The sequence below is a fragment of the Streptomyces sp. NPDC004838 genome, assembly GCF_053600955.1.
This window is the reverse complement of sequence record NZ_JBSGAW010000008.1, coordinates 115344-229366: the sequence shown is the minus strand read 5'-3', so window position 1 is coordinate 229366 and position 114023 is coordinate 115344. Positions and strand designations below refer to the sequence as shown.

Genomic DNA, 114023 nt, shown 5'->3' with positions numbered 1-114023 from the left:
GATTCGGCGGCTTCCGCACGGTGGATGCCGTGGATCGGCCTTCCGCGGCGGCCTTGCCGTCGTGGGCGGTCGCCGAGGCGGGAACGGCGACGAGGAGCGGCAGCAGGGCGGCGGCGGTGACCGTCAGCGCGATCTTCTTCATGGCAGGCACGGACGTGAAAGTACCGGGTGACATTGAAAATATGGTTATCGGTCTGGTGACTCGCCGTGAAGGCCGCTGAGACGGCCCACCCCGGCCGTCCCCGGCACCCCGGTAGTCCCCCGCGCCCCGGTAGTTCCCGGCACCCCGGTCCGCCTCCGCGCCACAGGCGGACCCCACGCCACGGGCGGCTCTCGATCCCCGGTCCGGCCTCCAGCCCCCGTCCGCCCCGGCGGCGGGCAGGTCCGGGCCCGCGCCGCCACCCCGGAGCGCCCCGGCGGAGGACGGTCGGGATACTGGAAGCATGAAGCTCAGCCGCCCTGTGTCCTGGTTCCTGCTCGCCTTCGGCGTGTGGAGCTGGGTCATCTGGGTCACCTTCGTCAAAAACCTGTGGAAAGACGGCAGCGGACTCGCCTTCGACGACGCGGGCGACCCGACCGGGTACTTCTGGGTCCATCTGCTGCTCGCCATCGCGTCCTTTCTTCTGGGGACGGCCGTCGGAGTCATCGGGTTCCGTGGTGTCCGCGCATGGCGAAATGAAGCACGTCAAACGGGCTGACCGACTTCTTCGGCCTCCTCGGGCACAAGAACCACGCGATGTGCGTTAGGAATCGCGTGGGCGTGTGAAGTCCGCGGAGCGCGCGTTCCGCGGAGCACGCGAAGAATAGGGGAGCAGTCTGTGATCGTGGTCGTCCTGCTCGTGGTGGTCGCGGTGATCGCTCTGCTCACCGGGGCGCACTGGTACGTCTGGCGGAGACTGGTCCGCGACACGACGACGAACCGGACCGCCCGCCGGGTCGGCGCGGTGGTCGTGGTTGCGCTGCCGCTGCTCTCGGTCGGCACGATGCTCTCGTCCCGCTCGGGCGCGCCCTTCTGGGTCGAACAGATCCTGGCCTGGCCTGGATATATGTGGCTGGCGCTGCTCATGTACCTGGTCCTGTTCCTGCTGGCGGGCGAGGTCGTCCGCGCGGTCTGGCTCCGGCTCCTCGGGCGGTCGGCGGCGGGAGCCCTGGGCGGGAGCGCGACGGCCGGCGGGACCACCACCGCTCACCCGATCACAGCACCCTCGGGGAACGCCGCGGACACGCGGGAAGGCGAGAGCCCGGACGCGTCACCCGCAGGAGCGACCCCGGTCCACGAGGCCAGGGTCTCCCAGGGCGGAACCGATGTGAGCACCCTGCGGGACACCGACACGAAAACGGACCCCGAGCCGGATACGGAAGCCGGGACCGGCCCCGGCACAGGCCCCCGCAACGGCACTGGCACCGCACCCCGCACCGGTCCCGGCGCTGATGCCGATGCCGATGCCGATGCCGACGCCGGGGGCACGGCCGACGCCGGTACGGAGCCGGGCGCCGCGGCGGCCCCCGGGGTCTCCCGGCGGCTCTTCGTCTCCCGCGTCGTCGGCGGCGGAGCCACGGCCGCCGCGCTCGCCACCGTCGGATACGGCACGTACAGCGTCTTCCGGGGCCCCAGCGTCAAGCGCGTGACCGTGCCGCTCGCCAAGCTGCCCCGGACGGCACACGGATTCCGGATCGCCGTGGTCAGCGACATCCACCTCGGTCCGATCCTCGGACGGGCCCACACCCAGCGGATCGTCGACACCATCAATTCCACGAGCCCGGACGTGGTCGCCGTCGTCGGCGACATGGTCGACGGCGACGTGGCCGATCTCGGGGCCGCCGCCGAACCGCTCGCCCAGCTCCGCGCGCGCCACGGATCCTTCTTCGTCACGGGAAACCACGAGTACTTCTCGGGGGCCGACCAGTGGATCGACCGCGTCCGTGAGCTGGGGCTCACCCCGCTGGAGAACGAGCGCGTCGAGATCGCGGCGGGCTTCGACCTCGCCGGGGTCGACGACGTCGAAGGCGAGAGCGAGGGCAGGGGCCCCGACTTCGGCAAGGCGCTCGGCGACCGGGACCGTACCCGCGCGTCCGTGCTCCTGGCCCACCAGCCCGTCGTCATCCACGACGCCGTCGAGCACGGCGTCGACCTCCAGCTCTCCGGCCACACCCACGGCGGCCAGCTCTGGCCCGGGAACTATGTCGCCGAACTGGCCAATCCGACCGTCGCCGGACTGGAGCGGTACGGGGACACCCAGCTCTATGTGACCAGGGGCGCGGGAGCCTGGGGCCCGCCCGTGCGGGTGGGCGCGGCCTCGGACGTCACCGTGGTCCAGCTCGCCGCACGCCAGGCATAGCCGAGCCCCGAGGGCTCACCCTGCTCCGGCCGTCTTGTCCCCGGCCGTCCCGTCCCCGGCCGTCTTGTCCCTGGCCGTCTCGTCCGGGGCCGTCTCGTCCGAGGCAGGGAAGGGCGGGAACGTCACCGTCACCGCCAGGCCCTGCCCCGGCGCGGTCCGCACGTCCACCCCGCCCCCGTGCGCCGCCACCACCGCCTGCACGATCGCCATGCCGAGCCCGCTGCCGCACGAGGACCCTGTGCCCGCCCGGAAGAAGCGGTCGAAGATCCGCTCCGCGTCCTCGGCCGCCATGCCCGGCCCCTCGTCCTCCACCACCAGCCGCACCACCCCGCCCGGCTCACCCCCGACCCTCACCACGACCGGCACATCGTCGGAGGTGTGGACCCGCGCGTTCGAGAGCAGATTGCCGACGAGCTGCCGCAGCCCCGACTCGTCCCCCCGTACCGTCATCGCCTCCGCCGCCCCTCGTACGGAGACGGGCCGCCCCGGCTGCTGCGCCCGCAGATCGTCCACCGCGTCCCGCACCAGACGGCTCAGATCCACGGCGCACATCCGCGTCCTCGGCTGCCGGTCCAGCCGCGCCAAGGTCAGCAGCTCCTCGACGAGCCGTCCCATCCGGTCGGCCTCGGCGTTCATCCGGGCGAGCGCCCGTGTCCGCTCGGCGGGCTGGAGCAGCATGCCCCGTTCGTACAGCTGGAGGTAGCCGCGGATCGCCGACAGGGGAGTGCGCAGCTCATGTGAGGCGTCCGCGACGAACCGGCGCAGCTGGGCGGTACTGCGTTCACGGGTCTCGAAGGCGGACTCGACCTGGTGGAGCATGGAGTTGAGGGCGACCCGCAGCTGTTCGATCTCGGTGATCGCGTGCCGTCCCGCCGGCACGCGCCGGGCCAGATCGCCCTCCGCGATGGCGGACGCCGTCTCCACCATGCCTTCCAGCGGCTGCACCAGGTGTTTGGTCCCGACCATGGTGAACAGCGCGAGGAGGGCGAGCAGCAGGGTCCCGAAGCCGAGGTCGAGCTTGAGGGCCTTGCCGATCGCGGAGCGTACGGCTCCGGTGTCCGTGGCCAGGACGATGACCGTACCGTCGCCGAGGCGGCCCGCGGCCACCCGGTAGGGATCGCCGTCGACGGTCAGATCGCGTACCGCGCCGGAGGCGGCGAGCGCCGTGGGATCGTCGACGGTGTCGGCGAGTTCGCGCTGCCGGCCGGTGGGCTTGAATCCGGCGAAGGAAACGGGCCGGTGCTCCGCGTCCACGGCGACGAGCATCGTGTTCGAACGCGGCAGGGCGTTCGTCTCCGGATCGTGGGGCGACGCGACATGGTCGAGCAGGGCCGCGATGCCCTTCAGCCGCTCGATCTCGGCCTGGGTGAATCCGGTGTCCTCCACCGCCTTTCGGCTGGAGAGCAGTTCGGAGTCCACCCGTTGCAGCAGAAAGTGCTGCATGGCCATCAGGCTGACGACGGTCGCGGCGACGACGCCGAGCAGCAGCACCACCAGATTGACCAGGGTGAGCCTGGTCCGCAGGGAGTGCATCCGCCGTCGGCGGTCCTTCACCCAGTTCCGGAATCCCTGCTGGGAGCCCGTCCAGCCCTGTATCCGGGTGTTCATGCCAGCCCGTACCCGATCCCCCGGCGCGTGGTGATCAGCGGCGGCCCCAGCGGATCGAGCTTGCGCCGCAGATAGCTGATGTAGGTCTCCACGACGGTCGACTCCGCCTGGTGCTCGTACTGCCACACGTGCCGCAGCAGCTGCTCCTTGGGGACGACGCGTCCCTCGTTCCGTACGAGAAACCGCAGCAGGGCGTACTCCGTCGGCGTCAGCAGCACCGAGCGGCCCGCGCGGCGCACCGCGTACGTCGTCTCGTCCAGCTCCACGTCCTTGTACCGCAGCGGCGGCCGCACCGGCAGCACATCGGCGGACCGGGTCCGGCGCAGTACGGCGATGATCCTGGCGACGACCTCGTCCACGTTGAACGGCTTGGTGATGTAGTCGTCACCGAAGCCCAGCGCGCCCACGATCTCGGCCGGGGCGTCGCGCGCGGTGACGAAGACGACGGCCGTCTCCGGGTGGCGGTCGCGCAGTTCGCGCCCCAGCACCCGGCCGTCGCCGTCCGGGAGCATCACGTCGAGCAGCGCCACATCGGGCCGGGTCCGCTCGGAGAGCCGCTGCGCCTGCCGTACGGTCCCCGCCGTCATCACCTCGAAGCGGTGGTAGCGCAGGGCGATGGCGAGGACGTCCGCGATGCTCGGCTCGTCCTCCACGACCAGCACGGTCGCCCCCTCGTGGTTCATCGCAGGAGCCCCCTCGACTCGGACGGTTCGCCAGGACCGCGGCACTTCACTGCGGCACTTCACCGCAGTACAGGACCTCAGCACAGAACAGCAGTGCAGGACTGCGGTACAGGACCTCAGTATCCGCGCGCGGGCCGCTCGACGCGCCCGCGCAGCCTTGGAGTTCCTTGAGAGTCGCCGTGCGGGCGACGGCGAACGCCGGGGCGCGGGTCTCAGCCTTGGAGTTCCCTGAGAGTCGGCTCCGCGCCCCGCCGTCCGCCGCCCTCGCGCCCGATGCTGAAGCCCGGCCCGGGGGACACGGACCGAAGGACGAAAGGGCGGGGAGATCGTGGCGGCATTGGCACGGTGGTGCTACCGGCACCGGCTGGCGGTACTGATGCTCTGGGTGGCGGCGCTGTTCGGCCTGGGGGCGGCCGGCAGCGCGGCGGGGACCGACTACTCGAACGTCTTCAGCCTCCCGGACACCGACTCCCGGCGGGCGTACGACCTGATGGCGAAGGCGTTCCCGGAGAGCGCCGGTGACCAGAACACCGTGGTGTGGCGGGTCGACGACGGCTCGGTGCGCGATACGTCCGTACGGGAGCGGCTGGAGCCCGTGCTCAAGGAGATCGCGGGCATGAAGGGGGTCGGCGAGGTCAGGAGCCCCTACTCCCCGCGGGGCGAGGCGCAGATCAGCGAGGACGGGCGGATCGCCTACGCCCATGTCGTCTTCGCCGAGCAGGCGCACTCGGTCCCGAAGGAGACCGTGCGGGATGTGATCGAGGCCGTCGAGGACGCCCGGAGCGACGGCCTCCAGGTCGAGGGCGGCGGACAGGCGATCGCCCTCACCCAGGAACCGGCAGGGGGCACGGCCGAGATGGTCGGCATCGCCGCCGCCGCGATCGTGCTCTTCCTCGCCTTCGGTTCGCTGTACGCGATGCTGCTGCCGCTGGTCGTGGCGGTCTTCGGCGTCGGCATCGGGATGCTGTCCACGATGCTGCTCAGCCATGTCACCGATGTGCCCGATCTCGCGCCGCTGCTCGGCTCGCTGATCGGCCTCGGCGTCGGTATCGACTACGCGCTGTTCATCGTCACCCGGCACCGCAAGGGCATCCTGCGGGGCGACGACCCCGAGGAAGCGGCCGTCACCGCGCTCAACACCTCCGGCCGGGCCGTTCTGTTCGCGGGCGCCACGGTCTGCATCGCGCTCGCCGGGATGCTGGTGACGAATCTCCGCTTTCTCGACGGCGTCGTCATCGCCACCTCCCTCACCGTCGTACTGAGCGTGCTGGCCGCCGTGACCCTGCTGCCCGCGCTGCTCGGCTTCCTCGGCACTCGGGTGCTCAGCAGGCGGCAGCGGCGGCGGCTGGCCGAGAAGGGGCCCGAGCCCACCGAGTCGAAGGGCGCCGCCGTCCGCTGGGCCGCCTTCGTGCAGAAGCGGCCCAAGGCCGTCGGCCTGATCGCGATCGTGGTGATGGCGGTCCTGGCGATTCCGGTGCTGTCGCTGCGGCTCGGCGCCACCGACCAGGGCAACCACGCGGAGGACTCGACCACCCGGCAGGCGTACGACCTGCTCGCCGACGGCTTCGGACCCGGCTTCAACGGACCGCTGCAACTCGTCGGGGAGGGGATCGAACCCGCCGCCGCGACCGCGCTGGTGGAGCGGGTGCGACAGACCGAGGGCGTCGTCCAGGCGGCCATGATGCCGCTGCCGCCCGAATCCGGTCTCACGGTGATCAACGTCGTCCCGGCGACCTCGCCGCAGTCCGAGGAGACGGACCGGCTCATCGACATCCTCCGCGACGACGTCATCGCGGAGTCCGGCGAGAGCGTCCACGTCGGCGGAGTGACGGCGGTCTTCAAGGACTTCGCGGAGGTGACCGGCGACCGGATGCCGTACTTCGTCGGCACGATCATCGCGCTGGGCTTCGTCCTGCTGCTGGTCGCGTTCCGGTCACTGGTGGTGCCGCTGACGGCCGCCCTGATGAATCTGATCGCGGCGGCGGCCTCCTTCGGCCTCATGGTGGCGATCTTCCAGTGGGGCTGGGGAACGGAGCTGATCGGCATCGGCAAGGAGGGCCCGATCACCGCGTTCCTGCCGGTCATCATGTTGTCGCTGCTCTTCGGGCTCTCGATGGACTATCAGGTCTTCCTGGTGAGCCGTATGCACGAGGAGTGGGTGCACACGCGGGACAACGCGCGAGCGGTACGGGTCGGCCTCACCGAGACCAGCCGGGTCATCAACAGCGCGGCCCTCATCATGATCTGCGTCTTCGGCGCGTTCGTCCTCAGCGGCGAGTTGGAGGCCGCGATGGCGGGGGTCGGCCTCGCCGCCGCGGTGGCGCTGGACGCGTTCATTCTGCGTACGGCGCTGGTCCCGGCCGCGATGTTCCTGCTGGGGCGGTCCAACTGGTGGCTGCCCGCCGGGCTGGAGAAGCGGCTGCCGCATTTCGCGGTCGAACCCAAGGAGCCAACGGAGGCCGCGGAACACAAGGCGTCCAAGCAGTCCAACGAGTCCGGGGAGTCCGGCGCATCGGGGGAGGGGCCGCTCACCGGGGCTTCCCCGACGGCTTCGAGCCCCCGCGGGTCGACCGTGTACGGCTTCGTCCGTACGGGCGAGGGGGAGCCGGTCGCGGACGCGGTCCTCGCTCTCGTCTCACCGGAGGGCCATGAGGTGGACCGGGTGGAGTCGGCGGCCGACGGCTCGTACGTCCTCTCCGCCCCGGAGGGCGGCGCGTATCTGCTGACCGCGGCGGTCCCCGGGCGGGAACCCCGGTCCCGCCACGTCCTGATCGGCGACGATCCGCTGGTCCACGACGTGGTCCTGGCGGACGCGGGAGTCGGCCGGTAGGGCGTGTTGCGGGGAGCGCCCCGGAGCGCCGGCCTTGGGCGTCGGGGCGCTCCCCCGTGGGAACACTCCGGCGCACAGGGCACAGCGCGCAGAGCCCGGGGCGCTCCTACGCCTTCGGTTCGGACGCGGTCGTCTTCGATACGGACGCGGTCCGCCGCCCGCGCGCGGTGGCGGCCGGCCCTCGCCGGCCCGCCGCGGACTTGCGGGCGGCCACCGTCTGGGCCGTGCCCGGCAGCAGGTCCGTCAGCAGCTCGTGCACATCGTGGACGAGCGGCCGCAGCACCCGGAACCGGGAGAGGACGATGCCGCGGGTGGTCAGCCGGGCGCCCTGCTCGGCCAGTCGGCGGCTGCGCTGACGGCCTTCGGAGCGGTCGAAGACCCAGTAGAGGACGAGCCCCATCTGGGAGAGCCACAGCAGCTCCGGGAGGGAGTCGGCCAGTTCGGCCGGCACCTTGGTCTTCGCACCCGCCAGGGCCTCCCGGTGGACCTGGATGGCCTCCTCGCGGGCGGGCTCCGACTCGGTCGAGAAGGGGCTGAGGGGGCTCTCCGGGTCGGCCGCGTTCTTGAAGAACTGGGCCGCGAATTCGTGGTACGGCTCGGCGATGTCCAGCCAGGCGTTCAGCACCCCCGCCAGCCGCGCCCCGAGATCGGTCTCCGTCTCCAGGAGGGGCCGGACCGCCGCCCGGTGCTCGGCGGCGATCCGGTCGTAGAACCCCTGGACGAGATGTTCCTTGGAGGCGAAGTAGTAGTACGCGTTCCCCACCGAGACCCCCGCCTCCGTGGCGATGGCCCGCATGGTCGTCTTGTCGTAACCGCGCTCCTGGAAGAGCCGGAGCGCGGTTTCGAGGATGAGCGTGCGGGTCTGCTCGCTCTTCGAGGTGCTCTCGGGAGTGCTTCTCGGGGTGCTCATCGGGGCGTTCACACCGGCCGGGGCCTTCGCGTCAGTCACGGTGACCGAGCCTAGTGGGGGAGTTCGCAGCGGTCGTCACAGGGAGTGCCGGCCGCCGCCCCTGCCCCCGCCGCAGCCCCCGCCGAGGTCGCCTCGCGGTACTTGGCCGCCGCGAGCATCGTGGCGCGGACGAAGGGGGCGCCTGCCGGGGTGGAGAGCCAGTGGGCCTTCGGCCGGTGATCCGCCAGCGCCCACAGACAGACGATCCAGGCCGCCGCCCCGGCGAAGATCTGGCCCCGGTCCCCGATGACGGTGATCTCCTTGAGCGTACGGGTGTGGTCGAGGTCCGGGTATCGGCGCCGTGCCTCGTGCGACGCGGCGGGGACCAGATCCAGGGGTACGAGCTGGCGCTGACGGCCCAGCCACTGCCGCAGATGGTCGCAGAGGGAGCACTGCGCGTCGTAGAGGACGGTGAGCCGGGCGACCGGGATGCCCGCGTGGCGGACCGGGGCGGCCATCGGGGCTCACACCCCGGCCGGCGGTGCGGCCGGCGGCACGGTCGGCGGGGTCCAGCCCTGCGGCGCGGTGGGCGGCGAGGTCCAGCCCTGCGGGGCCACCGGCGGCACCTGCTCGCGCTCCATCACGCCACGCCTGCGGATCTTGTTGAGGACGTAGACGTTGGTGAGGTGCATCAGCCCGAGGACGAGCAGCACCACTCCGAGCTTCAGCGAGAGCGAGTCGAAGAGTCCGCGCGTGTCCTCCACGGTCTTCGCGACCCGCAGATAGAGAGCGACGAAGCCCAGGTTCACCAGATAGAAGCCGACCACCAGGAGGTGGTTCACGGCATCGGCCAGCTTCTCGTTCCCGTGCATCACATCGGAGAGGAAGATCCGGCCGTTGCGGCTCAGCGTACGGGCCACCCAGACGGTCAACGCCACGCTGATCAGCAGGTAGATGACGTAGCCGAGAACATTGAGGTCCATTCCCCCGACCTTTCTGAACGTGTTCAAAAGATCCGATGGGAGGAATGTAGCGCGTTTTTTGAACACGTTCAACGCGGAACGAGAGGTTCCGGAAGAGGTGTTGGGGCGGCGGCGTGACAGCCTTGGGGACAGCACACGGGGAGAGCGGAGCCGGTGCGACGGGAGGAGCCGCGGAGGCGGCGAATCCGGAAGCCGAACCGCCGGTCGCCGCAGTAGGCTCCACCGGATGACCCTCGCTCATGACATGACCGGCGACGCGGGCTCGACGGCCCCGGACGTCGTCCTCCTGCACTCCACGGTCTGCGACCGCCGTATGTGGGAACCCCAGTGGCACGCCCTCGCCGACGCCGGACACCGGGTGGTGCGCGCGGACTTCAGGGCCTTCGGCGGCACACCGCCGTCAAACGTGCCCTACCGCGACGCCGACGACGTGATCGCCCTGATGGACGCCCTCGGCATCGAACGCGCGGCCCTGGTCGGCTCGTCGTACGGGGGACGGATCGCCCTGGAGATCGCGGCACGCGACCCCACGCGCGTGAGCGCGCTGGCGCTGCTCTGCGCCGGACTGCCCGGCCAGGAGGAGAGCGAGGAGGTCGCCGCCTTCGAGCGGCGGGAGGTGGAACTCGTCGAGGACGGCGACGTGGCGGACGCCGCGGCGTTCAGCGCCCGTACCTGGCTCGGCCCCGAGGCCGACCCGGCCACCCTGGCCGCCGTCACCCGGATGCAGCTCGAAGCCTACGAACTGCAGCTCTCGGCCGACGACCACGGATACGAGGGCACCGGAGACTTCGACCCGACGGCGCTGCGCGCAGTGACAGCCCCCGCCCTCGTCGTCTCCGGCGCCCACGACATGCCCGACTTCCGGCGGTCAGCGGCCCGGCTCGCGGACCTGCTGCCCACGGCCCGTCACCGGGAACTGCCGTGGGCCGGCCACCTCCCGAGCCTGGAACGCCCGGACGAGATCACCGGCCTGCTGCTGCGTCACATCGCGCTGATCGACCGCGCGTAGTTCACCTGGCCCATGACCTGCTGGAACGTCATCGGGTTCTGCGCCGGGATCATCGTCGAGTGATGCCTGCCGCCACTGGTGACGGTGACCTGGATGAAGCCCGTGGTCTGGTGCTCCTTCATCAGCAGGAAGAGCAGCCCCAGCAGACAGAAGACGAAGAAGACGACCGCCAGCACGATCGCGTGCGTCGGGATCTTCTCCTCGTGCCGGGACATGTCCGTCGCGTTCCACACGGCGCCCTTGAGCGGCATCGTTCCGGCGGGAGTGACGATCGTGTCCTGCATCACCACGATGTCGCCGATCGCCACCAGCGGCGTCGCCCCCATCGGCGGCGTGGGCATCGGCACCGGCACACCGCTGGGCTGCGTCTGGGCGTACCCCGGAGGCTGGTTCGGATAGCCGTACCCCGCCGCGGGGTATCCGTAGGCCGGCGTGCCCGGAGGAGTGTCGGGACCCCACTGGTACTCGGGCTGTCCGTCCGCCGCGTAAGGATTCGGCTCGGTCATCTTCAGGCTCCCCGCTTTCACCAAGTCAACTCACAGGCACCTAAATCCTGCCAGGAATCGCCGCGCGAGGAGAAGCCCGTCGCGAGATACGCCGGAGGGCTCCGCGCCCACGAGCGGGACGCGGAGCCCTCCGGGAGAGTCTCCGTACGGCGGACAGGCCGTCAGAAACGGCGCGTGATCAGGGCGCGCTTGACTTCCTGGATCGCCTTGGTGACCTCGATGCCTCGCGGGCAGGCGTCCGTGCAGTTGAACGTCGTACGGCAACGCCACACGCCGTCCTTGTCGTTCAGGATCTCCAGCCGCTGCTCCCCGGCCTCGTCGCGCGAGTCGAAGATGAAGCGGTGGGCGTTGACGATCGCCGCCGGACCGAAGTACTGGCCGTCGTTCCAGAACACCGGGCACGACGAGGTGCACGCGGCGCACAGGATGCACTTGGTGGTGTCGTCGAAACGCTCACGGTCCTCGGCGGACTGCAGCCGCTCACGCGTCGGCTCGTTCCCCTTGGTGACCAGGAACGGCATGACGTCCCGGTACGCCTGGAAGAACGGCTCCATGTCCACGACCAGGTCCTTGAGGACCGTCAGGCCCTTGATGGGCTCGATCGTGATCGGCTTCTCGGGATTGAGGTCCTTGATCAGCGTCTTGCAGGCGAGCCTGTTCTTGCCGTTGATCCGCATCGCGTCCGAGCCGCAGATGCCGTGCGCGCACGACCTGCGGAACGTCAGAGTGCCGTCGACATCCCACTTGATCTTGTGAAGGCCGTCGAGCACCCGCTCCTTCGGGTCGATCTGGATCGGGAAGTCCTCCCAGACCGCGTGCTCGGAGACCTCCGGGTTGAAGCGGCGGATCCGGAAGGTGACCGTGATGTACGGCGAGGCGGCTGATTCAGCCTCGACCTTGTCCATGACAGGGGTAGCCATCAGTACTTACGCTCCATCGGCTGGTAGCGGGTCTGGACGACCGGCTTGTAGTCGAGACGGATGGTCTCGGAGCCGTCGTCGCCGACCTCGCGATACGCCATGGTGTGGCGCATGAAGTTGACGTCGTCGCGGTTCGGGTAGTCCTCGCGGTAGTGACCGCCGCGGGACTCCTTGCGGGCCAGCGCGGAGACGGCCATGACCTCGGCGAGATCGAGCAGGTTGCCCAGCTCGATCGCCTCCAGCAGATCCGTGTTGAACCGCTTGCCCTTGTCCTGGACGGACACGTTCTTGTAGCGGGCACGCAGCTCGGCGATCTTCTCGACCGCCGTCTTGATGGTCTGCTCGGTGCGGAACACCATGACATTCGCGTCCATGGTCTCCTGCAGCTCACGGCGGATCTCCGCGACCCGCTCGTTGCCGGTGGAGTTCCGCAGCCGCTCCACCTGCTCGACGACCAGGGACTCCGGGTTCTCCGGGAGGTCGACGAAGTCGTTCGCGGCGGAGTACTCGGCCGCGGCGATGCCGGAGCGGCGGCCGAAGACATTGATGTCGAGCAGCGAGTTGGTGCCCAGCCGGTTGGCTCCGTGCACCGATACGCACGCGACCTCGCCGGCCGCGTAGAGACCCGGAACGACGGTGGTGTTGTCGAGGAGGACCTCACCCTGGACGTTCGTCGGGATGCCGCCCATCGCGTAGTGCGCGGTCGGCTGGATCGGGATCGGGTCCGTGTAGGGCTCGATGCCGAGGTACGTACGCGCGAACTCGGTGATGTCCGGGAGCTTCGCGTCGAGCTGCTCCGGGGGCAGGTGGGTCAGGTCGAGGTAGACGTGGTCGCCCTCGGGACCGCAGCCGCGGCCTTCGCGGATCTCGGTGTAGATGGAGCGGGACACCACGTCACGCGAGGCCAGGTCCTTCATGACGGGCGCGTACTTCTCCATGAAGCGCTCGCCGTCCTTGTTGCGCAGGATGCCGCCCTCACCGCGGGCGCCCTCCGTGAGCAGGATGCCCATCCGCCAGATGCCCGTCGGGTGGAACTGGAAGAACTCCATGTCCTCCAGCGGCAGCCCACGCCGGTAGCAGGCCGCCTGGCCGTCGCCGGTGAGGGTGTGCGCGTTGGAGGTCACCTTGAAGAACTTGCCGGTGCCGCCGGAGGCGTAGACGACCGCCTTCGCCTGGAAGACGTGGATCTCGCCGGTGGCCAGCTCGTACGCGACCACTCCGGCGGACTTGCGGACGCCGTCGACCTCGGTGATCAGCTGGTCGAGGACGTAGAACTCGTTGAAGAACTCGACGCCCTCCTTCACGCAGTTCTGGTACAGCGTCTGGAGGATCATGTGACCGGTGCGGTCCGCGGCGTAGCAGGACCGGCGCACCGGGGCCTCGCCGTGGTTGCGGGAGTGCCCGCCGAACCGGCGCTGGTCGATCGTGCCGTCCGGGGTCCGGTTGAATGGCAGGCCCATCTTCTCCAGGTCGAGGACGGCGTCGATGGCCTCCTTCGCCAGGATCTCGGCGGCGTCCTGGTCGACCAGGTAGTCACCGCCCTTGATCGTGTCGAAGGTGTGCCACTCCCAGTTGTCCTCCTCGACATTGGCGAGCGCGGCGGCCATGCCGCCCTGCGCCGCGCCCGTGTGGGAGCGGGTGGGGTAGAGCTTCGTCAGCACGGCGGTACGGCTGCGCTTGGTGGCCTCGATGGCCGCGCGCATGCCCGCGCCGCCCGCGCCGACGATGACGGTGTCGTACTTGTGGATCTTCATGAGGTGTCGTCAGCCCCGGCTCTAGCGGATGTTCGGGTCGAAGGTGAAGATCACCAGCGTGCCCAGCAGGATGGTGAACACCGTGGCGGTGTACAGCAGGCCCTTGAGCCACAGGCGCGTGTTCGGGCGCTCGGCGTAGTCGTTGATGACGGTACGCAGGCCGTTGGCGCCGTGCAGCATGGCGAGCCAGAGCATCAGCAGATCCCAGGTCTGCCAGAACGGGGACGCCCAGCGGCCCGCGACGAACGCGAAGCCGATCTTGGAGACGCCGCCGTCCAGCACGAGCTGGATCAGGAGATGGCCGATGACCAGGACGACCAGCACCACGCCGGACAGGCGCATGAAGAGCCATGCGGCCATCTCGAAGTTGCCGCGGGTGGAGCGCGGGGTCTTCCCGGTGCGCTTGCGGGGGGCCTCGATCAGCGGGGCCGGATTGTCCACGTCGTAGAGCGCCGCGCCCTCGACGGGACCGATCGCGGAAGAGGTGTCAGAAGACATGTCCGGCGTCAGCTCCCGAAGACTTCACGAAAGGCGTGTCCGAGGACGGGGTACAGGGCACCCGCCATCAGCACGATCCAGATACCCATCACGGACCAGAGCATCTGCTTCTGGTAGCGCGGGCCCTTGGACCAGAAGTCCACGGCGATGACGCGCAGCCCGTTCAGGGCGTGGAAGAGAACCGCGGCCACCAGGCCGTATTCGAGAAGCGCGACGATCGGCGTCTTGTAGACGGCCACGACTTTGTCGTAGTCCTCTGGTGAGACGCGGACGAGAGCGGTGTCCAGGACATGGACGAACAGGAAGAAGAAGATGAGGACGCCGGTGACTCGGTGAGCCACCCAGGACCACATTCCTTCCCGGCCGCGGTACAGCGTTCCAGCCGGCACGGAAGAACCCTCCGGGAGCAGGGACTGGGGCCTGCCGCCATCCTCTTACTAGGAAGTACAGCGGGTTGTCGGTCTGGCCCGGCCGGGTACGGTCCACCGGCCCCGGCCATCGTAGCGACGACTTGTCGGTTCGTTCGCGCGGGGTCCGCAGGTGTGATCAAACAGGCAATCAAACAGCCTCGGACGGGCTATCCGGAAGCCCTGGGACATGCGGAATCGGCCCCGTGTGAGATTGACCGGTTTCCGCCCGCCCCGGCGCGTCCGCACCGTCCGGTTCCGGATGCCCGGAGACCGCGTGCCTGAGCCGGGCGCGGGCGAGTCCCCGCAGCTCATCGGCGGATACGGCCCGTTCGTGGTCGGGATCGTGGGCGAGTCGCTTACGGATGCCGGCGAGCACCTCGTCGAGGTACTCCTCGGGTCGGTAGCCGTCGAGGCAGATCACGAACGAGTGTCCGAACTTACTTTCGTATGCGGCGTGGGCGGCGGCGAGCGCGGTGTGGGCGGCCTGCGGCGCGTCGGGCAGCGGTCCGGCCGGGTACTCGTCGGCCAGGGCCTCGCTCACATCGTCGGGGGCGAGGTCGTAGCCGGCCTCGTCGGCGGCGGCGAGCAGCGCGTCGAGATCGGGGTACGGGCGGTGGGCGGCCACCCGCTCGGCCCAGCGGGGGCTGCCGCAGCACGCGAGGAGGGTGGCGACCGCGGTTTCGGCGGGAGCGGTGTTGAAACGCTCCAGTCCGGCGGTCCCGCTCGCGCGCTGCACGGGTAGCTGGGGCCGCTCCGGTGTCCGAGTCTGGTTCCGGGCGATTAACGCCGAACCGGCCGGACCGGCCTCGCCGAGACGTGTCGTCGGCGGTCGCTTCGGGAGGCCGTCAGGGGAATCGCTGGACAGCGTGGGCTCCTCGAAACAGGACAGCGGTACCGCTGGGAAGGGAGAGGTGAGTGAGACGTAACGCTATCGATGTGTGCGATGGGCTGTCCGACGGATGCGCGATTTTCACCCGGACGGGAGAGTTTCAGCTCATGTGATAGACGGCGTAGGGGGCACTTCGCGGGGGTTGACCCACAAACGGGAGGTATCCGAGTGATGTGCCACTCAGCGCGCGGTCCCGGAAGGGGCCTTGGGAAGGGCCGTGGAAGAGGGCCCAAGGGCGTCGGCGATGCCGGAGATGCCATAGATGTCAGAGAAGCGAGAGAAGTCAGAGAAGTCGTAGATGTCGGAGGCGATCCGGGAAGCGGGGCCGAGCGGCGGTCCGAGCGGCGATCCGGGCAGGGACCCGGGCAGGGACCGGGGCAGGGACCCGGGCAGGGACCGGGGCAGGGACCCGGCTCTGGGCGATGTGCCGGATTCAGGCGATGTGCCGGATTCGGGCGGCGGCGCGGTTACGGGCGGGGTCGGTGGCCCGGCGCGATCGGAGCCGTCGGCGCGGCCCTGTCGATAGCCCTGCCGCTGACCCTCACCGCCTGTTCGTCGGGCTCCGGCACCGGATCCGGCGGTTCGCGCTCCGCCACGTCCGTCACCTCCGCCCGGACCGCGAGCCCTTCGCCGTCCATGACGTATCCCCTCTCCACCGCGCCGGCGACGATCCCCGCCGTCCGCACCCATGAGCCCGCCCGCGGCCCCGGCTGGCGGCCGGGCCCCGGTACCGGAGTCACCGTCGCCAAGGGCAGCGAGGCGCTCGCGGACGAGGGGAAGCTGCTCGCCGGGGAGCTGAAGATCGCCTACCGGGGCGTCGTCCCGGTCCGCGAGGGCGATGTGGAACTGGTGCTCGACCGTACCCAGGCCGGCGGCCCCGAGTCGTACACCGTCCGCACCGCCGGGAACCGGGTCCGGATCGCGGGTCCGGCCGAGGCGGGCGTCTTCTACGGCACCCGTACGCTCAAACAGGCCGTGCGCTCCGGCGGCGCGATGCCGGAAGGACTCGTCAAGGACGCTCCCGACCGGCCGCAGCGCGGACTGATGGTCGACATCGCCCGCAAGTACTACACCGCCGCCTGGCTGGAGGACCGGCTCCGCGAGATGGCCGATCTCAAGCTCAACCAGTTGGGCCTCCACTTCTCGGACGACCAGGGCTTCCGCATCGAGTCGTCGACCCACCCGGAGATCGTCTCGAGCGAGCATCTGACCAAGGCCGAGGTCCGGCGCGTCCTCGCGCTCGCCGACTCCCTCCACATCACCGTCATCCCGGAGATCGACTCACCCGGTCATCTGGGCGCGGTGCTCGCCCCCCACCCGGAACTCCAGCTGAAGGACGCGTCGGGCCGGCCGGTGCGCGGGGCCATCGACATCGGCAATCCCGCGTCCGCGCGGCTCGTGGACGAACTGCTGCGCGAGTACGCGGATCTGTTCCACGGGGTGTACTGGCATCTCGGAGGCGACGAGTACCAGGCCCTGACCAGGAAGAACCCGGAGGCGTCCTTCCCGGGGCTCGCCGCACTCGCCCGGCAGAAGTACGGGCCCCAGGGCCGCATCCAGGACCTGGCGACGGCCTGGGTGAACGACCGCGCGGCCGTGCTCCGCCCCCTGGGCAGAACGCTGAAGGCGTGGAACGACGGCTTCTTCCGGGGCGGCGTGGTCACCGTCGACAAGGACATCCAGGTCGAGTACTGGACGGGCAGGGAGATCGGGGCCCGCCCACCACAGGAGTACCTCGCCGAGGGCCGCAAGGTCGTGAACGTCAACGACGAGTACCTCTACTACGTCCTGGGCCAGCCCAACAACTTCATCTATCCGACCGGCCGCCGTATCTACGAGGAGTGGACCCCGTTGGTGCTCCGCGGCACGGCTCCCGTCGCGCGGAAGTACTCGAGCCAGATCCTGGGCGGCCGGCTGGCCGTCTGGGGCGATCTGCCGCAGGCCCAGACACCGGACCAGGTCGCGCGCGGCATCGCCATGCCCCTGCGGGCGACGGCCCAGAAGGTATGGGACCCGCGCGTGCCCGCCCGTAGCTGGCAGGACTTCCAGAACCTGGCGGGGCGGCTCGGCTGAGTGGTGAGCCGGTGATTCCGCGGACCGGGGATCCCGTGAACGGGTGATCCCGTGAAAGGGTGGGCGGAGCGATCCGGACGGGCCGGGCGGACCGAGTGGTGCGCCCGGCCCGCCCGGCGGACCGAGTGGTGCGCGCACCCTGGACGGGGTCGGCCCGCGGGCGTATCTTCCGCGGGCGGACGCGCGGTTCGCAGGCCGATCCGCGGGCGCTGTGGCGGTGCCCGCACCAGGGGGGCTCGCCATGGTCTGCTCCATGTGCGGTACGACGACCACAGCGAAGGCGACGACGGAGGCAGGGCTCTGCGCCAGGTGCGCGGCCGGGGTCTCCGACGAAGGGCCAGGCTCCGGTCGGGACCCCGGTCCGGACTCCGGCACGGATTCTGGTCCGGACTCCGTTCAGGACCCCGGCACGGGTTCTGGTACGGACTCCGGTACGGGCTCTGGTATGGGTTCCGTTTCGCGTTCCGGTTCCGGTCCGGGCCCGGCCGCGACCGGGCCGACGGCGACCGGTGCTCCCACCCCGGAGATCGGCTGGCCCTTCGTCTGGAGGAAGCCCGGCGCCCGATTGATGTCACCGGTCCCCTGCTCGCGCGCCCTGGTGGGGCATTTGGTGGCGCTGATCGCCGTGGAGACGGCCTCGCTCGTCACCGGCGCCGTCATTCTGACGGTCGACGGCCGGCAGGACCCGGGGCCCGAAAGGGAACTCGGAACCATCCTGGCGCTGACGCGGACGATGGCGAGCCTGCTGGTCGTGGTGCTCTTCCTCGTCTGGTTCCACATGGTCCGGCGCAACGCCCAGGTGTTCGCACCGGAGCTCCAGCGGTGGTCGGTGGGCTGGGCGCTCGGTGGCTGGTTCCTTCCGGTCGGCAATCTCTTCATTCCGCGCATGGTCGCCGGTGACCTCTGGACGGCGAGCGCCGGCGATCCGGTTCCGGGGCAGGGGAGGCGGCGTCGTACGGTGCTCGACCTCTGGGGCGTGGCATGGGTCCCCTGGCTGGTTCTGGTGCCGGCCCTCAGCTGGGCGAATCCCAGGATCACGGTCCTGACCACCGTCGTCTACGCGGTCGACATCGTGGCCGCTGTCCTCGCGATCGGCGTCGTACGCGCCATCACACGCATGCAGGACGCCAAGCGGGCCGGAGAGATCTGGTAGGCCGCAGGTGTGAGCCCGCCCGGGGGTGTGCGGGCTCACACCGCGTTGCCCGGGGCTCGAGCGGAAACCACAAGGGCTCCGCAAGCCACGTTCCGGGTGGCCCGAATGTAACAGAGGGATGGCACAAGTGTGTGCGATGTGCGCTCAATTGATGAACGAAAAGCGATATCGCCCAGCTTCGCGGAATCGTGGCGGCGCATGCCCTGGAAGGGGTACTTTGCGCCAAGCGACCTTCCGGCTGATGCAAATGCGCCAGGAGGCCCGCTGGTTCGCACGTGCAGTGAAGTGTGGAGTGACGTGCTGCGTCCGCGATGGGAGGCGTCCGATGGCGTCGAAATGCCTGAGGGAACTGATCGCGCAATCGGATGAGCGTGGCCTGGCGGCGAGCGGGCTCGCATGCCTGGAACGCTGTCTGCCGCTGCTCACCTCCGACACGGAGGTGCTGCGTCCGTTGTGGGCGGATCTGGCGGACGGGGCGGAGGAGTGGTCCACGGGGCTGGTGAAGGTCAGGGACGCGCTGGAGAGCCCGCCCACCGATGACGCCGCCGATGACGCCGCCGCCGTCGTACGGCAGATGCTCGTGGCCGCGCCCGCCGAGTGGACGACGGACCCGCTCCGCGCCTGGGCGGACGACTGCTCCATGGCCGCTCTCGAACTCCACCACCGCTTCGACATCCGCCCCCTCCCGCCGCCCGGAGGCGCCGCGTCGGAGCCCGTCGACGACGCCGGTCTCCTCAAGAGCTGCCGCGAGGGCGAGCCCGAGGGCGCGGGGCCGCTCGTCACCGGGGAGCTTCGGCGACAGATCCGGGTTCTGGAGATCGTCGCGGAGGGGGAGGGCGGAGCGGGGCTGAGGCAGGCGCTGGCCGTCTCGATCGAGGGGCGGCGGGTGCTGCGCGCGGTCGTCTCCCGGCGGGCCCGCGTCAAGCGCTGAAGTGGTCCCCGCGCGCCGCCGTCTCTGCCCGATCTCGGCACTCGATCCCCGTACCCGTCCCGAACGCCCGCCCCGAACACATGCTCTGAACGACTGTCCCGAAGAACCGGCCCGAGAGCAGCTGCCCCGATGTCAGGTGAAATGACCGGAAAGTCCACCCCTGGAGCGGGAGGACCCGGTGTGAGGGACACGCACGAGATCCTGATGCGCCCTCATCTGTGCGCCACTGCCGTACTCACCGCGAGAGCGGGATCGGAAGTGGGAACGGGGACGGGAGGTAAAGGGGGAAAGGGGCCGGGGGCAGCGGTCGGCTCGGTGGCCGGAGCGGTGGATGGAAGGACGACCGGGGCCGCCACCCCCCACAGGAGAGGCCCCGGTCGTCGTTCGCCGGGGCCGCTGGGCGCCCCCGTACTTCACTCAGCGCCGGGCGGGCGATTTCTGTCACAGCCCCGCCGGGGCGACTGTTCCGGCATATTGTTGCAAGTTGTACAAGCCATGGACGTAGCCCCTGGGGACGACGTAGCGTGCTGACTCGCGTACTCAGGGCGCAGGTTGATCCAGTGGTGACCAGCTGCGATTTCGAACAGGTAGAGGTAGTGCTGGGGGACGACGCGGAGCTGACCACCGCGGTGCTTGCGGCGCAGGACGGGGACGAAGGCGCCTTCCGTACTGTGTACCGCGCGGTGCACCCGCGACTGCTCGGCTATGTACGGACTCTCGTCGGCGAACCGGATGCCGAGGACGTCGCCTCCGAGGCGTGGCTCCAGATAGCCAGGGACCTCGACCGGTTCACCGGCGACGCGGACCGCTTCCGCGGCTGGGCCGCGCGCATCGCCCGCAACCGCGCGTTCGATCACATCCGGATGCGGGGCCGACGCCCCGCCGTCGGCGGGGACGAGACCGAACTGACCGGAAGGCCCGCCGATTCGGACACCGCGGGCGAGGCGATGGAATCGCTCGCCACCGGCGACACCATGGCCCTCATCGCCCAGTTGCCGCAGGACCAGGCCGAAGCGGTCGTGCTCCGGGTCGTGGTCGGCCTCGACGCCAAGAGCGCGGCCCAGACGCTCGGCAAGCGCCCCGGAGCCGTACGCACCGCCGCCCACCGCGGTCTGAAGCGGCTCGCCGAGCTGCTGAGCGCCGACGGCGTGGCGGCGTCAGTTCCCGCCGCGCGGGCCGGAGTCTCGCCGGAACGCCGGCCGCGGCCGCCCTACGGCCCTCCGGTCGACGGGCGCCGTGGCCCCGAGTATGCGCAGGCGCGTCCGGGGGCGTACGGTTCGGACGGCGCCGACCCGGTGGACGCGCGGACCCCTGACAGCGCCGCGCACGCCGGCGACCCGGCCGCCGGACCCGCCGATCACGGCACGGATCTGAACGGAGTACCACCGCAGCGCGGTCCGGGGCCGGGTTCTACCGCGTCGGCCGGTGTGACGCAATCACGGCTGCGTACGCAGAAGGACATGTGATGGCCAACGAGCGGTACGAGTGGCTTGACAAGGAGACAGCGGAACGACTGTTGCGCGGTGAACCCGTCGAAGCCCTCGATGAACGCGCGCGTATCCAGGTCGCACGACTGAATCAGGCGCTGTACGCCGCCGCCCGCCCGCAGTTGCGCACTCACCCCGATGACGGCGCCGGCGAGATGCCCGGTGAGGCCGCTGCCCTGGCCGCCTTCCGCAAGGTCAGGGCGGAGGCCGCGACCGGGGGCCAGAGCCTCGGAATGGTACGGATCGCTCCCCGGCCCCGCTCTCCGTTCCGCACCCGGCTGGGCCTGCCGGTCCGCTTCGGCGTCGCCGCCGCCGTGGCCGGATTCGCCTTCGGCGGTGTCGCGGTCGCGTCCGGCACCGGTTTTCTTCCCTCGCCCTTCGACGGCACTCCGGGACCCGTCAGTTCGGTCTCGGCGCCGACCCCGGATCCCCTGGTCACCGAGTCGCCCAGGAACCGGAAGGCGGTTCCGCCGCAGCCGTCCGGTCCGGCCGGCACGGTCGGCACCCCCTCGGCGACCGGCGACCCCGGCAGCGAGAGCAGCGACACCGATCCACCGGCCATCGCCACCGGCGAGGCCGAGGGGCCCGGCAAGGGGAAGAAGAAGGGTCAGCAGGGCAAGCAGGGCAAGCGGAAGACCGACCGTCATCTCAAGACGGTCAAAGCCTGCGAGGACTACCGCGACGGAACCATCGACGCCGAGAGCAGGAAGTTCCTGGAGCAGGCCGCGAAGGGCCCGGCCCGGATCCGTGAATTCTGCGACCGGATGCTGCGCGGCACCGGCTCCGGCACCGGCTCCGGCACGGGGACCGAGGCCGAGGCCGAGGCGAGTGAATCCGGTGGCGGCGACGATGCCGGCAACGGCGATTTCGCCGGCAGCGGCGGTGACACCACGGGCGGCGGAAGCCACAAGCACCGCGAGGGCTCGCGCGGCGCGGACCGCCAGCCGCAGATGTCGGGGCAGTAGCCCCCGCACTCTCGCCCGACGATTGGTCTACCCGCGCCCACAGGCTCGTCTGACCGGCCTCACCAGCGAAAACAAACTTCGCGGCCATGGGGTGTGACGTTTCTGGGCCGTCCGGCGCAGTAGAAAGTGAGCCGACTGGTCATCGGCAGCGCCAGAAGCCGGGGTTCCCCCCGTACCTGCGGCTGGGCGCACATGGCGCGGGCGGGACACGTTCCCCCGGTCCCGCCCGCGCCCCTTCCGCTCCGCCGGACGCACAGACCTCCGCCCCTCCGGGGAGCAGCCCGCGGTTTCGCCGCGGCGGCGTGGCACATCCTCGTCCCCCCGCGTATCCCCGGTACCCGAACAGATGAGTTCCCGTTCTGCCCGATGGCGAGTTCCCCCGCATGATGGGGAAGAAGTCGCGACAGCGGCACAGGGGAACAGCCCGGAGGACAGGCCCAGAGGACTGCTCTGTGAACAGTTCTGAGAACGGTTCTGAGAACGGTTCTGTGAACAGCTCGGATCGGGAGGCGGAGAGATGCCGGCGCGCGAGTCCGAATCGGGAGTGCCCATCGAACCGGTGTACGGACCCCGGTCGCTGACGGGCTGGGACCCGGATCAGAAGCTGGGCGAGCCCGGCGCGTACCCCTTCACCCGCGGTGTCCACCCCTCCATGTACACCGGCCGCCCCTGGACGATGCGCCAGTACGCGGGCTTCGGCACCGCCGCCGAGTCCAACGCCCGCTATCGCCGGCTCATCGCCCACGGCACCACGGGCCTCTCGGTCGCCTTCGACCTGCCCACCCAGATGGGCCACGACTCCGACGCGCCCATCGCCCACGGCGAGGTGGGCAAGGTCGGCGTCGCCATCGACTCCCTCGACGACATGCGGGTCCTGTTCGACGGAATTCCGCTGGGCGAGGTCTCCACGTCGATGACCATCAACGCTCCGGCCGCGCTGCTGCTCCTGCTCTACCAGCTCGTCGGCGAGGAGCAGGGCGTACTCGCGACGCATCTGACGGGCACCGTCCAGAACGACATCCTCAAGGAGTACATCGCCCGCGGCACCTATATCTTCCCGCCGGAGCCGTCGTTGCGGCTGGTCGCGGACACCTTCCGGTACTGCCGGGCCGAGATGCCCAGGTGGAACAGCATCTCCATCTCCGGCTACCACATGGCGGAGGCCGGGGCCACGCCCGTGCAGGAGATCGCCTTCACCCTCGCCGACGGCGTCGAGTACGTCCGTACGGCCGTGGCGGCCGGCATGGACGTGGACGACTTCGCGCCCCGGCTCTCCTTCTTCTTCGTCGCGCGGACGACGATCCTGGAGGAGGTCGCCAAGTTCCGGGCCGCCCGGCGGATCTGGGCGCGGCTGATGCGCGAGGAGTTCGGGGCCCGTGACCCCAAGTCGCTGATGCTCCGCTTCCACACCCAGACCGCGGGCGTCCAGCTGACCGCCCAGCAGCCGGAGGTCAATCTCGTACGGGTCGCGGTCCAGGGCCTCGCGGCGGTCCTCGGCGGGACGCAGTCCCTGCACACGAACTCCTTCGACGAGGCCATCGCCCTGCCCACGGAGAAGTCGGCCCGGCTGGCGCTGCGGACGCAGCAGGTACTGGCGTACGAGACGGATGTCACCGCCACCGTCGACCCCTTCGCCGGTTCCTACGCCGTCGAGAGGATGACGGACGACGTGGAGGCGGCGGCGCTGGACCTGATGCGGCGGGTCGAGGACCTGGGCGGTGCGGTGAGCGCCATCGAGCAGGGCTTCCAGAAGAACGAGATCGAGCGGAGCGCGTACCGCGTCGCGCGGGAGACCGACAGCGGCGAGCGGGTCGTCGTCGGAGTCAACCGCTACACGCTCGACGAGGAGGAGCCGTACGAACCCCTCCGCGTCGACCCGGCGATCGAGGCGCGGCAGGCGGATCGGCTGGCCCGGCTGCGGCGGGAACGGGACCAGCCGGCCGTGGACGCCGCCCTGGGGGCGCTCGGCGCGGCGGCGAGGGGCACGGAGAACGTCCTCTATCCGATGAAGGACGCGCTGCGGGCGCGGGCGACGGTGGGGGAGGTGTGCGACGCGCTGCGGGCGGTGTGGGGCACATACGTCCCCACCGACGTCTTCTGAGCCGCGTCGGCGGGGTTGGAGTTGGGGTCGGGGTCGGGCCCGTTATGTCCCGCCGCGGCTCCGGCTCGCTTCCGGGTCCGGTTCAGCCGCCCGTTCTCACCGTTCAGCCCTCGTTCTCACAGCCGGGATGCGAACGCAAAAGCGAAGTGTCGTACCCATGTGCCACACTCTGACTCATGCTGGGTGTAACCGATCTGCCGACGTATCTGGTGGGCCTTGTCCTGGTCATTCTGCTGCCGGGGCCGAACTCGCTGTACGTGCTCTCCGTCGCGGCCCGCCGAGGTGTGCGTACGGGATACTGGGCCGCCGCCGGGGTGTGGTGCGGCGACGCGGTGCTGATGGTGCTGTCGGCTGCGGGGGTCGCTTCGCTGCTCAAGACCAACGACCTGCTCTTCGGCCTGGTGAAGTTCGCCGGTGCGGGCTATCTGACCTGGCTGGCGATAGGGATGCTGCGGGCCGCCTGGTCGATGTGGCGCACCCGGCGCGAGCTGGCCGGAGCCGCGGGCGAGGCCGCCCCGGAGGCCGCCGAGCGGCCGTTCCGCAAGGCGCTGGTGATCAGTCTGTTCAACCCGAAGGCGATCTTGTTTTTTATCGCCTTCTTCGTCCAGTTCGTGGACCCGGCGTACGCCTATCCCGCGCTCTCCTTCGTGGTGCTCGGGGTGCTGGCGCAGCTGGCGAGCGTCCTCTATCTGACCCTCCTGATATTCACCGGCACCCATCTCGCGGCGGCCTTCCGCCGCCGTAAGCGGCTGTCGGCGGGGGCGACCTCGGCGGCGGGCGCGCTGTTCCTGGGCTTCGCGGTCAAGCTCTCGCTCACCAGCGCCTGAGCCCACGGCCCCGGCTCGCGTGCGCGTGGCAAACGCCTGCGGGCGCGGCCGATCGCCTGGGGCGCGGCCCGGCACTCGGCTCTCGGCACTCGGCAGCGTATGGTGCGCCTCGCCGGCGTCAGTGGTGCCAGGCCCGGCCGCCCACGTTGTGGATCATCCGCTGGAGGACCTTCAGGGTACGGACGTACTCCGCGTCGTCGATGCCGTCGTGGATGTCCGCCCGTACGATCCGCTGGCGGGCCGCCGCCTCCGCCTGGAGTTCCGTTCCCGCCGGGGTGTTGCGCAGCAGCCCGTCCTCGCCGGGTGCGACGAGCCGCCGGTCGGCCAGGGTCCCGATCTCCTTCTCCATGGTCGTGGTGCCGACCCCGAGATACCCCTCGAGGAACGCGGCCAGCTCGTCGCGGTCGCGGCCTCCGGGCGATTCGGCGAGCTGGCTGAGCACCCACCACTGGGGCTGGGTGAGCCCCACCTCGGCCAGTTGGGCGCGGATATGGGAGACGACCGCGTCATGGGCGGCCCAGGCCCAGTAGCCGATCGGCTGGCGTACGAGTCCGGCGTCGTCGTGTGAGTAGTCCATGCGGCGAACATAGAAACTCAAGTCCGCTTGAGGTCAAGGGCCTTCAGCGGCGGGCTGTCGGCATCGTGACGCGGCGGGGCCGCGACCGTGCCGACGGCGAGCAGCGTCAGCACCGAGCAGAAGGCGTAGACCCACCCCAGCAGGGCGAGGTGCGCCGGATACGCGGCGCCGACGGGCAGGTCGTCCTGGAGCCGGGTCAGCGCCGGCACGACGCGGACGGCCGTGGCGACGGCCCACACCCCCAGCGCGAGCCGGCTCGGCGTCCGCCCCCGGCCGGGTCCGTGCGCCAGCCAGATCATCGCCGGCACGCACCAGACCCAGTGGTGACTCCAGGAGATCGGGCAGAGCAGCAGTCCGGCGAGCTGCACGGTCACCAGCGAGCCCAGTGGATCCCGGCTGCGGACGGCCGCCAGGAGGGCGTAGGCGATGAGGGCGGTCAGCAGGACGGCCGCCGTGAGCCAGGCGGCCCCGAAGCCGACGTCATGGCCGGCGGTCCTGCTGAGCGCCCCACGGAGGGACTGATTCCGTACGGAGGAGATCCGGCCGATGCGGTCCGGGTCCATGACGAGGGTGTGCCAGTAGCGGGCGGACTCCCGTGCGGTGACCGCCCACGCCAGCGCCACCGTCCCCAGAAAGACCGCGAAGGCCCAGGCGGCGGCCCGCCACTGCCGGGTGACCAGCAGATACGCCCCTGTGACGGCGGGCGTCAGCTTCACCCCGGCGGCCACTCCGACCGCCGCCCCTCGGGTCACGGACTCCCGCGCGGCCGTGAGCCCCCACAGGACCAGCGCGCCGAGGACCAGATTGACCTGCCCGAGATCGAGCGTATGACGTACGGGCTCCAGCCAGAGGCAGACGGCCACCCACAGCATGATCCGCTTCCGGTCGAGCCGCCCGCCCGGAAGCAGCCGTCCGGAGCAGCCCACGATCACCGCGAGGGCGGCGACCGAGGCCAGCTGCCACAGGCAGGCCGCGACGGCTCGGGGCACGTACGACAGCGGCAGGAACACCAGAGCCGCGAAAGGCGGATAGGTGAACGGGAGCGACGGGAACGAGCCGCTGGTGACCAGCCGGAAGTCGTAGAGCTGCCCCCTCAGCACCTGCGGGGCGGCGGCCCAGTACACCTGGAGATCCAGTATGTCCGGGCGCGTGAGGAGCACGGTCACCCCATGGGCGGCTAAGGAGGCGAGCAGCAGCCACGCGGCGTGCCGGACGGCCCACCGGCGCGGGGCGGAGAACGCTCTGTTCGTCATGTCCGTGGTCCTACACGCCGGGGAAGCGCGGACCCGGTGAATGCATGGATGGGAACGGGCAGGTCGGCGGCCGTCCATCCCAATGGCCGAGCCGGACCACCGCGGGCGGCGGCCCGGTGACCGGAGGGGGCACGGTGACCAGAGGCGGCCACGGTGACCACGGGACCGGCCGGGCGTCACCGGGAGAGCCGCCGGGCACCGCGGGCCGCCCGGCCAGGGGCGGGGCGGGCCTGGCCAGGGCCGGGCTGGGATCGGGCTGGGCGTGGTGTGCCGCGACGCACTAGGCTGGCGTGTCGAGGTCGGCGGAGCGAGACCGCTCGCCGTACTCGCCGAACGCACCCGGCGGAGTCGGGACCGGCGGCTTCGGCCGATGCCCCCGCCCATGGCCGGGTGCGGACCCTGGAGAGGTGATGGAGAAGAGTCCGGACACAGAGTTGCTCGGTTCGATCAGAGCCGTGATCCGACTCGCGCGCATCGCCCAGCAGGCATGCGAGGAGGCCGGGTTGACCCTGGCCCAGTACCGGGCGCTGAACAGCGCCGTGAGCGGAGAGCAGCGGGCGTACGAGCTGGCTCGGTACACCGCGGTGAGCCGGCCCGCGGTCTCGGCGCTCACCAACGGCATGGTGCGGAGTGGCCTCATCGAGCGCAGTGACACGGCCGGAGACGGACGCGGGGTGGTCTTCTCCATCACGGACCACGGCGTCGAGACCCTGCGCCGGGCCGAGGCGCTGCTGGTCGGGCGGATCAGAGAGGTGCTCGGAGAGTCGGGGGACGCGGTGAGCGCCCTCAGCGCGCTACGGGTGGAGGCGATCGAGGCCGCGCTCGACGCGCAGGTCGACAAGGACTTCGGCGCGGGCACCGGTCGCGCCTATGCGTCGCGTACGCCCGAGAAGCGCTGAGGAGCGGTCCTCGGGCACTCGGACGGGTCGGGATCCGGCCGTAGCCCCGCGCCGGGAGCGTCCCGGAGGCGAACCGGGTCCCGGACGACGAGACCTCGGCGGGTATGAGACGCCGCGTCCGGTCCCGGCGTACGAGACGCCGGGTCCGGACCGGAGCGCCGGCGGGTCGGCCGGGGCTCCGGACCGGCGGCGGGTGCCGTCCTGACGGCTCCAAGGCGGCGGTGGTGGTGTCGTTCTTCCGGTCCTGCCGCCCGTCGGGCTCTATGAAGTCCCGGCACCCCGCCCGTCGGCTCCACCAGTCCTGTCGGCCAGTCCTGTGGGCCCTTCCGGTTCACGCCTGGTCGTCGAGGGTGTCGACCTCCGCCGGGTCCTCAAGGATCTTCCTTGTGGACCGTGGTGCGCAGCGGGGTCTCCCGGATGGCCAGTGACGCCGCCAGACCGAACAGGGAAACCACGGCGGACACCAGGAAGACCGTGGTGATGGCGTCGGAGTACGCGAGCCGGCCGGCCTCCCGCAGCGCGGGGGAGAGAGAAGCGAGATCCGGGACACGGGCACCGCCCTGTGCTTCCCCGGCCGCGCCGGCGAACCCGCTCACCCGGTGGGTGATGACGGCCCCGAGCAGCGAAACGCCGATGGCCCCGGACAGCGACCGGAAGAAGGTGACCGAGGCGGTGGCGGAGCCCACCCGGTCGGAACCGACGGAATTCTGGGCCACCAGGACGTAGTTCTGCATGACCGCGCCGATGCCCAGCCCGATCAGGATCGTCGCCACGAGCACGTACCAGAGCGGCTTGGGGCCGCTGGGCCGGCCGAGCATCGCCAGCCCGGCGACCAGCAGACAGGAGCCGCCGACCAGGAACGCCTTCCAACGCCCCGACCGGGTGATCAGGCTCCCGGACCCCAGCGTGCCGATCAGCGTGCCGACCATCATCGGCATGCCGAGCAGTCCGGCTGTCGTCGGCGAGTAGCCCAGCGCCAACTGGAAGTACTGGCCGAGGAAGAGGATCGCGCCGAACATCACCACGCCGACGGACGCGCTGCCGAGCAGGACCAGACGGGTGGTGCGGTCCCGGAAGGCGGTCCGCGAGACGACCGGTTCGGGGTGACGCCGTTCCATCCGCACCGTCAGCGTCCCGGCGGCGAGAGTGCCGCCCAGGAGGGCGGCGGTCTGCCAGGACGCCCAGGCGAACGCGTCGCCCGCGAAGGTCACCCAGAGCAGGGGGAGCGAGGCGGTGACGGCGATCAGGAACGCCCCCGGATAGTTGGTCCTGACCTGTCGGGCGATCGGCGGCAGACGCAGATGGCGTTGCAGGACCACCAGGCTGACCAGCGCGAACGGAAGTACGACGAGGAAGCACCAGCGCCAGCCGAGCCATTCGGCGTCCACGATGACACCCCCGACGAGGGGGCCGCACACCGTCGCTCCGGCGAGGACCGCGCCGATGTACCCGGAGTACCGGCCGCGTTCGCGCGGAGAGACGAGCGTGCCGATCACCGCCTGGCTCGTCGCCATCAGACCGCCCATCGCGATGCCCTGGACCGCCCGCATCGCGATGAGGAGTTCCATCGACTCCGCGAGCGCCGCGCCCGCCGAACCGGTCACGAAGATCACGAGCGCGAGCTGCACCAGGAGTTTCTTGCTGTACTGGTCGGAGAGGCGGCCCCACACCGGCGTACTCACCGTCATGGTGAGGAGCGAAGCCGCCACGACCCAGGTGTACTGGGCCTGGGTCCCGCCGAGGTCGGTCAGGATCGCCGGCAGCGCGTTGGTGACGATCATCGTGCTGAGCACCGAGGAGAAGAGCGCCAGCAGCAGCCCGGCGAGGATCCGCATGATCTCCGGCCGAGTAGCCTCGGGAGGCGGTGCGTCATCTGGACCCGGCACGTCGGGTCGCGACGCGTCGGGCCGGGACGAGTCGTGCCGGGGAGGTTCGTGCCGGGCCGTCTCCGGCCGGGCGGTACCGGGAACGAAGGGCTCGCCTGTCCGTGGTGGGTGGACGCGCGGTTCGTCTGCGTGCCGCTCGTGCCTGTGCTGTTCGGCTCTGTGCTGTTCGCCTTCGTGCTGTTCGGCTCCGTACCGTTCGCCTCCGTGTCCCGGGGCCGCGGGAGGCCGGTCTCCGGGAGGTCCGGATACGGGGGGCGTGCCCCCGCCGGACGTGCGGCCGGGGGGTGTGCCGCCGGGCCGCTCGGTTGATCCTGAGTGTGATTCCATGCCTCGGCCGGTGGTCGTGAGTGGTCCCTTTGGGCGGTCCGCCCCGGTCTGAGGAGCCGGGGGCGGACCACCGGAGGGCTTTGCCCGACTGGTCAGGCGACCAGAGCGGTTACCGCGGCGTCGAGGAGCGAGAGATGGGTCTCCACATCGGCGTCCGACGTCTGCGGGCACATCAGCGCCATGTTGTGGAACGGCGTCAGCAGCACTCCCCGGTTCACCAGGAAGAGATGGAGAAAGTCCTCCAGCTCGACATCGGTCGCCCCCTGGGACGAGGTGCCGTTCAGCGGCGCCGGCGCCATGAAGCGGTACTCGGCGCGGGCGCCGAGCCGGGTCACCGACCAGGGCAGCCGATGGCCGTGGATGATCCGTTCGACCCCGGCGGTGTAGCGGTCGGCGAGCGCGAACATGTGCTGGTACGCGGCCGGGGTGAGCACCTCGGTCAGCGTGGCCCGCGCGGCCGCGAGGGAGAGCGCGTTGCCGGCGAGCGTGCCGCCCACACCGCCGGTGTCCACCAGATCCAGATCCGGCCGTGCCCACAGCTCCTCCGCGAGCGGCTCGCTCAACCCGTAGGCCCCGATGGGGATTCCGCCGCCGATCGCCTTGCCCACCGTCACGATGTCCGGTTCCAGACCCCATGCGCCCGTGCAGCCGCCCGGACCCGCCGAGATGGTGTGCGTCTCGTCGTTGATGAGCAGGGCGCCGCTTCGGCGGGTGAGTTCCCGTACTCCGTCGAGATAGCCGGGCAGCGGCAGCACGATGCCCATGTTCGTCAGCGCGGGCTCCATGAGGACCGCGGCGACATCGCCGTACGACAGCTCCCGCTCCAACTCGTCGAGCGCGTTGAACTCCACGACCCTGCTGGTCAGCGTCGGATCGACCGCTGCCCCGACATTGCCGGGCCGGGACCGGGGACCGCCTCGGCCGGTGACGATGAACGACTCGTCGACACTGCCGTGGTAGCTGTAGCTGTTGACCAGGATCCGTGACCGGCCCGTGAACGCGCGGGCCAGTCGCAGCGCCCAGCGGTTGGCGTCCGTCGCGGTCAGGGCGAAGCTCCAGCGGGCGACGCCGAAGCGGCGGGCCAGTTCCTCGGCGACGGCCGCCGCGTCCTCGGTGGGCATCATGGCCGTCGCCCCGCCGAGTTCGGCGTACCGCCGGGCCACCGCCGCCACGGTCGGCGCGGGGGAGTGCCCGGCCATCGCCCCGGTGTCGCCGAGGCAGAAGTCCAGCAGCTCGTGGCCGTCGAGGTCGACCACCCGGGCCCCGGCGGCGCGGTCCAGATAGAGCGGAAACCCTGCCGCGCTCTTCGCCATCCACGTCATCGGAACCCCGCCGAGCAGATGGTCCGCCTTCTCATGGGCCGCACGGGAGCGGGGGTTACGCGCTTGGTGGCTCCGGCGTTCCTCGGCGAGCAGGGCGGTCAGCCGGGCGCGGTCGAAAGGTCCCGCGGTCACGGGCCGCTCCGGTACGCCGCTCCGGCCGGACCGGTCAACCCGGTCGCCCGGCGTGCTCGCCGAACGGTTCGGTTCGCTGGTCGGCTGGGTCATCGCGTGCCTCTCATATCGTCCGATGGCGTGCCGGTACCGGTGCTGGTGTCCGTACCGGCGCCTGTGTCGATGCCTGTGTCCGTGTCGGTATCCGTGCCTGTGTCCGTGCCTGTGTCCGTGTCGGCGACGGCGAGGGTGCCCGTATCCGGGTGCCGATCGGTGTGGTCGTGGGCGTCCGGGGGTGTGTGCGGGCCGCGGATCCGGGCGGTCGCCTCGGCGTCCACCCGGCCCCGGCCGTCCAGCACGACCCGGTAGACCCGCAGGGCACGGTCCGCGCTGATCCAGCCTTCGCGGACGTCCAGGGCCACCGCCTCCGGGTCTCGGGCGCCCGGAGGGCCGTAGCCGCCGCCACCACTGGTGCGGGCCACCAGCCGCTCGCCCTCCTCGACGCGCACCGGCCCGCAGATGTCGAGTTCGCTGAGCTGTCCGGCCCGGTCCCTCTTGTACTGGGCCGAGCGTGCCCCGGCCAGACCGCCGCGCGCGCCGCTCATCGCGTTGACCGCCCCGTCGTTCGCGTACACCGCCTCCAGGGCACCGCCGACCGGCCCGTACTCGACATGCAGTCCGGGCGCGCCGCGCCGGTGTCCCGCGCCCTCCGTGTCCTGGGCGAGCCCGCGCCGGTGGATCACCAGAGGCTGTTTCAGTTCGTCGATCTCCACGCTGTCCAGCAGCAGCGTGCCCCCGCTGCCGAGATCGTCCATGGTCAGCCAGCCGTCGCTGAGCGGACCGGCCGCGCCTCCGTTCGTACCGGCGAAGATCTGGTTGACGAACGGCTCCGCGCCCCCGCCGCGCGTGTCCACCCCGGAGACCACGGCCTCCGACGGGGACATCCCGGTGCCGACCTCGGCCATCCCGAAACCGTCGGCGATTTCGGCGAAGGCGCGCTGCACCACGTTCCCGAGCCGGTTGGCGAGGTTGGTCGTCGCCACGGAGCAGCTCGCCGGGTGCCGGGGAATGCCCACCACACAGTTCTCCCGCAGATGTACGCGCACCCTGCGGAAGCTGCCCTGATTGTGCGGAACCGTGTGGTCGATGCTGTTGAACACGCCGATCAGCGCTGCCGTCCGCGAGGACGCCTCGCTGAGGTTCAGCCCGCAGGGCACACAGTCGGGGTTCTCCCGCAGATCGATGTCGATCATGCCCTGCTCGGGATCGACGGCGACCCGCGCCTGGATCGGCACCCCGTCCGGCACACCGGGAAACGGATCGTGCCGTGTCCGTGTGGTCGCCACGCCCGCCGGCAGCTCCGCGATCGCCGCGGCCATCCGGGACTCGCCGTAGTCGAGCCAGTCGCGGGCGAACGTGTCCAGGGTGTCCCAGCCGACCTCCTCGGCGAGCCGTAGCAGCGACTGTTCGCCGATCCGGGCGCTGCCCAGGATGGCGAGATAGTCGCCGCGCCACTGGTGGGGGACGCGGATGCGCATCTCGCACATCCGCAGGATGTCCTCGCGGTCGGCGTAGTCCTCCTGGACCCGTACGACCGGGAAGATCAGCGCGCCCTCCTCGTACACGTCCCGGGCGCTGGCCATGTACGTCGTCGGGACGGAGTTGCCGCAGTCCGCCTGATGGGCCTTGGCCAGCACGGTGAACCGGTGCACTCCGGCGTCGTCCACGACCGGGATGAGGATGGAGTGATCGGCCGCGTGCGTATTGCCGTGATAGGGCGAGTTGTGCAGGAAGGCGTCGCCCGCGCGCATACGGGGGTAGTACTCCAGCAGGGAACGCGCCTGGAGGTCGGGGCCGCCCATCACATGGATCGGCGGGCTCTGGCCGGTCATCAGCACCCCGCCGTCCGCGGTGAGGATGCAGCAGGAGAAGTCACGGGCGGTGTTGAGCACGCCTGAACGCCCGCTGCGGGCCAGGGTGTTCGACATCCGGCGGACGATCGCCTCGAAGCGGTGGCCGAGGACCGCGAGCCGGGCTCCGTCGAGGGCCCCGTCGCGGGCGGCTCGGGGCGCGTTCGCCTCGGCCGTCTTCGGACCGGTGGCCGTGCTCGTACCGGACCGGCCCGTATCGGACGTACTCGTACCGGACCGGCCCGTATCGGACGTACTCGTACGGGACCGGCTCGTCCCGGACCGGCTGGTACCGGATCCGCGTGTTTCGGCGGTACTCATCTCGGGTGTCCTCCACTTCGCCGGCCGTCGTCCGATGCGTCAGTCGTCGTGCTGCGATCCGTGCCGCGGTCCGCGGTGCCGTCTGTGGCGCTGCGGTCCGTGGCCTGTTTCGCCGGGTGGATGACGAGGGACCCCGAATCGCTGAGTTCGCCCGTACTGGTGTCGGAGACGACCACCGTGGTGAACGGCGACTCGATGAGCACGGGACCGTGCAGCACCTCGCCGGGAACGAGCGTCGCCAGCGGCCTGACCGGAACGTCGGCCATGCCCCGGCCTGGCAGATACGCCCGCCGCACCGAGGCGGACGCGGTGTCCTCGGCCCTTGCCGTGAGGATGCCGGTGCGCTCACCGAGCGGCACCCGTGCCCTGGCCCCCCAACTCACCACCTCGACGGGTGAGTCCTCGTCGGTGATGCCCAGGATCCGCTGGTGGATCGCGTGGAAGTCGGCCTCGAACTCCTCGACATCGGGCCCGCCCTCGAACGACTCCCCGCGCAGGGGCACTTCCAGTTCCCAGATCTGTTGGGGATACCGGGCCTCGGCGAAGAGCGTGACCTCCACGTCCGCCGCGTCCGCCCCCACATGTCCGGCGAACTCCCGGCACCGGTCCAGCAGTCCGGCCAGCGCGGCGTTGACCCTGCCGGGCCGGAACGCACTGGTCAGCGCCGGAACGGTCGCGGTGTACACCGCCCGCAGATCGGACATCAGCGCCCCGGACGCGGCCAGCGCCGCCCCCACCGCCGGAACCACCAGCTGTCGGCAGCCCAGCCGCTCGGCGACCGCCGCCGCGTTCAGCCCGGCCGCCCCTCCGCCCCCGACCAGCACCGCATGCGCCGGGTCGATGCCCTGCTGGAGGGTGATCTCCTCGATGGCGCGGACCATGTGCTCGGTGGTGAGTTCGAGTACGGCATGGGCCGCGGTGACCGGATCGGTGCCGAGCGGACCGGCCACGTCCGTGGCGATGGCCTTGAGCGCCGCGTCGGGGTCCAGCGCCATCGCGCCGCTGGAGAAGGACGCCGGGTCGAGGTAGCCGAGCACCAGCGCGGCGTCGGTCACCGTGGCGCGGGTTCCCCCGCGCCCGTAACACGCCGGTCCCGGCACCGAACCGGCGCTCATCGGACCGACGTGGAGCAGCCCGCCGGGGTCCACCCAGGCGATGCTGCCGCCTCCGGCCCCGACGCTCTTGACGTCGATCGACGGCAGTCCGGTCATATGGCCGGTGATCTCGCCGCCGACCCAGGCCGAACGCGTGGCCGGGATCTCCCCGTCACGGACGAGTGTGACGTCGTACGTCGTCCCTCCCGCGTCCGCGACGATCACCGTCCGCGCGCCGAGGTCCGCGGCGGCGTAGGCGCGGCCCGCGACGGGGGCCATCGAAGGTCCCGAGTTGATGGTCAGCACCGGCTTCTCGGCCGCGTCCCGTACGTCCACCACCCCGCCGATCGACGTGACCATCAGGATCCGGCCGTCGAGCCCGGCTGCCCGCAGCCGTGCGGTGAGCCCCTCGGTGTACTCGGACATCAGAGGTTTGAGCGAGGCGTCGATCGCCGCCGACGAAGCCCGCCGGTACTCGCGCAGCGCGGGGTTGAGCGCGTGGGAGAGCGTGTACGGGACGCCGGGCAGCCGCTGTCGCAGCACTTCGGCGACCTGGAGTTCGTGCGCCGGATTGACCGTGGCCCACAGCAGGCATACGGCGACGGCCTCGACCTCCTCGGCCGCGAGCCGGTCGCATATACGCCCGAGATCGGCGACGTCGAGCGGACGCAGGACCTCGCCGGTCGAGGTGACGCGCTCCGCCACCTCGAAGGTGAGGGAACGCGGCACATACGGTTCGGGGAAGGGAACCGTGAAGTCGAAGGGGTCCGGCCGTCCCCCTTCCCGGAGGAGCAGGACGTCGGGGTGGCCCTCGGTGGTCAGGAACGCGGTCTTCGCGGTGGTACCGGTGAGCACGGCGTTCAGACCGCGGGTCGTCGCGTGGACGAAGGTCTCCACCAGGCCGAGGAATCCGTTCAGCGTCAGGCCGTCGGCCGCCGCGGCCATCGTGAGGACGTCCAGGATGCCGCGTACGGGGTCGTCGGGCACGGTCGGTGACTTGAACAGCCGTAGTTCGCGGTCGTGTTCGACCACCAGATCGGTGAAGGTGCCGCCGATGTCCACGGACACCCGCATCGTCGTCGCTCCGGTGCGCGGGGCCCGGTCGGAGGCCGGTCGCGCGGCCCGGTCGGTGGCCGGTTGTGCGGCGCTGCCGATTGCCGGTCGTGCGGCCCGGCCGGTGGCCGGGCTCATCGCCGGTGTCCACGGGCCGGGCGGATCTCCTCGTACATGCTGTGTCTCCGCTTCTCGGTGCTCACGTTCTCGGTGCTCACGCTCAGAACCCGTAACTCGAAAGGGCTTCGGAGGCCGTCCCGTCCGCCGTCCCGCCCAGCGGGAGCGCGAGTTCCGTGCTCTCGCGCAGGTCGCGGAGGAAGGACGCGGTCTGACCCTCGTTGTGCGGCATCGGGACGACGACGAGACTGGCCGGTCCCGGCACCGCGCGGGCCGCGAACATCCAGCCCCGGCGGCGCATCTCCTCGGCCGTCGGCCGCAGATCGAGGGCTTCCGCGTGGATGAGGGTCATATTGATCCGCGAGCCGGGGTGGACGCTCAGCCCCTCGATCCCGCCGACGCCGTCGACGAGTTCGTCGCGCATCGCCATCGACGCGAGCGACACCGCCGTGTACCCCGGCTCGCCCAGCAGTTTCACCATCGCCCACGCACCCGCGATCGGCCCGGCTCCCCGCGTGCCCGACATGGTGCCGTTGGGCGGGCAGATCTCCTTCGCCGAAGCGAGCAGGGAGTCGTCGCGGAAGATCAGCGTGCCCGCCGGGGGCGGAGCCATGCCGTTCTTGTGCAGGTCGGCGCTGATCGAGCAGACGCCCGGTACCCGGAAGTCCCACAGGGGGATGGTGGGGTCATAGCCGCAGCGTTCGAGGAACGGCAGGATGAAGCCGCCGAACGCGCCGTCCACGTGCAGATAGAGACCGTGGCGGAGGGCGATCTCGCCGAACGCCTCGACCGGGTCGACACTGCCGTACGCCCATGTCCCGGCGGTCGCGATGAGCGCGATGGTGTCGGGCCGGATCGCGGCCTCGACGGCCACCGGGTCGACCAGGTCCAACCGGCCTTCCGGCGCCGGTACGGGGATGGGATCCAGGTCGAACATCCGGCAGAGTTTGTAGAGGGAGTAGTGGCCGTTGTCCGGGAAGACCACACTGCCGCCCCGGCGCGCGGCCCGCTGCTTCGCGGTGAGGATCGCGCACATGTTGGACTCGGAGCCGCCGGAGGTGATGAATCCGGCCGGCCGGTCCGCGCCCATGAGCCCGCCCAGCCACTGGACGACCTCCGCTTCCATCTCGCGGGCGCCACCGCCGGTGATCCAGGTCTCCCCGTGGATGAAGCGGCGGTAAGCCTCGACCGACTCCTTCCGTACCGCGTCGCCCCAGGGGAGCTCCGGCGTGGTGATCAGGTGGGGGCCTTCGTCGAACAGGTTGCGGGGCATCTCCGGGAAACGGGAGACCCGTTCCAGCCGGTCCAGTTCGGCTTCGAACCGGTCGCTCGTGATGCCGCTGGGGAAAATGCTCATCTGCCGTCCTTGCGGTGTCGCTCTTCGCTGTCGCTCAGTCCTGCTGCTTCCGTGTGGGTCAGTCGCTCGCTCTCCGGCTTCTCATCCCGTACTTCCTGCGCGTACTTCCTGCGCGTGTTTCCTGTACGTGTCTCCGGTGCGCGGGGCGCTACTGCGCGGTGAACCCGCCGTCGACGGCGAGGCTCGCTCCGTGGACGTACGAGGAGGCGTCCGAGGCCAGATAGACGACGGCCGGGCTGATGTCCGCGACCTCGCCCACCCGGCCCGCGGGTGTGGTGGCCACGACCTCCCGCTCCGCCTCCGGGGTGAGCAGCGCCGCGTTGATCGGGGTGTGCACGTTGCCGGGGGCCACCGCGTTGACCCGGATGCCCTCGGGCGCCAACTCCGTGGCGAGCGCCTTCACCAGGAGTTCCACCGCACCCTTCGAGGCGCAGTACGCGGAGTCGTCCGGCGATCCGACACGGCCGGACATCGAGGAGACGAAGACGATCGACGCACCGCGGGTCAGATGGGGCCGGGCCGCCCGCGTGAGCCGGAACGGCGCGCGGACGTTGATCGTCCACTGTTCGTCGAACAGCTCGTCCGTGGTGTCCTCCAGCGACGCCTGCGCGTATACGCCGGCCGAGTGCACCAGGACGTCGAGGCGACCGAACCGGGCGAGTACGGCGTCGACGACGTTCTGCGCGGCCTCGTCCTCGCGGAGGTCGGCGGCGACCGTCGCATGTGCCGCGCCGGTGTCGGCCACCGCCTTCGCGGCGGTCGCGAGCCGGTCTTCGGAGCGCCCGACCAGGACGACGTCACAGCCCGCGGCCCCGAGGGCCCGCGCGATGTCCGCGCCGATGCCCGAGCTCGCGCCCGTGACGACCGCGGCCTTGCCGCGCAGGTCGAAGGGGTGTGGTGACGATGACATGGCCATTCCTTTCGCAGGTATGTGGGTGTGCCCCCGTGCCCCCGTGGCCCGCCATGACCGGACCGGACCGGACCGGGTCGCGGTCGCCGCCGGTCGGGTCGCCGCCGGTCGGGTCGCCTTGGGCGCGGTCGCCGTCGGCCCGGCGGGGGTGCCGGGCCGAAGCGGTGCCGTACGACAGCGGGGGCGTGGTGGGGAGGAGGGATCGGGTCGTTCAGGGCGTTCAGGGCGTTCAGGGTGTTCAGGTCGAGGAGGTCCCGGCCCGTTGCCGTGCCTGGTCCCGGACCAGTTCCTCGGCCGCCGTCGCGATGTCCTGCCGCAGATGCCCACGGCCCTTCAGGAAGAGGAACCCGGCGAGGAAGGCGGAGAAGGCCACCGCCGCGGCGATCGCCGGCCGGGGTCCGAAGGAGTCGGAGATGAAGCCGGCGAAGATGGAGCCGAAGAACCCGCCCATCAGGAAGGTGAAGACCGGCAGGAAGGCGAACGCCTGCGCCCGCAGCCGGTACGGAGTGACCGCGGCGACCAGAGGGCTGACGCAGACCAGCGTGATCCCCACGCACATCGAGGCCAGTACGTAGCCGGCGAGCAGCAGCGGGGCAGGCCGCAGCCAGATGCCTCCCGCGGTGAGCACGCCGTAGGCGATGATGGCGGACCCGGCGATCAGCACGGTCCGTTCGGGAGTGGACCGGAACAGCCGGTCGAACTGATGCCCGCCGACGACCATGGCGGCGATCACCGGAATCTGGGTGAGCGAGAACGTCAGCCCGCGGTCGAAGGCGTCGAATCCGTACTCGTCGCCCAGCAGCAGCGACATCTGCACCGGGACGGTGAAGAGCGCCAGTCCCAGAACGCCGATGCCGAGGCACATGAAGAGGAAGGTGCGTACCTTCATCATCTGACGGAAGCCGCGGAAGATGCCCACGGGCGGCTGCTCGGGTCCGCCGGCGCTCCCACCGGTGTTCCCGCCGGTGTTCCCGTCCGTGTTCCCGCTCGCGTTCCCCTCCGTGCTCTCGCTCGCGCCCTCGTCCTGACCATCGGACATGGAGAGCCGGTCGGCCTGCCCCCGCTCGGGTTCCTTGAGGAAGACCGCGGCGGCGACCGCCAGCAGCGCGTACGGCAATGCGAGGCCGATGTACGCCCAGCGCCACGACTCGTCGCCGCTCCCCGCGAAAGCGGCGATCGCCCCGGCGAGCGCGGGCCCGATCGCCTGCCCGATGGGGGTGGCCGTCGCGTGCAGGGAGAAGATACGGCCGCGTCCCTCGACGGGATAGGCGTCGGCGATCAGCGAGCCGAAGACGGGGTTGGAGTACGCCGCGGCGAAGCCGGTGAACGCGTAGGCGGCGAAGAGCTGCCACACGTTCTGGGCCAGTCCCGCGCCGATGAGGGACACGGTGCCGACGGCGGCGGAGACGACGACGATCTTCTTGCGGTTCACCCGGACGGCCAGCCAGGCCATGGGCACCCCGCCGAGGACCAGAGCGACGCCGGTGAACCCGGCGGTCGCGACGAACGCGGCGTCGGAGATGCCGAACGCGTTCCGGATGTCGGGGGCGAGGGTGCTGGTCGCCTCCCGGCTCAGCTGCTCCATCACCACGAGGGGCACGGCCAGCAGACAGATGGCCCACCCCCCGCGCCGAAGGGTGTCCCGCAGCCGCAGGCCGCCCGCTCCGGAGTTCTCGGACGTCGCTCCGGAGTCCTTGGACGCGAGCGCCGGGTCGCCCAGGAAGGGGCTTTCGTGCCCGGCCGTGTCCTGGGCGCTCATGACGGCACCGGCGGCGTGCTCGGCGGGATCGGGGGGCAGGGTCCACTGGGTCTGGAGAGGACCCGGCGATGGGGATCGGGCATGGCGTACTCCCTGAAGGGGTCTCCCTGAACGGGGGAGCGAAGACGAGGGGACGCGGGGGGAGGGGTTGCGAGTCGTCCGGCCGGAGGGGCGTCGACCCCGGCGGGGCTGGGGCCGCCGCGGCCGAGCGGATACGGTCTGGAGCCGACCGTCGAGCGGATACGGTCTACGGGACAGCCCTCACAGCCGGCCGTCGAGCCAGTCGAAGGTGAACTCCGCGGCGGTGGCCGTGCCACCGTTCTGGCAGTGCAGTTGGGCCGTGCTGGTCTGGTCGAAGAGCATGAACTCCTTCGGGCAGGTCAGGGCGTCGTACAACTGCCGGGCCTGACCCGCGGAGAAGTTCTCCTCCACACCGTCCATCACGAGGGTCTCGCACTCGATCCCGCCCGCGACCTCGGTCAGGTCACAGGCGTCGAACTCCCGGAACAGCTCGTACGGCGTCGAGACTCCGTGCTTCCACGACGAGTCGCGTACGAACCAGTCCACCAGCGGCGCATGGGAGGCCATGGTCGAGACCGTCGCGTTGAAGGTCTCGGGCCCGGCCGCCAGCGCCTCGGTGAGCGACGGGGGCAGATTCGCCCGGATGGACTCGCCCCACCGCAGGACGCCGGGGTTGGCGATGCAGACCTTGAGGCGCTTCTCGAAGGCCGCCGCACGTGGGGCGAGGTATCCGCCGAAGCTCACCCCCATCAGACCGATGCGGTCCGCGGCCACGCCGTCGAGCTGGACGGCCACGTCCACGATCGGGGTGACGACCTTCTCCCAGTCATGGCGGAACGGCAGACCGTTGACCCGCAGGGCCATTCCCTGCCCCGGGCACTGCACGGACAGACAGTGGTAGCCCCGCCGGATGGCCCCGTCGTAGATCCAGCGGCTGTCCTCCGACCAGGCGTCGCGGCCCTGGAAGAAGATCAGCAGAGGCGCGGGCCCCTTGGCCAGCGGACTGCGGTAGAGGTACGCCGGCAGGAAGCTGCCCTCGTACGGAATCCGCAGCGACTCGCCGGGGTAGCCCGACAGCGCCAGATAGCGGTCGTAACACTCGTAGCTGCTGAGGGAGTTCGCCCGCGTACGGGGGTCGTCGGGCTGGCTGAAGTGCATCAGCGACGCACGCCAGTAGGTGGACGCCCGGAGGTAGGCGTCGCTCGCCGACACACGACGGCCGCGTTTCTCGGCGGTTTCGGCGCGCTCCTGAAGAATCCGGGCGCGATCGCTCCACGCCTCGACCCAGCTTTCCTCGTCGTCGACCCTTATCTGGCGGGCCGCCTCAATACATTCGCCGAGATCGGACATTCCGAAGAACATCATGCTGATCTGATGCTTGATCTGGTCGTCCATCACCTCGCTGGCGATGAATTGGTGGGACGTCCAGTGAGGGCCGGGAACCAGCGGATTCGGCCATGCCTCGGTATTCGTGGTCATAGATTTCCCCTCTACTTCATTCCGGTGGTGTCGCTGCTGACGCTGTTACGGTGGCCTTTCACGCGATCGCCAGGGGCGGGACGCGTCCGGCCCAGGGGCGGGCCGCCTCCAATTGGGCGGCCAGTCGGTAGAGCAGACCCTCGTCGCCGTAGGGGCCGACGAAATGGGTTCCGATCGGTACGCCGGCCGCGTTCCAGTGCAGCGGCACGGACATCGCCGGCTGCCCCGTGATGTTGATGAGCATGGTGAACGGCAGGAACGCGGCGGACGCGCGCATCCCGCGCGTCGGGTCGTCGGGCGGCGAGGCGAAGGAGCCGAGCGGGGGCGCGGGGGCGCCGGCGGTCGGCGTGAGCCAGACGTCGTACGGCTCCTGGAAGGCCGCCAGCCGGTCGCACAGGGTCTGTAGCTCGGCGAGCGCGTCGAAGTACTCGTTCAGGCTCGTCGTGGCGGACCGGCCGCTCTCGATCATCGCCCAGGTGCCGGCCTCGAAGTCCTTCTCCGTCGCCCGCTTTCCGGTGACGCGCTCCAGCCGGGCGATGTCCCAGGCGAGCCCCACCGACGAGACGGTGGTGAAGGGCTTGGCGATGGCCGCCGCGTCCAGCCGTGGAGTCCCCTCCTCCACATGGTGGCCGAGGCTCTCGCAGAGGCGGGCCGCGTCCTCGACCGCCGCCACGCAGTCGGGGTGGACCGGCGAGCCGGTGGGCGAGGAGGTGCTGTAGACGATCCGGAGCCGGCCCGGATCGATGCCGGTCTCCGCCAGATAGGGCCGCTCGGGCCGCGGCGCCACGAACGGATCACCGGGCAGCGGCCCCGCCGTGGCGTCCAGCAGCGCCGCGCAGTCCCGCACGCTCAGCGTCACCGCGTGCTCGCTGAGCACGGCGATCCGCATGGAGACCCCCGCCCTGCGGCGGGCCGAGGCGATCCGCAGCCGGGTCGGCTTCATGCCGAACACACCGCAGTTGCCCGCCGGGACGCGGATGGACCCGCCGCTGTCGCTCGCGTTCGCCATCGGGACCATGCGAGCGGCGACCGCTGCCGCCGCGCCGCCGCTCGATCCCCCGGCCGAGAGGGCGGGGTTCCAGGGGTTGCGCGTGGGACCGTGCAGCTCGGGCTCGGTCGTCGGCTGGAGTCCGAACTCCGGCAGATTCGTCTTGCCGCACACCACCAGGCCGGCCGCTCTGTAGCGACGGGTGAGTTCGCCGTCCTCGGCGGGAACGTAATCGGCGAGAAAGCGGCTCGCGGAGGTCATCGGAACACCGGCGTAGCCGACGCCACCGCCGTCCTTGAGCAGAAAAGGAACACCCGAGAACGGGCCGTCCGGCAGAACTCCGGAAGCAGTCGCCCGCGCCTCTTCGTACATCTTCGCTATGACCGCGTTCACCTTCGGATTGCTGCGCTCGATGCGCTCTATCGCGGAGTCGAGAAGCTCGATCGGCGATACCTGATTCGTGCGGACAAGCTCGGCCTGTCCCAATGCGTCGAACTCACTGAGATCGGTCATATGACGGCCCCTTCCCTCCTGCCGGAAAGTAGTTAAGCCCTTTAATCATGAGTGTGAGCATAGCTGCCTTCGCCATTGGCGCAAGAGGTTCGTACGAGATATCTGGGGCGCGTGCGACCTGCCGAACCGCGCGGGAGGCCGTCACTTCGGCGCGCGCGACGTCTGGCGGGCGGCTCCGCCGCTGTGGCGGGAAGGGGCGTTTTGGGCCTTCGACGCGAGCGGGGCTTCGAGGCGAGCGGGGCCTTCGGCGCGAGCACGCCACGGTCGCGCGACCCGGCGGCGGGGGAGGGGTCGCGCGACGGCTACGGGCCCCGGTGCAGACGCTCCGTCACAACCCGATACGCGCGACGGCTACGGGTGAGGGCGCTGGCGTGGGCGTGGTGGCCCGGGTCGTCGGATGACCGGGATGACTTCGCTGGCGGGGACGGCCGAGATGACCGGGGCGACCAGGCTGCTTCCGACCCCCGCCCGCCGGATCGGGTCGTACCGGACACAGCCCCGCGAGTGCCCGCCGGGTCGTACCGGACGCAGCCTCCCGCGTGCTCGCCGGGCCGGAGCGGAGGCGCGGTCCGCCCCACCCCCTCGACTCCGCTCAGGCGGAACGTTCGCTCCAGCGCATCACATCGGTGACGGACGCGTTCCCGCCGCATACCACCAGCCCCAGCCGGGTCCCCTCCGTGCCGACCCGTTCCAGTACCCGGCGCGCGGCCGGGAGGAGGCAGCCGGCGGCCGGCTCGGTCCAGAGCTTGGCATGGTGGGCCAGATCGAGGGTGCCCTGTACAGCCTCGGCGTCGGAGACCACCAGGACGTCCTCGACCAGGGCGCGGACATGGTCGTACGTGAGCCGGGACACCGAGGGCGCGCTGAGCGTGGTGACGACCGACGACAGCTTCACCGCCACCGGACCGCCCGCCTTCAGGGCCTGCGACATGGCCTCCGCGCCGACGGTCTCCACGCCCCAGATCCGTACGCCCGGCCGCAGCGCCGTGAGTGCCGCGGCCACACCGGAGATCAGCCCGCCACCGCCGATGCTCACGAGGACATCCGTCAGTTCGCCCGCGTCCTCCGCGAACTCCAGACCCACCGTGCCCTGCGCGGCGATCACCAGCGGATCGTCGAAGGGGTGGACGAGCGTGAGGCCCTCCGCCCGCAACCGGTCCATGAGCGTGAAGGCCCCGTCCATGGTGTCCTCGAGCCGGACCACCGCGCCCGCCGCCTCCGCGATCTCGACGGCACGGGCGGGCGCGGACCTCGGCATGACGACGGTCGCCTTCACGTCCAGCAGGCCCGCCATGACCGCGACCGCGATGCCGTGGTTGCCGCCGCTGACCGCGACGACGCCCGCGGCCCGTTCGTCCGGGCTCAGCGACAGCAGCTTCGCCATGGCCCCGCGCGCCTTGAACGCCCCTGTGTGTTGCAGCAGTTCGAGCTTCAGGGTCACCGGGACGCCGAGCAGCCCGGACAGCCCCGGACTGGCCACAGTCGGCGTACGGACGAGCCGCCCGTCGATCAGCCGGGCCGCCGCTTCCACATCCGAAAGGTCGATCACGCGTCCCATCATCGGGCATGCACGGCCTCCGCATGGGCCCCGTCGCCGTTTCCGTCCGTTCTCGGGTACCTCATGGGGGTACCTCCCCGATTACCTGGGAGGTCATTGTGTGACGGGTGGGGTTCGGTGAGGCTTCTTGTGCGAACGGTGAACGGCGCAGAACCACCCGATATGCGAGGTTCGAGCAGTTCCCCGTGATCTGTGCCGGGTGCTCTGTCATGCCCCCTTGTTCCGGGTGATCCCCTCCTCCGGAACCGGAGCGCCCGGTGCGGCCCGGCGGCGCGGTCTCGCAGGACCCGCGCCGCCGGGACCTTCGGAGATCGCCGGGCCGGGCCCCACCGCCCCGAGGCCGGGCGGGCCACGCTCGTCTTCGTCTCCAGCCCACTCGCACCCGCGGGCTCCGCTGTCAAGGCGGCCGCAGGCGACATCACACCGGATTGGCTCAGGACGGAGCCTCGCCGCAGGCCCGAGGGTGCCTGGGAAGGGGGCCCGGGACCCCGGTGCGCGGGCGTCCGCCGGGCGAAGGCGGGCAAAGCCATGTACCGTCGGGGGGAGGCGTGAGTTTACCCACACAAGTGCACAATCATGCACCTCGGGGCCACTTTTCCTTCGCCTATCGGATTGAACTTTTGTTGATCAGTGGCCAGTTGACCCCCACCTGGCCCTACTCTTCAACGGGTGAACCAATTGATGTCCCGAGAGTCCGAAACCGATCCGGCCGGGAGCGTCACACTGCCCGGCACACTGTCCGAATCCCTGCGCGCCGAGCTGATCGCGTTCCGGCGCGATCTGCACATGCACCCCGAGCTGGGCAACCAGGAGTTCCGGACCACCGCCGCGATCAAGGCGCGCCTGGAGAAGGCGGGGCTCGAGCCCCGCGTACTGGGCGTCGGCACCGGGCTCATGTGTGACATCGGTTCCTGGGACGGCGTACAGCCGATTCTGGCTCTCCGCGCGGACATCGACGCGCTTCCCATCCCCGACACCAAGGTCGGTGTGGCGTACCGTTCCACCGTCCCCGACCGGGCGCACGCCTGCGGGCACGACATCCACACCACGACCGTCCTCGGCGCGGGGCTCGTCCTGGCCGAGCTGGACCGGGAAGGATGGCTGCCCCGGCCGGTACGGCTGATCTTCCAGCCTGCCGAGGAGGTCCTGCCGGGCGGCGCGCCCGACGCCATCGAGTCGGGGGTCCTGGAAGGCGTCGGCAAGATCATCGGTGTGCACTGCGACCCCAAGGTCGACGCGGGCGTCATCGGGCTGCGGCCCGGCCCGATCACCTCCGCGTGCGACCGGCTGGAAGTCACGCTCGACGGCCCCGGCGGGCACACCGCCCGTCCGCATCTGACCACCGACCTGGTCACCGCGGCGGCGAAGATCGTGACCGAGGTCCCGGCACTGCTGGCCCGCCGGGTGGACGCCCGTTCCGGACTCGCGGTCACGTGGGGCCGTATCGAGTCCGGCCACGCCTGCAACGTCATCCCGCAGCACGCCGAACTCTCCGGCACCGTGCGCTGCCTCGACCTGCCGGGCTGGCGCGCGGCCCCCGACCTGGTGCACGCGGCCATCGACGAGATCGCCACGCTCCATCGCGCCAAATCCGAGATCAACTACATCCGCGGGGTCCCGCCCGTCGTCAACGACCCGGTGGTCACCGAACTGCTGCGCGCGGCGCAGACGGCCCGCCGAGGTGCGTACGCGATCGAGGACACCGAGCAGAGCCTCGGCGGCGAGGACTTCTCCTGGTACCTGGAGCACGTTCCGGGCGCGATGGCCCGCCTGGGCGTACGCACCCCCGGCGACACGACCAGGCGCGACCTGCACCGAGGCGACTTCGACGCGGATGAGGAATCGATTCGCGTGGGCGTCGAACTCTTCACGGCCTCGGCCCTGCTCGACGCCGCGACGCCCTGACCACGCGCGGCCTCCGCGTGACCGGGGGTCGCGGTCACGCTCGGGCCGAATGCGGTACCCGTGGGCCGGGGCTGGTGTCCGGCCTCGCCCATGACCGCGGTCCACCCGGCCCTGTCCTCAAGCACCGGACGGGCCGGGTACCCCGGCCGCGCCGACCGCCCGGATACGGGTCTCGGCGCGGCCCGCGAGCGGATCAAGACTTGGTGATCACCGCGAGGTGAGCCCTGGCCGACTCCGAGAGGCTGTCCAAGATGGCCTTGCCCTTGGCGGCGGTGGCCAGGGACGGTCGGCCGATGATCCCGTTGGCGGTGTACCCGGCCATGCCCAAGGTGAGAAGGTGCGGGCGGCTCGGAGCCGAATGGTCGTCCCGCTCTATGCCGTCGCGCACGAGGTGAGGCGCTCCGTGGAGGAGCAGTGAGACTTCGAATTCGCCGCCGTGCATGTCCTCGGCGGCGCTGCTCTCCAGGCGGGCGTCCGCACGGGCCTGGGCCCGATCCTCGTGAACGGGGAACAGCGTGACCTCGGGGCCGTTGGCGTTCAGTTCCTGGGCGACGTTGGAGAGAACGTAGTTCCCGCCGTGTCCGTTGACGATGATCAAGCCGGGGACGCCAGATGCCCGGAGGGATCGCCAGATGTCGTTGACCATCGCGTAGAGGGTCGCGGCGCTGATGCTGACGGTGCCTGCCGTGGAAGCGTGCTCGTGGGAGCAGGAGACGGTGATGGGCGGCAGGAGGAAGAGATCGTGATCATCTGCGATCCGGCGGGCGATCAGGCAGGCGATCGTGGTGTCGGTCGTCAGCGGCAGATGGTCGCCATGCTGCTCGAAGCTCCCGACCGGGAGGACGGCCACGGCCTGCCCCCTGCGGCGCTCGTCGCCTGACGTGGCCTGCGTGATCAGATCGTCCATGTGCCCAGTTTTCCTCATGGTGCCCGGTGCAACTAGGTCGCCAACCGATCACGAACGCCCCGAAGACGCTCGGTAAACGTAGCCACCGCGGGCAGCTGCTGTCGGGCCTCGACGACTCGGGCCATGGCAGCCAACTCGACCAGCGTCCGAGCCGAACCCGTCTGGGCAACGATCGCCAGGGCCTTTATGGCGGCTTCGGCTCCTTGCTCGGGCTCTCCGGCGACGGCGTACGCACGGGCGAGCCTGGCGAGGTAGACGCCACGGTCGTTGCGGTAGACCTGGGGCAGCGCATCGATTTTGTCCTCGAAAAGCTGCACTGCTCGCCATGGCTCACCCAGATCGATCCAGCAATTCGCACGCTGCATCTCGATGTACGCGGGAGTGCAGTACGAGGTGTCGAGCGTTCCCTCGGGATCGTATGCCGATGGCTTCAAGACCAACTCGTGGGCCTCGTCGAACTTGGCGAGTGCTGCCCTGGGATTGCGCTGCAACGCGTAGCCGATGGCCTCTTGCTGGGCGGCCAGAGCGAGGAGTCCCGATGACAGGTTGGGCACCCGTTGCGCGGCCCGAGCGAGCCCGATAGTCCGTTCGGCGTTCGCCTGGGAGGCTGCTTGGTGGCCCTTGCGGAAGAGTACGTACGACTGCATATGATCGTCGGCCGCTTCCTGGGCCCATTCCATGGCTCGGTCGGACCAGTAGCCGGAGGCGCCGAAGTCTCCGAGGTCCTGGTGGAGCCATCCGAGGAATTCCGTGATTCGGCTGCCAAGGCGCAACAACCCGTCTCGGGCCGAGCCGGTGGCACTGATCAGCAGGCGGTCGATCGTCTGGGCGTCATGAGTGACGGTTGCGAGGGGCTGCCGTGCGCCGAAGTAGTTTGCGCTCTTGTAGTGCTGGATCAACTGGTTCTCGATGAGTGCGGCGGCGAAGCCGGGATCGGTGAGATCGTCCTCCTGAGATGCCGTCCACGAGTCGTCTGCGCTCGCACCCGGGTTGAGTGGCCGACTGATCGCCGGTAACGCGGTGAGATTCGTCCCTTCTGGACCTTCCCAGTCCCGGTCCATCAGGCCGAGCATGTTTCCGGGGATGTGCAGACCATCGGATATACGTTCGATGACGGTCATGTCTTTGATGATGCGCTGCCCTTGGATTACTTCACCCACACGGCTGGGCGTGAGTTCACAGCGGCGCGCGATCAGGGCGGGATAGATCCCCGCGCGCTTCACAAGCGTGAAGATTCGAGAGAAGTCACGTTCTCGGCATGCGTCGATCATCTCGGCATCGCTCAAAAGACGTGCCGGGAGGTCGTATGGAGGCTCGGACTTGGGCATGAGCGATGCTCCGGGGGTCGGCTCCGCGTGGATCGCTGCGGCGCTGCCTGAGAGATGTTACCCACTGTGGGTAATCACGCTGGCGTCGTTCGTGAAACCGCCGGCAGCAAGGCTGCTGTCATGAAGTCGAATGCGACAGTGACGAATGGGCCTTCGGTCACACATCGTTGGGCGCGTAGCCCGCGCACCGTTGGCAAGGCTCGCGCCGCGCTGCTCGAGGTGCTGACCGGGTGGAATCTGCGTGCCGCTGAAGACGATGCCTTGGTGGTGCTCTCTGAGCTGATCACCAATGCGGTGCGGCATGCACGCACGTCGCCGGGGCGAGAGATCGAGACACGGTATCTGCGGGAGGCTGACGGCATCCGAATCGAGGTCCACGACGCGGACAGGGAGCGTCCCACGGCTCGGGTGCCGGGAGAGTCCGGCGGCTATGGGCTCGTCCTCGTGGACGGCCTCGCCGACCGCTGGGGAGTTGACGAGCGGGGCGGGACCGGTAAGTCGGTGTGGGCCGTGGTCACTCTTCCGTCCGGGGACGCCACGTGATGGGGAGGGCGGTGCGCGATGGCCGCTACGCCTTGAGCCTGCTTGCTCGGGACGGAGGTCGGGACCGTTGAGGCAGCGGCTATTCCTGTTCGGGATCGTCATCTTCTGGCTTGTGGTCTATCTGCCACTGGCAGTGATCAGTGAGCCCGGCGGTTCAGCCCCCGAGTTTCTTCCGTAGGTCCGTTGTGGGCCGGACCGCCCCTCCGCCTGGACAGCATGCGGGGCGGTCCGGTTTGAGCGCACAAGTGCGACCCCTGGAATCCGCCGACGGTACCGGGCCCGAGCGCGCACGCTTCTGACACGCTCCGTGCGGTCGGCGAACGACGGATCCGCCCAGGCGCGACGGTGGTAGGCCACCACAGGCCCGTCCGGCGACCGAGGACCGCGGGCCGCCGTGGATCACGGCCCCGCACGCGACACGCCCCCGCACGCGACACGACCGGCGCAGCCGACACGCGGCCGACGCGTGGCCGATTCCGTCGCGCCGAACACATACGGTCACCACCCCCCACCCCCGCGCAGCGACCCGCGGCAGCGGTCCGCCCCCCGTTCACGACGATCCGATAACGACTCATGAACAGGTCTTTAAGTAACATCTACGCGCGTTACGATCGCCGCAAAACCAGCGCCGGAAGAGGCGCTTTCGGTCAGTCTCGAAAGGACCATCCTCTTGCGCCGGGTATCGAAACTCACCGCCGCCTGTATCGCGACCGCGGCCCTCGCGTTCACCGCCACCGCATGCGGCGAGTCGTCCACCGACTCCAACGGCAGCAGTAGCAGCAGCTCGGACGGCGGCGGCAAGCTCAAGATCGGCATGGCCTACGACGTCGGCGGCCGTGGCGACAACTCCTTCAACGACTCCGCGGCCCGTGGCCTGGACAAGGCCAAGGCGGACCTGGGCGCCGAGACCAAGGAGCTCACCGCGAAGCACGGTGAGACCCCGGCCGACCGCGAGGCCCGGCTCACCTCGCTCGCCGAGGGCGGCTTCAACCCCGTCATCGCCGTCGGCTTCGCGTACAAGGTCTCGGTCGACAAGGTCGCGGCCAAGTTCCCGAACACCACCTTCGGTCTGGTCGACTCGGTCTCCGAGGCCAAGAACGTCGACAACATCGTCTTCACCGAGGAGCAGGGCTCCTACCTCGCCGGCGTCGTCGCCGCGCTCAAGTCCAAGGACGGTCAGATCGGCTTCATCGGCGGTGTGGACACTCCGCTGATCAAGAAGTTCGCCGCGGGCTTCCAGCAGGGCGTCGTGGAGACCAACCCGAAGGCCAAGGTGCAGATCCAGTACCTGACCTCGGGTACGGACTACTCCGGCTTCGGCAGCCCCGACAAGGGCAAGGCCGCCGCCCAGGGCATGCTCGACAAGGGCATCGATGTCATCTACGCCGCGGCCGGAGGCTCCGGCGCGGGTTCGATCGAGGCCGTCGCGAGCAAGCCCGGCGCGTGGTCGATCGGCGTCGACTCGGACCAGGCCAAGGACCCGGCCCTGTCCAAGTACGCGTCCACGATCCTGACCTCGGTCGTCAAGAACGTCGACACCGGCGTCTTCGAACTGGCCAAGTCCATCAAGGACGGCAAGCCGCTCACCGGCACCCACACCTACTCGCTCGCCGAGGGCGGTGTCAGCCTCACCGCCACGGGCGACCACCTCAAGGACATCCAGTCCAAGATCGACGAGGCGAAGAAGAAGATCATCGACGGCACGATCAAGGTCAAGACCACGACCTGACCGGCTCGTTGACCGGGGCCCGGACGGACGGCCGTGCCGCTCCTCCGGGCCCCGATCCACGTCATGCGTCCGGCACTTCGACAATTTGGTGGTGCTACGCGCGTAGTTCTGGTTTCAGGCGGTAGTTTTCGCCACCACGTATCAGGCACGTCCCCCGCCTTCCGGTCACACCCCGCCTCTGCCCCTCCTCCGCTCCTGCCCAGGGAGAGTGCGTCATCAAAGCGTCCAGCAGTCCTCATGCCGTAGAGCTCCGCGGCATCACCAAGCGGTTCCCCGGAGTCGTGGCCAACCACGACATCGACATCACCGTGCGCCGCGGTACCGTCCACGCCCTCGTCGGCGAGAACGGCGCGGGCAAGTCCACCCTGATGAAGATCCTCTACGGTATGCAGAAGCCGGACGAGGGCACCATCGAGGTCGACGGCGAACAGGTCTCGTTCTCCAACCCCGGTGACGCGATCGCCCGAGGTATCGGCATGGTGCACCAGCACTTCATGCTCGCCGACTACCTCACCGTTCTGGAGAACGTCGTCCTCGGCTCCGAGAAGCTGCACGGAATCGGCGACAGGGCCCGCGCCAGGATCAAGGAGATCTCGGACGCCTACGGCCTGGGCGTCCGTCCCGATGTCATGGTCGAGGACCTCGGCGTCGCCGACCGCCAGCGCGTGGAGATCCTCAAGGTCCTCTACCGGGGCGCGCGCACGCTGATCCTCGACGAGCCGACCGCCGTGCTCGTGCCGCAGGAGGTCGAGGCGCTCTTCGACAATCTGCGGGGGCTGAAGGCGGAGGGGCTGACCGTCATCTTCATCTCGCACAAGCTCGGCGAGGTGCTGTCGGTCGCCGACGAGATCACCGTCATACGACGCGGTACGACGGTCGGCACCGCCGACCCGGCCACCACCACGACGAGGCAGCTCGCCGAGCTGATGGTCGGCAGCGAACTGCCGTCGCCCGAGACCCGTGAGTCGACCGTCACCGACGTACCGATGCTCCGGGTCGAGAATCTGCGGCTGACCGCCTCCGACCCCGACGGAGTCGTACGCGCGGTGCTCGACGGCATCGACTTCACCATCCACAAGGGCGAAGTCCTGGGCATCGCCGGTGTGGAGGGCAACGGCCAGTCCGAACTGGTCGAGACGATCATGGGCATGCGTACACCGGACACCGGAACGCTCACTCTCGGCACCGACGACATCTCCCACGCGCCGACCCGCAAGCGGCGCGAGGACGGCATGGCCGTCATCCCCGAGGACCGCCACCGGCACGGTCTGCTGCTGGAAGCGCCGCTGTGGGAGAACCGTATCCTCGGCCATGTCACCGAGAAGCCCAACAGCAAGGGCGCGTTCCTCGACCTCAAGGCGGCCCGCGCCGACACCGAGCGGATCGTGCGCGAGTACGACGTACGGACCCCGGGCATCGAGGTCACCGCGGCCTCCCTCTCCGGCGGCAACCAGCAGAAGCTGATCGTCGGCCGCGAGATGAGCCATCAGCCCCGGCTGCTGATCGCCGCCCACCCGACCCGCGGCGTGGACGTCGGCGCGCAGGCGCAGATCTGGGACCAGATCCGGGCGGCCCGCCGTGAGGGCCTGGCCGTACTGCTGATCTCCGCGGACCTGGACGAGCTGATCGGGCTCTCCGACACCCTGCGGGTGATGTACCGCGGCCGGCTCGTGGCGGACGCGGACCCGGCCGCCATCACGCCGGAGGAACTGGGATCGGCGATGACGGGCGCGGCCACCGGCCGTCTGGAAGCCCCGGCCGACGCGCCGCCCGCCCCGCACAGCGACACCGGCACGCCGGACGGCGACACCGCCACCTCTGAAGGCACAGTTCCTGGCACCACCCCTGACATCCGTGAGAACGACACCCCCGGGAACGCCACGCCCCACAGCGACGCGGACCACCACCGGGACGGGGGAGAGGACCGATGAAGAAGTTCGACAAGGAGCGGCTGCTCCTGGGGCTCGTGGCCCCCCTCCTCGCGATCGTCGTCGCGTTCCTGGTCACCGCGCTCGTGCTGGCCGCCACCGGCAAGGAGCCGTTCAACGCCTTCGGCATCATGTTCGACTACGGCTCCAAGTCGGACAGCCAGGTCTACATCCTCAACAAGGGCACCACGTACTACCTCGCGGGACTCGCGGTCGCCCTCGGCTTCCGGATGAACCTGTTCAACATCGGCGTCGACGGCCAGTACCGCCTCGCGGCGTTCTTCGCCGCGGCCCTCGGCGGCGCGCTGACCCTCCCCGGCCCCCTCCAGATCGTGATGATCATCCTCTGCGCGATGATCGTCGGCGCGATGTGGGCCGGTATCGCCGGTGTCCTCAAGGTCACCCGAGGCGTCAGCGAGGTCGTCTCCACGATCATGCTCAACGCGATCGCCACGGCGATCATCGGCTATCTGCTCCAGGTCGGCCGCCTCGGCCACCTCGACGAGGCGGGGACGAAGATCTCCACCAAGCCGATCCCCGAGTCCGCGCACTTCTTCGAGTTCCCGACCACGCCCGACCCCGTCTGGGGCTTCATCGTCGTCGCGGCCGCCGCGGGCGTCGCCTTCTGGTTCACCCTCTCCCGTACCCGCTTCGGCTTCGACCTCCGTACGGTCGGACAGTCCGGCACGGCGGCCGAGGCCAGCGGTGTGAACGTGAAGAAGATGGTCGTCACCTCCATGCTGATCTCCGGCGCGATGGCCGGGCTGATCGGTATGCCGACGCTGCTGAACGACTCGTACGAGTACAGCGGCGACTTCCCCGTCGGCATCGGCTTCACCGGTATCGCCATCGCCCTCCTCGGCCGGAACAACCCCGTCGGCATCGCGCTCGGCGCGCTGCTCTGGGCCTTCCTGGAGCGCGGCAGCGGCCAGCTCGAATTCGAGGGCTACGACAAGGAGATCGTCGGCGTCATCCAGGGCGTCATCGTCCTCAGCGTCGTCATCGTGTACGAAGTGGTGCGCCGCTACGGCCTCAAGCGCCAGCAGCGGCAGGTCGGCGCGGAACTCGCCGCCCAGGCCAAAGTCAACGGCAACACCGACAAGCAGGAGGTGTCGGCGTGACCGTCACGGCGACTTCCACCCCGCCCCCCGCGGCCCCCAAGGTCAGCGGCGGCGGCGGCAAGGCCGGCCGCACCCGCCTCTCCTTCCCGGTCATGCTGCTGATGGCGGCGGGCGCGCTGCTGGCCCTGTCCACGATCCGCTGGATCGGCACCGCGCTGGACCTCATCCCCGACGCGGAGGTCGGCGACTGGTGGGCCCTGACCGCGTCCGGCCAGATCACGGCGGCGCTGGCCATGGCCGTGCCGATCGGACTCGCCGGTCTCGGCGGGCTCTGGGCCGAGCGCGCGGGCGTGGTCAACATCGGCCTCGAAGGCATGATGATCCTCGGCACCTTCTTCGGCGCGTGGGCGGGCTGGCAGACCGATCCCTGGCTCGGGGTGCTCGCCGGCGTGCTGGGCGGCATGTTCGGCGGACTGCTGCACGCGATCGCCACCGTCACCTTCGGCGTCGACCACATCATCTCCGGCATCGCGATCAACATCCTGGCGCTCGGTATCACCACCTACTTCGCCAAGCTCTGGTTCAACACCGGTGAGGCGGCGACCAAGGGCGGCAGCCCCAAACAGTCGCCGCCCTCCGAGGACATCACCAGCTTCACCGTGCCCTGGCTCTCCGACCGGCTCGACTCGATCGCGAAGGAGCACTGGTTCTTCGTCTCGGACGTCGCCGGCTTCCTCGGCGGCCTGGTCACCGATCTGTCACTGCTCACCATCGTGGCCGTGCTGCTCTTCGTGATGACGTTCGTGGTGCTGTGGAAGACCTCGTTCGGTCTGCGTCTGCGGTCCTGCGGCGAGAACCCGATCGCGTCCGAATCGCTGGGCGTCAACGTCTACAAGTACAAGTACATCGCCGTGATCGTCTCCGGCGGCATGGCCGGACTCGGCGGCGCGTTCCTCGCCCTGGTCACCTCCCATATCTACAACGAGGGCCAGACGGGCGGCCGGGGCTATATCGGCCTCGCGGCGATGATCTTCGGCAACTGGCGGCCCGGCGGACTCGCCATGGGCGCGGGGCTCTTCGGCTACGCGGACGCGCTCCAGCTCCGCAACGGCGGCAGCACCGTCCATGTGATGCTCCTGCTGCTGGTGATCGTGCTGATCGCCATCGCGGTGTGGAAGTTCTACCGCAAGAGCTTCATCCAGGCGGGCGCCAGCGCGGTCATCGCGGTGGGCGTACTGCTCTGGTACCTCAACACGGACACCGTTCCGGTCGAGTTCGTGGCCGCCACCCCGTATGTGGTGACCCTGCTCGTCCTCTCGCTCTCCGCGCAGCGACTACGGATGCCGAAGGCGGACGGCATGCGCTACCGCAAGGGCCAGGGCAAATGACGGCCCCCGTACCGTTCGACTGGGAGCCGCTGCGCGTGCGGGCGCGGGAGGCGATGTCCCATGCGTACGTCCCCTACTCGGGGTACGCGGTCGGCGCCGCCGCGCTCGTCGACGACGGACGCGCGGTCACCGGCTGCAACGTCGAGAACGCGTCGTACGGGCTGTCGCTCTGCGCGGAGTGCGGGCTCGTCTCACAGCTCCACGCCACCGGCGGCGGTCGGCTGACCCACTTCACCTGCGTGGACGGCCGGGGCGAAGTCCTGGTGCCGTGCGGCCGGTGCCGGCAGCTGCTGTACGAGTTCGGGGGACCGGAACTGCTCCTCGACACCCCCGAGGGGGACCGGACGATGGCGGAGATGCTGCCGCAGGCGTTCGGCCCCGGACATCTGGCGTAACACCCTTTCGCGGCCCTTTCGCCTCTTCCGGCCCCTACTGTTTCGGCGGGGGGCCGTCCGGCGGGAGGGCCGCCGCATTCGGCACCACAGGAGGAAACCATGGACGTCATCTCCGTCATCCGCGCCAAGCGGGACCGGGGTGAGCTGAGCCCGGAGCAGATCGACTGGGTCATCGACGCCTACACCCGCGGTGAGGTCGCCGACGAGCAGATGGCGGCGCTGGCGATGGCGATCCTGCTGAACGGGATGAACCGTACGGAGATCGCCCGCTGGACGGCGGCGATGATCGCCTCCGGCGAGCGGATGGACTTCTCGGCGCTCTCCCGGCCCACCGCCGACAAGCACTCCACGGGCGGCGTCGGCGACAAGATCACCCTGCCGCTCGCGCCCCTGGTCGCCGCGTGCGGGGCCGCCGTGCCCCAGCTCTCCGGCCGGGGTCTCGGACACACCGGGGGCACCCTCGACAAGCTGGAGTCCATCCCCGGCTGGCGGGCGCGGCTCTCCAACGAGGAGATGCTGCGTGTCCTCGACACCACCGGGGCGGTGATCTGCGCCGCCGGTGACGGGCTCGCCCCCGCCGACAAGAAGCTGTACGCGCTCCGCGATGTCACCGGCACGGTCGAGGCGATCCCGCTGATCGCCTCCTCGATCATGTCGAAGAAGATCGCGGAGGGCACGGACTCGCTGGTCCTGGACGTCAAGGTCGGCACCGGCGCGTTCATGAAGACCATCGAGGACGCGCGGGAGCTGGCCGCCACGATGGTGGCGCTGGGCACGGACAGCGGGGTGAAGACGGTCGCGCTCCTCACCGATATGTCCACGCCCCTCGGCCTCACCGCGGGCAACGCCCTCGAAGTCCGCGAATCGGTCGAGGTTCTCGCGGGCGGCGGCCCCTCCGACGTCGTCGAACTGACTCTCGCGCTCGCCCGCGAGATGCTGGCCGCGGCCGGCCTGGGCGACGCCGACCCGGCGAAGGCCCTCGCGGACGGCTCCGCCATGGACGTCTGGCGCCGCATGATCACGGCCCAGGGCGGCGACCCGGACGCGCCCCTCCCCACCGCCCGCGAACACCACACCGTCACCGCCCCCGCCTCCGGCACCCTCACCCGCCTCGACGCCTACGCCGTCGGCCTCGCCGCCTGGCGCCTCGGCGCGGGCCGCGCCCGCAAGGAGGACCCGGTCCAGGCGGGCGCGGGCATCGAACTCCACGCCAAGCCCGGCGACCCCGTCACCGAGGGCCGGCCCCTGTTCACCCTGCACACGGACACCCCGGAGAAGTTCGACTACGCGCTGGAACCGCTCACCTCCGCCTACGACATCGCCCCGGCGGGCACCGCGTTCCCGGCGCCCCCGATCGTCCTGGACCGCATCGCCTGACGGGGCCCTCGGGTCAAGCCCGCAGGAGCGATGACTCGTACGGGTGAACGGTACCGGTGGACCCCCACCCGTCCCGTTCGGCATGCTGGACTCGGTGACGCACCGACGCAAGGAGACCGCCATGGGCGCACTCACCGTCGACCACGACACGGCCGGCGGCCACGAGTGGGACGACCTCGTCCGGATTTGGCAGGAGACGGACGCACCCGAGGGCTGCAAGGTGGAGATCATCGAGGGGATCGTCACCGTGTCACCACCGCCTTCCAACGCCCACAACGACATCGCCGACACCGTTCAGCGGCGCTTGTACGGCGTGATCCCCGAAGACTGGGGGATCTATCAGACGCTCGGCACAGCGGTCCCCTCACGGGACGGCCTGTACATCCCGGACCTCGCCGTGACACCAAAGGCCGTTCTCCGGTCGGAGTCCGGTCACTACATTCCCGCCGCCGCGGCCGAGCTGATCGTCGAAATCACCTCGAAGCCCACTGCGGGCAACGACCGCATCAAGAAGGCGGCGGGTTACGCCCAGGCGGGCGTCCCGCTCTACCTGCTGATCGACAGCTGGGCCCCGGGCGGCCCGACGGTCACTCTCTACGGAGAGCCGAAGAATGGCGTCTACCGGGTCCTCCAGGCAGGCAAGTTCGGCGATGTGATCCGGCTCCCGGAACCCTTCGCCGTGGACCTCGACACGGCGTCCTTCCCCGAGAACCCATAGGCGGCACGCGCCGATCAGCTGACGTACCCCGCGCGACCGAACGGGACCGGTGAACCCCCACCGGTCCCGTTCCGCATGCCGGGCCGGTAGGCCGGGCCGACAGGGCGCGTCCCACACTCCCCGGAGCAGGACGTATCCGGCGCGAACCCACGCTGGGACCCGGACCCGGACCCGGACCCGGACCCGGACCCGGGCGCCGCTCGGCTCGGAGCGATGAGATACCGGAACGGAGGCAGTCTGCCCGGTGTGGACGTCACAGAGCCCATCGTCGTACGCCTCTCCGGGATCCTGACCCCGGACGATGTGCCGCGCCTGTGCGCGGAGTTGAGCGCACGGATCAGAGACACCGGGACCGGCGATCCCGTCGGCGCACCCACCGGTACGGCAGAAGGCGCGGGCCCGGTCACCGGCACCGGTGCCAGGGGTCGGGAGGCCGTCTGCGATGTGCGCGAGCTGACCGCCGCCGATCTGACCGCGATCGACGCCATCGCCCGGATGAGGCTCACCACCCACCGCCTGGGCTGCCGCTTCCGGCTCCTCGGCCCCGGCCCCGAGCTACGGGCGCTCCTGCACCTGGTGGGCCTGTCCTGCCTCACCGAGCAGCCCTTACCCCCGGGCGGGGACCGCGGGTACCGCGGATCTTAAGGGGTGTCCTCCTTCTTCAGCCGGTCTGGAAGGTCGAACATCGGAAACCAGCGGGCCGTGTCCAGGAAGGAGTTGATGCCCGCGATCTTGCCGTCCCGGATCTCCATGACCATGAGCGCCCACGGAGTGTGACCGTCGCCGTCGTCCGCCGCGTGATAGTGCGCGAACGCCGGCATGCCGTTGGCCACCGTCGGGATGAGCCGCGAGCCCCGGCACACCGACCCGACGCCCAGCATCCAGCCGACGATGTTCTCGTGGCCCTGCAGCCAGAGGTCGTACGGGGGCATGGAGAGCGTGGCGTCGTCATGGAGGACCGCCGTCAGCGCCTCCATGTCGTACCCCTCGAAGGCCGCGACATAGCGCTCCAGCAGCTCGCGCTGCTCCTCGTCGAGGGGGTCCGCCGCATCGCTCGTGGACGGCGGCGACTCCGCCAGCGTCGCCCGCGCCCGCTGGAGCGCGCTGTTCACGGACGCCACCGAGGTGCCCAGCAGCTCCGCGACCTCACTCGCCTTCCACGCCAGCACCTCGCGGAGGATCAGCACCGCGCGCTGCTTCGGCGGCAGATGCTGGAGCGCGGCGACGAACGCCAGCCGGATCGTCTCCCGCTCGACCGCCGTCTCCGCCGGGTCCGCCACCGACGGCAGCACCCGCCCGTCGGGCACCGGCTCCAGCCAGGTGGCCTCCGAACGGGCGTTGAGCTGCGCCTGGGCCACAGGCGCCGGGCCCGACAGATCCATCGGCCGGGCCCGGCGATTGCCCGCGTTCAGCATGTCGAGGCAGACGTTCGTCGCGATGCGGTACAGCCACGACCGCAGCGACGAACGTCCCTCGAACTTGCCGAGATTCCGCCAGGCGCGGACCATCGTGTCCTGGACCGCGTCCTCCGCCTCGAAGGAGGAGCCGAGCATGCGGTAGCAGTAACCGGTCAGCTCCCGGCGGTACCGCTCCAGCTCGGAATCCAGATCCCCTTCTGTCGCGTTTGTTGCTTTTGCTGCCAGATCACTCATCGGGTCCACCCCTGTCGCCCATCGGCATCAGCCTTTTCGAAGCTACAGGAGGGGACTGACAACGGCGCTTCGGCGCTCAGGTGCCCGGCTTGCGCCCGTACACGTACACGTCGTCGCCGTTCTTCAGCAGATTCCAGTACGCCTTCGCGTCCCCCGGGCGCATGTTCACGCAGCCCCCGGAGCCGGGCGGGTTGTACATCGACTTCGTGGTCGAGTGGAACGCCTGCCCGCCGTCGAAGAACTGCGCGTACGGCATCCGCACGTTGTACAGCGTCGACCAGTGGTTGATGCTGCGCCAGTAGATCTTCTTCGAGCCGGTACGGGTCTCCGTGCCGTTCTTCCCGGTGCGCACCGGGACCGGGCCGTACTTCAGCTTCTTGCCGTCCTGGATCCAGCTCAGCTGCCGGGTCAGGTCCACGCACGCGATGCGGCCCTTGTTGGTCGGGCACTTGCCCGCCTTGTTGGGGTTCTTGCCCGCCGCCCGCTGCTGGAGAATCGTGTTCATCGTCTGCCAGGTCAGCGGACCGGCGTACCCGATGGTCGGCGTGATGCCGTGCTTCGCCTGGAAGGCGCGGATCGCCTTGCAGTCGGCGGACGACTGCTTGCCGTCCACCGGCCGTCCGAGGAACTTCTCCACCTGCTTCTGGTGCGGGCCCGTCGCCGTCGTGCACGAGGCCGCCTGCGCGGTCCCCGAGCCGATCGCCATGGTCAGCGGTACGACCATGCCCGTCAGCCCGAGCACGATCCCCGCCCGTCGGCCGATTCCCCGCGCCCCGCGCGCCGCGCGTACTCCCTGAACCCCTCGTATCTCTCCCATGTGTCCCCCACTCCCCGCCAAGTACCGGGCGAAATCGCCGGTCTGCTCATTTGACGCGTATCAACGAGCCGCGGTTGTACGGAAGATGTCTCAATCCCGCTACGGCCGGAAGCGAGGGGGCGGAGGGGGCGGTACGGGACAGGGCGGAGGGCGGGGCAGGGCGGTACGGAGTCGGGGCGGGTCCGGGCTCGGCGGTACGGGACGCGGCGCTGCGGCGCTGTGGCGCTGTGGCGGTGGCGGCCGGTCAGCGCCCGGCCGCCACCGGAACCCGCTGCCCGGCACGCGCCGCCCGGCTCCCGTACAGCGTGATCGACACGATGCCGGCCACCGCCAGCACACCGAGCCCCACCGTGCCCGCCCAGCCACCGGAGTGGAACGCGATCGCACCGAGGGTGCCGCCGGCGCTGGCACCGATGTAGTACGCGGACTGGTACAGCGCCGACGCCTGCGCGCGGCCCGTCTTCGCCGTACGGCTCACCGAGGACGAGGCGACCGCGTGGCCACCGAAGAAGCCCGCGGTGATCAGGACCAGCCCGAGCAGCACGGCCGTCAGCGAGTCGCCGAGCGACAGCAGCAGACCGGCGGTCGTGGCGGCGACCGTCAGATACAGCGCCCCGCGGCGGCCCAGCCGCCCCACGAGCCACCCGACGGCGGCGGACGACGCCGTACCGACCAGATAGACCAGGAAGATCGAGCCGACGACCCCCGGCGGCAGGTTGAACGGTTCCTCGGCCAGCCGGTAGCCGATCACCGTGTACACCGCCCCCGACACCAGCATGAACAGCGCCCCGATCGCGTACAGCCGCAGCAGCAGCGGATCGGCCAGATGCCCGCGCACGGTCGCGCCCAGTGCCTTCGGGCTCAGGCTTCCGGGGCGGAAGTTCCGCGCCCTCGGCAGCAGCGCGCGGAAGACGACCAGGCACACCAGCGCCAGCACGCCCACGGCCGCGAGCCCGGCGCGCCAGCCCCAGAACTGGGCGGCCCAGCCGGTGACGATCCGGCCGCTCATACCTCCGATGCTGTTGCCCGCGACGAAGAGGCCGATCGCACCGACGAGCTCCTTCGGCCGTACCTCCTCAGCCAAGTACGCCATCGCGGACGCCGGCACTCCGGCCAGCGCCGCACCCTGGACGACGCGCAGCGCCACCAGCCACTCCAGGCTCGGCGCGAACGGCACCAGCAGCCCGACCGCCACGGCGACCGTCAGCGACACGGTCATCACCGTCCGGCGGCCGAAGCGCTCGGAGAGCGCGCTCAGTGGGAGTACGAACAGAGCCACGGCGCCCGTCGCGGCCGAGACCGTCCAACTGGCCGCCGAAGCGCTCACGCCGAACCCGGCGGAGACGTCGGGCAGCACTGCCTGCGTGGAGTAGAGGAGGGCGAAGACGGCGATCCCGGCGGCGAAGAGCGCCATGCTCATACGGCGGTAGCCGGGGCGGCCGGGGGAGAGCGGCTCGGCGGGGGAGACGGGAGGAGCGACGACAAGGGCGGCGTCCACCGCGGTGGACGCCTTGGTACTGGCAGGCATGCCTCGAACGTACGGCTCCCCCCTTCATGCGTCCAATGCATGGAACAGCCATAATCGTTCCCATGGTGCATGAATCCAGCTCAGGGCCTCGCCTGTCACACAGCGGTTACGAAGAAGACACCTCACTGCTGCTCGCGCCTCGCCTCGCCTACTTCGCCGCGGTCGCCCGGCACGAGCATGTGACGCGCGCCGCACAGGAGCTGGGCGTCCCGCAGTCGACGCTCTCGCGGGCCGTCGTACGGCTCGAAAAGGACCTGGGAGTCGCCCTGTTCGCCCGCAAGGGCCGTACGGTCTCCCTCACCCCCGCGGGCCGCACCTTCCTCGCCTCGGTGGAACGCGCGCTCGGCGAGGTCGAGCGGGCCGCCGAATCCGTACGCGAGGACGCGGACCCCCACGCGGGCAGGGTCGCCTTCGGCTTTCTGCACACGATGGGCTCGGAGACCGTGCCGGGGCTGCTGAGGGCCTTCCGCGCGGATCATCCGAAGGTCCGCTTCACCCTCGTCCAGAACTACGGCGAGGCGATGCTCGGCGGACTGCGCGCCGGGGACCTGGACCTCTGTCTGACCTCACCGGTCCCCAACGAGCCCGATCTGGTCGCGCGCCGGCTCGACGAACAGCGCCTGCGGCTGGTCGTCCCGGACGACCACCGCCTCGCCGCCCGCAGACGCGTCCGTCTCGCCGAGGCCGCCGATGACGCCTTCGTGACCCTGGAGCCCGGTTACGGGCTGCGCCGCATCACCGACGATCTCTGCGCGCAGGCCGGCTTCACCCCGAAGGTCGCCTTCGAGGGCGAGGAGGCGGAGACCCTGCGCGGCCTGGTCGCGGCGGGCCTGGGCGTGGCACTGCTGCCGCCGCCCGCGGTGGCCCGCCCCGGAGTCGTGGAACTGAACGTGACGGCCCCGCGCGCGGTCCGGGAGATCGGCGTCGCCTGGCTGGACGGCCACCCCGACACGCCTCCGGTCGCGGCCTTCAAGAAGTTCCTCCTCTCCCGCCGCGGCCACCTCCTCCCACCCTGACCCGGCCGGCCCCACCAGTCGGGGGAAACTCGGGCGTCGGGGGCAACCCCTGAGACGCTGCCCGGAGGGAAACCCCGACCACGTCCCTGTGCCTTCCCTGATTCCCGTCTCACGCGGTTGCGACGTGGTTGGCTCGCTGTCACGTTCGACCGGGGGCAACCCCGTGATCCGTTTCGTCAGACCACGGAAGGGACTTTATGCAACCGCTCTTCAGGGCGCTCACCGGAGTGCTCGCCGCTGGAGCACTCGCCGGAGCGTCGACACCGGTCGCGGAGGCCGTGGACGTCGGCCCTCCTGGCAGAAGTCCGACGACACAGAACGCCATCGACTGGAAACCGTGCCCCCAGGACGCCGCGGCGGAATGCGGGACCCTGCGCCTGCCCGTCGACTGGGCACGCCCGTCGGCCGAGAAGTTCGATCTCGCGGTGGCCCGCCGCAAGGCGACCGATCCGAATCGCCGGGTCGGCGTGCTGCTGGTCAACCCGGGTGGGCCGGGCGATTCGGGCGTGGACTTCACCGTACGGCGTGCCACCTCCCACTTCAGCTTGGACGTTCAGGAGAGATTCGACATCGTCGGGTTCGATCCACGGGGTGTCGGTGGCAGCCAACCGGTCAAGTGCTCGACCGAGTTGCTGGACCGAGCGCCGTCGCCCTACCCCCGCGACCAGGCGGAATTCGATCAACTCGCCGAGTACAACCGGGCATTACGCCAGGACTGCCGACGACACAGCGGTCCGGTCTTCGACCACGCCGACACCCTGAGCGTCGTCCGGGACATGGACGCGATCCGCGGGGCGCTGGGCGAGAAGAGGATCAACTACTTCGGCCACTCCTATGGCACGCTGATCGGTCAGCAGTACGCGGAGCGGTACGGCGACCGGATCCGGACCATGGCCCTCACCGCGAACATGGACCACAGTCTCGGCATCCGGGAGTTCCTCGTCTCCTCGGCGGCCACGGCGGAGGACTCGTTCCACCAGTTCGTGCGGTGGTGTGAGTCCACCAGCTCGTGCGCCCTGCACGGCCGGGACGTCACCGCCGTATGGGACGACCTGCTCGCCAGAGCGGACCGAGGGGAGATACACGATCCGGAGAGCCCTGATCGGGTTCTCACCGCGAACGCGATCGCACTCAGGGCCTTCAGGAAGTACTTCTACGGCCCGTACTGGAACGAACTGGCCACGTATGTGGCCGGCCTTGACGCGCAGGTACGGGAACCGCAGGAACGGGAACCGAAGGAACGGCGGCGAACCCAGCGGCCTCAACCACGGACACCGCTGGGAGCGGAGCAGCGAACGCGCGCAGAACCGTTCTACGCGGTGTTCTGCCAGGACTGGCGGTTCCGGCCGAAGAACTACCGGGAGTACGCCAGTCTGACCGAAGCCGAACTACGGGCCGCACCGCACCTGCGCGGCTCACCACGCGTACACGCGGCTGTGGCCGGATGCGTCGGCTGGCCGGACAAGGTGAACAACCCGCAGCACCGCTTGCGCATCACCGAGGCGCCCAAGATCCTCCTGCTGCATGCGCTGCACGATCCGGCGAACAACTACGCCTGGGCGGCCAATGTGCACCGGCAGACGCGCGGGACGACCGTCCTGCTGCCGTACGAGGGCGCGGGACACAGCGTCTACGGCCGCAGTGACTGCACACGCGACGCCGTGGACGACTACCTCACGGAGCGGAGACTCCCGAGCGCCGGGAGCCGGTGCGCCCCCGCCGCGACGAACTGATCGCACAGGGACGACACACCGGCCAGTCGGCTCTGCCCGCCCGCACCTACGGCCGCAGCGACCGCCCGAACCCCGCCGCCAGCGGCATCCGCAGGCCCAGGGGCGGCGGAGCCGCCAGCGCGTCGGCCACCGGGCGGGCGTAGGGGTGGGGGAAGAGGGAGCCCAGGACGAAGTCCACCGCCAGCGCCAGCACCTCATCGTGGTGCTGGCGCAGCGCGTTGCCGTCCGTATGGACCTCGAACCGGCATATGTTCCGGTTCGTCTTCTTCACGCGCTCCGCCAGCCGGTACGACAGATCCGGAGCCGTCCGCGCGTCATTCGTGCCGTGCACGATCAGCACCTGTCGGTCCGTCAACTGCCGCACAGGCTCCGGCGCGGCCTCGTCGTCCGGCAGCCAGGGGGCCATCGCCAGCACCGCGCTGACGGCCGGATGCCCCGCCGCCCGCAGCGCCGCGCGCCCGCCGAAGCCATGGCCGGCGAGACACACCGGCACATCCCCGTACCGCCGTGTCACCTCGTCCGCGGCCCACTCCGCGTCCACCGCGGGCCCCGCCTCCGAACCGTTCCAGCCGCGGCAGTGGTAGCGCACCGGATGCACCACCAGACCGTCGTCCCGGCCGGCTCGGGCCAGCGCCCGCCCCAGTGGCCGCGCGGCGGCGTGCGCCCACCGGGAAGGCCCCCGCGTCGACTCCGGCACCCCGTCCGGCAGGACCAGTACGACCCCGCCGACGACGGGCTCCACGGCCCGTCTCCCATAGGCCCGCCCCAGCCGGGCCCCTCGCTTCACCGCGGTCGCCGTACGACCGTCCGTACGCCCCCTCCACAGGGGCAGCGCGTGGTCTGTCACGGCAGAACATTCTCAGAAGCACGGGTGTACTCCACCCGTCCGCGCGATCACTGTTACATATCGGGAAGCACCCTGCCCCGCGCCTTCTACGCGCGTAGGGACTAGAGTGCGCAGATGACGAGCCAGACCATCACCATGCCCACCTCGGGCCAGATCCGCCGCGCTCCGAAGGTGCTCCTCCACGACCACCTCGACGGCGGACTGCGGCCGGGCACGATTATCGACCTCGCCCGTGCCATGAGCTATGACGCGCTCCCCGAGAGCGAGCCCGACAAGCTCGGCATCTGGTTCCGCGAAGCCGCCGACTCCGGCTCCCTGGAGCGCTATCTGGAGACCTTCGCGCACACCTGCGCCGTCATGCAGACCCGAGACGCCCTCTTCCGCGTCGCCGCCGAGTGCGCCGAGGACCTCGCCCAGGACGGCGTGGTGTACGCGGAGGTCCGGTACGCCCCCGAACAGCATCTGGAGGCGGGGCTGACACTCGAAGAGGTCGTCGAGGCCGTCAACGAGGGCTTCCGCGAAGGAGAGCGGATCGCCCGCGAGAACGGCCACCGCATCCGCGTGGGCGCCCTGCTCACCGCCATGCGGCACGCCGCCCGCGCCCTGGAGATCGCCGAACTGGCCAACCGCTACCGCGACTCGGGCGTCGTCGGCTTCGACATCGCCGGCGCGGAGGCGGGGTACCCGCCCACCCGCCACCTCGACGCCTTCGAGTACCTCAAGCGCGAGAACAACCACTTCACCATCCACGCCGGAGAGGCGTTCGGACTGCCGTCGATCTGGCAGGCGCTCCAGTGGTGCGGGGCCGACCGCCTCGGCCACGGAGTGCGGATCATCGACGACATCGAGGTCGCGGACGACGGACGGGTCCAGCTCGGGCGGCTCGCCGCGTACGTCCGAGACAAGCGCATCCCGCTGGAGCTGTGCCCGACCTCCAACCTCCAGACCGGCGCGGCGGCCTCGTACGCGGAGCACCCCATCGGGCTGCTGCGCAGACTCCACTTCAGGGCCACCGTCAACACCGACAACCGCCTGATGTCCGGTACCAGCATGAGCCGCGAATTCGAGCTGCTGACCGAGACCTTCGGATACACGCTCGACGACATGCAGTGGTTCACCGTCAACGCGATGAAGAGCGCGTTCATCCCTTTCGATGAACGGCTGGCGATGATCAACGATGTCATCAAGCCCGGATACGCCGAGCTGAAGTCCGAATGGCTGTTCCGTCAGACCGCCACGACCAGCGAGAACTCCCCCGAGGCGGAGTGACCGTACGCCTCGGGGAGCGGCCGGGAACGTCAACACCCGGCCGTTTCGTGGTGTTTGCCACGCCCGTCGGACGGTGGCTAGCTTGCGGAGCCGCTCATATCCCCGTCCCAAGGACTTACCCCTGATGAAGCAGTCTGCCGTCAAGACTCTCGGTGTCGCCGTGCTCGGCGCCGCCTTCGCCGCCACCGCCGCGGGAGTCGCCTCCGCCGAGTCCGCCGCCATCCCCGACCCGGCCACCTCGCTCGACACCGTCACCAGCACGGTGCCGGTGCAGGGCGCGCTCACCCAGCTCCCGGCGGGCGCCTCCGAGTCGCTCACCGGAGGCCAGGGGGCCCTGACCGAGAGCGCGGCCACCCTGCCCGGCACCCTCCAGGGCGCCGGGCAGCAGGTCCTCGCCGCCGACCCCGCCAGTGTCGTCCAGCCCGTCCAGGGCCTGCTCGGCGGGCTGCCCGCCGGCGACCTGGCCAAGGGCCTGCCCATCAGCGGACTCGCCTGACGGATACCACCCCTGCCGTTCCTTCCCCTCCCGAACGGCATGGAAGCGGGGCGCGCACCTCACAGGTGCGCGCCCCGTTTCGTATACGAGTCCCAGTCCAGGTGCAGGTGCAGGTGCAGGTGCGGGCGCCGGATCCGGTGCCCGCGTCTACCAGGCGGTCGACGCCCGCGAGGCGGCCTTCTCGCCCGGCAGGAACGCCCACAGCGCCAGATAGACCAGGAACTGCGGACCGGGCAGCAGACACGAGACCACGAAGATGATCCGCATCGTCTTGGCAGAGGTGCCGAAGCGCCGTGCCAGCGCCGCGCACACCCCACCGATCATCTTCCCCTCACGCGGGCGGACAAGTGCGGACATGGTGGGCTCCTTCGCGAGAACCGTTCGTGGATGTCTCCATCGTGGCTCCGCGAGGGGGGTCGAAGCGTCGCTCTACGGGGCGATCCCCACCCTGGGAATCGTCGGGGTCGAGCCCTGAGCCGACTCCTCCGCCGGTACCGGGCCGCGCCGCGCCGTCTCAGCCCCGCGGCCGACCACGGCAGTCCGGACGGCCGGTGTGCGAGGCCCCCGGCGGCGCAGCCGCGCCCGGCACACGGGCACCACCAGCAGATGGGCGATCGCCACCCCCGCCGTGTTCAGCACCAGCGAGTCGACGTCGAGCACCCGGCCGGGCACACCCGTCTGCAACAGCTCGATGCCGAGCGAGATCATCGCCCCGGTCGCGACCGTACGGGCCAGGGAGGCGAGCGGGGACACGGCGACCTTGCCGCCCGCCATCGGCAGCAGCACGCCCAGCGGCGCGAGCAGCAGCAGACCCTCGCCGATCCGGCGCGCGGCCTCCAGCCCCCCGAGTTCCAGATCCGCCTTGATGCCGGCGAACAGCCGGAGATTGGCGGCCGTCACCCAGGGCACGTCCAGCGGGCGCAGGGCCAGCCAGCCAACGAGCAGCAGGTGGGCGACGACGAGGATGACCCCCGCCGCGCGGAAGCTGATGACGGCACTGCCGCCTTTGCCAAGACGCTGCACGTCACTCAAGACGCGTCCTGCCCGCGAAACGGTTCCGCCCGTGTTCCCGCGGCACCGGCAAAGGAAACCGGAAACGGCGTGGCATGCGCCACGGGTGGCGTGCCGCCCGCCACCCGGCGACACGGACTCAGGAACGCGGCTGGGTCGTCAGGGGCGTGTCGACGCGGTCGGGGGAGTGGGCGACGCCGTCGGGGGGAGCGTCGGTACGGGCTCCGCCGGGTTCTGCCGCGTCTTCGGGGAGCACTCGTAGCCTCGGGGGGCATAGTCGCCGGGACCCCCGAGAACCACCCGGCCGTCCACCGCCGCCGCCCGGTTCTCCGCGAAGGTGCAGACGATCTGCGCGAGTCCCACCGACGGCAGGTCGTCCGGCTCACGGCTCAGCCGCAGGGTGCCGGCCGGGTCGGTCGGCCGGGGTCCGCCGATCGTCATGGGCCCCCGGACGTAGGTCGCGAACCCCGCCTCGCGCTCCATGGACGAGGGCTCCTTCTGCAACTCCCTCAGCAGCGCCTGTGCCAGCTGGAGCCCTTCCAGGGCCGGCTTCGCCGTCGACGCCTCGGCCGTACGGTCCACCGCCGCCAGCTGGGACGCGCAGACCAGGTAGATCCGCACCGGTATGTTCTGAGGCTGCGCGGGCGCGTTGTCGCCCGACACCGCGCACGGCAGCCGGGAAGGCGCCGGACCGGCGTCGACCGGCACCTGCGTGGGCCTGATGCCGCAGCCGGCGAGCACCGCCGCGCCCAGCAGCGCGGCGAGGCCCGAGAGCGCGGCCGTGGCCCGCCGGCTCCCCACGGCTCGGCTCCGTACGGCTCGACTCCGCACTGCTCGGCTCCGTATCGCCGGGCTCCGCACCGCTCGGTCCCGTATCGCTCGGCTCCCGGTCACCGCGTGCCCCCGTCTCCCCGGTCGCCGTCTGTACGGCCGGCCCCTCCGCCGTGGTCGGGGTCGCCGACGGCGTCGGGATCGTCACGGTCATCGGGGTCGACGCAGTCCGTCTGCGCCGACACCACACGCGGCAGCCGCAGCACGAAGATCGCGCCGTCGCCGTCCGGCGAGTTCGCCGCCGCGATCGTGCCACCGTGGATATGCGCGTTCTCCACCGCGATCGACAGCCCCAGACCGCTGCCCTCGGACCGCGGCCGGGACGCGCTCGCCTTGTAGAACCGGTCGAACACATGCGGCAGTACTTCCGCCGGGATGCCGGGACCATGGTCCCGTACCTCGATCACCAGCTCATCGCCGTCGCCCGGGTCCCCCGCCTCCCAGGTGTCCTCTGTACCTTCTGTGTCTTCTGTGCCCTCTGTGCCTTCTGGGCCTTCCGCAGTCCGTGGCACCCCGGCGGAGACCCGCACCGACACCCGTACCGGCGAACCGCCGTGCTTCAGCGCGTTCCCGATCAGATTCGCCAGGATCACATCGAGCCGCCGCGGATCCAGCCGCGCCATGATCCCGCGCTCCGCGTCCAGCTCCACCGCGTCCAGCCACGCGCGCGCGTCGATGCACGCCGTGACCTGGTCCGCCACATCGACCGTGTCCAGGACGACCTTCGCCGTGCCCGCGTCGAAGCGGGTGACCTCCATCAGGTTCTCCACCAGTTCGCCCAGCCGCCGCGTCTCGCTCACCACCAGATTCACGGCCGGCGCGATCATCGGGTCGAGACTGTCGACCTCGTCCTCCAGCACCTCCGTCACAGCGGTCAGCGCCGTCAGCGGGGTGCGCAGCTCATGCGACATATCGGCCACGAACCGGCGGCTGGACTCCTCCCGCGCGCTCATGTCCTCGACCTTCTTCTCCAGCGACTCCGCCGTCTTGTTGAACGTCCTCGCCAGATCGGCCAGTTCATCCGTACCCGACACCTGCAGCCGGGTGCCGAGTTTCCCCTCGCCCAGCCGCCGCGCCGCGTCGCCCAGCCTGCGCACGGGCTTGAGCACCGTCGTCGCCGCGGCCTGCGCGAGCAGTGCCGAGCCCACGAGCGCCAGCGCCGTCGCGATCGCCAGCGACCATGCCAGCGTATTGAGGTCCTGCCGCTCCTGGTCCAGCGACTTGAACACATAGCCGGTCGGACCGCCGTTGACGATCCTCGTGCCGCCGACGAGATACGGCGTCCCGTCGCGCTGGATGCGCTGCCAGTACACGTGGTACGGGACCGAGTTGCCGGAGCCGATCGCCTGCCGGTCGTTCACCGCGTCCTGGAGCCGTCCCGGCACATCGTCGAGCGTGAAGACGTCCCGGTCCGACGCGCCCACCACCGGTTTGCCCGCGTCGCGCTCGCCGATGAGCAGCACGTTGTACCCGGCCTTGCCGTGGGACATCTGCTCGGCGGTGTCCTGGAGTTCGCCCTGCGTCGGATGGAGCGCCAGCGCCGCCGCCCGGTTCTGCATCTGCTGGCGGAAGTCGTCGAGCGTCGAGTCCTGCGTACGGGTCAGCACGGCCTCGCGATTCAGCCAGTACGCGATGCCCGACGCGGACACCGCGGCGGTCAGCGCGACCACCGCGAAGACGACGACGAGGCGGAGCCGCAGGCTCGTCCAGCGGAGTCCGGCGAGCACCACGCGCTTCGCGGCACCGCTCACCGAGGGATCCCGTTCCGGTGCGGACGCCCTGGCAGCCTCGGAGCGGGAACAGCTGTGTTCTTACGTGTACACGCGGGCACGGCCGTCGGCACCGGGTTCACCGTCACTGCGGAACGTCCAGCCGGTATCCCACACCCCGCACCGTGCGGATCAGGGTCGGCGAGGACGGCACGTCCTCCACCTTCGCCCGAAGCCGCTGGACACAGGCGTCCACCAGCCGTGAGTCACCGAGATAGTCGTGCTCCCACACCAGCCGCAGCAGCTGCTGCCGGGACAGGGCCTGCCCCGGCCGCCGGCTCAGCTCCAGCAGAAGCCGCAGCTCGGTCGGCGTGAGCTGCAGATCTTCGCCGTTCTTGGTCACGGTCATGGCGGAGCGGTCGATCATCAGCGAGCCGAAGGTCGCGGAGTCGGTCGACTCCCGCTCACCCCGGCGCAGCACCGCGCGGATACGGGCGTCCAGGACCCGGCCCTGCACGGGTTTGACCACATAGTCGTCCGCCCCCGACTCCAGGCCGACCACCACGTCGATGTCGTCGCTGCGGGCGGTGAGCAGAATGATCGGCAGTTGGTCGGTGCGTCTGATGCGGCGGCACACCTCGAAACCGTCGATCCCGGGCAGCATCACATCCAGCACGATCAGGTCAGGCCGCTGTTCGCGCAGCAGTTTGAGGCCGTCCTCGCCCGTCGCCGCGGTGGCCACACGGTGACCTTGGCGGGACAGGGAGAGTTCGAGGGCCGTGCGGATGGCGTCGTCGTCCTCGATCAGCAACAGGAAAGGCACGGGGGCCATTCTGGCGCATAGGGGTGCCGTAGTTCGACTGGTGGAGCGCTCCCATGCGCTCCGACCGGGCTCCGGCCGGGCTCGGTCCGGCCCGTCGCCGGACTCGCGGAGGCGTTTCGGGGGCTTTGCGACACCCTGCCCGAACCGGTCCGCGCCACAAGGGGTCATGGGGGATCGACAGGCCCTGTGACAGTGCTGTGACAGTCAGGGGACACCGCCATGAAATCGCCTGGGCAAGCTTTTGGCACACGGACGGAGACGGACTCCACTCGACGGGGGGCGCGGGATGAACGCACTGCACAGCACCACCTCAAGCGCAGTTGTCACGCTCCTCCACGATGTGACCCGGAACACGGAGAAGTCCGGCGCCGTGAACGGACGGGGGTGCGTTCGCGGCGCCGGGCGCCAGTACAAGCCGTCGTCCGCGGAGCAGGGCCACAAGCCCTATATGACGATGGTCGACGCGGGGGCGGCGGGGGCCGCGGTCGCGACGGGCACGGCGGGGGGCGCCGGTGAGGTCGCCGCCCGGTCGAGTCTCTCCGAGGCCGAGTTCACCGCGTACGTGAAGGAGCGCCGCTCCTCCCTGTACGCGACCGCGTACCACCTCACGGGGGACCGGTTCGAGGCGGAGGACCTGCTGCAGAGCGCGCTCTTCTCCACCTACCGGGCGTGGGACCGGATCAGCGACAAGGCGGCGGTCGGGGGGTACCTCCGCCGCACCATGACCAATCTGCACATCAGCGCCTGGCGTCGGCGCAAGCTCAACGAGTACCCCACGGAGGAGCTGCCGGAGACCGCCGGCGACACCGACGCGATGCGGGGCACGGAGCTGCGCGCGGTTCTGTGGCAGGCGCTGGCCAGGCTGCCGGAACTCCAGCGGACGATGCTGGTCCTCCGTTACTACGAGGGCCGCACCGACCCGGAGATCGCGGAGATCCTGGACATCAGTGTCGGCACGGTGAAGTCGAGCATCTGGCGGTCGCTCCGCCGGCTGCGTGAGGACGAGGTCCTCAGCTTCGGCCGTGACGAGGAAGAGTCCTTCGGCGAGCTGGTGGCCTGAAGGCGACGGGGGGAAAGTGGGGGCCGCCGCCTCGGGGGAGACGGCGGGTTGTGGGGGACGGGGGTCACGGGGGACCCACGGGGGGTAACGGGGAAGAGAGCGGGACCGGACAGGCCGGGGGGTCTTGTCCGGCCCCGCTCTTGTTTTCATGCGATGCGCGCGCGGGCCGCCCGCCGCCGCCGGTCCACCGGGGCGGGCGCGGTCAGGAGCGGCCGGGCGGGCGCGGTCAGGAGCGGCCGGGCGGGGGCGTTCTGGCGGGGGCTCGGCGGTGACGGCCCGCGGCGGCCGCCGCGACCCGGCCGAGGGCCTCGTCCTTGCCGCAGGGGTGCGCTCCCAGAAATGTCTGGCGGGCGACGATCCCGCGTTCGGCCCGCATCAGACGCCAGCCCCTGCGCAGCAGGAATCTCACGGACTTGCGGCCCTCCCGGAGATCCCGCAGCAGACGGCGGCGGAACGTGGTCGAGGGTCGGCCGCGCAGACAGAGCGCGTCGGCGAGGAGCCCCAGTTCCTGGCAGCGGTCCACGATGTCCGCCGCGAAGATGCCCTCCGCCACGAAGAGCGGGGTCCGGCCGATCGTGAAGGAGTCGCGCCCCACGCGCGCGCTCTTCGCGATGTCGTACACCGGCACGGCCGTACGTCCCGTGCGGCACAGCTCCGTGATCGCCGCCATCGCCGCGTCCGCGTCCCACGACCGAGGCGAGTCCCAGTCGATGTCCTTGCTCCGGGGGACCAGGGGCAGCGTCGGGTCGTCGGCCTCCTTGTAGAAGTCGTCGAGGCGCAGCACGGGCAGTCCCGTACGCGCGGCGAGGGAGGATTTCCCGGAGCCCGACGGGCCCGCGAGCAGGACGACACGCGTGGGTATGGCGGAAGGGCCCGGGGATGCGGTCACGGGACACCAGTGTGAGGCATTGACCCGTGAAGGGGACCCCTCGGGGACGGCGGTGGATTGAGGATCAGAGATTCAACTACTGTGTGTGTCTCTTCGATTACTCCTGTGGATGGGAACTCCATGGCACGTCACACAACTTCCCCGTCCCGGCGGCGAATCGCCCTGAGCGCGGGGATGACCGTCGCCGCGATGGCCGCCGCCATCGGCGCGGGCGACGCCGCGCAAGCGGCTCCCACGGCTCCCACGGCTCCCGTGGGCGGAGTCGACGCGCCGGACACGGCTCTGTCGGGCCCCGCCGCGGGCGTCACCGGGGCGGTCACCAACTCGGTGTCCGGGATCGGACAGTTGCGGAGCCTCCAGCTCAACCCGCTGGCCAAGACCGGAGTCGACCCGTTGGCGAACAGCGTCGGCACCCAGGTCGCCGACTTCAAGCCCGTCTCGACCGAACTGGTCACTGGGCCGCTCGCCCAGGGGGCCGCTCTTGAGGACCTGCCCGTCGCGGGAGGCGTCTCCCGCGTTCTTCCTCTGTGAGGGAAGGACTCCTTCCCCTGTGACGTATGTGACGTAGCGACGGCAGGAGCCCCCGACGCCGACGGGCGACGGGGGCTCCTGGGCGGGGGCGTCAGTAGGACGAGCCCGCGGCGCCGAGCGCGCCCGTGGGGTGCCAGACCGTCTTCGTCTCCAGGAACGCCGTCATCCGGCGCGTGCCCGGATCGGCCGCGTAGTCGACGTCCACAGCCTGTGGACGCAGCACCCGCTTCATATTGTCGGCGGCGGCGATCTCCAGCTCCTTCGCCAGCGCGTCATCGGCTCCGGTGAGATCGATCGCGTTGACGTCCTGGTGCGCCGCGAGCGGCGCCGCGATCTCCGCCGTACCGCCGGACAGGATGTTGACCACGCCGCCCGGCAGGTCGGACGTCGCCAGCACCTCGCCGAGGGAGAGCGCCGGCAGCGGCGATCTCTCGCTGGCGACGACGACGGCCGTGTTGCCCGTCGCGATGACCGGGGCGATCACCGAGACCAGGCCCAGGAACGAGGACTCCTGGGGAGCGAGGACCGCCACGACTCCGGTCGGCTCGGGGGTGGAGAGGTTGAAGTAGGGGCCCGCCACCGGGTTCGCGCCGCCCACGACCTGGGCGATCTTGTCCGTCCAGCCCGCGTACCAGACCCAGCGGTCGATCGCCGCGTCCACCTGCGCCGCCGCCCTGGCCCTGGCCGCGTCCGGCTTCTTCCCCGAGGACCGGCCCTCCGCGTCCGCCACCTCGCGTACGAACTGCTCCCGGCGGCCCTCCAGCATCTCCGCGACCCGGTACAGGATCTGGCCCCTGTTGTACGCCGTCGCGCCCGACCAGCCGCCGAACGCCTTGCGGGCCGCGACCACCGCGTCCCGCGCGTCCTTGCGCGACGCGCGCGGCGCGTTGGCCAGCCACCTGCCCTTGCCCGCCGCGCCGGCGGCTGATGTCCCTGCGGTCACCTCGTACACCCGGCCGCTCTCGGAGCGGGGGAACTTGCCCCCGACGTACAGCTTGTAGGTCTTGAAGACGGTCAGTCGGGACGTGGTCTCAGACATTGAGGTATGCCTCCAGGCCGTGACGGCCGCCCTCGCGGCCGAACCCCGACTCCTTGTAGCCGCCGAACGGCGAGGTCGGATCGAACTTGTTGAACGTATTGGCCCAGACGACCCCCGCCCGGAGCCTGCTCGCGACGGCGAGCATGCGCGAGCCCTTCTCCGTCCAGATGCCCGCCGACAGGCCGTACTGGCTGTTGTTGGCCTTGGCGACCGCCTCGTCCGGGGTACGGAACGTCAGTACGGAGAGCACCGGGCCGAAGATCTCGTCCCGTGCGATCGTGTGCGCCTGGGTGACGTTGGTGAACAGAGTGGGGGCGAACCAGTAGCCGGAGGTGGGGAGTTCACAGGGGACGGACCAGCGCTCCGCCCCTTCCGCCTCGCCGGTCTCCGCCAGCCGGGTGATCCGGGCCAGCTGCTCGGCCGAGTTGATCGCGCCGATGTCCGTGTTCTTGTCGAGCGGGTCCCCGAGGCGGAGTGTGGCGAGCCTGCGCTTGAGGGCGTCGAGCAGCTCCTCCTGGATCGACTCCTGTACGAGGAGCCGGGAGCCCGCGCAGCAGACCTGGCCCTGGTTGAAGAAGATGCCCGTGACGATGCCCTCGACCGCCTGGTCGATGGGCGCGTCGTCGAACACGATGTTCGCGCCCTTGCCGCCCAGCTCCAGGGTGACCTTCTTCTCGGTGCCCGCGATCTGCCGGGCGATCGCCTTGCCGACGGCGGTCGAGCCGGTGAAGGCGACCTTGTCGACACCGGGGTGGCCGACGAGCGCCTCGCCGGTACGGCCGTCACCCGTGACGATGTTGACGACGCCCTTGGGGAGGCCCGCCTGGCGGCAGATGTCCGCGAAGAACAGGGCGCTGAGCGGGGTCGTCTCGGCGGGCTTGAGCACGACCGTGTTGCCGGTCGCCAGCGCCGGGGCGATCTTCCACGCCAGCATCAGCAGCGGGAAGTTCCACGGAATGACCTGGCCCGCGACGCCGAGTGGCCTCGGGTTGGGCCCGAAGCCCGCGTGGTCGAGCTTGTCCGCCCAGCCCGCGTAGTAGAAGAAGTGCGCCGCGACGAGCGGGAGGTCCGCGTCGCGGGTCTCCCGGATCGGCTTGCCGTTGTCGAGGGTTTCGAGGACCGCCAGCTCACGGCTGCGCTCCTGGATGATCCGGGCGATGCGGAAGAGATACTTCGCGCGCTCCGAGCCCGGCAGCGCCGACCACTTCTCGAACGCCTTCCGGGCGGCCCCGACCGCGCGGTCGACGTCCTCGGCGTTCGCCTGGACGTACTCGGCGAGCACCTCCTCGGTGGCCGGCGACACCGTCTTGTTGCGGTCCTCGCCGGAGCCCTCCGTGAACTCTCCGTCGATGAAGAGGCCGTACGAGGGCGCGATGTCGACGATCGCCCGGGACTCGGGGGCGGGGGCGTAGTCGAAGGAAGGGGGCGTGGTCATGGGGCTCAGTCCACCGTTACGTAGTCGGGGCCGGAGTAGCGGCCGGTCGCCAGCTTCTGGCGCTGCATCAGCAGATCGTTGAGCAGGCTGGAGGCGCCGAAGCGGAACCAGCGGTTGTCCAGCCAGTCCTCGCCCGCGGTCTCGTTGACGAGGACGAGGAACTTCACCGCGTCCTTGCTCGTACGGATGCCGCCCGCGGGCTTCACCCCCACCTGGACTCCGGTCCGCTCCCGGAAGTCGCGGACCGCCTCCAGCATGAGGAGCGTGTTCGCCGGGGTGGCGTTGACCGCGACCTTGCCCGTCGAGGTCTTGATGAAGTCCGCCCCCGCGAGCATGCCGAGCCAGCAGGCGCGGCGGATGTTGTCGTACGTGGAGAGTTCACCGGTCTCGAAGATGACCTTCAGACGGGCGGCGCCGGACGCTTCCTTGACGGCCAGGATCTCCTCGTACACCTTCAGATATCTGCCCGCGAGGAACGCGCCGCGGTCGATGACCATGTCGATCTCATCGGCTCCGGCGGCGACCGCGTCACGGGTGTCGGCGAGCTTCACGCCGAGCGCGGCCCGGCCCGCGGGAAAGGCGGTGGCGACGGACGCGACCTTGACGTCCGCGCCGTTCAGAGCGGCCTTGGCCGTGGCGACCATGTCCGGGTAGACGCACACCGCGGCGGTCGACGGCGCCGTACGGTCACTCGGATCGGGACGCACCGCCTTGGCGGCCAGCGACCGGACCTTGCCCGGTGTGTCCGCGCCTTCCAGTGTCGTCAGATCGATCATCGAGATGGCCAGGTCGATGGCGTACGCCTTGGCCGTGGTCTTGATCGACCTGGTTCCGAGCGAGGCGGCACGCGCTTCCAGCCCGACGGGATCGACGCCGGGCAGCCCATGAAGGAACCGGCGAAGGGCCTGGTCGGACGTGGTGACGTCGGCGAGAGCGGGGGCGATGCTGGGCATGGTCACCACCTGAGCATATCTACGCGCGTAGCGACCTGTACAGCCCCCCTCGGTCTTCCGCGCCCTTCGCTGCCTTCAGCCGCCTTCGGCTGTCCGGGAGGACATCAGGGCAGCCGAAGGCGGGGGGAAGGCGGCCGCCGCCGCCCCCGCACTGGATGTTTCGCCCGAGCCACTGCCGTACGCGCGCCCGTCGGCCCGTACGGCAGAATCGGACACATGAGCAAGCCCGAGTCCCCCGCAGAGACCACCTACGCCGACCGAGTGTTCCGGTCGCCCGCGGGCATGGCCGGCGGTGTTCTGCTGCTCGCGCTGGCCGTCTGGCTCGGCGGGGACGCCCTCATCCGGGGCAAGGGGCTGACGCCCTGGTTCGCCGTCGGCACGATTCTGCTCGCCGTTCCGCTCGTCGTCTCGTTCACCCTCCGGCCCGCCGTCTTCGTCAACGACGACCGGGTGAGGATCAGGAACCCGTTCCGGACGATCACACTCCCCTGGAGCGTCATCGAGGACGTGCGCGCGGGGTACTCGAGCGAGATCGTCACCAAGGACGGCGCGAAGTACCAGCTCTGGGCCGTCCCCGTGTCACTGCGGCAGCGCAAGCGGGCCAACCGCCAGCAGATGAAGATCGCACGGGACAAGGACCGCGGCCGGCCCCCGGCCCCCCATGTCCCCGAGACGCCGATGGCGCAGACCGACCGCACGATCGTCGAGCTGAGGGAGCTGGCCGAGCACAACGCGGGCCGCCCTTCCGCCCAGGGCGAGGCACAGGTGCGCTGGGCGTACGAGGTGGTCGCGCCGGCGGTCGCCGGGATCGTCCTCCTCGCGGTGCTGTTCGCGATCGGGTAGCGCGCGGTCCGGGAGCCGGGGCCCAGGAGCAGGGTGTCCGCCGCCGGGCGGGTTCCCGTGGGCTCACCGCTGCGGGGGCTCCCGCGCCGTCACCGGGGCTGGGACCCCGCCCGTACTGGCTGCCCGCACGGACCCGGCCGGGCCGGGACGCGCACCCCGCGGAGGACTTCGCGGGGCCGCGCTCAGTCGTCCTCGTCGTCCCTGGGGCCGAGCGCGCCGATCAACTCCCGGACCTTCGGGCCCCAGTCCGTCCGGCCGATCTCGTGGTGGGCCGCGGGGAACCGCAGGGCGCGCGGTTTGTCATCCCAGCTGTATGTGAGCGGCGCGGCCCGGCGGACGTAGACCATGGCGCCGACGGCGTTGACGAGGAAGACGACCTCCAGCTCCGGCGGGCGGCTCGGAGCGGACATGCGGTCGGAGAGGACGAAGACCTGGTGGTATCCCAGGTGCTGCTCGGCCCTGCGGATGTACGTGTCGCTCAGATGCGCCGACTCGCACAGGTACCCCTCCTCCGCGAAGGCGTTCAGAATCGCCTCGTGGATCGGCAGCGCGGGGACGTGCAGCAGGTCGAAGTCGCTCTCGGCGGTCTTGCCGTCGACCTCCACCGTCGTCCTCACCCCGAGTACGACCCCGAGGGCACGGCCCCCGAGTTCGGTCACCGGGGCCTCCCATCTCATCCGCTCCGAGAACGGCAGCCTCTGTTCCGAGCCCTTGGCCAGCTCGCGGTCGTTCAGCCAGGCGGCGGTGCTGGCGAACTCCCGCTCCCGCTCCGCGGAAGCACTGGTGCGGACGGTCCCGGAGACGGTCAGGCGGATGTAGTTGAAGCGCGCCTGCTGCCCGCCGCCCCGGACGTGGACCTCGCCCTTCAGTTTCCGGCCCGGCTGCCCCGACCCCGGTGTGATCCGGGTGTCGATCTCGACCGGTTCGGCGGGATCCCCGATCCCCAGCAGTCGTTTGAACACCACGTGAGCCTCCCCAGCCCGTGTTGATCAGACGGGCAGGCTAACAGCCGTGCCGCGGCATGGGAGCGGCTACGGCGGCCCCTGCCAGACCAGCAGCATGTACGCCCCCACCCACGCCGACATCAGCGTCCCCGCGGTCAGCAGCACCAGCACCGTCGCGGGCCGCCGAGCCCTCGCCAGCGCCACCGCCAGCGGCAGCAGCAGAGGGAAGCCGGGGAGCAGGAAGCGGGCTCGGGGAAAGTAGACGCCCTCGCTCCCGAGGACCACCAGCAGCAGTACCCCGGTGAAGACCAGCAGGGGGAGCGGCTGACGGTCCGTCCAGCAGAGCGCGTACAGGACGGTCGAGACGATCAGAACGGCGGAGACGATCAGCGGGAAGAGCTGGAGTTCGGTCGAGTAGACGAGCTGCTGGCGGAGTTCGAGGAGCGTCGCTTTTCCGCCGTCCCACTCGTTCTTCCACAGCCGCTGGACGGCGAAGTAGCCGTCCACCCGGCCCACCCGAACCCCCACCCACGCCACGAACGCCAGCCAGCCGAGGGGCGCGATCACCGCTCCGGCCACGGCCGCCCGGCGCTCCCGGCGGTCAGGGCCGGAGCGGTCGCGGGCGGGGCGGCAGGCCAGCAGCGCCCCCACGGTGACCGCCGCCGCGACCGCGATGCCCGTCGGCCGGGTCAGCCCCGCGAGACAGGCCAGAGCGCCCGCCCAGAGCCAGTGCCGGGCGAGTACCGCGTACAGCGCCCACGCGGTCAGCGCGGTGAACAGGGACTCCGTGTACCCCATCCACTGCACCACGGCGACGGGCAGCGCACCCCACAGGATCGTCAGCAAGGCACCGACCCACCGGCCGTGGAGCCGGTCGCCCACCGCGAAGACGCCCCACGCGGCGATGAAGGAGCAGACGACGGCGAGCGCCAGCCCGACGGAGGCCCGCGAGCCGGGAGTCAGCGCCGCGACGGCCTTCACCAGCATCGGATAGAGCGGGAAGAAGGCGAGGTTGTTGTCGTTGACGCGGGTGCCGAGAGCGTCGGCGTACCCGTCCTCGGCGATCCCGAGATACCACTGGGAGTCCCAGGACGCCGCCAGCGTCGCCCACAGCCCCTGGTCCTTGATGTGCGCCAGACGGGCGAGGAACAGCAGCCCGCACAGCCGCACCGCGAGATACGCGCCCAGCGCGGGAGCCGCGTGCCGCAGCGAGCGCAGAAGCCGCCCCCGTACGCCTGCCGGACGGACGCCCTTCGGGGTCGGCGGGCGGCGGGAGCCGGGGACGAAAGGGTGAACGGTCGCTGCGGGGGACAACGGCGGCTGCTCCTGGTGGCTCGGCTGGCGCTACCGGGCCACCATTGCCCGGACCATCTCGGCCGTGGGGCGTGCTGCCGCGATGCGGTACGAGAATCACCCGCAAGGGCTAAATACGCTCCCGTGGTCCCCGGTGGGGGTGCGGACGGCTTCGACGTCCACGACGCCTGCCCCTGTGCGTGCGGCACCGCGATCGACATGCTCGGCCGCTCGTTCCGGCTCCCGGCTCCGCCTGGCCGCCCGTGGCCCCTGCGTGATCCGGCCGCGGTCGGTGAAGGGCTCGGCCGGCGACGGAAGTCTCAACCGCGCTCGCGGAGGTACGCCTCCAGCTCCGCGGCCCCGGTCAGCATCGCCCGCCCGCGGGCGGACAGCCGACCGCGCCAGTCGCCCAGCGCGGCCTCCAGCGGCTCCAGCCCGCCCGCCGACCGCACCTGGGCGATCAGCGGGGCGATCTGCTCCAGCGGATAGCCGCCCCGCCTGAGCTGGTGGGCCAGCCGGGCGTCCCGTTCGTCGGCCTCGTCGTAGACGCGGTAGCCGGTGACCGGGTCGCGGCGCGGGCGCACCAGCCAGGCGCGCTCCCACTTGCGCAGCGTCGCGGGCCGGATCCCGAGGCTGTCCGCCAGCGGCCCGATGAAGGTGCCGCCGCCGGGCCCGGACACCGCGGCCGGCCCGGACCACACGCGGGACCCGGACACCGTGCGAGGCTCGGACCCCACGCGGGACCCGGGCGCCGTGCGGGACTCGGACCCCACGCCGGGCTCCAGGTCACGGAGGGCGCTCTCCACGGCCCGGAGCGTCCGCCGGTCGTCGAGGAGCTGGGCGTGGCTCTCGTCGATGAGGCGGAACGCCTCGTCGACCGCGCCCTGGTTCACGGCCCGCATGATCGACGTCGCCGTCCCGTGGCCGTGGCCGGGCACCAGGGCGAGAAACGCGCGCAGGGCCGCCGCGTGCAGCGAGGTGTAGGTGCGGTAGCCGTGGAGCGTGCGGCCGGCCGCGGGAAGGATGCCGGCCTCCTCGTAGTTCCTGATCGCCTGTGTGGACAGGCCGTGCCCGCGCGCCAGATCAACCGGCCTGAGTCGATCGCCCCGATCACCTCGATCACGGGTTTGAAGGTTTCGCCCCATGAGACCGACGATATCGCGGCGATACTGCGGCCAAGTTTCAACCGAAGGTTCAACGATAGCGTTGAAGGCATGGATGCTGACATCAAGGACACCGCCCATGCCGTCGAGGCCGGCGCCGTCATGAGGCTGCTCCCCGCCCGGCCGAGACTGCTCGCCGTGGGTGAGCCCACCCACGGCGAGGACGCTCTGCTCGACCTGCGCAACGAACTCTTCCGGCAGCTTGTCGAGCAGGAGGGCTACCGGACCATCGCGATCGAGAGCGACTGCATGACGGGCCTGGCCGTCGACGACTACGTCACCTCGGGCGCGGGCACCCTCGACGAGGTCGTGGAGCGGGGAATCAGCCACGGCTGGGGCGCGTCCGCGTCCAACCGTGAGCTCGTGCGCTGGATGCGCGCCTATAACGTCCGCGCCGACGACGAGGGCCGGCCCGCGTCCGAGCGGCTCCGCTTCGCCGGTTTCGACGGCCCGCTGGAGATCACCCACGCCGCGAGCCCCCGGCACGCCCTCACCGCGCTCCACGGCTACCTCGCGGCCCAGGTGGACGCGGACCTGCTCCCCTGCACCACGGACACACTCGACCGCCTCCTCGGCACCGACGACCGGTGGACCGACCCCGCCGCGATGACGGACCCGTCCCGGTCCACGGGGCAGTCGGCCGAAGCCGGCCGACTGCGACTGATCGCGGACGATCTGGTGGCACTGCTCGACCAGCAGACACCGCACCTGCTCGGGACGACCTCGTGGGACGACTGGGACCGGGCGCGCCTGTACGGGCGCACCGCGGTCGGCCTGCTGCGCTACCACCACTGGATGGCCGACACCTCACCGGCCCGCATGGCACGGCTGTGCGCGCTGCGGGGTCTGATGATGGCCGACAACCTCCATGCCGTCGCCGCTCGGGGCCCGGCACTCGTCCACGCCCACAACTCCCATCTCCAGCGGGAGAAGAGCACGATGCGGTTGTGGGAGGGGCTGGTGGAGTGGTGGGGCGCCGGTGCGCTGATGAGCGCCCGGCTCGGCGAGGAGTACGCCTTCGTGGCCACGGCCCTCGGCACGATCCGGCATCGGGGAGTGGACACCCCGCCGCCGGACACCGTCGAAGGACTCCTGTACGCGCTCCCGGAGGACCGCTGCGTCGTCGATGCCCGGCGGCTGGCCACCGCCCTCGCCGACACGCGGCCCGCGCCCCGCGTTTCCCCCTGGTTCGGCTACGCCCCGCTGGATCCGGCCCACCTGGCGAGCAGCGACGGCATCCTGTTCGTCAAGGACGTCCCGGAAAGCTGAGACTGTCCCGACTTTCCCGACCTCCCCGGCTGTCCCGACCTCCCCGGCTGTCCCGACCTCCCCGGCGGGCGTGTGACGACGGCTCGGCCGACGCCGGCTCAGATGCCCGCCGCCGCCGACAGATCGCGGGTGATCCCGGCGAGGACTTCCGCGGCCCGCCGCCGGGCCTCCGCCAGGCCGGCCGCGTCCGGGACCGGCACCACGACCTCCAGATAGCACTTCAGCTTGGGCTCGGTACCGCTCGGGCGCACGATCACCCGTGCCGTGAGCGCGCCGTCGAGGAAGTAGCGCAGCCCGTCCGTAGGGGGCAGCGCCGCCGTGCCCTCGGCGAGGTCCTCGGCGCGGGTGACGGTCAGCCCGGCCAGTTCGGTCGGGGGCCGCGACCGCAGCCTCGCCATCGCGGCCGTGATGACGCCCAGATCCTCGACCCGCACCGACAACTGGTCCGTCGCGTGCAGCCCGTGCTCGACGGCCAGATCGTCGAGGAGGCCGGTCAGCGTGCGGCCCTCCTCCTTGAGCACGGAGGCGAGTTCCGCGACGAGCAGCGCGGCCGTGATGCCGTCCTTGTCGCGGACGCCGTCGGGGTCGACGCAGTAGCCGAGGGCCTCCTCGTACCCGTACCGCAGACCGTCCACGCGGGCGATCCACTTGAACCCGGTCAGGGTCTCCGCGTACGGCAGCCCGGCCGCGTCCGCGATCCGGCCGAGGAGGGACGACGAGACGATGGACTCGGCGAAGGTACCCCTCGCGCCGGAACGGACCAGATGGGCGGCGAGCAGCGCGCCGACCTCGTCGCCCCGGAGCATGCGCCAGCCGGACGGCCCGGAGCCGGCCCCGGCCTCCGCTCCGGCCCCCGCCCCCGCCCCGGCCTCGGCTCCGGGTTCGGGGACCGCGACGGCGCAGCGGTCGGCGTCGGGGTCGTTCGCGATGACGATGTCGGGGTGGGCCTCGCGGGCGGTCGCGAAGGCGAGGTCCATCGCGTCCGGCTCCTCCGGGTTCGGGAACGCGACCGTGGGGAACGCCGGGTCGGGCTCCGCCTGTTCCCGTACGAGGACGGGAGCGGGGAAGCCCGCACGGGCGAAGGCGGCGACCAGCGTGTCCTTGCCGACACCGTGCATCGCCGTGTAGACGACCCGTGCCGTACGCGGCGAGCCCTCGGTGAGGACCGCGTCCGTACGGGCCAGATAGGCGTCCAGCACCTCGTCGCCGAGCGTGTCCCAGCCGGAGTCCGCGCGCGGCACGTCGTCCAGGCTCGCGATCGCGGCGATCTCGGCCGCGATCTCCGCGTCCGCGGGCGGCACGATCTGGCTGCCGTCGCCGAGGTAGACCTTGTAGCCGTTGTCCCGCGGCGGGTTGTGGCTGGCGGTGACCTCGACGCCCGCGACCGCGCCCAGATGCCTGATCGCGAAGGCGAGCACGGGCGTGGGCAGCGGGCGCGGCAGCACGGCGGCGCGCAGGCCCGCGGCGACCATCACGGCGGCGGTGTCCCGTGCGAAGTCGGCCGACTTGTAGCGGGCGTCATAGCCGATGACGACCAGTCCGTTCACCGCGCCCTGGCCGCGGAGGTACGCGGCGAGTCCGGCCGCGGCCCGGATCACCACCGCGCGGTTCATCCGCATGGGCCCGGCGCCCAGTTCCCCGCGCAGCCCGGCCGTACCGAACTGGAGGGTGCCGCTGAACCGCGCCGACAGTTCGGCCGTGTCCCGCGCCTTGATCAGCCCGGCCAGTTCCTCACGGGTGTCGGGGTCGGGATCCTCGGCGAGCCAGGCGCGGGCTCGGGCGATGAGGTCCTGCTGCACGGTGGGGCCGCCTCTCGTCGTACGTACGTCCGCGTGCGTGGGGTGGGGGATCCGTGACGGGTGCCGGTTGCCCGTACCGGTCGGGCGTCCGGTCGACGGTCCGGCCAGGTGTCCGGACCGGCCGGTGCGATGTCCCTGTCCCGGATCAGATACGGGCCAGCACGCTCGTCAGCAGCTCGCCCATCCGGGCGGCCGAGTCCCGGCCGGCCTGAAGGACCTCCTCGTGGTTGAGGGGTTCGCCCGACAGGCCCGCGGCGAGGTTGGTGACCAGGGAGATGCCGAGCACCTCAGCGCCCGCCTCGCGCGCGGCGATCGCCTCCAGCACCGTGGACATGCCCACGAGGTCCCCGCCCATCGCCCGCACCATGCCGATCTCGGCCGGCGTCTCGTAGTGGGGGCCGGTGAACTGCACGTACACGCCCTCCTCCAGTGAGGAGTCGACCTCCTTGCAGAGCGCGCGCAGCCGCGGCGAGTACAGGTCCGTCAGGTCGACGAAGTTCGCGCCGACGATCGGGGAGGCGGCGGTGAGATTGATGTGGTCGCTGATCAGGACCGGCTGTCCCGGACGCATCCCCTCGCGCAGACCGCCGCAGCCGTTGGTCAGGACGACGGTCTTGCAGCCCGCGGCCACCGCCGTCCGCACGCCATGGGCGACGGCGGCGACGCCACGGCCCTCGTAGTAGTGCGTACGTCCCAGGAAGACCAGGGTCCGCTTGTCGCCGGTGCGGTACGAGCGGATCTTGCCGCCGTGGCCCTCGACGGCGGGCGGCGGGAAGCCCGGCAGCTCGGTGACCGGGAACTCGGCCTCGGGGGCGCCGAGGGCGTCCACGGCCGGCGCCCAGCCGGAGCCCATCACCAGGGCCACGTCATGGGTCTCGGCGCCGGTCAGCTCCCGCAGTCGCGCGGCGGCGGAGTCCGCCAGGCCATGGGGGTCGGCGGCAGCGCCGTCGAGGTCCGGATTCACATGTGCGTTCACGCGAATGAGGGTAGCCGGTCATTCCCTACGCGCGTAGATGAATGGCCCACGGACCCGGGGATCGTTGTGGGGTCGTTTCCGGCGGACTCATGGGCGCGGACGCGGCGCGGGCATGGGGTCTTTCGTTCGCCCTGGGTCAGCAGGGGCGTTTGCGCAGCTCCATCACATAGTCGTGCGGCGCGCCGGCCGAGTCCGCCGCGTCGGCGATCTCGCCCAGATAGCGGGCCGAGGGCAGGCCGCCCTCGTATCCGTTCAGGACGTACAGCCAGGCCGGCTCCTCGCCGTCCAGCGTGTGGACGCGGACCCGCATCCGCCGGTAGACGTCCATGCCGACGCCCTCCCAGCGGTCCATCGAGTCCTCGTCCATGGGCGCGATGTCGTACAGCGCGACGAAGACCTGGGAGCGCGGCGCCTCCACGATCGTGGCCAGCGCGCCCTCCCAGCCCATCTGCTCGCCGCCGAAGGTCAGCCGCCAGCCGTTCAGCCAGCCCGTGCCGCGCAACGGGGAGTGCGGAGCGCGGCGCGTCATCAGCCGCGCGTCGAGGTTGCCGGCGTACGCGGCGTAGAGCGACATGGGATCGAGGGTACGGGAGGGGCATGGGTGAATGCCTTTCCCGACGTGTTGCCCAGGTGTTCCCCCGCGCTCCCGGTGTTCCCTCCCGCCGGGTCGCAGGGCTGTCCTCGGGAGGTCTTCGGGCGGTTCTCGGGAGGTCTTCGGGAGGTCTTCGGGCGGTCCTCCCGGCGGTTTCCAGTCGGTCTTCGGCGGGGGCGGGAGGCCGGAGGCCGGATGTGCCGACCCAGGGGCGGAGCGGGGCGGAGCGTGCGGGACAATGGGGTAGGTACTCCAGCCCAGCGGACCCCCACGGCAGCAACGAGAGCGCGAGGCGTGACCCCAGTGACCCGGATCGTGATCATCGGCGGCGGACCCGGCGGATACGAGGCGGCCCTGGTGGGCGCCCAACTCGGCGCGGAGGTGACCGTCGTCGACTGCGACGGCCTCGGCGGCGCATCCGTGCTGACGGACTGTGTGCCCTCGAAGACCCTCATCGCCACGGCCGAGGTGATGACCACCTTCGACTCTTCGTACGAAGAGCTCGGCATCATCGTCGCCGACGACACCCCGCCGCTCGAACAGGCCGCACGGGTGGTCGGCGTGGACCTCGGCAAGGTCAACCGCCGGGTGAAGCGGCTCGCCCTCGCCCAGTCCCACGACATCACCGCCTCCGTCACCCGCTCGGGGGCGAGGGTCCTGCGGGGCCGGGGACGGCTGGACGGCCGGCAGGCGGTGGACGGCTCCCGCAAGGTGATCGTGCGCGCCGCGGACGGCGGCGAGGAGGAGCTGATCGCCGACGCGGTCCTCATCGCCACCGGCGGGCACCCGCGGGAGATCCCCGACGCGCTCCCCGACGGGGAGCGCATTCTGAACTGGACCCAGGTCTACGACCTCGACGAGCTGCCCGAGGAACTGATCGTGGTCGGCTCCGGCGTCACCGGCGCGGAGTTCGCCGGCGCGTATCAGGCGCTGGGCTCACGGGTCACCCTCGTCTCCTCCCGCGACCGGGTGCTCCCCGGCGAGGACCCGGACGCGGCGGCGGTCCTGGAGGACGTCTTCCGCCGCCGTGGCATGAACGTCATGGCACGCTCCCGCGCCGAGTCCGCCAAACGCGTCGGCGACCGGGTGGAGGTCACCCTCGCGGACGGCCGGGTCATCTCCGGCACGCACTGTCTGATGGCGGTCGGCGCGATCCCGAACTCCGCGGGCATGGGCCTGGAGGACGCCGGCGTACGGGTCAAGGAGTCCGGCCACATCTGGACCGACAAGGTCTCCCGCACCAGCGCTCCGGGGGTGTACGCGGCCGGTGACGTCACCGGCGTCTTCGCCCTCGCCTCCGTCGCCGCCATGCAGGGCCGGATCGCGATGTACCACTTCCTCGGCGACGCGGTGCAGCCGCTGAATCTGAAGACCGTCTCGTCGAACGTCTTCACCGACCCCGAGATCGCGACCGTCGGCTACACCCAGGCGGACGTGGACTCGGGCCGGATCGACGCGCGCGTGGTGAAGCTGCCGCTGCTGCGCAATCCGCGCGCGAAGATGCAGGGCATCCGGGACGGCTTCGTGAAGCTCTTCTGCCGTCCGGGCACGGGGATCGTGGTCGGCGGCTGTGTCGTCGCGCCGCGTGCGAGCGAGCTGATCCATCCCATCTCGATCGCGGTCGACAACAATCTGACCGTGGAACAGATCGCAAATGCTTTCACCGTGTACCCCTCTCTGTCGGGGTCGATCGCCGAGGTGGCGCGGCAGTTGCATACGCGTAAGGCGGCCGGCGAGGGCTGATCACCGTACGGGGTGCGGATCAAACCGGGTGAAACCGGGCAAAACGAGGTGATGTAGAGCGCTTCGCACCCCAAATGATCAACTTCGAGTCAACCAATGGTCAAAGGTGGGCCGAACGTGCCCCGACTGTGGAACCTTCCATACCACCGGACGACGCTCGCCGGGCGCAAAACTTGTTAATCGGTGCATAGAGCTGAAAACCGTCGGCCAGTCAGGTTACTGTCAGTTCCGTGTTCGCTGCAGAACGTCGCCAATTGATCCTTGAAATGGTGCGCGCCAACGGAGCCGTGTCGCTCCGGGAGCTCGCCCGCGTCGTCCAGACCTCCGAAGTGACCGTACGTCGGGACGTGCGCGCGCTGGAGGCCGAAGGACTCCTCGACCGCCGACACGGCGGTGCGGTGCTGCCGGGTGGTTTCACCCGTGAATCCGGCTTCCCGCAGAAGTCCCTGTCCGCCACAGCGGAGAAGACGGCCATCGCCGATCTCGCCGCGAGCCTCGTCGACGAGGGCGAGGCGATCGTCGTCGGCGCGGGTACCACCACCCAGGAGCTGGCACGCAGGCTGGCCCGGATTCCGGGGCTGACCGTCGTCACCAACTCCCTGCTGGTCGCGCAGGCGCTGGCCCATGCCAACCGGGTCGAAGTCGTCATGACGGGCGGGACCCTGCGGGGCTCCAACTACGCGCTGGTGGGCAGCGGGGCGGAGCAGTCGCTGCAGGGTCTGAGGGTGTCACGGGCGTTCCTCTCGGGGAGCGGGCTCACCGCCGAGCGCGGGCTGTCCACGTCCAACATGCTCGCCGCGAGCGTGGACCGGGCGCTGGTGCAGGCGGCGGCGGAGGTGGTGGTCCTCGCGGACCACACCAAGCTCGGCGCCGACACGATGTTCCAGACCGTGCCGACGGATGTCATCACCCGGCTGGTCACGGACGAGCCGCCGTCGCACGACGACCGGGCGGCGACGGAGCTTCAGGCCCTCGCCGACCAGGGCGTCCAGATCGCGGTGGCCGGTACGGGGCCCGGCTCGGCCGACCCCGAGACGCCGCCGGGCCGCCAGCCCCGCCGAGAGGTGCCCCTTCCGGGCCAGCGCCGGACCCGTGGCGGCGCCGGACCCACCCGCCTCACCGGGACGAGCCTCGAGCGCGACATGCTCGGCGGAGGCGGCGGGCTGGAACGGGGCGCGAGGGTCGCGGATCTGCGGCGGCGCTGAGGTACGGCGGCCGGGGCAGCCGGTCCCGTACGCCTTGCCGGTCCCGTACGCCTCAGCGGTCCGTACGCCGGCGTCGGCGGTACGGTCTCGTACGCTCACGGCGGTCCGGTCGTCTCCGGCGGTGCGCTTTCCGGCGGACGAACGGACCACCGACCCGGCTCCGGCGGAGGCGTCCTGATGGCCGCGCCGGTCCGGCGCTCTTCGGCCGAGGCCGCGAAGGTGCTCCGTCGGCGTCGTCACCTGTCGCCGTACGCCCGCGACCGGGGCGTCACGCGGGATCCGGCCGCAGCCCCCGCAGCGTCAGCGCGAGCAGCCGACCCGGCAGTTCCGGATCGTCCGGGCTCTGTTCGGCGGCCAGGGCGATGGCGTTGGTGAGCTGCATGAGGTCACCGATGGAGGCGTCGGCGCGTACGGATCCGGACCGCTGCGCACGGGCGAGGAGTCGCTCACCGGCCTCGGAGAGCGGGACACAGCAGGCGGAGAGCGCCGAACTCCGGTCGTGGGACGCGGACATGAGGGCGCGGGAGAGGCCGCGGTACTCCCCGGCGCACGCGATGAGCGTACGCAGCCACTCCGCGAGGGCCTCGCCGGGGTGATCCGCCTCCGCCAGTTCGCCGGAGCGGTCGATGAGCGTGGTCAGCGTCTCCTGGAAGACCGCGTTCAGCATGGCGTGGCGGTTGGGGAAGTGCCGGTACAGCGTCCCGATGCCGACCCCCGAGCGGCGCGCGATCTCCTCCAGGGACGCGTCCGTGCCGCGCTCGGCGAAGACGGCACGCGCCTCGGCGACGAGTCGCTGGTGGTTGCGGCGCGCGTCGGCCCGTTGGGGCTTTGTCGAGCCGGCTGCCGTACTGGTCGCCATCGAGCCGTTCTCCCTCGGTTCCGCCGGACTCCAGGATGCCATCGACGGGGCGGCGGTGAGGGCCCGTGCGTACGACAGAAGCGGACTCCGTGCGCATGCTCCGTACACGCGATGTGGGGCCCGGCGGTTCGAGCGACGCGCTCGAACCGCCGGGCCCCACACCCGGCGCGGATCAGCCCTGGACCACGGTCCCTGAGCCTCGGTCCAGCGTCAGTCCTTGATCTCGCAGATCGTCGCGCCGGAGGAGATCGACGCTCCGACCTCCGCGTTCAGACCCTTCACCGTGCCGGAGCGGTGGGCGTTGAGGGGCTGCTCCATCTTCATCGCCTCCAGGACGACGACGAGGTCGCCCTCCTTGACCTCCTGGCCCTCCTCCACGGCGACCTTCACGATCGTGCCCTGCATCGGGGAGGCGAGGGCGTCGCCGGACGCGGCGGACGTGGACTTCTTGGCGGCGCGGCGCTTGGGCTTGGCGCCCGCGGCCAGGCCGGTACGGGCCAGGCTCATGCCCAGCGAGACCGGGAGGGAGACTTCGAGTCGTTTGCCGCCGACCTCGACGACGACGGTCTCACGGCCGGGCTCCTCGTCGGTGTCGGTGTCGGCGGTCGCGGAGAACGCCGGGATCTCGTTGACGAACTCCGTCTCGATCCAGCGGGTGTGGACCCGGAACGGGTCACTGGTGAACGCGGGGTCGGCGACGACCGCCCGGTGGAACGGGATCGCCGTGGCCATCCCCTCGACCCGGAACTCGTCCAGCGCGCGGGCCGCCCGCTGGAGCGCCTGCTCCCGCGTCGCACCCGTCACGATCAGCTTCGCCAGCAGCGAGTCCCACGCCGGACCGATCACACTGCCCGACTCCACCCCGGTGTCCAGCCGCACACCCGGCCCCGACGGAGCGTTGAACACGCTCACCGTGCCCGGCGCGGGCAGGAAGCCGCGGCCCGGGTCCTCACCGTTGATCCGGAACTCGAACGAGTGCCCGCGCACCGCCGGGTCCCCGTAGCCCAGCTCCTCGCCGTCCGCGATCCGGAACATTTCCCGGACCAGGTCGATCCCCGTGACCTCCTCGGTCACCGGGTGCTCGACCTGCAGCCGCGTGTTGACCTCCAGGAAGGAGACCGTGCCGTCCGCGCCCACCAGGAACTCCACCGTCCCCGCGCCGACGTACCCGGCCTCCTTGAGGATGGCCTTGGACGCCGCGTACAGCTCCGCGTTCTGCTCCGGGGTCAGGAACGGCGCCGGGGCCTCCTCCACCAGCTTCTGGTGGCGGCGCTGCAGCGAGCAGTCACGCGTGGAGACGACCACCACATTGCCGTGCGTATCGGCCAGGCACTGGGTCTCCACATGCCGCGGATTGTCGAGGTAGCGCTCGACGAAGCACTCGCCGCGGCCGAAGGCGGCGACCGCCTCGCGGACCGCCGACTCGTACAGCTCGGGCACCTCCTCCAGCGTCCGCGCGACCTTCAGGCCCCGCCCGCCGCCGCCGAACGCGGCCTTGATCGCGATCGGCAGCCCGTGCTCCTTCGCGAACGCCACCACCTCGTCCGCACCCGAGACCGGGTCCGGCGTCCCCGCCACCAGCGGCGCACCCGCCCGCTGCGCGATATGACGGGCGGCGACCTTGTCACCCAGATCCCGGATCGCGGCGGGCGGCGGCCCGATCCACGTCAGCCCGGCGTCCAGCACCGCCTGAGCGAACTCCGCGTTCTCCGAGAGGAACCCGTAACCGGGATGAATGGCGTCCGCACCCGCGTCCGCCGCCGCCTGGAGCACCTTGCCCATGTCCAGATAGCTGGCCGCCGGAGTGTCACCGCCCAGCGCGAACGCTTCATCGGCCGCCCGGACATGCAGAGCGTCCCGGTCCGGATCCGCGTAAACCGCCACACTCACGATCCCGGCATCCCGGCACGCCCGGGCAACGCGGACAGCGATCTCGCCCCGATTGGCGATGAGCACCTTGCGCACGATGGCTCCCTCCTTGAAACAAGCTGAGTTTAGGGACTGCCGACACGGCCGTTGGACCCGTCCCCTATGGTGAACTTGCCCATACGGAGCGTGATTCGAGGCTCGCTCGAGTCGCGAAATCCCTTGTCGCACCACGGTACGACGGGTTTCCTCCTCGCACAGTAATCCTCCTGTGTGGCACAGGTCTCTGTCCGGGGGCCCAGCCGCCGAACCCCTTTCTTTGTGGAGTCCCTACGAATGGGCGAATGAATCTCTGCCGCGGAGCCGAGCGTGCCGGGAGTGCGGCAGGGCTCTTGTCGTGAGGTTTACCGGTGAGTAGCGTTTTGCTGTCCTGGTACGTACTTCCGGTAACAGAGGGTTGGGGGCACCATGGCGCGCAGACCGGTGGCCGTCGTGGCGGCGATGGTGCTGTTGGCGGAAGCCGTGGGAATCGTGGTGATCAACGGCATCCTCGCCCGGTTCGTGGAGGGGCAGTCCATGTCGCTGGACGGCCTCGATCCCGATGCGATGGTGATCGGCACCTGGGCGCTGGGCGTGGGCGGCGGTCTGTTTCTCGGGGCGTGCGCGGTGGTGTGCCTGGCGGCGGGCGTACGGGACCGGACGCCCGGCGGCTTCGCCCGCGTCCTGCTGACGGCGGCGGCGGTGCTGCACGGGCTGCTGGGGGCCGTGGCCGTGGGGCTCCTCGGGTGGACGGCCTTCGCGTTCATGATGGCGGTGCTGGGGCTGATCGTGCTGGTGCTGCTGTCGTACGGGAAGCGCGGGCCGGACGCCCGGACGAACGCCCGTACGGACGCACGGCCCGGCATCCGGATGGACGCACGGCCGGAGGACACTCCTCCGCCGGTGACCGACGGCATGGCTCCGGCCTGACCGCCGGCCGCCCTGACCGCCGTCGGCCGCCCGAACCGCGCGCCGTCCTACGTCCGGCCCTATGCCTCGTCCGGCGTCCCGTCCCGCGTCCAGAGGTCCGTGATCGAGTAGCCCAGCTCGGCCAGCAGCTCGCGCAGCAGCGGCAGCGAGAGGCCGATGACATTGCCGTGGTCGCCCTCGATGCCGTCGATGAACGGAGCCGAGAGGCCGTCCAGCGTGAACGCGCCCGCCACGTGAAGCGGTTCACCGCTGGCCACGTACGCGGCGATCTCGGCGTCCGACGGTTCGCCGAAGCGGACCGTCGTGGAGGCGGTCCCGGAGGCGATGCGGCCGGTCGCGGTGTCGGTGACGCAGTGGCCGGTCAGCAGGGCGCCCGCGCGTCCGCGCATGGCCTTCCAGCGGGCCGTGGCCTCCTCCGCGTCGGCGGGCTTGCCCAGCGCTTCGCCGTCCAGGTCCAGCACCGAGTCACAGCCGACGACCAGCGCGCCCGCACCGCCCGCGACCTCGGGCAGAGCGGCCACGACCGCCGCCTTGGCCTCGGCGAGCACCAAGGCGAGTTCGGCGGGGGTGGGGGCGCTCAGGGCGTCCTCGTCGACACCGCTGACGATCACTTCGGGCGCGAACCCGGCATGACGCAACAGGCCGAGACGCGCGGGAGAAGCGGATGCGAGGACAAGGCGGGGGGCTCGGACGGTCATGTCGCCATGTTAGGCGTCGCTCATCGCAAGCTCACCACAATCATCCCGAGCACCATGGCCAACGCGAGCACAAGGCCCGCGCGACGCATCATCGCCTGCGTCTCGCGCACTTCCTCGGAAGGCTCATCCTTCGGGTCGGACCACAGCATGCTCCGATCCTGCTGCCGGCAGGTGGGGTTCCGCTTGAGTACGGGTACTCAAGCCCGGCCCGGACGGGAGTGACCCGCGCCTCCTTACATGACGACCGGTCATGTAAGGAGAGGCGCACCACGAGAAACCGCCGTCACCCGCCGGTCCCCTGACCGGACCGGCGGGTGACGGCGGTTTCTCGTCAGACGGGCCAGTAGGTGCGCGCCCACGCCCTCGGGCCCGGCAGCGGCCGGCTGCTGCGCACGATCCGCGCCGGATCAGCCCACTGCTCCGGCGGCGGTGCCGCCCCCTCCGCCTGGGAGGCCGTCGCCGAAGCGCGGGCCCTGACCACCGCCAGCGCGGCGGCCAGCTCCTCCGGGGTGGGGTTTCCTCGTACGATTCTGATCATCGTGACGTCCTTTCATCGTGACGTCCTTCGGGCTTCCGGGAGGCTCTGGAGGACCTACAGAGGGATGTTGCCGTGCTTCTTCGGCGGCAGGTTCTCCCGCTTCGTCCGCAGCTGGCGCAGCCCCCGCACGACGTGGCTCCGGGTGTCCGACGGCATGATCACCGCGTCGATGTAGCCGCGCTCCGCCGCCGTGTACGGGTTGAGCAGCGCGTCCTCGTACTCCTGGATGAGCTGCGCGCGGGCCGCTTCCTGAGCCGCCTCGTCGCCCGCTTCGGCGATCGTGCGGCGGTGCAGGATGTTCACCGCTCCCTGGGCGCCCATGACCGCGATCTGCGAGGTCGGCCAGGCGAGATTGAGGTCGGCTCCCAGGTGCTTGGAGCCCATGACGTCGTACGCGCCGCCGAACGCCTTGCGGGTGATGACGGTGATGAGCGGGACCGTCGCCTCGGCGTACGCGTAGATCAGCTTCGCACCGCGACGGATGATGCCGCCGTACTCCTGGTCGACACCCGGCAGGAAGCCGGGGACGTCGACGAAGGTGAGCACGGGGATGTTGAAGGCGTCACAGGTGCGGACGAAGCGCGCCGCCTTCTCCGAGGCGTTGATGTCCAGACAGCCCGCGAACTGCATCGGCTGGTTGGCGACGATGCCCACCGGGAAGCCCTCGACCCGTCCGAAGCCGGTGAGGATGTTCGGCGCGAAGAGGGCCTGCGTCTCCAGGAACTCGCCGTCGTCCAGCACATGTTCGATGACCGTGTGCATGTCGTACGGCTGGTTGGCGCTGTCCGGGATGAGGACGTCCAGCTCGCGGTCCTCGTCGCTCTGCGCGAGGTCGGCCTCCTCGGGGAAGGCGGGCGCCTCGGAGAGGTTGTTCGACGGGAGGTAGGACAGCAGGGACTTGACGTACTCGATGGCGTCCTTCTCGTCGCCCGCCATGTGGTGCGCCACCCCGGAGGTGGTGTTGTGCGTACGGGCTCCGCCCAGCGCCTCGAAGCCGACGTCCTCGCCGGTGACCGTCTTGATGACGTCCGGGCCGGTGATGAACATGTGCGACGTCTGGTCGACCATGACCGTGAAGTCGGTGATCGCGGGGGAGTAGACCGCGCCGCCCGCACACGGCCCGACGATCAGGGAGATCTGCGGGATGACGCCGGAGGCGTGGGTGTTGCGCCGGAAGATCTCGCCGTACATCCCGAGCGCGCTGACGCCCTCCTGGATGCGCGCGCCGCCGGAGTCGTTGATGCCGATGACCGGGCAGCCCGTCTTCAGCGCGAAGTCCATCACCTTGATGATCTTCTGGCCGTAGACCTCGCCGAGCGCGCCGCCGAAGACCGTGAAGTCCTGCGAGAAGACGGCGACCGGGCGGCCGTCGACCGTGCCGTAGCCGGTGACCACACCGTCTCCGTACGGGCGGGTCTTCTCCAGACCGAAATTGGTGGAGCGGTGCCGGGCGAATTCGTCCAGCTCCACGAACGAGCCCTCGTCCAGCAGCAGGTCGACCCGCTCGCGGGCGGTGAGCTTGCCCTTGGCGTGCTGCTTCTCCACCGCGCGCGCGGAGCCGGCGTGCGTGGCCTCCTCGACACGCCGCCGAAGGTCAGCGATCTTGCCGGCGGTCGTGTGACCGCTGGGGTTGTCGGAGAGGGCGAACTGTTCCGGGTCGGACATCGGGATACGGCTCCCTGCCTGGTCACGGGGGGTGATGGTGGTGTGGTGGTCGTTGCCATTGGCTACTGTTTCGTAGCGTATCGGCGGCGATCGGGATCGGCAGTGCGGCGTTTACCACACCTAACCTGGCTTGCATGAAGCCTCAGAATGCGCCCGGTGATCCGGGCGGAAGCCGCTGGTCCGACCTGGAGAGGCCGCCGCTGGACGCCTCCGCGCTCCGTCATGCGCTGCTGCGGGCCGGCGGGCTGTGGACCTCCCTCGACATCGTCCCCTCGACCGGATCCACCAACTCCGATCTCGCCGCCAGGGCCCGTGAGGGCCTCGCGGAGGGGGCCGTGCTCGTCGCCGAGGAGCAGACGGCCGGACGAGGGCGGCTGGACCGCGCCTGGACCGCGCCGCCGCGTTCCGGGATCTTCGTCTCCGTATTCCTGCGGCCGGGACCCGAGGTGCCGGTGGAGCGGTGGGGGTGGCTGCCGCTGCTCGCCGGAGTGGCCGCCGCGACCGGGCTCAGCCGGGCCGCCGGTGTCGATATGTCCCTCAAATGGCCTAATGACCTGCTGGTGAGCGTCGGCGGTGAGGAGCGCAAGACCGGCGGCATCCTCGCGGAGAGTGCGGGCGGCGACGGGGTCGTGCTCGGGATCGGCGTCAATGTCAGTCTCCACGCCGATGAGCTACCCGTTCCGAAGGCCGGATCCCTCGGGCTGGCGAACGCGGTCTCCACCGACCGCGACACCCTGCTGAAGGGCGTGCTGCGCTCGCTGGAGCACTGGTACGGAGAGTGGCGCGCGGCGGGCGGCGACCCGGCGCTCTCGCGGGTGCAGGAGGCGTACGCGGCGGGGTGCGCGACCCTGGGCCGTACCGTGCGGGCCCAGCTGCCGGGCGATCGCTCGGTGACCGGCGAGGCGGTGGCGCTGGACGGGGACGGGCGGCTGGTCCTGGCCCTGCCCTCCGGGAAGCGGCAGACCGTCGGCGCGGGCGACATCGTGCATCTGCGGGCGGTCGGCTGACCCCCGTCGGCCGCCGGATGACCCGTAACGGCCACTGGGACGTGAGCTAGGGCACACCTGCCGTATCGTTGAGGCGATCGAGCGACAGATCGGCAGGGCAGTTGCGCAGGGAACGGGCAGGAGGCGGCTGGTGACCGTCGACGACACCACTTCCGGCGCGGGCGAGTCCGGTGGGTCCGCCCCGTCGCCGGGTCCATCCGACTCATCCGCCGGGAGCGGCGGGTCCGGTTCCGGTACGGGCGCGGGGCCGGGTGCGGGTGCGGGTGCGGGTGCCTCCGGCGGTTCGGGCGGTTTGGGCACTGCCGGGGGCTCGGCCTACGGGGTCGGTGGGGCTTCTGGCGCCGGTGGGCCTGGCGGGTCTGGCGGGTCTGGCGGGTTTTCTGGGGCCGGTGGGGCTTCCGGCTCTGGTGGGGCTTCGGGGGCTGGTGGGGCTTCCGGTGGGTCGGTGCATCCGACGCCGCACCACGCGGTCGATCACACCGCGGAGCCGACCGACGACCCCCTGGCCATCCGCCTCGAACAGCTGATCCTCGGCGCCGACCGGCGCTACACCCCCTTCCAGGCGGCCCGTACGGCGGGCGTCTCCATGGAGCTGGCCTCCCGTTTCTGGCGGGCCATGGGTTTCGCGGACATCGGTCAGGCGAAGGCCCTCACCGAGGCGGACGTCCTCGCCCTGCGACGGCTCGCCGGTCTCGTGGAGGCGGGCCTGCTGAGCGAGCCGATGGCGATTCAGGTGGCGCGCTCCACCGGTCAGACCACCGCCAGGCTCGCGGAGTGGCAGATCGACTCCTTCCTGGAGGGCCTGACCGAGCCGCCCGAGCCCGGAATGACCCGTACGGAAGTCACGTACCCCCTGATCGAACTCCTCCTGCCCGAGCTTCAGGAGTTCCTGGTCTACGTCTGGCGGCGGCAGCTCGCGGCGGCCACCGGACGGGTCGTCCAGGCCGCGGACGACGAGGAGATGGTCGACCGCCGGCTCGCGGTCGGCTTCGCGGACCTCGTGGGGTTCACCCGGCTGACCCGGCGGCTGGAGGAGGAGGAACTGGGCGAGCTGGTCGAGGCGTTCGAGACCACCTCGGCGGATCTCGTCGCCGCGCACGGCGGCCGGCTGATCAAGACCCTGGGCGACGAAGTGCTGTACGCGGCGGACGACGCGGGCACGGCGTCGGAGATCGCCCTGCGGCTCATCGACGCGATGAAGTACGACGAGTCGATGCCCGCCCTGCGCGTCGGGATCGCCTTCGGCACCGTCACGACGCGCATGGGCGATGTCTTCGGCACCACGGTGAACCTCGCGAGCCGACTGACATCGATAGCTCCGAAGGACGCGGTGCTGGTGGACGGCGCGTTCGCGCTGGAGCTGATCCGCACGGGCGACGCGCCGAAGTCGGAGACCCAGGCGGCGGAGGAAGCGGCCACGGCGGAGAAGGAGGGCGAGCCCCCGCCCCCGTACCGCTTCGCCCTCCAGCCGATGTGGCAACGGCCGGTGCGGGGTCTGGGCGTGGTGGAACCGTGGCTTCTGTCCCGCCGCGACGTGCTCTGACCTGAGCCGGCGCGGTCGCCGCGCGCGGCCTTCGACGGTGTCCTCGACCGCCGGACAGGCTGCGGGTGCGTCCTCGTTCGCCGCTGACGGGCCGGGGAGTCCCGCGTGCGCCCGACCGCCCCTGCCCGGTGGCCCCGGCCCGGACACGGCTCCGTACTCGATCGCCGGACGGGCTCGAACGCACAGGTGAGGCCGACGGAATCCAGCCCCGTGGGCGTTGACGCGCCGGCCCTGAAGCGGAGACCGGCCGGAGGCGTGGGCGTCCCCGCGTCGGCTGGCCGCCGTCGCCCCGGCGGCGGAAGCCTATGATCCGGTGAACCGTCGTTAACCGGGAGGGTGTTCACATGTCCGAGTCATCCGAGTCATCCGAGTCGTCCACGTCTGCGTCGTCCGCGTCGTCCGCATCCGCGTCGCTCGAGTCTGCGTCCGAGCGCCGGTTCGGCGAATTCGTGCTCGTCCGCAGGCACGCGCACATCGCGGAACTGGTCCTCGACCGCCCCAAGGCCATGAACGCCGTCTCCACCGAGATGGGCCGTTCCATCGCCGCCGCCTGTGACGCGCTCGCCGCCGACCAGAGCGTACGGGTCACCGTGCTGACCTCCTCCAACGACCGCGCCTTCTGCGTAGGCGCGGATCTGAAGGAGCGCAACTCCTTCAGCGACGCCGAACTGCTCCGGCAGCGGCCCACCTCGCGGGCCGCGTACACGGGCGTGCTGGAGCTGCCGATGCCCACTGTGGCGGCCGTGCACGGGTACGCGCTTGGCGGCGGGTTCGAGCTGGCGCTCGCCTGTGATGTGATTGTCGCCGACGACACCGCGGTCGTCGGTCTGCCCGAGGTCTCCGTGGGCGTCATCCCCGGCGGCGGGGGCACCCAGCTGCTGCCCCGCAGGGTCGGCGCCGCGCGCGCGGCCGAACTGGTCTTCACGGCGCGCCGGGTCGCGGCGGCGGAGGCCCGGGAACTGGGGCTCGTGGACCAGCTCGGAGAGGATGCCCGTACGGAAGCGCTCGACCTCGCCGGCCGTATCGCCGCCAACTCTCCCGTCGGGCTGCGCGCCGCCAAGCGCGCCCTCCGGCTGGGGCAGGGGCTCGATCTGCGAGCCGGTCTCGAGGTGGAGGACGGCGCCTGGCGGGCGGTCGCCTTCTCCGGGGACCGTGCGGAGGGTGTCGCCGCGTTCAACGAGAAGCGGAAGCCCGAGTGGCCCGGCGAGTGAGGCCGACGGACTCACTCTGTTCACATAGGTGATCACCCAGAGTCATGCGGCCCAGTTCGCCCCAACCGATCAAAACCACTGAAACCCTCCTAAGCTGGGGTGATGGCTGAGGATCGGCGGTTGCGGGCCGTAGTGGCGTTGGCGCAGGCGATGGCTGCCGCGCAGACTCCGCGTGAGTTCTGGAGCGCCGCGGCCCAGGGCGCGTGCTCCGCGCTCGCCGGGTCGTTCGCGGCGCTGTCCGTGTGGGAGCGGGAGCTGGGACGCCTCAAGGTGCTGGTGAACCAAGGCGACAGGGCCGCCGACGAGGAGGAGTTCCCCGAGTCGGAGACCTATCCCGTCAACCGCTTCCCCGAGATCACGGAGTTTCTTCACGAACGCTGGGCGGGCGGCGGCGAGCCGGAAGCCTGGGTCGAGTCGGTGGACGGCCCCGGCCCGGAACGGGCCTCGTATCTCGATCTCCACCCGGATCCGGACCTGGACGTGGATCCCGATCTCGATCTGAGCCTCGACATGGACCACGATCCGGCCCTCGACCTCAGTCTTGATCCGGATCTCCACCCGTCGGTTCCGGCGGCACCCGCGGAACCGGTCGTGCAGCCGACTGCCGAACCGCTCGTGCCGGGGTACGCGTCCGACGAGCCGGAAAAGGGTCCACCGGCCTCGGGTGCGTCGGATGCGTCGGGCTCGCCGGGTCCTCCGGGTCCTCCGGGTCCTCCGGGTCCTCCGGGCCCGTGGGCGGAGGCCGGTCGCGCCTCGGTGGTCCCCGAGTTCGGTCCGGAGCAGCAGACCGCGCCGGACCAGGAGCCCGGCGCGGCACGGTCGGCCACGGCCACGGCCGGGGACGGGCCGCCGGGGCGCGGCTACGGCTCCGGGGGCCCCGCGCCCCGGACGGCCCGCCCCGACACCGCAGCGGCCGGACCCACCACCCCCCGCAGCTACCGTCACCCCTCGCTCCCCGCCGTCCCCGGCGGGGCCGAGGCGCGGGCCGCGGCGCTGCGGCGGCGGCGCCGGGGGTGCTGTGTCGTCGCGCCGATCGTGCTGCACGGGCGGGCCTGGGGCGAGCTCTATGTCGCCCGGCCGCTGGGCGCGCCCGTCTTCGACCGGGAGGACGCCGACTTCGCGACCGTTCTCGCGTCCGTCATCGCCGCGGGGATCGCGCAGACCGAACGGCTCGAAGAAGTGCGGCGGCTCGCGTTCACGGATCCGCTGACCGGGCTCGCGAACCGGCGGGCGGTCGACACGCGGCTCGACGAGGCGGTGGAGCGGCACCGGGCGGACGGGAGCGTCGTCAGTCTGGTGGTCTGCGACCTCAACGGGCTGAAGCGCGTCAATGACACGCACGGGCACGCGGTCGGCGACCGGCTGCTGGAACGCTTCGGCTCGGTGCTGTCCCGCTGCGGCGCGATGCTGCCGGACACCCTCGCCGCCCGGCTCGGCGGCGACGAATTCTGTCTCGTCTGCGTGGGGCCGTCGTCCGACGACGTGGTCGGGGTCGCGGACGAACTCTGCGTACGGGCCGCGGAACTGGAGCTCGGGGAGGGCGTGGCGTGCGGGGTCGCGTCCACCGGGGACCTGATCGGAGAGATCAGAACCGCCCGCAGACTCTTCCGGCTCGCCGACGCCGCTCAGTACCGGGCCAAGGCGGCCCGCTCTCCCAAGCCCGTGGTCGCGGGCCGGGACGGCACCGTACTGCGGCTCGCGGACACCCCGCCCGTCCCGCAGCGGCAGGAGCGCCGCCGCTTCCGGGGCGCGTCGCCCGACGAGGTCCAGGAGCCCTGGAGCGAGCCCTGACCTCCCGGCCGCGCCTCGGTCTCCCGGCAGCCTCCCGGCGGTCTCCCGGCCAGGTCCCGACCTTCCCGCCGGGCCCTGACCTGCCCGTGACCTGCTCCTGACCTGCCCCTGCCGACGCCCCTGACTGCGCCCCGGCGGCGTCCCGCTCCCCGTGGGCCCCGGTCGGGAGCCGGTCCCGCTGCGACTGGTGACATAGCGCAATTCAATCCGTACGCTCCTGAATATGAATATGCATACAGTCGTGGTGGGGACGTCCGGTACCACCGCCGCCGATGTCATCGCCGTGGCCCGTGAGGACGCCCGCGTCGAGATCTCGGCCGCCGCCTTCGACGCGCTCGCCGCCGCCCGTGCCATCGTGGACGCGCTCGCCGCCAAGCCCGAGCCCGTCTACGGCGTCTCCACCGGCTTCGGGGCGCTCGCGACCCGCCATATCGGCCACGAACTGCGCGCACAGCTCCAGCGCAACATCGTGCGCTCGCACGCCGCCGGGATGGGTCCGCGCGTGGAGCGGGAAGTCGTGCGGGCGCTGATGTTCCTGCGGCTGAAGACCGTCTGCTCGGGGCACACCGGCGTACGCCCCGAGGTCGCGCAGACCATGGCGGACGTACTGAACGCCGGGATCACGCCCGTCGTCCACGAGTACGGCTCCCTCGGCTGCTCCGGGGATCTCGCGCCGCTGTCCCACTGCGCCCTGACCCTCATGGGCGAGGGCGACGCCGAGGGCCCCGACGGCAAGGTCCGGCCCGCGGCCGAGGTGCTCGCGGAGCACGGCATCACGCCCGTGGAACTGCGCGAGAAGGAAGGACTCGCCCTCCTCAACGGCACCGACGGCATGCTCGGCATGCTCGTCATGGCCATCGCCGACCTCCAGCGGCTCTACACCTCCGCCGACATCACCGCCGCGCTCAGTCTCGAAGCGCTCCTCGGCACGGACAAGGTCCTCGCACCCGAACTGCACGCCATCCGCCCCCACCCCGGCCAGGGCGTCTCCGCCGCCAATATGAGCGCCGTCCTCAAGGGCTCCGGGCTCGTCGGACACTTCCAGCAGGACGAGGCCCCCCGCGTCCAGGACGCCTACTCCGTGCGCTGCGCCCCCCAGGTCGCGGGCGCGGGCCGGGACACGCTCGCGCACGCCCGTCTCGTCGCCGACCGGGAACTGGCCTCGGCCGTGGACAACCCCGTCGTCCTCCACGGGGGCGCCGGCCCGGCGTCGGGCACCGGGGAAGGCCGCGTCGAGTCCAACGGCAACTTCCACGGCGCACCCGTGGCGTACGTCCTCGACTTCCTCGCCATCGTCGCCGCCGACCTCGGCTCCATCACCGAGCGCCGCACCGACCGGCTCCTCGACAAGAACCGCAGCCACGGTCTGCCGCCGTTCCTCGCCGACGACGCGGGAGTGGACTCGGGCCTGATGATCGCCCAGTACACGCAGGCCGCGCTCGTCAGCGAGATGAAGCGGCTCGCCGTCCCGGCGTCCGCCGACTCCATCCCATCCTCCGCGATGCAGGAGGACCATGTGTCCATGGGCTGGTCGGCCGCCCGCAAGCTGCGGACCTCCGTCGACGCGCTCGGCCGGATCATCGCCGTCGAGCTGTACGCGGCGACCCGCGCGATCGAACTGCGCCACGGCCTCACCCCCGCGCCCGCCTCCAGCGCGGCCGTCGCCGCACTGCGCGCGGCCCATGTGCCGGGTCCGGGCCCGGACCGGTTCCTCACGCCCGACCTGGAGGCGACCGACGCGTTCGTACGGGACGGACGGCTCATCGCGGCGGTGGAGGCGGTCACCGGCCCGCTGGCCTGACACCGCCGCCCCGGCGGGAGCCGCATCTCGTCGGTACGGCTACGGGGTAGCCGCATCTCGTCGGCACGGGGGAGCCGCACCTCGGTACGGGGAGCCTCGCACCGACTCCGGGCCTCGCATCGACGCCGGGAGCCTCACATCGGTGTGGAGTCCCGCCGCCGTACCGCGAACGCCACGAACCCCGCGCCGACCGCGAGGGACGCCGTCCCCCCGACCAGATACGGAGTCGTGTCGACGCTGCCCGTATCCGCGAGCCGCAGCTCACCGGAGCCCGCGCCCGCCGTGACCGCGGCGGTCCCCTGTCTCTCCGCCTCCGGACGCTCGGCCGTGGCGTTCGCCGAGGGAACGAACCACAGCGCACAGAGCAGAGACCCCGCGGCAGCGGCGGTCAGAAGCGGGCGACGTGCGACGGTCACAGACTCGATCCCCCTTGAGGCATCATCGAGTTGGGCGATTGGCTGATGCTAGTGAACCCGGCGCCCCAGGGGAAAGCCGGGCGGTTCCGGACCACCGACTCCGCCATACGACCACTTCCGAGTCGTTGTGGTATGTACGGTTGGTGGCGGAATGGGTCCCGCGGACCGGCCGGAGCGCGCCTCCGACACGGCCGGACGGGACCTCGACCAGCGAGATGACCGGGAGGATGGCGAGGGGGGCTGGCCAGTTCGCGTCGTACGCGAGACACGTGAATCCGGACAACACGGGGTGCGTGGTGCGCACGACGGCTGGAATAACGGCAAACGGCGAGTGGTATTCGCCACATTCCTTGCGGGATGTGGAACCGGGTACCCAGAGATAGGTGTTGTCCCCAATGGTTGGGAAGTTCGGTCAGGGGACTCGGCGACGATGGAGAAGCGTGTGATGACGTACAGCAAGCGGCGCAGGGGCCTGATGGTCGCGTCCGCTGTGCTCGGCGGTGTAATGGCGCTGTCGGCCTGTAGCGACGGCGGAAGCAAGGACAGCAGCGGCACGGACGCCCCGACGAAGTCGCAGGCCCAGGTCGACGAGGCGGCGGCCAAGGAGGTCTCCACGGCCCGAATAGCCATCGAACCCAAGACCGGCACGAACAACGCGAGCATCAACAACGCCAAGGTCACCGTCACCGACGGCACGCTCACCGAGGTCACCCTCACCACCGCCGACGGTCAGGCCGTCGAGGGCGCCCTCTCCGCCGACGCCAAGACCTGGACGCCGTCGAAGGCGCTCCAGCGCTCCACCGAGTACAAGGTCAGCGCCAGCGCGAAGGACGCCAAGGGCCTGGTGGCCCACGAGAACGCCACCTTCACCACGGTCTCGCCGACCAACAGCTTCATCGGCAACTTCACGCCCGAGGACGGTTCCACCGTCGGCGTCGGCATGCCGGTGTCGATCAACTTCAACAAGGCGATCACCGACAAGAAGGCCGTGCAGTCCGGGATCACCGTGACGTCCACCAGCGGCCAGGAGGTCGTCGGCCACTGGTTCAACTCGCAGCGCCTGGACTTCCGGCCCGACCAGTACTGGCAGGAGGGCTCCACCGTCACGCTGAAGCTCGCCCTGGACGGGGTCGAGGGCGCGGACGGCGTCTTCGGCGTTCAGCAGAAGACGGTCACCTTCACGATCGGCCGCAACCAGGTCTCCACCGTCGACGCCAAGTCCAAGATCATGACGGTCACGCAGGACGGCAAGACGATCAAGACCATCCCGATCTCCGCGGGCGCGCCCTCCACCCCCACGTACAACGGTCAGATGGTGATCTCCGAGAAGTTCAAGGAGACCCGGATGAACGGTGCGACCGTCGGCTTCACGGACTCCGACGGCAAGGGTGAGTACGACATCAAGGACGTCCCGCACGCGATGCGGCTCTCCACGTCCGGCACCTTCATCCACGGCAACTACTGGGGTCGCGGAGTCTTCGGCAACTCCAACACCAGCCACGGCTGTGTCGGTCTGGAGGACGCCCAGGGCGCGAACAACCCGAACAAGCCCGGAGCCTGGTTCTACGACAACTCGATCATCGGCGATGTCGTGATCGTGCAGAACTCCAAGGACAAGACGATCAAGCCGGACAACGGCCTGAACGGCTGGAACATGAACTGGACGGCCTGGAAGGCCGGTTCGGCGGTCTGACCCGGACGTTCCCCGCGACCGGACGTTCCCCGCGACCGGGTGTACCGGGATCGGGACGCCTTCCGCGAGGGGGCGTCCCGGGACCGGGCGGAAGAGCGCGTAACGCAGGCGGCGGCACCCCCCGTGGGTGCCGCCGCTCGCGCGTCGGCACTCGCCTTCTCGTCTGCCCCCGCCTACTCCGGCCGATGGCAGACCGCTTCCACGTTGTTGCCGTCCGGGTCCCTGATGAACGCCCCGTAGTACTCCGGGTGGTACTCGGGCCACACGCGTGGCTCGTGCAGCACCTCGGCACCGGCCGCCACGGCCGCGTCGAAGAACGCGCGCACCTCCGCACGGCCGGAAGCCGTGAAGGCTATGTGCGCCTCGCGCGGCTCGCCGCCCGTCGTCACCGGGCCGATCCAGAACGTCGGCTGCTCCCTGCCCCAGCCGATCACCTCGCCGAGATCGAGCAGCCGTCTCCCGCCGAGCGGGGCGAGCAGACGGTCGTAGAAGGTGGCGCTCGCGGCTGGGTCCGCCACCTGGACTGAGACGTGATCAATCATGGTCCGAGCGTGCCACACGCCACTGACATTCGGCCTGCCCACGGCTGCCCCAGGCCGTGTACCCGCAGGTCAGGCCCAGATGAGGCCCTGCCGGGCCAGCCCCGTCGGGTCGTCTGCCGTGCCAGCCCCGTCGGGCCGTGTGCCGGGCCGGTGCGTCCGCCGGCGCCCCCGGAGCTGCCGCCCCGCGACACGGTGTCCCGGCCCGGACGGCTCGCCCGCCGGTCAGCAGCCCGAGCCCGCCGAGCGCGGGAACCGGTAACGCGAGTCCAGCACGTACTCCCCGGCCCGCTCCACCGTCAGCCGCGTCCACTCGCCGTCCCGCCGCAGGCACGCCCCGTCCGCCGCGCCGCCGACCCGGAGCCACGGCGAGTACGCCACCCGTACCGTCACCGACCCGGCGGACGGCATCCGCACCACCAGCTCGGCGGCGTCGGCGCGCACCACCGACGCCGGAGGCGACACCAGCGGCACCGCGTCCCGCACCTGGTAGATCGTCCAGTCGTCGTCCCGCCAGACCCGCTCCAGCCACGCCGGCTCACTCCGTACGATCGCGGCCTCGCCCTCGGCGGGACCGTCGGGCCGCCCGTGGTGCAGCACCACATAGCCGACCGCCCAGTGGTTCAGCCAGGCCCGGTAGGTCCGGGGGCTCAGCGACCCGTCGTAGAACAGCCGCCCGCGCTCCACGTCGAGCTGACGGTTCCAGCCGCGAGCCATGTTGACGTGCGGGGCGAGGACGGTCGCCTCACGGTGATCGCGGGCCGGGACGACCTCGACGCGGGTACGGTCCGCGCCCAGCCGCTCCAGCTCCCGTACGACTCCGCCGGTGTTCGAAGCCCACGAGGGCACGGAGTTGGAGACGGCGAGATCGTCCTCGGTCTTGTCGGCCAGCCAGTAGGCGTTGATCACCAGACCGATGACCAGGACGGCGACCGGGACCCTCCGGAGCAGTACGGTCCGGGATCCGCCGGAGCGCAGGAGGGCAGCCGCCCCGCCCGCCGCGGACACCGTCGCCAGGACCGCCGCGAGCAGTACCGGCGGCCCCGCGAGCCCCGCCAGCCGCTCGACGTTCCGCCCGATCGGGGAGGGGGTGAAGAAGGTCAGCACGACGCCGAGTGCGTACACCCCCGCTCCGTACCGCACGATCCGCCAGTCGCGCGGCGCGGCGGCGACCAGGACCGCGCAGACGAAGAGCGCCAACCACAGCTTCTCGCTCTGCATCGGCATCTCCCCCTTGAAGGGGAAGAGCAGCGTCGTCGCCCCCACCACGACCGCCGGCGGCACCAGCAGCGCCACGGCCTCACGCCACCGGCGGTCCAGCAGATACGCGGCCCCCGCGACGACGAGGAAGAGGCCGGCGACCGGACTGGCCGCCGTCGCGAGGAGCGCGCACACGGCGGCCACGGCCGGGCGACGCAAGGACAACAGCGCGAAAAGGCCGATCGCGACGCCCAGGGCGAAGGTGGTACGCCCAGAGGCGATATTGGCCCAGAGCGCGAGCGCCCCGGCGAGCGAGGGCCACAGCGGGTGCGGCACTCCGCCCCGCCCGACGAGCCGCGCCAGCGCCCAGGTCGCGGCGAGACCGGCCGCGACGGAGACCGCCCGCACACCGAACAGGGCCATCAACGGGGGAGTGAGCAGACTGTAGTTGGCGGTGTGCATCCCGCCGTACCAGGAGAGGTTGTACGCGGACGACGGGTGCCGCTCCGTGAAACCGGTCCACGCCAGCTGGGCCGCGAGATCGCCGCCGCCGGTCGCGAGCCAGCCCGCCCACAGCACGTACAGCGGTACGACGACGGCGGTCGTGACGAGCGGGACACCGCCGCGGCCGAGCCGACGCCGCCACCGGGCCCGCACGGTCTCCCGCTCGCCCTCCCCGCGCTCCGGCCGGTCCTGCCCGTGAGCCCGCGCGCTTCCTTCCGCGTGTTCCTCAGCGTGTGTACGCCCGGTCGTCTCGTCCTGCCGTTCACTGATCCCCACACGGAAACCCTAATGGCGCAATGTCGCCGGTCCCGAGCGCGGCTTGTGGCCTCCGGCCTCGGGCCCGCCGGGACCGCCCGGGCCGGGGCGCGGCGAACGCGACGCGGGAGCCCGGCACCCTGGCCCGGAGGCAGACCCGACTCACAGGCCACCCTCCGGCCCGGAGTTCCCCTCCGGCCCGGAGGCCGACCCGACTGGGAGGCCCCCGAGGCCCGACCCGGCCCGGAAGCCACCCCTCGGCCCGGAGACCAACCCGGCGAGGCCCCCGGCCCAGGCCCCCGGCCAGGTCCTCGTCAGGCCCTGCGCCGCCCGGAGCGCAGCTCCAGCCGCTCACCCCCGAACCCGCTTCTGAACCGCCGGTCGTGCGAGACCGCGACGACCGCGCCCTCGTACGCCGACAGAGCGTCCTCCAACTCCTCCACCAGGCTCAGCGCCACATGGTTGGTCGGCTCGTCGAGTACGAGGAGATCAGCGGGCGAGACCAGCAGCCGGGCCAGTTCGAGCCGCCGCTGCTGCCCGATGGAGAGAGCCGCGACCGGAACGGCCAGGTCCTCCTCGCGGAACAGCCCGAGGCCGAGCAACTCGGCCGCGTACTCCTCGGGAAGCCCGCGCCGGCCCGAGGCGTACGCGCTGAGCAGCGGTCGCGGCGACGGTGCGGCCGGCAGTTCCTGCGGGAGATAGCCGACCCTGACCCGTTCCGGACGGCGGACCGTGCCCCGATCGGGACTCAGCTCGCCGGCCAGCACGCGCAGCAGGGTCGTCTTGCCCGCGCCGTTCGGGCCGGTCACCAGCAGCCGCTGCCCGGACTCCACCCGGAGGCCGTCCAGTCGCAGCCGGTCCGCGACGGCGATGTCCGTCAGCTCGGCGAGCCGCCCCTGGCCGCCTGCCGTGACGGGCCGCGCCCGGAACCGCAGCGGCTCGGGCGGTTCGGCCACCGGCTCCCGCCGCAGCCGGTCCAGCCGCTGTCGGGCCGCTCTGACCCGGCCGGACAGTTTGGCCTCACGCGAGCGCCGGTGCTTGCCGAACCCCTGGCCCGGATCCTTCCCGGTCGAGGCGAGCCGCTGCCCTGCGGCCGTGACCAGTTCCTCCGTACGCGCCAGCTCGTCCAGCCACTCCTGATGCTCCCGCTCCCGGCGGTGGCGGTCGGCGGCCTTGGCGGTCCGGTAGCCGGCCCAGCCGTCGCCGTACCGGTGCACCGCGCGGGTGTCCCCGTCCACCTCCAGGATGGTGGTGGCGACGCGTTCGAGGAACGCCCGGTCGTGCGTGACGGCGACCACCGTGCCGCGATGGCCCCTGAGATGGGCTTCCAGCCACTCGGTCGCCTGCCGGTCGAGATGATTCGTCGGCTCGTCGAGCAGCAGCAACTCGGGTGCCGCGGCCAGCACACAGGCCAGCGCGAGCCGCGACTGCTCCCCGCCTGAGAGCGTGCCGAGCGCGCGGTCGCGGGGGATGCGGGCGAGCCCGAGCCCGTGCAGCGCGGCGTCGACGCGGGCGTCGGCCTCGTATCCGCCGCGCGCCTCGAAGGCGGCCAGCAGATCGCCGTACGCGCTGAGCGCCTCCTCGCCCGGATCGGCTTCGAGGCCCTTCTCGGCCTGCCGCAGCCGCCGCTCGATGTCCCGCAGCTCGGCGAGCGCGGCATCGACGGTGTCCCGCACGGTGTTCCGGGGGCCGAGCCCGAAGGTCTGGGCGAGCGTCTGGGCGAGATGCCCGGTCCCGCCCGGTGCGCTGACGGTGATCTCCCCGCTGTCGGGGGCATCGGCCCCGGCGATCAGCCGGAGCAGGGTGGACTTCCCGGAGCCGTTCTCACCGATGACCCCGGCGCGTTCGCCGGGCCGGACGGTGAGCGACACCTGATCGAGGACGGGGCGGGTGCCGTACGCCTTGGAGACGTCCTTCATGGTCAATTGGGCGCGTTCGCGCATGCTTCTTTCCCTGATGACGAAGATGAGGGTTCATTCGAAACGGGCGAAGACGGACGGCAGCGGAGCGATCACTCGTGAGCCGACAGAGGTCGGCCGAGTTGCTCGAACACGGCGTCCGCGCCCGGAATCAGAGAAAGAAGTAGTGCATGTACGAACCCATGCGCGCAGTCTACCGACCGCCCGTTCCGGCGCACCGCGTCACACGATCACCCCGGTGCCTCCGGCCTGCGCACCACCGCAGAATCGGGTGCTCCCGAGCCGTGGTCGGTCGTACATGTCGGCGTACATCAGTCGCATCCGATGCTGCCGAGCCGGTCGCAGTGGGGTCACGCACCGGTCCTTTCCAGAACGCGGGTACGCGACCACTCGTCCGGCTCGACGGCGGGTAGGCCCTACCAGGGGTGCCAGTCCCGTGGGCCGTCGTCGTCGCGCAACCCGGCGATGCGACGCCGGTACTCCTCGGCGGTCTTCTCGTTCTCGGTGACGTTCTGCATGAGCCATGTGGTCATGTGGAACTCCTGGATCCCGCGCAAGGTGTCGTAGCCGGGCCAGTCCCGCAGATCGCGCCCGTACTCGCGTACGAAGTCGGCGTACTGCGTATCCGTCTGCCACCCGAGGCTGTGATGTTCCACGGCCGTGACCATCAGGTCCCACTCCGGGTGGTCGAAGCCGAAGTTCTCGAAGTCGATCAGGATCACCCGGCCCTCGGTGTCCACCATGAGGTTCTGGATATGCGCGTCCCCGTGGACGGGTCCCTTGGCCGATGCGAACCGTAACTCCGCGTGCTTGGCCCTCAGTTCCCGGTCCCGCTGGCGCAGGAACTGCCGGTCGTCCTCGGAGATGCCCACGGCCCGCTCGATGCGGAGATCCGTACGCCCGAACACGTTGTACGGCGGCAGCTCCAGGCCCGCAGGCGGTGTCAGCGTGTGCAGATCCCGCAGCACCGCGCCCAGCTCCCCGTAGGTGGCCTTCCGGTCCGCGCCCCGGATCAGATGCCAGAAGGTCACCGGATGCCCGTCGATGGACAGCGGCTGCTCAAGGTCGTCGACGACCCGAGCGGCCGGAAACCGCTCAGTCGCCAGCCAGCGGGAGACCGCCAGTTCATTGCGCGCGAACGGCAGATACTCCACCGACCGCGCGATACGCGCGATCACCGGCTCAGCCGCCAGCCGGAACAGCGCGTTCTCCCCGAAGCGGATCAACTCCGCCCCTCTGCCGTCGAGCCCCACGGCCCGACAAGCGGCAGCCATCACTCGCGCCGCCTCGGCCGAAGTGAAACCTTCTCTCGATCCTTGAGCAGCACCAGCCGCCATGCCGAAAATCAGCTCCCCAGTCGCGCGACCCACCGGCACGCGTACTGCGGGCGACCAAGCCGACGCGCACCGGACACGCCACCGACGGTACCGATCCTCCGGTGCCCGACACGGGCTTGGGGGAACGCCCCCGTGCCGGGGCCGGTTGCGCAGGCGGTTCGTGAAGCTCGGGGAAGGCCCGCTGAGCCGTGCTGAGTCGTGCCGTGCCGTGCTGGCGTCAGCCGTCAGCCGTCAGCCGTCAGCCGTCAGCCGTCAGCCTTGGCCACACCGATCGGGCAGGCCACCCCCGTACCGCCGATCCCGCAGTACCCGGCCGGGTTCTTGTCCAGATACTGCTGGTGGTACGCCTCGGCCGGATAGAAGGGCCGGTCCTCCGCGGGCAGGAGTTCCGTGGTGATCGCGCCGTAGCCCGAGCCCGTGAGGACCTTCTGGTACGCCTCGCGGGAGGCGGTCGCCGTGGACGTCTGGGCGGGGGAGTGGGTGTAGATCGCCGAGCGGTACTGCGTGCCCACGTCGTTGCCCTGGCGGAAGCCCTGGGTCGGGTCGTGGGACTCCCAGAAGAGCTTCAGGAGCTGCTCGTACGAGACGGTCTGGGGGTCGAAGACGACGCGGACCGCCTCGGTGTGGCCGGTCAGGCCGGAGCAGGCTTCCTCGTAGGTGGGGTTGGGGGTGTGGCCGCCCTGGTAGCCGACGAGGGTGGTCCAGACGCCGGGGGTCTGCCAGAACTTGCGCTCCGCGCCCCAGAAACAGCCCAGGGCGAAGTCCGCGACCTCCAGGCCGTCGGGGTACGGGCCGAGCAGCGGGTTGCCCAGGACCGTGTGGCGGTCGGGGACCGTGAAGGCGAGGTCCGGCCTGCCGGGGAGGGCCTCGTCCGGGGTGGGGAGGGCGGGGGCGCGGCGGGACACGAACATGCGGGCTCCTCCTCAGGGGCGCTTCGGTATGGGTGGAACGCTTCGGGAGGCGGTGGAATTCCTCGGTCCGGCAAGCGTCGGGCCCCACCGGGAGCGGAGCCCCCGGCCGCCCCCTCGCGTACCCCTGCCGCCAAGGCTCCGCCCCCCGCCGCCAGGCTCCGCCCGGACCGCCCGCCGCCGTTGCGGCCGCTGCCGCGGAAGCCGTGGCCGCTACCGGCGCAGCGTGGCCGGGCTGCCGCCGTTCGCCTCGTAACCGGCCACCGCCAGGTTCCGGTACACCGTGTACTCCGCCGCCGGGTCGTCGCTGAGCGTCCACGGCAGCGCGCCCACGTGGCCGTCCACCCACACGAACTGGTTCATCGCCTCGGCCCACCGCTCCGACCGTACGAGGAAACTCACCAGCAGATGGCGTACGTGCGCCAGCATCGGGTCACCCGGACGGGCCGAGTGGACCGCGAAGAGCGCGCCCTCCACCGCCTTGGTGACGACCGCGCTCTGGTAGAAGTTCTGCACCAGCACCAGGTCGGGGACGTGCTCGTGCACCGCGAACAGCGGCAGCGACGCCAGCAGCGAGCCCTGGGGTGCGCGGGCCGCGGCCGTCGTCGCGAAGTGGTCGGCCTCCTCGCGGCTGCCGTGCCACTTCTCGCACCAGTAGTGCAGCGCGGCCAGATGCGCGCCCATGTGCGTCGGCGCGCGGTCGATCACCTTCGCCCACAGCTGGTCGAACTGTTCGTGTGTGTAGCCGAGGCCGCGTGCCACGGCCAGTTCCGTGATGTACGGAACGGGGTCGCCGGGCGCCAGGAGCGCCGCTTGCGCGGAGACCGTACGGGCCTCCTCCAGGATGATCCGGAAGTCGTCCTGGCCCGCCGACGAGGAACGCCACGCCTGCTGCACCAGGAACTCCGCGTGCACCTGTGCGCCGCCCGCGTCCTTGGGGGAGTCCGAGCGCCAGGCGCGCAGCCACGCCCCGCCCACGCCCGGCTTCTGCCGGAGTTCCAGGGACGCGGCGCCGGCGAACGCCTGCACCCGCTGCCAGCGGACCTCGCCCTCCGCAGGCGTGCCGGAGAGCAGCTGGGCCGCCGCCCGCCAGTCCTGGGTCTGCTGGACGACATCGAGCACATCGAGGAGATCCTGGTCGGGGCCCGGCAGCCGGATGTCCAGCTCCTCCTGGCGCAGGAACCCGTAGTCGTCCGGGTTCGCCGCGTCCGGGGAACGCGGGTCGACCACCTGGAGGGGCGAGCGCCTGCGGCGGACGAAGGGGACGAGGATGCCGATCAGCAGGCCCATCGCGATCAGGAACCAGAGAATCTCCATGACGCCATTGTCCCGGAGAGCGCCGGTTACCGGCCACGAGCGGGCTGCCACGCCATCCGAGGGCGGCAGCGGGCGGAGCCGGCCGGACCGAGGGCGGGGCGCGAGCGGACAGCGGGTGGGGCGCGGGCGGACAGCGGACGCGGTGTGCGCGAGCGGACCGGGAGCGCGAGGCCCCGCCCACCGCGGCAGCCAAGGGGCGCGCGGCTCATCGCACGTTCCGCGAGTGCGCCCCCTCGGCGTTACCCTCGGGCCTCATGAGCCACCAGCACAGCTTCGACAACCTCGAAACCCTCGCGATCCACGCGGGCAACACCGCCGATCCGCTGACCGGCGCGGTCGTCCCGCCCATCTACCAGGTGTCCACCTACAAGCAGGACGGCGTGGGCGGGCTGCGCGGCGGCTACGAGTACAGCCGCAGCGCCAACCCGACCCGTACCGCGCTGGAGGAGAATCTGGCGGCGCTGGAGGGCGGCCGGCGCGGGCTCGCCTTCGCGTCCGGGCTCGCGGCCGAGGACGCCCTGCTCCGTACGCTGCTCGCACCGGGTGACCACGTGGTGATTCCGAACGACGCGTACGGCGGCACCTTCCGCCTCTTCGCGAAGGTCGTCGCGCGGTGGGGCGTCGAATGGTCGGTCGCCGACACCTCCGACGCGGCGGCGGTCCGGGCGGCCATCACGCCGAAGACCAAGCTGGTCTGGGTCGAGACCCCGTCCAACCCGCTGCTCGGGATCACCGACATCGCGGTGCTCGCCGAGGTCGCCCACAGCGCGAACGCCCTGCTCGTGGTGGACAACACCTTCGCCAGCCCCTATCTCCAGCAGCCGATCGCGCTCGGCGCGGACATCGTCGTGCACTCCCTCACCAAGTACATGGGCGGGCATTCGGACGTCGTCGGCGGTGCGCTGATCGCGGCGGACGCGACGGTCGGCGAG

At 70.9% G+C, this 114023-nt stretch carries 97 protein-coding genes and 2 pseudogenes (2 of these 99 cut by a window edge); 41 read left to right on the top strand and 58 right to left on the bottom strand.

Annotated features, from left to right (window positions below; all coding sequences use genetic code 11):
- Positions 1-151, bottom strand: the 5' end (the start) of a protein-coding gene (locus ACWEFL_RS12295) for a D-alanyl-D-alanine carboxypeptidase family protein (protein WP_451710758.1). It extends 1088 nt beyond the left edge of the window; the window shows 151 of its 1239 coding nt (coding positions 1-151); the start codon lies at positions 149-151; its stop codon lies off the left edge, out of view.
- A 292-nt stretch (positions 152-443) separates the two neighbouring features.
- Here ACWEFL_RS12295 and ACWEFL_RS12290 point away from each other — a divergent pair, with 292 nt between their 5' ends.
- Positions 444-698, top strand: coding sequence for an SCO4848 family membrane protein (locus ACWEFL_RS12290; protein WP_451710756.1), 255 nt, complete (start codon positions 444-446; stop codon positions 696-698).
- A 120-nt stretch (positions 699-818) separates the two neighbouring features.
- Positions 819-2339 carry a metallophosphoesterase gene (locus tag ACWEFL_RS12285; protein ID WP_451710755.1) on the top strand — a complete coding sequence of 507 codons (1521 nt, stop codon included), beginning with the start codon at positions 819-821 and terminating at the stop codon, positions 2337-2339.
- Between the two features lie 15 nt (positions 2340-2354).
- Here the strand turns inward: ACWEFL_RS12285 and ACWEFL_RS12280 are convergent, their stop codons facing one another.
- Together ACWEFL_RS12280 and ACWEFL_RS12275 are read right to left on the bottom strand one after the other, a co-directional pair.
- Positions 2355-3872 carry an ATP-binding protein gene (locus ACWEFL_RS12280; protein ID WP_451710857.1) on the bottom strand — a complete coding sequence of 506 codons (1518 nt, stop codon included), beginning with the start codon at positions 3870-3872 and terminating at the stop codon, positions 2355-2357.
- Between the two features lie 71 nt (positions 3873-3943).
- Positions 3944-4630, bottom strand: a complete 687-nt coding sequence (locus ACWEFL_RS12275; RefSeq protein ID WP_451710753.1) for a response regulator transcription factor — start codon at positions 4628-4630, stop codon at positions 3944-3946.
- 337 nt (positions 4631-4967) lie between these two features.
- Here ACWEFL_RS12275 and ACWEFL_RS12270 point away from each other — a divergent pair, with 337 nt between their 5' ends.
- Positions 4968-7460, top strand: a complete 2493-nt coding sequence (locus ACWEFL_RS12270; protein WP_451710855.1) for an MMPL family transporter — start codon at positions 4968-4970, stop codon at positions 7458-7460.
- A gap of 106 nt (positions 7461-7566) precedes the next feature.
- Here the strand turns inward: ACWEFL_RS12270 and ACWEFL_RS12265 are convergent, their stop codons facing one another.
- From ACWEFL_RS12265 to ACWEFL_RS12255, 3 genes are read right to left on the bottom strand one after another with little or no spacing between them, the layout of a single operon-like run.
- Positions 7567-8370, bottom strand: a complete 804-nt coding sequence (locus ACWEFL_RS12265; protein WP_451710853.1) for a TetR family transcriptional regulator — start codon at positions 8368-8370, stop codon at positions 7567-7569.
- A 50-nt stretch (positions 8371-8420) separates the two neighbouring features.
- The gene (locus ACWEFL_RS12260; RefSeq protein ID WP_451710751.1) at positions 8421-8867 is read right to left on the bottom strand and encodes a thiol-disulfide oxidoreductase DCC family protein; all 447 of its coding nucleotides are present in this window, start codon (positions 8865-8867) and stop codon (positions 8421-8423) included.
- A 6-nt stretch (positions 8868-8873) separates the two neighbouring features.
- Complete coding sequence (locus ACWEFL_RS12255) at positions 8874-9332, bottom strand: hypothetical protein (protein ID WP_451710749.1); 459 nt, start codon at positions 9330-9332, stop codon at positions 8874-8876.
- A gap of 226 nt (positions 9333-9558) precedes the next feature.
- Here ACWEFL_RS12255 and ACWEFL_RS12250 point away from each other — a divergent pair, with 226 nt between their 5' ends.
- Positions 9559-10341: an alpha/beta fold hydrolase gene (locus ACWEFL_RS12250; protein WP_451710747.1), complete on the top strand. Its 783-nt coding sequence runs from the start codon at positions 9559-9561 to the stop codon at positions 10339-10341.
- On the opposite strand, the gene ACWEFL_RS12245 is transcribed toward ACWEFL_RS12250, so the two are convergent.
- The 6 genes from ACWEFL_RS12245 to ACWEFL_RS12220 form a co-directional block, all read right to left on the bottom strand.
- On the bottom strand, positions 10314-10847 hold the full coding sequence (locus tag ACWEFL_RS12245; RefSeq protein ID WP_451710745.1) for a hypothetical protein: 534 nt from the start codon (positions 10845-10847) through the stop codon (positions 10314-10316). The genes ACWEFL_RS12250 and ACWEFL_RS12245 overlap by 28 nt on opposite strands.
- A 161-nt stretch (positions 10848-11008) precedes the next feature.
- Positions 11009-11767 carry a succinate dehydrogenase iron-sulfur subunit gene (locus tag ACWEFL_RS12240; RefSeq protein WP_451710743.1) on the bottom strand — a complete coding sequence of 253 codons (759 nt, stop codon included), beginning with the start codon at positions 11765-11767 and terminating at the stop codon, positions 11009-11011.
- Positions 11767-13521, bottom strand: coding sequence for a succinate dehydrogenase flavoprotein subunit (gene sdhA, locus ACWEFL_RS12235; protein WP_451710741.1), 1755 nt, complete (start codon positions 13519-13521; stop codon positions 11767-11769). The genes ACWEFL_RS12240 and sdhA overlap by 1 nt, the downstream gene beginning before the upstream one ends.
- A gap of 21 nt (positions 13522-13542) precedes the next feature.
- Entirely contained in the window at positions 13543-14019 is a 477-nt protein-coding gene (locus ACWEFL_RS12230; RefSeq protein WP_451710739.1) for a succinate dehydrogenase hydrophobic membrane anchor subunit, read from the bottom strand.
- An 8-nt stretch (positions 14020-14027) separates the two neighbouring features.
- The gene (gene sdhC / locus ACWEFL_RS12225; protein WP_451710737.1) at positions 14028-14408 is read right to left on the bottom strand and encodes a succinate dehydrogenase, cytochrome b556 subunit; all 381 of its coding nucleotides are present in this window, start codon (positions 14406-14408) and stop codon (positions 14028-14030) included.
- Positions 14409-14577: 169 nt separating this feature from the next.
- Positions 14578-15165 carry a 2-oxo-4-hydroxy-4-carboxy-5-ureidoimidazoline decarboxylase gene (locus ACWEFL_RS12220; protein ID WP_451710735.1) on the bottom strand — a complete coding sequence of 196 codons (588 nt, stop codon included), beginning with the start codon at positions 15163-15165 and terminating at the stop codon, positions 14578-14580.
- Between the two features lie 789 nt (positions 15166-15954).
- Here ACWEFL_RS12220 and ACWEFL_RS12215 point away from each other — a divergent pair.
- From ACWEFL_RS12215 to leuE, 7 genes are all read left to right on the top strand, one after another.
- Positions 15955-17391: a beta-N-acetylhexosaminidase gene (locus ACWEFL_RS12215; protein WP_451710733.1), complete on the top strand. Its 1437-nt coding sequence runs from the start codon at positions 15955-15957 to the stop codon at positions 17389-17391.
- Between the two features lie 445 nt (positions 17392-17836).
- Entirely contained in the window at positions 17837-18544 is a 708-nt protein-coding gene (locus ACWEFL_RS12210; protein WP_451710731.1) for a DUF4328 domain-containing protein, read from the top strand.
- A gap of 325 nt (positions 18545-18869) precedes the next feature.
- Positions 18870-19475, top strand: a complete 606-nt coding sequence (locus ACWEFL_RS12205) for a hypothetical protein (RefSeq protein ID WP_451710729.1) — start codon at positions 18870-18872, stop codon at positions 19473-19475.
- Between the two features lie 596 nt (positions 19476-20071).
- Positions 20072-20941, top strand: a complete 870-nt coding sequence (locus tag ACWEFL_RS12200) for a sigma-70 family RNA polymerase sigma factor (RefSeq protein WP_451710851.1) — start codon at positions 20072-20074, stop codon at positions 20939-20941.
- Complete coding sequence (locus tag ACWEFL_RS12195) at positions 20941-21927, top strand: hypothetical protein (protein ID WP_451710727.1); 987 nt, start codon at positions 20941-20943, stop codon at positions 21925-21927. The genes ACWEFL_RS12200 and ACWEFL_RS12195 overlap by 1 nt, the downstream gene beginning before the upstream one ends.
- A gap of 517 nt (positions 21928-22444) precedes the next feature.
- Positions 22445-24028 (top strand): acyl-CoA mutase large subunit family protein, encoded by a 1584-nt coding sequence (locus ACWEFL_RS12190; protein ID WP_451710725.1) that lies wholly within the window; start codon positions 22445-22447, stop codon positions 24026-24028.
- Between the two features lie 176 nt (positions 24029-24204).
- Positions 24205-24855 carry a leucine efflux protein LeuE gene (gene leuE / locus ACWEFL_RS12185; RefSeq protein ID WP_451710723.1) on the top strand — a complete coding sequence of 217 codons (651 nt, stop codon included), beginning with the start codon at positions 24205-24207 and terminating at the stop codon, positions 24853-24855.
- A gap of 118 nt (positions 24856-24973) precedes the next feature.
- Here the strand turns inward: leuE and ACWEFL_RS12180 are convergent, their stop codons facing one another.
- Positions 24974-25432, bottom strand: a complete 459-nt coding sequence (locus ACWEFL_RS12180) for a MarR family winged helix-turn-helix transcriptional regulator (protein WP_451710721.1) — start codon at positions 25430-25432, stop codon at positions 24974-24976.
- Between the two features lie 17 nt (positions 25433-25449).
- The gene (locus tag ACWEFL_RS12175) at positions 25450-26685 is read right to left on the bottom strand and encodes a glycosyltransferase 87 family protein (RefSeq protein WP_451710719.1); all 1236 of its coding nucleotides are present in this window, start codon (positions 26683-26685) and stop codon (positions 25450-25452) included.
- Between the two features lie 410 nt (positions 26686-27095).
- Here ACWEFL_RS12175 and ACWEFL_RS12170 point away from each other — a divergent pair, with 410 nt between their 5' ends.
- Positions 27096-27584, top strand: a complete 489-nt coding sequence (locus ACWEFL_RS12170) for a MarR family winged helix-turn-helix transcriptional regulator (RefSeq protein WP_451710717.1) — start codon at positions 27096-27098, stop codon at positions 27582-27584.
- Between the two features lie 371 nt (positions 27585-27955).
- Here the strand turns inward: ACWEFL_RS12170 and ACWEFL_RS12165 are convergent, their stop codons facing one another.
- The 10 genes from ACWEFL_RS12165 to ACWEFL_RS12120 form a co-directional block, all read right to left on the bottom strand.
- Positions 27956-29470 (bottom strand): MFS transporter, encoded by a 1515-nt coding sequence (locus ACWEFL_RS12165; protein ID WP_451710715.1) that lies wholly within the window; start codon positions 29468-29470, stop codon positions 27956-27958.
- A 419-nt stretch (positions 29471-29889) separates the two neighbouring features.
- Entirely contained in the window at positions 29890-31251 is a 1362-nt protein-coding gene (locus tag ACWEFL_RS12160; protein WP_451710713.1) for a transaminase, read from the bottom strand.
- An 89-nt stretch (positions 31252-31340) separates the two neighbouring features.
- Positions 31341-33461: a hydantoinase B/oxoprolinase family protein gene (locus ACWEFL_RS12155; RefSeq protein ID WP_451710711.1), complete on the bottom strand. Its 2121-nt coding sequence runs from the start codon at positions 33459-33461 to the stop codon at positions 31341-31343.
- Positions 33458-35746 (bottom strand): hydantoinase/oxoprolinase family protein, encoded by a 2289-nt coding sequence (locus ACWEFL_RS12150; RefSeq protein WP_451710709.1) that lies wholly within the window; start codon positions 35744-35746, stop codon positions 33458-33460. Before ACWEFL_RS12150 ends, ACWEFL_RS12155 begins: the two co-directional genes overlap by 4 nt.
- Positions 35747-35828: 82 nt before the next feature.
- Positions 35829-37082, bottom strand: a complete 1254-nt coding sequence (locus ACWEFL_RS12145; RefSeq protein WP_451710707.1) for an aminotransferase class V-fold PLP-dependent enzyme — start codon at positions 37080-37082, stop codon at positions 35829-35831.
- Positions 37083-37230: 148 nt separating this feature from the next.
- The gene (locus ACWEFL_RS12140) at positions 37231-37992 is read right to left on the bottom strand and encodes an SDR family NAD(P)-dependent oxidoreductase (RefSeq protein ID WP_451710705.1); all 762 of its coding nucleotides are present in this window, start codon (positions 37990-37992) and stop codon (positions 37231-37233) included.
- Between the two features lie 238 nt (positions 37993-38230).
- Entirely contained in the window at positions 38231-39751 is a 1521-nt protein-coding gene (locus tag ACWEFL_RS12135) for an MFS transporter (protein ID WP_451710703.1), read from the bottom strand.
- Between the two features lie 261 nt (positions 39752-40012).
- Complete coding sequence (locus tag ACWEFL_RS12130) at positions 40013-41251, bottom strand: alpha/beta hydrolase family protein (protein ID WP_451710701.1); 1239 nt, start codon at positions 41249-41251, stop codon at positions 40013-40015.
- Positions 41252-41309: 58 nt separating this feature from the next.
- Positions 41310-42752 (bottom strand): amidase, encoded by a 1443-nt coding sequence (locus ACWEFL_RS12125; RefSeq protein WP_451710700.1) that lies wholly within the window; start codon positions 42750-42752, stop codon positions 41310-41312.
- 592 nt (positions 42753-43344) lie between these two features.
- Positions 43345-44310, bottom strand: coding sequence for a threonine/serine dehydratase (locus tag ACWEFL_RS12120; RefSeq protein WP_451710849.1), 966 nt, complete (start codon positions 44308-44310; stop codon positions 43345-43347).
- Positions 44311-44991: 681 nt separating this feature from the next.
- Here ACWEFL_RS12120 and ACWEFL_RS12115 point away from each other — a divergent pair.
- Positions 44992-46215, top strand: coding sequence for an amidohydrolase (locus ACWEFL_RS12115; protein ID WP_451710848.1), 1224 nt, complete (start codon positions 44992-44994; stop codon positions 46213-46215).
- 193 nt (positions 46216-46408) lie between these two features.
- Here the strand turns inward: ACWEFL_RS12115 and ACWEFL_RS12110 are convergent, their stop codons facing one another.
- Positions 46409-47122, bottom strand: a complete 714-nt coding sequence (locus ACWEFL_RS12110) for a creatininase family protein (protein ID WP_451710698.1) — start codon at positions 47120-47122, stop codon at positions 46409-46411.
- A 32-nt stretch (positions 47123-47154) separates the two neighbouring features.
- Positions 47155-48450, bottom strand: a complete 1296-nt coding sequence (locus tag ACWEFL_RS12105) for a tetratricopeptide repeat protein (protein WP_451710696.1) — start codon at positions 48448-48450, stop codon at positions 47155-47157.
- A gap of 120 nt (positions 48451-48570) precedes the next feature.
- On the opposite strand from ACWEFL_RS12105, the gene ACWEFL_RS12100 reads away from it, so the two are divergent.
- The 9 genes from ACWEFL_RS12100 to ACWEFL_RS12060 all read left to right on the top strand — a co-directional run bounded on the left by ACWEFL_RS12100 (position 48571) and on the right by ACWEFL_RS12060 (position 58234).
- Positions 48571-48993 (top strand): ATP-binding protein, encoded by a 423-nt coding sequence (locus ACWEFL_RS12100; RefSeq protein ID WP_451710694.1) that lies wholly within the window; start codon positions 48571-48573, stop codon positions 48991-48993.
- Between the two features lie 670 nt (positions 48994-49663).
- Positions 49664-50722 (top strand): BMP family lipoprotein, encoded by a 1059-nt coding sequence (locus ACWEFL_RS12095; RefSeq protein ID WP_451710692.1) that lies wholly within the window; start codon positions 49664-49666, stop codon positions 50720-50722.
- A gap of 215 nt (positions 50723-50937) precedes the next feature.
- Positions 50938-52653 (top strand): ABC transporter ATP-binding protein, encoded by a 1716-nt coding sequence (locus tag ACWEFL_RS12090; protein ID WP_451710846.1) that lies wholly within the window; start codon positions 50938-50940, stop codon positions 52651-52653.
- A complete protein-coding gene (locus ACWEFL_RS12085) occupies positions 52650-53771 on the top strand; it encodes an ABC transporter permease (protein ID WP_451710690.1) in 1122 nt (373 codons plus the stop codon). Before ACWEFL_RS12090 ends, ACWEFL_RS12085 begins: the two co-directional genes overlap by 4 nt.
- Positions 53768-55099 carry an ABC transporter permease gene (locus ACWEFL_RS12080; RefSeq protein ID WP_451710688.1) on the top strand — a complete coding sequence of 444 codons (1332 nt, stop codon included), beginning with the start codon at positions 53768-53770 and terminating at the stop codon, positions 55097-55099. The genes ACWEFL_RS12085 and ACWEFL_RS12080 overlap by 4 nt, the downstream gene beginning before the upstream one ends.
- A complete protein-coding gene (locus ACWEFL_RS12075) occupies positions 55096-55494 on the top strand; it encodes a cytidine deaminase (protein ID WP_451710686.1) in 399 nt (132 codons plus the stop codon). Before ACWEFL_RS12080 ends, ACWEFL_RS12075 begins: the two co-directional genes overlap by 4 nt.
- Before the next feature lie 99 nt (positions 55495-55593).
- Positions 55594-56871, top strand: a complete 1278-nt coding sequence (locus tag ACWEFL_RS12070; RefSeq protein WP_451710685.1) for a thymidine phosphorylase — start codon at positions 55594-55596, stop codon at positions 56869-56871.
- A 121-nt stretch (positions 56872-56992) separates the two neighbouring features.
- Positions 56993-57589 (top strand): Uma2 family endonuclease, encoded by a 597-nt coding sequence (locus tag ACWEFL_RS12065; RefSeq protein WP_451710683.1) that lies wholly within the window; start codon positions 56993-56995, stop codon positions 57587-57589.
- Between the two features lie 246 nt (positions 57590-57835).
- Entirely contained in the window at positions 57836-58234 is a 399-nt protein-coding gene (locus ACWEFL_RS12060; RefSeq protein WP_451710681.1) for an STAS domain-containing protein, read from the top strand.
- Here the strand turns inward: ACWEFL_RS12060 and ACWEFL_RS12055 are convergent.
- From ACWEFL_RS12055 to ACWEFL_RS12045, 3 genes are all read right to left on the bottom strand, one after another.
- Positions 58231-59241: a sigma-70 family RNA polymerase sigma factor gene (locus ACWEFL_RS12055; RefSeq protein WP_451710680.1), complete on the bottom strand. Its 1011-nt coding sequence runs from the start codon at positions 59239-59241 to the stop codon at positions 58231-58233. The genes ACWEFL_RS12060 and ACWEFL_RS12055 overlap by 4 nt on opposite strands.
- 76 nt (positions 59242-59317) lie before the next feature.
- On the bottom strand, positions 59318-59965 hold the full coding sequence (locus ACWEFL_RS12050; protein WP_451710844.1) for a L,D-transpeptidase family protein: 648 nt from the start codon (positions 59963-59965) through the stop codon (positions 59318-59320).
- Positions 59966-60302: 337 nt separating this feature from the next.
- Positions 60303-61586 (bottom strand): MFS transporter, encoded by a 1284-nt coding sequence (locus ACWEFL_RS12045; protein ID WP_451710678.1) that lies wholly within the window; start codon positions 61584-61586, stop codon positions 60303-60305.
- A 62-nt stretch (positions 61587-61648) separates the two neighbouring features.
- On the opposite strand from ACWEFL_RS12045, the gene ACWEFL_RS12040 reads away from it, so the two are divergent.
- Together ACWEFL_RS12040 and ACWEFL_RS12035 are read left to right on the top strand one after the other, a co-directional pair.
- On the top strand, positions 61649-62602 hold the full coding sequence (locus tag ACWEFL_RS12040) for a LysR family transcriptional regulator (protein WP_451710677.1): 954 nt from the start codon (positions 61649-61651) through the stop codon (positions 62600-62602).
- 197 nt (positions 62603-62799) lie between these two features.
- Positions 62800-64335, top strand: coding sequence for an alpha/beta fold hydrolase (locus ACWEFL_RS12035; RefSeq protein ID WP_451710675.1), 1536 nt, complete (start codon positions 62800-62802; stop codon positions 64333-64335).
- Between the two features lie 46 nt (positions 64336-64381).
- Here the strand turns inward: ACWEFL_RS12035 and ACWEFL_RS12030 are convergent, their stop codons facing one another.
- Positions 64382-65161, bottom strand: a complete 780-nt coding sequence (locus ACWEFL_RS12030) for an alpha/beta hydrolase (protein ID WP_451710843.1) — start codon at positions 65159-65161, stop codon at positions 64382-64384.
- Positions 65162-65296: 135 nt separating this feature from the next.
- On the opposite strand from ACWEFL_RS12030, the gene ACWEFL_RS12025 reads away from it, so the two are divergent.
- Together ACWEFL_RS12025 and ACWEFL_RS12020 are read left to right on the top strand one after the other, a co-directional pair.
- Entirely contained in the window at positions 65297-66451 is a 1155-nt protein-coding gene (locus ACWEFL_RS12025) for an adenosine deaminase (protein WP_451710673.1), read from the top strand.
- A 124-nt stretch (positions 66452-66575) separates the two neighbouring features.
- Positions 66576-66947 (top strand): ATP-binding protein, encoded by a 372-nt coding sequence (locus tag ACWEFL_RS12020; RefSeq protein ID WP_451710672.1) that lies wholly within the window; start codon positions 66576-66578, stop codon positions 66945-66947.
- 147 nt (positions 66948-67094) lie between these two features.
- Here the strand turns inward: ACWEFL_RS12020 and ACWEFL_RS12015 are convergent, their stop codons facing one another.
- From ACWEFL_RS12015 to afsQ1, 5 genes are all read right to left on the bottom strand, one after another.
- On the bottom strand, positions 67095-67304 hold the full coding sequence (locus tag ACWEFL_RS12015; protein ID WP_451710670.1) for a PspC domain-containing protein: 210 nt from the start codon (positions 67302-67304) through the stop codon (positions 67095-67097).
- Between the two features lie 72 nt (positions 67305-67376).
- Positions 67377-67970, bottom strand: coding sequence for a VanZ family protein (locus ACWEFL_RS12010; RefSeq protein WP_451710842.1), 594 nt, complete (start codon positions 67968-67970; stop codon positions 67377-67379).
- A 147-nt stretch (positions 67971-68117) separates the two neighbouring features.
- A complete protein-coding gene (locus ACWEFL_RS12005; protein WP_451710669.1) occupies positions 68118-68759 on the bottom strand; it encodes a hypothetical protein in 642 nt (213 codons plus the stop codon).
- An 89-nt stretch (positions 68760-68848) separates the two neighbouring features.
- The gene (locus ACWEFL_RS12000) at positions 68849-70540 is read right to left on the bottom strand and encodes an ATP-binding protein (RefSeq protein WP_451710667.1); all 1692 of its coding nucleotides are present in this window, start codon (positions 70538-70540) and stop codon (positions 68849-68851) included.
- A 103-nt stretch (positions 70541-70643) separates the two neighbouring features.
- Positions 70644-71321: a two-component system response regulator AfsQ1 gene (afsQ1, locus tag ACWEFL_RS11995; RefSeq protein ID WP_208545416.1), complete on the bottom strand. Its 678-nt coding sequence runs from the start codon at positions 71319-71321 to the stop codon at positions 70644-70646.
- 286 nt (positions 71322-71607) lie between these two features.
- On the opposite strand from afsQ1, the gene ACWEFL_RS11990 reads away from it, so the two are divergent.
- Positions 71608-72381, top strand: a complete 774-nt coding sequence (locus tag ACWEFL_RS11990; protein ID WP_451710665.1) for a SigE family RNA polymerase sigma factor — start codon at positions 71608-71610, stop codon at positions 72379-72381.
- Positions 72382-72607: 226 nt separating this feature from the next.
- On the opposite strand, the gene ACWEFL_RS11985 is transcribed toward ACWEFL_RS11990, so the two are convergent.
- Complete coding sequence (locus tag ACWEFL_RS11985; protein ID WP_451710663.1) at positions 72608-73270, bottom strand: uridine kinase family protein; 663 nt, start codon at positions 73268-73270, stop codon at positions 72608-72610.
- 120 nt (positions 73271-73390) lie between these two features.
- Between ACWEFL_RS11985 and ACWEFL_RS11980 the strand changes: the two genes are divergently transcribed.
- Complete coding sequence (locus ACWEFL_RS11980; RefSeq protein WP_451710662.1) at positions 73391-73801, top strand: hypothetical protein; 411 nt, start codon at positions 73391-73393, stop codon at positions 73799-73801.
- A 91-nt stretch (positions 73802-73892) separates the two neighbouring features.
- Here the strand turns inward: ACWEFL_RS11980 and ACWEFL_RS11975 are convergent, their stop codons facing one another.
- Genes ACWEFL_RS11975 through deoC form a run of 3 tightly spaced genes read right to left on the bottom strand, consistent with a single transcriptional unit; the run spans position 73893 to position 77228 of the window.
- Positions 73893-74840, bottom strand: a complete 948-nt coding sequence (locus ACWEFL_RS11975) for an aldehyde dehydrogenase family protein (protein ID WP_451710660.1) — start codon at positions 74838-74840, stop codon at positions 73893-73895.
- Positions 74833-76275, bottom strand: a complete 1443-nt coding sequence (locus ACWEFL_RS11970; RefSeq protein WP_451710658.1) for an aldehyde dehydrogenase family protein — start codon at positions 76273-76275, stop codon at positions 74833-74835. The genes ACWEFL_RS11975 and ACWEFL_RS11970 overlap by 8 nt, the downstream gene beginning before the upstream one ends.
- Positions 76276-76280: 5 nt before the next feature.
- A complete protein-coding gene (gene deoC, locus ACWEFL_RS11965) occupies positions 76281-77228 on the bottom strand; it encodes a deoxyribose-phosphate aldolase (protein WP_451710840.1) in 948 nt (315 codons plus the stop codon).
- Positions 77229-77444: 216 nt separating this feature from the next.
- On the opposite strand from deoC, the gene ACWEFL_RS11960 reads away from it, so the two are divergent.
- Positions 77445-78071 (top strand): PH domain-containing protein, encoded by a 627-nt coding sequence (locus ACWEFL_RS11960; protein ID WP_451710656.1) that lies wholly within the window; start codon positions 77445-77447, stop codon positions 78069-78071.
- Between the two features lie 182 nt (positions 78072-78253).
- Here the strand turns inward: ACWEFL_RS11960 and ACWEFL_RS11955 are convergent, their stop codons facing one another.
- The 3 genes from ACWEFL_RS11955 to ACWEFL_RS11945 all read right to left on the bottom strand — a co-directional run bounded on the left by ACWEFL_RS11955 (position 78254) and on the right by ACWEFL_RS11945 (position 81453).
- A complete protein-coding gene (locus tag ACWEFL_RS11955) occupies positions 78254-79036 on the bottom strand; it encodes a sporulation protein (protein ID WP_451710654.1) in 783 nt (260 codons plus the stop codon).
- A gap of 66 nt (positions 79037-79102) precedes the next feature.
- Positions 79103-80329, bottom strand: a complete 1227-nt coding sequence (locus ACWEFL_RS11950) for a hypothetical protein (RefSeq protein WP_451710652.1) — start codon at positions 80327-80329, stop codon at positions 79103-79105.
- A gap of 299 nt (positions 80330-80628) precedes the next feature.
- On the bottom strand, positions 80629-81453 hold the full coding sequence (locus ACWEFL_RS11945; RefSeq protein ID WP_451710650.1) for a TioE family transcriptional regulator: 825 nt from the start codon (positions 81451-81453) through the stop codon (positions 80629-80631).
- Between the two features lie 69 nt (positions 81454-81522).
- On the opposite strand from ACWEFL_RS11945, the gene ACWEFL_RS11940 reads away from it, so the two are divergent.
- A complete protein-coding gene (locus ACWEFL_RS11940; protein WP_451710648.1) occupies positions 81523-82740 on the top strand; it encodes an erythromycin esterase family protein in 1218 nt (405 codons plus the stop codon).
- Between the two features lie 98 nt (positions 82741-82838).
- Here ACWEFL_RS11940 and ACWEFL_RS11935 read toward each other — a convergent pair whose 3' ends face one another.
- From ACWEFL_RS11935 to ACWEFL_RS11925, 3 genes are all read right to left on the bottom strand, one after another.
- Positions 82839-84539: a phospho-sugar mutase gene (locus ACWEFL_RS11935; protein ID WP_451710646.1), complete on the bottom strand. Its 1701-nt coding sequence runs from the start codon at positions 84537-84539 to the stop codon at positions 82839-82841.
- A gap of 145 nt (positions 84540-84684) precedes the next feature.
- Complete coding sequence (locus tag ACWEFL_RS11930) at positions 84685-85503, bottom strand: purine-nucleoside phosphorylase (RefSeq protein ID WP_451710839.1); 819 nt, start codon at positions 85501-85503, stop codon at positions 84685-84687.
- A 148-nt stretch (positions 85504-85651) separates the two neighbouring features.
- Complete coding sequence (locus ACWEFL_RS11925) at positions 85652-86089, bottom strand: gamma-glutamylcyclotransferase (RefSeq protein ID WP_451710644.1); 438 nt, start codon at positions 86087-86089, stop codon at positions 85652-85654.
- Between the two features lie 321 nt (positions 86090-86410).
- Here ACWEFL_RS11925 and ACWEFL_RS11920 point away from each other — a divergent pair, with 321 nt between their 5' ends.
- Positions 86411-87850 (top strand): NAD(P)H-quinone dehydrogenase, encoded by a 1440-nt coding sequence (locus ACWEFL_RS11920; protein WP_451710837.1) that lies wholly within the window; start codon positions 86411-86413, stop codon positions 87848-87850.
- Positions 87851-88116: 266 nt separating this feature from the next.
- Positions 88117-89055: a DeoR/GlpR family DNA-binding transcription regulator gene (locus tag ACWEFL_RS11915; protein ID WP_451710835.1), complete on the top strand. Its 939-nt coding sequence runs from the start codon at positions 88117-88119 to the stop codon at positions 89053-89055.
- Between the two features lie 268 nt (positions 89056-89323).
- On the opposite strand, the gene ACWEFL_RS11910 is transcribed toward ACWEFL_RS11915, so the two are convergent.
- Together ACWEFL_RS11910 and ACWEFL_RS11905 are read right to left on the bottom strand one after the other, a co-directional pair.
- Entirely contained in the window at positions 89324-89914 is a 591-nt protein-coding gene (locus ACWEFL_RS11910; protein WP_451710643.1) for a TetR/AcrR family transcriptional regulator, read from the bottom strand.
- A 210-nt stretch (positions 89915-90124) separates the two neighbouring features.
- Entirely contained in the window at positions 90125-91879 is a 1755-nt protein-coding gene (locus ACWEFL_RS11905) for an acetyl/propionyl/methylcrotonyl-CoA carboxylase subunit alpha (RefSeq protein ID WP_451710641.1), read from the bottom strand.
- Between the two features lie 369 nt (positions 91880-92248).
- On the opposite strand from ACWEFL_RS11905, the gene ACWEFL_RS11900 reads away from it, so the two are divergent.
- Positions 92249-92749, top strand: a complete 501-nt coding sequence (locus ACWEFL_RS11900) for a hypothetical protein (protein ID WP_451710639.1) — start codon at positions 92249-92251, stop codon at positions 92747-92749.
- A gap of 59 nt (positions 92750-92808) precedes the next feature.
- Here the strand turns inward: ACWEFL_RS11900 and ACWEFL_RS11895 are convergent, their stop codons facing one another.
- From ACWEFL_RS11895 to ACWEFL_RS11880, 4 genes are all read right to left on the bottom strand, one after another.
- On the bottom strand, positions 92809-93447 hold the full coding sequence (locus ACWEFL_RS11895; protein WP_451710637.1) for a Maf family protein: 639 nt from the start codon (positions 93445-93447) through the stop codon (positions 92809-92811).
- Positions 93448-93467: 20 nt separating this feature from the next.
- Entirely contained in the window at positions 93468-93596 is a 129-nt protein-coding gene (mmpB, locus tag ACWEFL_RS11890; RefSeq protein ID WP_451710635.1) for a morphogenic membrane protein MmpB, read from the bottom strand.
- A gap of 182 nt (positions 93597-93778) precedes the next feature.
- The gene (locus tag ACWEFL_RS11885) at positions 93779-93985 is read right to left on the bottom strand and encodes an acyl-CoA carboxylase epsilon subunit (RefSeq protein ID WP_451710633.1); all 207 of its coding nucleotides are present in this window, start codon (positions 93983-93985) and stop codon (positions 93779-93781) included.
- A 54-nt stretch (positions 93986-94039) separates the two neighbouring features.
- Positions 94040-95650, bottom strand: a complete 1611-nt coding sequence (locus ACWEFL_RS11880) for an acyl-CoA carboxylase subunit beta (RefSeq protein ID WP_451710632.1) — start codon at positions 95648-95650, stop codon at positions 94040-94042.
- 134 nt (positions 95651-95784) lie between these two features.
- On the opposite strand from ACWEFL_RS11880, the gene ACWEFL_RS11875 reads away from it, so the two are divergent.
- The 6 genes and pseudogenes from ACWEFL_RS11875 (at position 95785) to hutH (ending at position 103003) form a co-directional block, all read left to right on the top strand.
- On the top strand, positions 95785-96657 hold the full coding sequence (locus ACWEFL_RS11875) for a biotin--[acetyl-CoA-carboxylase] ligase (RefSeq protein ID WP_451710630.1): 873 nt from the start codon (positions 95785-95787) through the stop codon (positions 96655-96657).
- 445 nt (positions 96658-97102) lie between these two features.
- On the top strand, positions 97103-98200 hold the full coding sequence (locus ACWEFL_RS11870) for an adenylate/guanylate cyclase domain-containing protein (RefSeq protein WP_451710628.1): 1098 nt from the start codon (positions 97103-97105) through the stop codon (positions 98198-98200).
- A 344-nt stretch (positions 98201-98544) separates the two neighbouring features.
- Positions 98545-99411 carry an enoyl-CoA hydratase/isomerase family protein gene (locus ACWEFL_RS11865; protein ID WP_451710626.1) on the top strand — a complete coding sequence of 289 codons (867 nt, stop codon included), beginning with the start codon at positions 98545-98547 and terminating at the stop codon, positions 99409-99411.
- 102 nt (positions 99412-99513) lie between these two features.
- Positions 99514-99846, top strand: a pseudogene (locus ACWEFL_RS11860) (diguanylate cyclase); the annotation flags it as partial.
- A 399-nt stretch (positions 99847-100245) separates the two neighbouring features.
- Positions 100246-101202: pseudogene (locus tag ACWEFL_RS11855) on the top strand (diguanylate cyclase domain-containing protein); the annotation flags it as partial.
- A gap of 229 nt (positions 101203-101431) precedes the next feature.
- Complete coding sequence (gene hutH / locus ACWEFL_RS11850) at positions 101432-103003, top strand: histidine ammonia-lyase (RefSeq protein ID WP_451710834.1); 1572 nt, start codon at positions 101432-101434, stop codon at positions 103001-103003.
- Between the two features lie 134 nt (positions 103004-103137).
- Here the strand turns inward: hutH and ACWEFL_RS11845 are convergent, their stop codons facing one another.
- Positions 103138-103419 carry an LAETG motif-containing sortase-dependent surface protein gene (locus ACWEFL_RS11845; RefSeq protein WP_451710624.1) on the bottom strand — a complete coding sequence of 94 codons (282 nt, stop codon included), beginning with the start codon at positions 103417-103419 and terminating at the stop codon, positions 103138-103140.
- A gap of 430 nt (positions 103420-103849) precedes the next feature.
- On the opposite strand from ACWEFL_RS11845, the gene ACWEFL_RS11840 reads away from it, so the two are divergent.
- Entirely contained in the window at positions 103850-105112 is a 1263-nt protein-coding gene (locus tag ACWEFL_RS11840; protein WP_451710623.1) for a L,D-transpeptidase, read from the top strand.
- 173 nt (positions 105113-105285) lie between these two features.
- Here the strand turns inward: ACWEFL_RS11840 and ACWEFL_RS11835 are convergent, their stop codons facing one another.
- The 6 genes from ACWEFL_RS11835 to ACWEFL_RS11810 form a co-directional block, all read right to left on the bottom strand.
- Positions 105286-105654: a VOC family protein gene (locus ACWEFL_RS11835; RefSeq protein ID WP_451710621.1), complete on the bottom strand. Its 369-nt coding sequence runs from the start codon at positions 105652-105654 to the stop codon at positions 105286-105288.
- 222 nt (positions 105655-105876) lie between these two features.
- Positions 105877-107508: a hypothetical protein gene (locus ACWEFL_RS11830; RefSeq protein ID WP_451710832.1), complete on the bottom strand. Its 1632-nt coding sequence runs from the start codon at positions 107506-107508 to the stop codon at positions 105877-105879.
- Between the two features lie 416 nt (positions 107509-107924).
- A complete protein-coding gene (gene abc-f, locus ACWEFL_RS11825) occupies positions 107925-109553 on the bottom strand; it encodes a ribosomal protection-like ABC-F family protein (RefSeq protein WP_451710619.1) in 1629 nt (542 codons plus the stop codon).
- A 392-nt stretch (positions 109554-109945) separates the two neighbouring features.
- On the bottom strand, positions 109946-110866 hold the full coding sequence (locus ACWEFL_RS11820; RefSeq protein WP_451710617.1) for a phosphotransferase enzyme family protein: 921 nt from the start codon (positions 110864-110866) through the stop codon (positions 109946-109948).
- A gap of 245 nt (positions 110867-111111) precedes the next feature.
- Positions 111112-111777 (bottom strand): peptide-methionine (S)-S-oxide reductase MsrA, encoded by a 666-nt coding sequence (gene msrA, locus ACWEFL_RS11815; RefSeq protein WP_451710616.1) that lies wholly within the window; start codon positions 111775-111777, stop codon positions 111112-111114.
- A 210-nt stretch (positions 111778-111987) separates the two neighbouring features.
- Positions 111988-113091, bottom strand: coding sequence for a hypothetical protein (locus ACWEFL_RS11810; protein WP_451710614.1), 1104 nt, complete (start codon positions 113089-113091; stop codon positions 111988-111990).
- 254 nt (positions 113092-113345) lie between these two features.
- On the opposite strand from ACWEFL_RS11810, the gene ACWEFL_RS11805 reads away from it, so the two are divergent.
- A protein-coding gene (locus ACWEFL_RS11805; protein WP_451710612.1) for a cystathionine gamma-synthase crosses the window boundary here: on the top strand, positions 113346-114023 show its 5' portion. Its footprint extends 477 nt past the window's final position; the window shows 678 of its 1155 coding nt (coding positions 1-678); the start codon lies at positions 113346-113348; its stop codon lies off the right edge, out of view.

Bases quoted from the DNA above. Each gene is read 5' to 3' on its own strand.
- ACWEFL_RS11820 (WP_451710617.1), bottom strand. From the start codon at position 110,866: ATGGCGGCTGGTGCTGCTCAAGGATCGAGAGAAGGTTTCACTTCGGCC.
- ACWEFL_RS11915 (WP_451710835.1), top strand. From the start codon at position 88,117: ATGGTGCGCGCCAACGGAGCCGTGTCGCTCCGGGAGCTCGCCCGCGTC.
- ACWEFL_RS12150 (WP_451710709.1), bottom strand. From the start codon at position 35,746: ATGAGCCCGGCCACCGGCCGGGCCGCACGACCGGCAATCGGCAGCGCC.
- ACWEFL_RS12195 (WP_451710727.1), top strand. From the start codon at position 20,941: ATGGCCAACGAGCGGTACGAGTGGCTTGACAAGGAGACAGCGGAACGA.
- abc-f (WP_451710619.1), bottom strand. From the start codon at position 109,553: ATGCGCGAACGCGCCCAATTGACCATGAAGGACGTCTCCAAGGCGTAC.
- ACWEFL_RS12290 (WP_451710756.1), top strand. From the start codon at position 444: ATGAAGCTCAGCCGCCCTGTGTCCTGGTTCCTGCTCGCCTTCGGCGTG.
- ACWEFL_RS12230 (WP_451710739.1), bottom strand. From the start codon at position 14,019: ATGTCTTCTGACACCTCTTCCGCGATCGGTCCCGTCGAGGGCGCGGCG.
- ACWEFL_RS12260 (WP_451710751.1), bottom strand. From the start codon at position 8,867: ATGGCCGCCCCGGTCCGCCACGCGGGCATCCCGGTCGCCCGGCTCACC.
- ACWEFL_RS12145 (WP_451710707.1), bottom strand. From the start codon at position 37,082: ATGAGCATTTTCCCCAGCGGCATCACGAGCGACCGGTTCGAAGCCGAA.
- ACWEFL_RS11895 (WP_451710637.1), bottom strand. From the start codon at position 93,447: ATGACCGTCCGAGCCCCCCGCCTTGTCCTCGCATCCGCTTCTCCCGCG.
- ACWEFL_RS11865 (WP_451710626.1), top strand. From the start codon at position 98,545: ATGTCCGAGTCATCCGAGTCATCCGAGTCGTCCACGTCTGCGTCGTCC.
- ACWEFL_RS11980 (WP_451710662.1), top strand. From the start codon at position 73,391: ATGGCACGTCACACAACTTCCCCGTCCCGGCGGCGAATCGCCCTGAGC.
- ACWEFL_RS12075 (WP_451710686.1), top strand. From the start codon at position 55,096: ATGACGGCCCCCGTACCGTTCGACTGGGAGCCGCTGCGCGTGCGGGCG.
- ACWEFL_RS12055 (WP_451710680.1), bottom strand. From the start codon at position 59,241: ATGAGTGATCTGGCAGCAAAAGCAACAAACGCGACAGAAGGGGATCTG.
- ACWEFL_RS12280 (WP_451710857.1), bottom strand. From the start codon at position 3,872: ATGCACTCCCTGCGGACCAGGCTCACCCTGGTCAATCTGGTGGTGCTG.
- ACWEFL_RS12245 (WP_451710745.1), bottom strand. From the start codon at position 10,847: ATGACCGAGCCGAATCCTTACGCGGCGGACGGACAGCCCGAGTACCAG.
- ACWEFL_RS11885 (WP_451710633.1), bottom strand. From the start codon at position 93,985: ATGATCAGAATCGTACGAGGAAACCCCACCCCGGAGGAGCTGGCCGCC.
- ACWEFL_RS11810 (WP_451710614.1), bottom strand. From the start codon at position 113,091: ATGGAGATTCTCTGGTTCCTGATCGCGATGGGCCTGCTGATCGGCATC.
- ACWEFL_RS11940 (WP_451710648.1), top strand. From the start codon at position 81,523: ATGGATGCTGACATCAAGGACACCGCCCATGCCGTCGAGGCCGGCGCC.
- msrA (WP_451710616.1), bottom strand. From the start codon at position 111,777: ATGTTCGTGTCCCGCCGCGCCCCCGCCCTCCCCACCCCGGACGAGGCC.
- ACWEFL_RS12180 (WP_451710721.1), bottom strand. From the start codon at position 25,432: ATGGACTACTCACACGACGACGCCGGACTCGTACGCCAGCCGATCGGC.
- ACWEFL_RS12215 (WP_451710733.1), top strand. From the start codon at position 15,955: ATGACGTATCCCCTCTCCACCGCGCCGGCGACGATCCCCGCCGTCCGC.
- ACWEFL_RS11875 (WP_451710630.1), top strand. From the start codon at position 95,785: ATGAAGCCTCAGAATGCGCCCGGTGATCCGGGCGGAAGCCGCTGGTCC.
- ACWEFL_RS12125 (WP_451710700.1), bottom strand. From the start codon at position 42,752: ATGACCGATCTCAGTGAGTTCGACGCATTGGGACAGGCCGAGCTTGTC.
- ACWEFL_RS12085 (WP_451710690.1), top strand. From the start codon at position 52,650: ATGAAGAAGTTCGACAAGGAGCGGCTGCTCCTGGGGCTCGTGGCCCCC.
- ACWEFL_RS12190 (WP_451710725.1), top strand. From the start codon at position 22,445: ATGCCGGCGCGCGAGTCCGAATCGGGAGTGCCCATCGAACCGGTGTAC.
- leuE (WP_451710723.1), top strand. From the start codon at position 24,205: ATGCTGGGTGTAACCGATCTGCCGACGTATCTGGTGGGCCTTGTCCTG.
- ACWEFL_RS12035 (WP_451710675.1), top strand. From the start codon at position 62,800: ATGCAACCGCTCTTCAGGGCGCTCACCGGAGTGCTCGCCGCTGGAGCA.
- ACWEFL_RS11970 (WP_451710658.1), bottom strand. From the start codon at position 76,275: ATGACCACGCCCCCTTCCTTCGACTACGCCCCCGCCCCCGAGTCCCGG.
- ACWEFL_RS12255 (WP_451710749.1), bottom strand. From the start codon at position 9,332: ATGGACCTCAATGTTCTCGGCTACGTCATCTACCTGCTGATCAGCGTG.
- ACWEFL_RS11975 (WP_451710660.1), bottom strand. From the start codon at position 74,840: ATGTCTGAGACCACGTCCCGACTGACCGTCTTCAAGACCTACAAGCTG.
- ACWEFL_RS11880 (WP_451710632.1), bottom strand. From the start codon at position 95,650: ATGTCCGACCCGGAACAGTTCGCCCTCTCCGACAACCCCAGCGGTCAC.
- ACWEFL_RS12115 (WP_451710848.1), top strand. From the start codon at position 44,992: ATGTCCCGAGAGTCCGAAACCGATCCGGCCGGGAGCGTCACACTGCCC.
- ACWEFL_RS11925 (WP_451710644.1), bottom strand. From the start codon at position 86,089: ATGTCGCTCTACGCCGCGTACGCCGGCAACCTCGACGCGCGGCTGATG.
- ACWEFL_RS12045 (WP_451710678.1), bottom strand. From the start codon at position 61,586: ATGCCTGCCAGTACCAAGGCGTCCACCGCGGTGGACGCCGCCCTTGTC.
- ACWEFL_RS11945 (WP_451710650.1), bottom strand. From the start codon at position 81,453: ATGGGGCGAAACCTTCAAACCCGTGATCGAGGTGATCGGGGCGATCGA.
- ACWEFL_RS12275 (WP_451710753.1), bottom strand. From the start codon at position 4,630: ATGAACCACGAGGGGGCGACCGTGCTGGTCGTGGAGGACGAGCCGAGC.
- deoC (WP_451710840.1), bottom strand. From the start codon at position 77,228: ATGCCCAGCATCGCCCCCGCTCTCGCCGACGTCACCACGTCCGACCAG.
- ACWEFL_RS12130 (WP_451710701.1), bottom strand. From the start codon at position 41,251: ATGACCACGAATACCGAGGCATGGCCGAATCCGCTGGTTCCCGGCCCT.
- ACWEFL_RS12210 (WP_451710731.1), top strand. From the start codon at position 17,837: ATGGGTTCCGTTTCGCGTTCCGGTTCCGGTCCGGGCCCGGCCGCGACC.
- mmpB (WP_451710635.1), bottom strand. From the start codon at position 93,596: ATGCTGTGGTCCGACCCGAAGGATGAGCCTTCCGAGGAAGTGCGCGAG.
- ACWEFL_RS12020 (WP_451710672.1), top strand. From the start codon at position 66,576: ATGAAGCAGTCTGCCGTCAAGACTCTCGGTGTCGCCGTGCTCGGCGCC.
- ACWEFL_RS12120 (WP_451710849.1), bottom strand. From the start codon at position 44,310: ATGGGACGCGTGATCGACCTTTCGGATGTGGAAGCGGCGGCCCGGCTG.
- ACWEFL_RS12205 (WP_451710729.1), top strand. From the start codon at position 18,870: ATGGCGTCGAAATGCCTGAGGGAACTGATCGCGCAATCGGATGAGCGT.
- ACWEFL_RS12265 (WP_451710853.1), bottom strand. From the start codon at position 8,370: ATGAGCACCCCGAGAAGCACTCCCGAGAGCACCTCGAAGAGCGAGCAG.
- ACWEFL_RS12070 (WP_451710685.1), top strand. From the start codon at position 55,594: ATGGACGTCATCTCCGTCATCCGCGCCAAGCGGGACCGGGGTGAGCTG.
- ACWEFL_RS11990 (WP_451710665.1), top strand. From the start codon at position 71,608: ATGAACGCACTGCACAGCACCACCTCAAGCGCAGTTGTCACGCTCCTC.
- hutH (WP_451710834.1), top strand. From the start codon at position 101,432: ATGCATACAGTCGTGGTGGGGACGTCCGGTACCACCGCCGCCGATGTC.
- ACWEFL_RS11835 (WP_451710621.1), bottom strand. From the start codon at position 105,654: ATGATTGATCACGTCTCAGTCCAGGTGGCGGACCCAGCCGCGAGCGCC.
- ACWEFL_RS12140 (WP_451710705.1), bottom strand. From the start codon at position 37,992: ATGTCATCGTCACCACACCCCTTCGACCTGCGCGGCAAGGCCGCGGTC.
- ACWEFL_RS12110 (WP_451710698.1), bottom strand. From the start codon at position 47,122: ATGGACGATCTGATCACGCAGGCCACGTCAGGCGACGAGCGCCGCAGG.
- ACWEFL_RS12240 (WP_451710743.1), bottom strand. From the start codon at position 11,767: ATGGCTACCCCTGTCATGGACAAGGTCGAGGCTGAATCAGCCGCCTCG.
- ACWEFL_RS12040 (WP_451710677.1), top strand. From the start codon at position 61,649: ATGGTGCATGAATCCAGCTCAGGGCCTCGCCTGTCACACAGCGGTTAC.
- ACWEFL_RS12105 (WP_451710696.1), bottom strand. From the start codon at position 48,450: ATGCCCAAGTCCGAGCCTCCATACGACCTCCCGGCACGTCTTTTGAGC.
- ACWEFL_RS12170 (WP_451710717.1), top strand. From the start codon at position 27,096: ATGGAGAAGAGTCCGGACACAGAGTTGCTCGGTTCGATCAGAGCCGTG.
- ACWEFL_RS12155 (WP_451710711.1), bottom strand. From the start codon at position 33,461: ATGAGTACCGCCGAAACACGCGGATCCGGTACCAGCCGGTCCGGGACG.
- ACWEFL_RS12250 (WP_451710747.1), top strand. From the start codon at position 9,559: ATGACCCTCGCTCATGACATGACCGGCGACGCGGGCTCGACGGCCCCG.
- sdhA (WP_451710741.1), bottom strand. From the start codon at position 13,521: ATGAAGATCCACAAGTACGACACCGTCATCGTCGGCGCGGGCGGCGCG.
- ACWEFL_RS12025 (WP_451710673.1), top strand. From the start codon at position 65,297: ATGACGAGCCAGACCATCACCATGCCCACCTCGGGCCAGATCCGCCGC.
- ACWEFL_RS11900 (WP_451710639.1), top strand. From the start codon at position 92,249: ATGGCGCGCAGACCGGTGGCCGTCGTGGCGGCGATGGTGCTGTTGGCG.
- ACWEFL_RS12100 (WP_451710694.1), top strand. From the start codon at position 48,571: ATGAAGTCGAATGCGACAGTGACGAATGGGCCTTCGGTCACACATCGT.
- ACWEFL_RS12135 (WP_451710703.1), bottom strand. From the start codon at position 39,751: ATGAGCGCCCAGGACACGGCCGGGCACGAAAGCCCCTTCCTGGGCGAC.
- ACWEFL_RS12065 (WP_451710683.1), top strand. From the start codon at position 56,993: ATGGGCGCACTCACCGTCGACCACGACACGGCCGGCGGCCACGAGTGG.
- ACWEFL_RS11910 (WP_451710643.1), bottom strand. From the start codon at position 89,914: ATGGCGACCAGTACGGCAGCCGGCTCGACAAAGCCCCAACGGGCCGAC.
- ACWEFL_RS11960 (WP_451710656.1), top strand. From the start codon at position 77,445: ATGAGCAAGCCCGAGTCCCCCGCAGAGACCACCTACGCCGACCGAGTG.
- ACWEFL_RS12050 (WP_451710844.1), bottom strand. From the start codon at position 59,965: ATGGTCGTACCGCTGACCATGGCGATCGGCTCGGGGACCGCGCAGGCG.
- ACWEFL_RS11840 (WP_451710623.1), top strand. From the start codon at position 103,850: ATGGAGAAGCGTGTGATGACGTACAGCAAGCGGCGCAGGGGCCTGATG.
- ACWEFL_RS12175 (WP_451710719.1), bottom strand. From the start codon at position 26,685: ATGACGAACAGAGCGTTCTCCGCCCCGCGCCGGTGGGCCGTCCGGCAC.
- ACWEFL_RS12015 (WP_451710670.1), bottom strand. From the start codon at position 67,304: ATGTCCGCACTTGTCCGCCCGCGTGAGGGGAAGATGATCGGTGGGGTG.